The following is a 114,461-nucleotide window of genomic DNA, read 5'->3' as shown; positions in this document are numbered from 1 at the left end:
CACATGGTTGGAGCCGGTGCCCGCACTTTCCTCGCCGCAGATCGTCGCCATGCCGGCGTCGAGCAAATTGCCGAAGAATTTCCAGCCGGTCGGCGTCTCATACATGCCAATGCCGAGTTTTTCGGCGACGCGGTCGGCGGCCCCACTGGTCGGCATCGAGCGCGCAATGCCTTTCAGGCCTTCCTTGTAGCCCGGCGCCAGGCGGGCGTTGGCGGCGAGCATGGCGACAGAATCCGACGGGGTGACGAAAATGCCCTTGCCGATGATCAAATTGCGGTCGCCGTCACCGTCGGAAGCGGCACCGAAATCCGGGGCGTCCGGTCCCATCATCTCGTCATAGAGATGTTTGGCATGGACCAGGTTCGGATCCGGATGGTGGCCGCCGAAATCCGGCAGCGGCTTGAAGTTGCGGCAGGTGCCGTCGGGCGCGCCAAGCCGGCGTTCGAGGATCTCCTTGGCGTAAGGGCCGGTCACCGCGTGCATGGCGTCGAAGCGCATGCGAAAACCCGACTTGAACAGTTTGCGCAGCGCGTCGAAATCGAACAGGCTTTCCATCAGCTCGGCATAGTCGACGACCGGATCGATGATCTCGACCGTCATGCCGGCGGCCTTGACGGTGCCGATCGCGTCGATGTCGATCGGATCGACGTCGACGGTCTTGAAGCTGGAGATCGCCTTGGTCCTGGCGAAGATCGCATCGGTCAGCTTTTCCGGCGCCGGGCCGCCATTGCCGGCATTGTACTTGATGCCGAAATCCTCGTGCGGGCCGCCCGGATTGTGGCTGGCCGACAGGATGATGCCGCCGAACGTCTTGTATTTGCGGATGACATGCGAAGCGGCCGGCGTCGACAAGATGCCGCCCTGCCCGACCATCACCTTGCCAAACCCGTTGGCGGCGGCCATGGCGATGGCCTTCTGGATGACCTCGCGATTGTAGAAGCGGCCGTCGCCGCCGATCACCAGGGTCTCGCCCTTGAACCCGTCCAGCGCGTCGAAGATCGACTGGATGAAGTTCTCGGCATAGTGCTCCTGCTGGAATACAGGCACCTTCTTGCGCAGCCCCGAAGTGCCGGGCTTCTGGTCGGAATAGGGTTTGGTGGGAACGGTGCGTATCATGCTTCAAGCAACCCTTTTCGAAAGCAGCAGGCGATAGAGTTCAACGTATTTGTCAGCGCTTCGGTCCCAGGACAGGTCGGTCTTCATGCCCTGGCGCTGGATGGCCTCGAAGATCGCGGGGCTGGCATGGGCCTCGGCCAGGCGGCGGATGGCATGAAGCAGCGCGCCGCCGTCGCTGGGCGCGAACTGGAACCCGGTCGCCACGCCGGCGGCAATCGCCGCCTCGTTGGCATCGATGATGGTGTCGGCGAGCCCCCCGGTGCGGGCGACCACCGGCACGCAGCCATAGCGCAGGCCATAAAGCTGCGTCAGTCCACAAGGCTCGAAGCGCGACGGGATGACGATGGCGTCGCAGCCGCCCTGCATGACGTGAGACAGGCCTTCGTCATAGCCCACGACGACGCCTATACGGCCGCGGTGGCGTGCGGCGGCGGCGAGCAGCGCGCCTTCGAGGCCGGCATCGCCCGAACCCAGAATAGCCAGCCGCGCGCCCGTCGCAACGATGCCGTCGACCGCCGTCGCCAGTATGTCCATGCCCTTCTGCCAGGTCAGGCGGCTGACGACGCAGACGATCGGGCTACCGTCGCGATCGAGGCCGAAACGGTCCTCGACAGCGGCCCTGTTGGGCGCGCGCGCCTTGAGCGAGGCGGCTGTATAGTTCGACACCAGATGCTTGTCGGTCTCCGGGTTCCAGATGGCGGTGTCGATGCCGTTGACGATGCCATAGAGATCGCTGGAGCGCATGTTGATCAGTCCGTCGAGACCCATGCCGAATTCCGGCGAGCGGATTTCTTGCGCATAGGTCGGGCTGACGGTGGTGATTGCCCAGGCAGCCTGCAGGCCGGCCTTGAGGAAGCCGACGCCGCCATAATATTCCACACCGTCAAGCGCCATCGCCGCCGTCGGCAGTCCGAGTTCGCCGAAGATGCCGGCGCCGAACTGCCCCTGGAAGGCGAGGTTGTGGACAGTCATCATCGACGGCGTGCCGACCGCTTTGCCATAGCGCATATAGGCCAGCGTCATCGCCGACTGCCAGTCATGGGCATGCACGATATCGGGCATGTAACCGGAGATGGCACCGCCGGCGATGTCGGCGCCGGCCTGGCTGAGCGCTGCGAAACGGCGCCAATTGTCCGGCCAATCGGCACCCGCGGCATTGCCATAAGGACCGCCGGGACGATCGAACAGATGCGGCGCATCGAGCACGAAAAGATCGAGCCCGGCAAGCTGGACAGAATGGACCGAAGCCTTGCCGCCCTGCAGCAGCGGATACTTGTAGACAGACTTTTTTTTCTTGAAGGCGTCCATCACCATGGGAAAACCGGGAATAAGCGTGCGCATGGTCACGCCTTTGGCGGCCAGCGCGACGGGCAGCGCGCCGGTCACATCGGCAAGCCCGCCGGTCTTGATCAGCGGAAAGATCTCGGGCGTGACCGACAGAACCTGCATGCGCTTACCGAACCGCTCCTGGTGCATGTAGCCCAAACCGTGCAGCGGTTCTGGGCAAGGACATGCACAAACCACCCTAAAGTGACAGCTTGTTGATCAACCCGATCGGGTTGACAACTTGTTGATCATGTCCTGCGTGATCAGGCAGATGCCCTTTTCCGAAACGCGGAAGCGCTTGGCGTCGAGCACGGGATCCTCACCGACCACCAGCCCTTCCGGTATCCTTACACCGTGGTCGATGACGACGCGCTTCAACGTTGCGTTCCGGCCGACATGAACGTCGGGCAGCATGACGACCTCTTCCAGCGTCGAGTAGGAATTGATGCGCGCGCCGGTGAAGATCAGGCTTTTGCGGAGCGTCGCGCCCGAGACGATGCAGTCGCCCGACACAAGCGAGGACACGGCCGAACCGCGCCGTCCATCCTCGTCATGCACGAACTTCGCCGGCGGCTTCAACTCGGCATAGGTCCAGATCGGCCAGTCGCGATCGTAGAGGTCGAGTTCGGGCGTCACGTCGGTCAGGTCGATATTGGCTTCCCAATAGGCATCGACGGTGCCGACATCGCGCCAGTAGGCCTCATTTTCCGCGGTCGAGCGCACGCAGGACTTGGCGAAGCGGTGGGCGATCGCCTTACCGTGCTCGACGATATAGGGGATGATGTCCTTGCCGAAGTCGCGGCTCGAGCCGGGCTCGGCCGCGTCGCGGCGCAACTGCTCCATCAGGAACTTGGTCTTGAACACGTAGATGCCCATCGAGGCCAGGGCAAACTCGGGCCTGTCTGGAATGCCGGGAGGGTCGGCCGGCTTCTCGACGAAGGCGATGATGTTGTCCTTGGCATCGACATGCATGACGCCGAAGCCCGTGGCCTCCATGCGCGGCACTTCGAGGCAGCCGACGGTGACATCGGCGCCGGCGTCGACATGCTGGCGCAGCATCAGCTCGTAGTCCATCTTGTAGATGTGATCGCCGGCGAGGATGACCATGTATTCGGGGCCATAGGCCTCGATGATGTCGATGTTCTGGTAGACCGCGTCGGCCGTGCCTTCATACCACTGGGTTTCCGACACGCGCTGGCTGGCCGGCAGGATATCGAAGCTTTCGTTTCGTTCGGGCCGCAGGAAGTTCCAGCCGCGCTGCAAATGACGGATCAGCGAATGCGCCTTGTATTGGGTGGCAACCCCAAGGCGGCGGATGCCGGAGTTGAGGGCGTTGGAGAGCGCGAAATCGATGATGCGCGTCTTGCCGCCGAAATAGACCGCCGGCTTGGCGCGCCGGTCGGTCAGTTCCTTGAGGCGGCTGCCGCGCCCGCCGGCCAGCACATAGGCCATGGCGTCGCGGGCCAGCGGCTGGGTTCGTTTCGAGTTTGCCATTTTCTACCCTCCCAAGTTACCCGGTCTCGACATGGCTTGTTCCGCGACCAGTTCAAGCATGATCGTCGACAGCGGCGGCAAGAGCATCGTTGCGGAGATGCCCCCTTCCTCCGCCCGCGCTTCGACGGCGCCGCCATTGCCCTTGCCGGATCCGCCATATTCGGAAGCGTCCGTGTTGATGATCTCGCGCCATGTGCCGGCTTTCGGCAGCGGCACGCGGTAGTTGTCGCGCGGCACCGGCGTGAAATTGGAGATGATCGCGACCGGATTGCCTCCCGGCGCGCTGCGCAGCCAGGCGAAGACGGAATTCTGGCTGTCGTCGACGATCAGCCAGGAAAAGCCTTCCGGCTCGCAGTCGCGGCCGTGCAGGGCCGGTCGCGAGCGGTAGAGATAGTTGAGGTCGCGCACCACCTGCCAGACACCGCGATGCGAGCGGAAATCGAGAAGATTCCAGTCGAGCGCGCGCGCCTCGCTCCATTCGCGGCGCTGCGCGAACTCCTGGCCCATGAACAGCAGCTTCTTGCCGGGGTAGCCCCACATGAAAGCGTAGTAGGCGCGCAATGTCGCGAATTTCTGCCAGTCGTCGCCGGCCATCTTGCCAAGCAGCGTGCCTTTGCCGTGCACGACCTCGTCATGCGAGAGCGGCAGCACGAAATTCTCCGAGAAGGCATAGACCAGGCCGAAGGTAAGGTCGTTGTGGTGGTGTTTGCGGAAGATCGGCTCCTTGGAGAAATACTCCAGCGTGTCGTGCATGAAGCCCATGTTCCACTTGAAGCCGAAGCCCAGCCCGCCTTCATGGACCGGAGCCGAGACCTTCGGCCACGAGGTCGATTCCTCGGCGATGGTCATGACGCCCGGATGGTGGCCGTAGAGCTCCTTGTTCATCTTCTGCAGGAAGCTGACCGCCTCGAGGTTCTCGCGGCCGCCCTTCTCGTTAGGAATCCATTCGCCTGCCTTGCGCGAATAATCGAGGTAGAGCATCGAGGCGACCGCGTCGACGCGCAGGCCGTCGACATGATATTTTTCGGCCCAGAACAACGCGTTGTTGACCAGGAACGACACCACCTCGCGGCGGCCGAAATTGTAGATCGCGGTGTTCCAGTCGGGATGAAAGCCCTGGCGCGGATCGGCATGCTCGTAGAGCGCAGTGCCGTCGAAATGGACAAGGCCGTGCTCGTCGACCGGAAAATGCGCCGGCACCCAGTCGAGGATGACGCCGACGCCGGCACGGTGGGCGCCGTCGACAAAGCGGGCAAAGCCGGCCGGGTCGCCAAAGCGCGCCGATGGCGCATAGAGGCCTGTCGTCTGGTAGCCCCAGGAGGGATCATAGGGATGTTCGGAGATCGGCATGAACTCGATGTGGGTGAAGCCGGTCTCGACGACATAGGGGATCAGCCGGTCGGCCAGTTCATCCCATGACAGAAACGTTCCATCGTCGCGAAGCTGCCAGGAGCCGGCATGGACCTCGTAGATGGAGATGGCCTCGCGCCGGGGATCGGCATTGCGCCAGAAACTGCGATGCGCCTCGTCGCCCCATTGATGGGCGGGCGACGCAGCGGTCACCGACGCGGTCGCCGGGCGCAGTTCGGACTTGAAGGCAAACGGATCGGCCTTCAGCGGCAATCTCACGCCATCGGGGCCGATGATCTCGTACTTGTAGGGCCTGCCGGCGCCGATATCGGGGATGAATACCTCCCAGATGCCGGTGTCGCGGCGGTCGCGCATCGAATGGCGGCGGCCGTCCCAGTCGTTGAAATCGCCGACCACCGAGACGCGCCTTGCATTGGGGGCCCAGACGGCGAAATGCACTCCGGTGGCGCCTTCGTGCTCGATGACATGCGCGCCGAGCTTGTCGAACAGCCTCAGATGCGAGCCCTCGGCAATGTAGTAATCGTCCATCGGACCGAGCACCGGGCCAAAAGAATAGGGATCCGTCAACCACCAGTCGCCCCCGGCATTCCTGGCGTGATAGCGCAATGGCTGGCGCTTCTTGATCGACAGCTTGCCTTCGAAAAAGCCGCCATCGTCACGCCTGGACAGTTCACCAGCAATCATGCCGGTCAGCGTATAGGCGGTGACGAACTCCGCATGCGGAACGAAACAGCGGGCAAACAGGTTCTTGCCCACCTCATGGACGCCGAGGACCGCAAACGGATTGCCGTGCGTGCCGGCGACAATCGCCGCGACATCGCTGGCCGGGGCCGATCCGTCCGGCCCGCTTGTCGCAGCGGTCGCGCGCGGTTTCCTCATCGGGCAGTGTCCCTCCCCGGGCACCAAATGTTTGTTTTAAGGTATAAATTCGGCGTTTGAACTCACACCCCGGACTACATCGTTCGTGGCCTCATGCAATCACATCAGGCAGGTACGTTCCAGATGTCTTTCGCGTATTGGCGGATCGTGCGATCGGAAGAGAACCAGCCGACGCGCGCGACGTTGCGGATTGCCCTGGCGTACCAGTCCGGACTGTTGCGCCAGACGGCATCGACGTCTCGCTGGCAAGCGGCATAGGCGTCGAAATCCGCCGCGACCATGAACCAGTCGCTGTCGTAGAGACCATTGATGAGATCGCGGTAGCGGTTGGGATCATCGGGCGAAAAGACGCCCGATGAAACGGCCGCGAGCGCCTGCGACAGTTCGGGCGATGCCTCGATGACGCCACGCGGATCGTAGCCATTGTTGCGGCGCTCGGTGACCTCCGCCGTGGTCAGGCCGAAGATGAAGATGTTGTCGTCGCCGACGCATTCCTTGATTTCGACATTGGCGCCGTCGAGCGTGCCAATGGTCAGCGCGCCGTTCAGCGCGAACTTCATGTTGCCGGTGCCCGAAGCCTCCATGCCGGCGGTCGAGATCTGCTCGGAAAGGTCGGCAGCCGGCATCATGATCTCGGCGAGGCTGACATTGTAGTTCGGCACGAACACCACCTTGAGCAAGCCGCGAACGGCCGGATCGCGGTTGATGACCCTGGCGACGTCGTTGGCCAGTTTGATGATCAGCTTGGCATTGTGGTAGCTGGGCGCCGCCTTGCCGCCGAAGAATTTCACGCGCGGCATCCAGTCGCGCTCCGGATGCGAGCGGATCTGGTCGTAGAGCGCGACCGCCTCGAGGATGTTCAGGAGTTGGCGCTTGTATTCGTGGATGCGCTTGACCTGGATGTCGAACAGCGCCGAGGGATCAAGCCTGATACCGAGCCGGTCGGCGACGAGATTGGCCAACTTCACCTTGTTCTGCCGCTTCACGCCGGCGAATTTTTCGCGGAAAGCGGTATCGTCGGCAAAGGCATCGAGCCCCTTGATGGCCTCGATGTCATCCAGGAAGCGGTCGCCGATCGCCTCGCGGGCGAGTGCGGTCAGACCTGGGTTGCACTGGATCAGCCAGCGCCGCGGCGTGATGCCGTTGGTCTTGTTGTTGATGCGGTCGGGGTAGAGCGTGTGCAGGTCGGCGAATACCGTTTCCTTCATCAGCTCGGTATGCAGCGCCGAGACGCCGTTGATCGAATGCGAACCGACGAAGGCGAGATTGCCCATGCGCACGCGGCGGTCGCCATTCTCCTGGATCAGCGAGATGCGGCTGATCTGCTCGCCGGAGAACTGATTGGTGGCGCGCGCCTCGAGCAGCACCTGCGCGTTGATGGCGTAGACGATCTGCATATGGCGCGGCAAAAGCCGCTCGAACAGCGGCACCGGCCAGCTTTCCAGCGCCTCCGGCAGCAGCGTGTGGTTGGTATAGCCGAAGGTGCGTTTGGTGGTGTCCCAGGCCCGGTCGAAATCCATGCCGTGGACGTCCATCAGGAGGCGCATCAGCTCCGGCACGGCGATCGCCGGATGGGTGTCGTTGAGGTGTATTGCCGCCTTGTCGGGCAGCGACTTCAGGTCGCCATATTGACTGAGATGCCGCTGCACGATGTCCTGCAAAGAGGCGGTGGAGAAAAAATATTCCTGCCGCAGCCTGAGTTCCTGCCCTGCCATGTGGGAATCGGCGGGATAGAGCACGCGCGACAACGCGTCGGCCTTGTTGCTTTCGGCGAGTGCGCCGATGTGGTCGCCAGCATTGAACTTGTCGAGCAGAATCGGATCGACCGGCATGCCCGACCAAAGCCGCAAGGTGTTGACGCGGTTCCCCCGCCAGCCCACGACGGGTGTGTCGTAGGCGACGGCCAGCACATGCTCGGTCGGCTTCCAGACATGGCGTTCCAGCCGGCCATCCCTGGTGGTGACCGATTCCACCGAGCCGCCGAACCCGACCTCGAACGACCGTTCGCGGCGTTCGAACTCCCAGGGGTTACCGTGATCGAGCCAAGTCTCGGGCAATTCTACCTGCCAGCCGTCATGTATCTCCTGGCGGAACATGCCGTTGGCGTAGCGGATACCGTAGCCATGCGCGGGAATATCGACGGTGGCCATGCTTTCCATGAAGCAGGCGGCGAGCCGGCCGAGGCCGCCATTGCCAAGTGCTGCATCCGGCTCGAGCGTGGCGATGAGGTCGAGTTCCACACCCAGCGACGACAACGCCTCGCGCATGTTCTCCATCAGGCCGAGATTGGAGAAGGCGTCACGCATCAGGCGGCCGATGAGGAACTCCAGCGAGAGGTAATAGACGCGCTTTTCCTGCTGGGCGTAGGCCTCTTTCGTCGCCTGCATCCAGCGATCGACGATGCGGTCGCGCACGACCTTGATCGAGGCGGTCAGCCAATCGTACTGGGTGGCGACGGTGGTGTCCTTGCCGACCCTGTATTTGAGGGCCATCAAGACTTCCCTTGCGAGCGTCTTGGGGTCGGGATTTTCAAGTAGTGGCGGGAGGGGGTCGGATGTCATCGTGCGCGTCATGCTGCCTCTCGTGCGGTTGCCACGATCATACCGGCTTTCATCATTCATCCCAGCCCATGCTACCGCATTGCAGCAAACGTTCAATCGATTTAAGTAAGCCGGAGGCGACTTACCCAGCGGCAATTTGGCAGTTCAGGCCGCCAGCGCCGCCTCCGGCGGCGTCTTTGCCCCGGTCATGAATGCGACGGCATCGGACATTGTATGTTGTTTGGGATCGATGACGCACAGCCGACGACCCAGCCGATGGATGTGGATGCGGTCTGCCACTTCGAAGACATGCGGCATGTTGTGCGAGATCAGCACGATCGGCAGGCCCCGCTTCTTCACGTCGAGGATGAGTTCCAGCACGCGGCGGCTTTCCTTGACGCCAAGTGCTGCCGTCGGCTCGTCCATGATAACCATCTTAGAGCCGAAAGCGGCGGCGCGCGCCACTGCCACGCCCTGGCGCTGGCCGCCGGATAGCGTCTCCACCGCCTGGCTGATGTTCTGGATGGTCATCAGGCCGAGTTCAGTCAGCTTGTCGCGGGCGCGCTTTTCCATCGCCGGACGGTCGAGCATGCGAAGCCATTGGCCGACAAAGCCGGGCTTGCGGATCTCGCGGCCGAGAAACATGTTGTCGGCGATCGACAGCGCCGGCGACAGCGCCAGATTCTGGTAGACGGTCTCGATGCCGGCTTCGCGGGCCTCCATGGGCGACTTGAAGGCGACCGGTTTGCCCTCAAGCCGGATTTCGCCTTCATCGGGCACCACAGCGCCTGAAATCGCCTTGATGAGCGACGACTTGCCGGCGCCGTTGTCGCCGATAACAGCGAGGATTTCGCCGGGGTAGAGGTCGAAATCGGCATTGTCCAAGGCGGTGACGCGGCCGTAGCGCTTGACCAGTCCGCGAGCGGTGAGGATAGGGTCCTGGGTCATGCCGAAACCTTTCTGATCCATTGATCGACCGCCACGGCGCCGATGATCAGCACGCCGGTGAGCAGCACCTTCCATTGCGGATCGGCACCCAGCATGTTGAGGCCCATGGAGACGACACCGACGATCATCGCGCCGAACAGCGTGCCGAGGATCGAGCCGCGGCCGCCGAAAAGAGAAATACCGCCGATCACCGTGGCGGTAATCGCCTGCAGATTGTAGTCGGTCACGGCGGCCGACGGCGAGATCGACCCATTGCGACCGATGGAGACCCAGGCGGCGAAAGCGGCGATCAGCCCGGCCAGGGTATAGACCGTCATGAGCACCTTCTTGGTCTGGATACCCGACAGTTTCGCCGCCTCCTGGTCGTCGCCGACAGCGTAGACATGGCGGCCCCATGCCGTGTGATTGAGCACGTACCAAAGGAGCAGCACGAGCGCGACCATCGCAATCACGCCGGCCGTCAGCACAGCGGTGCCGACCTTGAAGCTGAGCGCGAACAGATGCAGCAGCGGCGCCTGAACATCGACGTCGGTGTCGCGGATCGTCTCATTGGCCGAATAAATGAAGTTCGTCGCCATGACGATGTTCCAGGTGCCGAGTGTCACGATGAATGGCGGCAGTTTCATGTAGGCGACAAGCACCCCGTTGAGCAGCCCGCAGGCAGCACCCGCGGCAAGTCCGATCGCTACGGCAAGGACGCTCGGCAGGCCGTAGCTGACGGCGCAATTGCCCATGATCACGGCCGAAATCACCATGATGACGCCAATCGAAAGGTCGATGCCGGCGGTGAGGATGACCAGGGTCTGGGCGGCACCCAGAATGCCGACGATGGCGATCTGCTGCAGGATCAGCGTCAGCGTGTAGGACGAGAAGAAACGCCCGCCAATGGTGAGGCCGAACACGATGATCGCCAGGACCAGAACGATCAGCGGCACCGCGGCTGGCGTCGAATGCAGAAAATGCTGGATGCGTCTGACCGCCGATTTATGCTCGTCAAACGCGGCAACGCTCGTGTCGCTGCCTGAGAGAACCTTCTCGAATTCCTGAGCTTGAGACATGTTTCCTCCCCGTAGGGTATCAGCCACGCGGCGACACCCGTCCACGCCTTTCCAGTCTCCTGCCGGGATTGTTCGCGGTCACGCGACCATCGTCCACCCGAAGCGGCCGGGGATCAAGTCCGGCCGCTCCGTTTTTCGTTGCCAGTCAGACCGGCATCAGCCCCAGCACTTGGCGAGGCCTTCCTTGGTGTCGATGGACTTCACGCCATTGGCCGGCTTGTCGGTCACCAGATTGACGCCGGTGTCGAAGAAGTTCTTGCCTTCGGTCGGCTTCGGCTTGGTGCCGTCCTTGGCGAAGTTGGCGATGGCCTCGATGCCGAGCGCCGCCATCTGCAGCGGATATTGCTGCGATGTCGCGCCGATGACGCCTTCGGCCACCGACTTCACGCCGGGGCAGCCGCCATCAACGGAGACGATCAGCACCTGGCTTTCCAGGCCGACGGCCTTGAGCGCCTGATAGGCGCCGACCGCGGCCGGCTCGTTGATGGTGTGGATGACGTTGATGGTGTTGTCCTTCTGCAGAAGGTTCTCCATCGCCTTGCGGCCGCCCTCCTCATTGCCGTTGGTGACGTCATGGCCGACGATGCGCGCGTCATCCTCGTCGCCGATCTTGTTAGGATCCTTCACGTCGATGCCGTAGCCCATCATGAAGCCCTGGTCGCGCAGCACGTCCACGGTCGGTTGCGAGGGGGTCAGGTCGAGAAAGCCGATCTTGGCGTCCTTGGCCTTGTCGCCGAGCGTCGCGGCGGCCCAGGCGCCGATCAGCTTGCCGGCCTCCAAATTGTCGGTGGCAAAGGTCGCGTCGGCGGCGTCGATCGGATCGAGCGGCGTGTCGAGCGCGATCACCAGCAGGCCGGCGTCACGCGCCTTCTTCACGGTCGGCACGATGCCCTTGGTGTCGGACGCGGTAATGAGGATGCCCTTGGCGCCGTCGGCGATGCAGCTCTCGATCGCCGCGACCTGGCTTTCGCTGTCGCCGTCGATCTTGCCGGCATAAGTCTTGAGGTCGACACCAAGCTCCTTGGCCTTGGCGGTCGCACCCTCCTTCATCTTGACAAAGAAGGGATTGGTGTCGGTCTTGGTGATCAGGCAGGCGCCGACACCGGCCGCGGATGCGGACGAGGCGAATGCCATCAGGCCCAGAGCGGCCGCCGCAAAAACGGTGGACTTCAACAGTTTTGTATTGGTCACGATTTTCCTCCCAGTGGAACATTCCGGATGCCGGCCAACCGGCATCCGTACGGCATCCAAGCAACCTCTCCCGGTGGGGATGCCTGCCTCAAATGACACCAGACCAATCTCTCTGTCAATAATTAAATCACTCTTATTTATTATTGACAGCCTTGCGCCGTTCGCACATTCTGTTCCAAAAGCCTCGAGGGGAAATGACGGGAGGAACAGGGGTGGAGACGGCCACTGCCAGGCATGGTTCGCCCGAGGCGAATGAGAGCCTTATTCACCGTGGTACCAACCAGAGCGGCATGCGGGACCACAATGAGCGGCTGGTGCTGTCGCTGGTGCGCCAGCATGGCAGCCTGGCGAAGTCCGACATCGCCCGCATGACCGGACTGTCGGCGCAAACCGTCTCCGTGATCATGCGCGAGCTCGAGGAGGAAAGCCTGCTGCTGCGGCAGGCGCCGCTGCGCGGCAAGATCGGCCAGCCCTCCATCCCCATGGCGCTCAATCCCGAAGGCGCGTTCTTCATCGGCCTGAAGATCGGCCGCCGCAGCGCCGAACTCGTGCTGATCGATTTCCTCGGCAATGTACGTTCGATGCTGCAGCATTCCTACCGCTACCCTGCCCCGCGCGAGACGGTGGAATTCGTCACATCAGGCATGAAGAAGATGCGTGGCGAGCTTTCGCCCGCGCAGGACAAACGCATAGCGGGACTCGGCATCGCCATGCCGTTCGAGCTCTGGAACTGGGCCGATACCGCCGGCGCGCCGCGCGACGTCATGGACGAATGGCGCCATCGCGATATCCGCGCCGACATCCAGGCGCAATGCGATTTTCCGGTCTATCTGCAGAACGACGCCACTTCGGCCTGCGGCGCGGAACTGGTCTTCGGCCAGGCAGGCGCCCCGCGTGATTTCGTCTATTTCTATATCGGCGCCTTTGCCGGCGGCGGCATCGTCCTCAACGGGCGGCTCTTTGGCGGCCCGACCGGCAACGCCGGCGCGCTGGGCTCCATGCCGGTGCCCGGACCGGAGGGAAAGCCGACCCAATTGATCGACGTGGCTTCGATCGCCATGCTCGAAAAAGCGCTCAATGCACGTGGCGTCGAGGCTTCGCATCTGTGGACGTCGCCCGAGGACTGGGGCGAGATCGGCGTCGAGCTCGACGACTGGATTACAAACGCCTCGCGGGCGCTCGCCTATGCCATCGTCGCGGCATCGTCCGTCATCGACTTCGAGGCGGCGGTGATCGACGGCTGGATGCCGACGCAGGTGCGCCGCAGGCTGGTCGACGCCGTCATCGCAACCATCGACACGGTCGATGCCGAGGGATTGAAACTGCCAAACGTCCGCGAAGGCACCGTCGGTATTCACGCGCGCGCTCTCGGGGGCGCCAGCCTGCCACTATCCGAGCGCTTCCTGATCGGTTCGACCACGATTTCCAGGAGCATCTGAATGCTGATCGGAATTCCGGCGCTGCTCGGTCCGGAGCTTCTGGCGATCCTGCGTGCGATGGGGCATGGCGACGAAATCGCCCTGGTCGATGGAAACTACCCGGCCGAAGAGCAGGCAAAGCGGCTGGTGCGGGCCGACGGCCACCATCTCATTCCGGTGCTGGACGCCATATTGAGCGTGCTGCCCGTCGATGACGTCGTGCCGGAGGCGCTGTTTCGCGCCTCGGCCAAGGGCGACCCCTCGCTCGCCGATCCCGTGCATCATGAAATCGAAGTGCTGTGTGCAAAACGCGCGCCCGGGCGCAAGGTGGTTGCGCTGGCCGGTGCCGACTTCTATGCACGCGTCAGGGCCGCGCACGCCATCGTCGCGACCAGCGAACCCAGGCTCTACGCCAACATCATCATCCGCAAGGGCGTGATCCATCCGCCGGAGACGACAAGACAATGATCCTTTGCTGCGGCGAGGCCCTGATCGATATGCTGCCGCGCACGACGACGGAGGGAGAACGGGCCTTCGCACCCTATGTCGGCGGCGCGGTGTTCAACACCGCCATTGCGCTCGGCCGGCTGGGCGCTCCTGCCAGCTTCTTCTCGGGCCTGTCGTCGGACCTGTTCGGCGGCCAGCTCCGCGAAGCGCTCGGGGCGAGCAAGGTCAGTTCCACCTATGCGCACACTTCGCCCCGGCCGACGACGCTCGCCTTCGTGCGGCTGAACGATGGCCAGGCAACCTACACTTTCTACGACGAGAACACCGCCGGGCGCATGCTGACCGGCGAGGATCTGCCGCAACTTGGTCCGGAGATCGAGGCCATGCTGTTCGGCGCCATCAGCCTTATTTCGGACCCGGCGGGGGCCGCCTACGAGGAATTGATGAAGCGCGAGCATGGTCGTCGCGTCATGATGCTCGACCCCAACATCCGGCCGAACTTCATCCCGGACAAGGCAAAGCATCTGAAGCGTATCCGCGAGATGATGGCGATGGCCGATATCGTGAAACTCTCGGATGAAGATCTTCACTGGTTCGACGAAGCCGGCTCGCACGAGGACGTCGTGCGCAACTGGCTCGACCGCGGACCCAAGCTGATCGTCGTCACCCATGGCAGCGAAGGCGCCGTCGGCTACACCAGGGACCACACAGTCAGCGTAACGCCGCGAAAAGTCGAGGTGGTCGATACGGTCGGCGCCGGTGATACGTTCAATGCCGGCATCCTCGCCTCGCTGCATGAGCAGGGCCGGCTAACGAAAGCGGCGATTTCAGGCCTTTCCGAGGACGCCATCCGTGCGGCCCTGACACTCGGCGCCAAAGCGGCGGCGGTGACGGTATCGCGGGCCGGCGCCAATCCGCCCTGGCGCCATGAGATCGCCTGAGTGGCGCGCCAGAGGAACGAATCCGAATTAACAGGTTCCTTGGAACCTTCGCCGGCGCGCTGTTGATGAGGTAGTAAAGAAACCCGCCTGTGCGGCGGGTCCTTGGCGCAACTCAGCACCATAGGCAAATATCTAGCATAGTTGCCTTCACCCCGTCAAGAAAAAATTCCTATCTTCGGATAGCTGCCGCACTGCGGACTGGCCGTTCTCAGGCCTTGGCTGACCCAAGTTCGGGCCGTGGTAAGGCCCAACATGGATTGAGCCGGCCGATCACTTTATGTTTAGCAGGGTCGACTCTGGGGTTATAAGGCCGTAATTGCGCCGCACGAATCCCGGATTTCCGGCATCCGGCTGACCGACACCGGAAAATGCGGTAACAGACTGCCACGACCGGGCAATTTGTCGCTCCGCGCGCCCGGCTTTCTCGGCAGGCGCAATTCTGATACCAGCGGGTCGAGGCTAGACCGCCCGGTTAAAATCGTTTGAGGACGACATGCAGTTCATCGATCTTGGCGCACAGCGCGAACGAATCCGCGACCGGCTGAGGGCCGCGATCGACCATGTCGTTGAGGACGGCCGCTATATCCTCGGTCCCCAGGTAGCCGAATTCGAGAAAAAGCTCGCCGCCTATGTCGGCGTCAAGCACGTCGTGGCCTGCGCCAACGGCACCGACGCACTGCTTTTGCCGCTGTTCGCCGCCGGGATCGGCCCGGGCGATGCCGTGTTCGTTCCGAGCTTCACCTTTGCCGCCACGGCGGAAGTGGTGGCGCTGGCCAAGGCCGAGCCGGTTTTCGTCGACGTCGATCCCAAGACCTACAACATCGACATCGCCAGCCTCGAGGCGGCGATCACGATGATCAAGAAAGAAGGCCGGCTGAAGCCCAGGGCGATCATTCCGGTCGACCTCTTCGGCCTTGCCGCCGACTACGATGCCATCATGGCGATCGCCCACCGAGAAGGCCTGATGGTGATCGAGGATGCCGCCCAATCAATGGGCGGTTCGGCGGACGGCAAGATGTGCGGGTCGTTAGGCACGGTCGGCTCGACCAGTTTCTATCCGGCGAAGCCGCTCGGCTGCTACGGCGACGGCGGAGCGATGTTCACCAACGACGACGCCTTGGCCGACAAGCTGCGCTCCTTCGCCTTCCACGGCAAGGGCGAGACGCAATATGACAACATCCGGGTCGGCATCAATTCACGGCTCGACACGCTGCAGGCCGCGATCCTGATCGAAAAGCTCGCCATTCTCGAGGACGAGATGGTTGCCCGGCAAATGGTGGCGAACCGTTATGCCGAAGGGCTTGCTGATGTCGTCACGGCAGCCCGCAACCTGGACGGCAGCCGCTCGGCCTGGGCGCAATACGCCATCGAGACGCCCAAGCGCGACGGGCTGAAGGCGCATCTCGGCGAAAAAGGCATTCCGTCGGTCATCTACTATGTGAAGCCGCTGCACGAGCAGATCGCCTATCGCGACTATCCGAGAACGCCGACCGGCCTTGCCGTATCCGAGCAATTGCCCAAGCGCATCCTGTGCCTGCCGATGCATCCCTATCTCAGCGAAGCCGATCAGGACCGGATCATCGAGACGATCCGCAACTATATCGGATCGAACTCGGCGCAGGCCGCGGCCGAGTAACCAGCCGACTTCAGGCGGAGCTTGCCCCTGCCCTGCCGCTGGCGATGAAATGCGGATTGGCAAAATCCGCATCGCCGCCCTGGTCTCGCTTGCCATACATCAAGGGCTGTCCATCCAACGTGCGCGTGATGCCGCCCGCGGCGCGCAGCACGGCATCGCCGGCTGCGGTATCCCACTCCATGGTACGACCGAAGCGCGGATAAATGTCCGCCTCGCCATTGGCGACCAGACAGAATTTCAGCGACGAGCCGACAGAGACGATCTCGGCGATGCCTAGGTCACGAATATAGGCTTCGGTTTCGGGCGTGTTGTGGGAGCGGCTCGCAACCACCGCCAGCGGCGTCGCAGCCGCCCTCACCGAAATCGGCCGGCGAGAGACGATGCGGAAGTCGCCATCTATTTCGAGGAATTCCGCCTTGCCCGGCAGCCCGGAAAAGAACCGGCCCGTGCAGGGCGCGAAAACGACGCCGACTTCCGGCACGCCGTGGCGGACAAGCGCGATGTTGACGGTGAAATCGGTGCGGCGATTGACGAATTCCTTGGTGCCGTCCAGCGGATCGATCAGGAAGAAAGCCCCGTCCAGGTCCGGCGGCACGATGCCGGCGGATGCTTCCTCCTCGGCCACGCAGGGAATGTCGGGAAAGGCCGCACGCAATCCGGCCAGAATGATCTTCTCGCTCTCGCGGTCCGCCTCGGTCACCGGCGAGGAATCTGATTTCTGGTCGACCGCGCAGCCGGCGTGGAACACACGCATGACCTCGCGGCCGGCCGCCAAAGCGAGCCCCTCGAAAATTTCGAGCATTGACCTGTCGTCAGATGCCGCCGCCATTGTCGTATTGGTCTTCGGCAATGTCACGCTCGTTCAGCCAGTGTTCCAGGGCATCTACCATCTCCTCGGCCGATTTGCCGAGCGTCTTCAGATGGATTTCCGGTTTTTCCGGCGCTTCGTAAGGCGAGTCGACACCGGTGAAATTCTTGATCTCGCCATTGAGCGCGCGGGCGTAGAGGCCTTTCGGGTCACGCCTGGCGCATTCCTCGAACGGCGTGTCGACGAACACTTCGACGAACTCGCCTTCGGCCATCAATTCGCGGGCCATGCGCCGCTCGGCGCTGAAAGGCGAAATGAAGGAAACGATGACGATCAGCCCTGCATCGGCCATGAGGCGGGCCACTTCGGCGACGCGGCGGATGTTTTCGACGCGGTCGGCGTCGGTAAAGCCGAGATCCCGGTTGAGGCCGTGGCGGACATTGTCGCCGTCGAGAATGTAGGTATGGCGCCCGGAGGCAAACAGCTTCTTCTCGAACAGGTTGGCGATGGTCGATTTGCCCGAGCCCGACAGCCCGGTGAACCAGAACACGGCGGGCCGCTGGTTCTTGATGTCGGCACGTACCCGCTTGCCGACATCGAGCGATTGCCAATGGATGTTCTCGGCACGGCGCAGCGAATGCAGGATCATGCCGGCGCCGACCGTGGCGTTGCTGATGCGGTCGATCAGGATGAACGCGCCGGTTGTACGGTTCTCGGCGAAGGTGTCGAAAGCGATCGGCGTGCGCGTCGAGATGTTGCAGATGCCCACTTCGTTCATCTCGAGCGACTTGGCAGCTTCACGGGCAAAGTCATTGACATTGACCCGATATTTCAAATCGGTGACGGTAGCGCTGGTCTGGTCGGTCTCGGTGCGCAGGATATAGGAGCGGCCCGGCAACAGCGCATGTTCGTCGAACCAGACGATGTTGGCGGCGAACTGGTCGGCGACCTGCGGGCGTGCCGCAGGCGCCACCAGCATGTTGCCCCGGGAAATCTCGACCTCGTCATCGAGGACAAGCGTGATGGCCTGGCCGGCAACCGCCTGGGCGAGGTCGCCACCCTGCGCGACGATGCGTCTGACGCGGGAGGATTTGCCCGATTTGGCGACGACGACCTCGTCGCCTTGCGAGATCGCGCCCGAGGCGATCGTTCCGGCGAAGCCGCGAAAATCGAGATTGGGGCGGTTGACGTACTGCACCGGAAAACGGAACGGCAGCTCGGCCGCGGCCTCGTCGACCGAAACGGTTTCGAGATGTTCGATCAGCGTCGGGCCGGAATACCATTCCATCCTGTCGGAGCGGCCGGTGACGTTGTCGCCGTAGCGCGCCGACATCGGGATCGGCACGATGGTCTCAAAGCCGAGATCGCGCGAAAATTGCAGATAGTCCTGCGTGATCCGGTCGAAGACCGCCTGGTCGAAATCGACGAGATCGATCTTGTTGACGGCCAGCACGATATGGCGGATGCCGAGCAGCGAGGCGATGATCGAGTGGCGCCTGGTCTGGCGCAGCACGCCTTGCCGCGCATCGATCAGCACGATTGCCAGGTCGGCGGTGGACGCGCCGGTCGCCATGTTACGCGTGTACTGCTCGTGGCCGGGCGTGTCGGCGACAATGAATTTGCGCTTTGGCGTGGCGAAGAAGCGATAGGCGACGTCGATGGTGATGCCTTGTTCGCGCTCGGCTTCGAGACCGTCGACAAGCAGTGCGAAATCGATGTCGTCGCCGGTCGTGCCGTGCTTGCGCGAATCGCGTTCGAGCGCGGCGAGCTGGTCCTCGAAAATCTGCTTGGTGTCCGAGAGCAGGCGGCCGATCAGCGTCGACTTGCCATCGTCGACGGAGCCGCAGGTGAGGAAGCGCAGCAGCGATTTCTTCTCCTGCGCCGCCAGATAATCGCGGACGCCGTCGGTAGGTGCGAGGCTCTTTGCCATGATGTGGCGCATGGTCAGAAATACCCCTCGCGCTTCTTCTTTTCCATCGAGCCGGCTTCGTCCCGGTCGATCAGGCGGCCCTGCCGTTCGGAGGTGCGCGCGGTCAGCATCTCGCCGACGATAGCTTCCAGCGTGTCTGCTTCCGATTCGATAGCGCCGGTCAGCGGGTAGCAGCCGAGCGTGCGGAAGCGCACCAGCCGATTCTCGATCGCCTCACCGGGGCGCAATTTCATGCGATCGTCGTCCTTGAGGATGAGCATGCCATCGCGTTCCACGACCGGCCGCTGCTTGGCGAAATAGAGCGGCACGATCGGGATGTTCTCCTGCAGGATGTACTGCCAGATGTCGAGCTCGGTCCAGTTGGACAGCGGAAAGACGCGGATCGATTCACCCGTGGCGATGCGGGTGTTGAAGATCTTCCACATTTCGGGGCGCTGATTCTTCGGATCCCAGACGTGCTGGGCGTTGCGGAAGGAAAAGATGCGCTCCTTGGCGCGCGATTTTTCCTCGTCGCGGCGGGCGCCGCCAAAGGCGGCATCGAAACCGTATTTGTCGAGCGCCTGGCGCAGCGCCACGGTCTTCATCACATGGGTGTGCGTGTTCGAGCCATGATCGAAGGGATTGATGTTGTCGCGCACGCCATCCTGGTTGACGTGAACCAGGAGATCGAAACCGAGTTTTTGCGCCATCTGATCGCGAAAGGCGATCATCTCGCGAAATTTCCAGGTTGTGTCGACATGAAGGAACGGAAAGGGCGGCTTGGCGGGATAGAACGCCTTCATCGCCAGGTGCATCAGCACGGACGAATCCTTGCCTACGGAATAGAGCATGACCGGCTTGGCGAAGGCGGCCGCGACTTCACGGAATATGTGGATTGACTCGGCCTCAAGCCGCTGCAGGTGCGTAAGCGCTGTTGTCATGGCCTGTCTAGCGTTCTCTCGTGCCTTCCGACAGAAGACCTGGCATCAAATCATCGGGCTTCCCGCCCGGTTCAAGCTTGCTTCTGGACAATGTTATTCTTGCGGGCGTTCTAGCAGATCGCCGCTGCCCAGAACAATGCAAGACGCGCCTGGCAAGGAGTGGTTCGGGAATGAATTTTCCATCCATGCGTCAAAATGCGGAAATTCCTGCTTGTCACGCCGGCGGCTGAGAAAATGCGGGGGAAAAAATTGCTTGATGAAAAGCACGCAGTCTTCGCCGCGCCCAAATCCGATCGTCTGCCAGCGACTACCGATTTTCGGTGGCAATCGGCCTTGATGCACTTTCAGAAAAAGACCCAAGCCGCTATACCGGCCCCTGAAAGCGGGCAGATGCACGATGCGACACGGGCAATTTCGGCAGGGCTATGTTTGCCGCCGTCAGACAATCCGCCGTGTGAAGCGTCCGAGAATGGTGAGCCGCCCTTGAGCCAGCTTTCATCGATAAGACGGCAGTTCTCGCCCGCGCGGATCAATATCTATTTTTCCATCGCTTGCTTCTTTTTTCCACCGGTCCTGGGGTCTGTGGTGAGCTTCGTGTTCAACGGCGGCGGCCTGTGGTCGGTTCTTTTGATCGCCTCGAAAAAGAGGCGCTTCAACATCGACCGGGCGATGATGGCGCTCACGATCGCGATCTATGCCTATTGCGCGGCAAATCTCCTGGCTTCGCTCGCCAATAACGCAATTGTCAGGGATGCGCCGCATCTGATCCCGCTCGTCACCTTCCTGTTTTTCCCCCTCTCCTATTCAACCTGGAGCATTACGCAGAAAACAACCCTTGTCCGGATCATAATCCTCAGCAGCATGGCCGCCTGTTTCGTCGCGCTGCTGTTGGCGATCATCCAGCAATATTGGATCGGGATGAGGGCGGAGGGCGGAGCGGGAAATGCGATAGTGTTCGCCACGGTCGTCTGCCTTGCAGTGATGGCCTGCGTGGCCGGTGCCCTGTCGGGCATCGAAAGGCACAAGAGTGCGCTGATCTGCGCAGCGCTCGGCGGAACGATCGCCATCATCTATTCCGGCACGCGCATCATCTGGCTGGCGCTGCTGATTTCCGGCATTGCCGTGCTGTTGATCAACCAGCATTGGCTGAAAGGGAAGAATGCCGTCCGTCTGCTGCTTCTGCTGGCGGCGATCGGCGTCGCGGTCGCCGCTATCGGCTTCCATACAATATCCGACAGATTTGATTTTCTGCGCTCTGATTGGGACGCGCTTGGGGCGCACGGCAATTCCGACACCTCGCTTGGAATACGTGTTGCCCTCTGGGACATCGGCCTGAAGGCATTCCGCGACATGCCCTTGTTCGGACACGGAGTGGGCGCCAACCAGCTCTTGATCAGGCAGGGCTTCCAAGACCTGTTCGCGAAAACGGCAGGTTTCAATCATTTCCACAATGGCTTCCTGACGGCATTGGTACAGGCGGGCATCCTGGGCGCCGTGACTTTGGCGGCGATCTTTGTCGTCGCCGGCAGAAACGCCGCCCTGGTCCTGCGCAACAGCGCCGACCCGATCGAGCGCTTTGGCGCCACCATGGTCGTCGTCATGGTGATCATCTACCTGACGGCTGGGATGACAGGCATCCTGATCGGCCAAGACATCCTGGATTCGGTGTTCATGGTCTTCCTGGTATCCGGGACCTATCTTGCGTCGGGACGTCAGGCCCCGTTGCCGGAAGAGATGCCGCTTCCGCCAGTCACGCAATAGCGGCTCCGGGCAAGGCAATGAAGGTCTTGGTCACAGGCGCATCGGGCTTCATCGGACGTCTCGTCGTGCAAAGGCTTCGCGAGGCAGGCGTGGAGGTTCGCCTCGCCTCGCGCTATCCCGAAAGCCTCGCTTCGGGCAGCGACATCGTCGCCTTGCCGCGTTTCGATGCGCCGGCCAAGGCCTTCCTTGCCGTCACCCGCGATGTCACGGACGTCGTTCATTGCGCCGGCCTGAACAATGATCACGGCAGTGCCACCGAAGCCGACTACCGAGCCGCCAACGCGGAACTGAGCGCGCGGCTGGCGCATGCGGCCGCCATGCAGGCAAGCGGACGCTTCATCCAACTGTCATCGGTCCGGGCCGTGATCGGCGCCCGCGTCAGCGCAACGATCGACGAGCATACGGTCCCCGATCCGCAATGCGCCTACGGGCGCTCGAAACGCGAGGGCGAGATCAGGGTCCTGGACGCCTATGCATCGCACGGCCGCGCCGACGCCGCCGTGCTGCGCCTGCCGGCGGCCTACGCAAGCGGCATGAAGGGCAATCTGGCAATGCTGATGCGCCTGGCCGATACGGGCCTGCCGCTGCCGACAGGTATTCTGACAGGAACCCGCTCGCTGGTGTCGGCCGACGCAGCGGCGCAAGCCGTGCGGCATTTGTTGGCTCATCCGGGGCCGCTTAGCCCTGCCTATATAGCCAGCGATGTGCCTCCGGTGTCGGTGGCAGCCGTCGTAAGCGCCTTCCGTAAGGGACTTGGGCGGCCGGTGCGCCTGGCTGCCGTACCGGCCAGCCTGATGCGGATGGCCGCGGTCGCGCTAGGCAAGCGGGCGTTTTGGGAAAGCATGACGGCGACACAGATATGCGACCCTTCCCTGCTCGTCTCGCAGGGCTGGCTGCCGGAAACAGCGACGCTTGATCGTCTAAGCGAAATCGCGGCGCGCAGCAGGCAAGCTCAACCTGGATAAATCGTCGCGAGCAGGATGCGAAGATCAAGGCCGATCGAGGCGACCTTGAGATAGTCGGCATCGGTTTCGGCCAATAGGGCCGGGTCCGACATGTCGATGCCCTTGACCTGAGCCAGGCCGGTGATGCCGGGAAGCGCCGATGAAACGCCCAGCCGTCGGCGGCACTCGATCAGCTCGGTTTGCGTCGGCAGACAGGGACGCGGTCCGACCAAGCTCATCTCGCCCTTCAGAACATTCCAGAACTGCGGCAGCTCATCGAGCTTGAACTTCCGCAGGGTCTTTCCGGCCGGCGTCACGGCATTCGCCGGCGCCTCGTGCGAAGGCAAGGATGGCGTGCCGACATACATCGTGCGCAATTTGTGACAGCGAAAGAGCACGCCATCGCGGCCAACCCGCGTTTGAGAAAAGATGGCCGGACCGGGCGACGATATACGAACAGCCAGGACAGCGAGCGCCAGGACGGGTGAAGTGACCAGGAGCAGCAGCGCCGCGCCGGCAAGATCGAAGATTTGCTTGGCTGTCTTCATGAACCGCCGATAGTGCTCGTTGCCAAAACCAAAGACGAAATACGAATCCGCTCGACGTAGCATGAGGCTATCGCTCGACCAAGCTCGACCCCTCGCCTGCTCGGATGCGCCAGCAGAGGAATGCCAGCCAGCGCCCCAGGGTCCCGAAGGTCCGCCGATAAATGCCGCTCTTGCGCAGATTGCTCAAGCGCCGAAGAAGGCCAGGGTCTTTTGAAGCATCAGTTCGCCTGCCCGGCCGCTTTCGGGATCACGGCCTCAGGCACGTCCCCTCTTACCTTCTTGGTATGGTCAAGACCCGCAAGCACCGCGAGCGAGGATGCCTTGTCCTGGCTCTTCACGGATTGCTGCAGGGCCGCAAGCGCCGCCTGGACATCGGACCATTCCGCGACATCGGTGCTCAGGCCAAAAATCTTGGAAATGCCGAGTTCGACCAGCTCCTCATCCTCACCATGCAACGTTTCATGGAGTTTTTCACCGGGCCGGATTCCGGTGAAGCGAATGGGGATGTCCGTGTATGGGCTTTTTCCGGACATGCGGATCATCGTCTCGGCAACTTCGAGGATCGGCACCGGTTTGCCCATGTCGAGCATGTAGACGGCGTAGTCGTCGCCGGCTTTCCGCGAGGCGGCATCGGCCGCCGACATGATGACGAGGTCGACGGCTTCGGCCACGGTCATGAAATAGCGCGTCATGCGCCGGTCGGTTATGGTGACCGGACCTCCGGCCTCGATCTGCGCCTGGAATATGGTTGCGACCGAGCCATTGCTGCCAAAGACATTGCCGAACCGAACGGCTATGAACTTGGTGGCGGGGCGCCGGGCGCCGGGCTCGCCGGCGGGCGTTTCATGCAAGGCGCTGACGATCTGTTCGGCCGCCCGCTTCGTCAGGCCCAGCACGGATGTCGGGTCCACGGCCTTGTCGCTCGAAACAAGCACGAATTGCTTGACGCCGCATTTGGCGGCAACCTCGGCACAGACAAGCGTTCCGAAGACATTGGTCTGGATGGCCGAATCCCAGTTTTCCTCGAGCAAAGGCACATGCTTCAGTGCCGCGGCGTGGAAAACGATGTCCGGCTTGAACTCGGTGACGACACGCGTCATCTGGCGCCGGTCGGCGACATCGACAATGCGGACCTTGAGGCGGTCATGGTCCTTCTCTTCGACATATTGGCTCAACTGGAAAATGCCGAACTCGGAATTATCGACAACCAGCACCGCCTCCGCGCCCAGTTCCAGTGACCTCTTGACCAGGGTGCGGCCGATGGAACCGGCGCCGCCGGTGACCAGGACGCGCTTGCCGCCGACGAAGGCCCCGATGCGTTCGATGTCGGACGGAACCGTGGGGCGGCGCAGGATCGTTTCCATCTCGACCTCGTCGAGAACGAGCTTTCCTTCCTGGCCAAGCTGCGAAAGCCCCGAGAACTGCACCACCGCTATGTCGCCTTGCCGGGCAACACGGACGAGCTCCGAATACTCCTCGATCTCATGTTCGGCGCCGCTGCCGAAAATCAGCAGGTCCAGGCTTGTCGTACCCTTGGCGTATTCTTCCAGCACCTCGATCAGGCGGGGGCGGGTGGCCACGACGGGAACGCCCTGGATCCGAGTGCCCTGCGGAACACCGTGCTCAATCGCCATAATCCCTGCAATTGAATACTCTACAGGCTGCGTCGTGCGCGTGAAACGGATGATTACGTCGGCCTCGCTCAGCTTGCCGACAAACACCGCTCTCTTGGTCGAAGCCTTGCCGCGACTCAGAATGCGCCAGCTCGCGCCGTCGCGAAAGAACCGGTAGAAAATCCGGGGCGCCGAGATGATCGTGAAAGAAACCAGGAAGAAGACGATGAACTGGCGCTCATTGAGGCCCGCCACCGGCTGAAAGGAACGAACAAAAAGCGAAACACAGTAAAGGACGATGGTCAGTATTGCGCAGCCCTTCAGGATGTTGAAGAAATCCGGCGTCGAGGCGAAGCGCCACACAGTATTGTAGAGGCCGCAATATCTGAATAACAGATGACTAAGAATAATGATGCTCGCCCAGCAAGCGAAACCCGCTGGAGAGAACGCTTCGAACGACAGCCTCGACTGCGATAAAGTCAGGCTAAGCGCCACCGCCACCAGAACCATGGCGATGTCTTGAATCATGATGATGGCGCGACGCATTGTGGGCCGGAGTCCGGGTACAGCTTCTACATAGGATTTCATCGGACGGTACTGAACTCCAGGCGCGAAGACTTCAATACTAAAGTGGCTCTAGAGCGAATACCATCCGTCACCGGCGGCTTCTTTTTAGTACCAAATCTTCGGCCCCCGCCGCGTGTATCGCATAGCGTGGACTTGAAATCATCGCCAGAGATTTTTTCATAGGTTGGCGGGTGAAGAGAAAGTCCGTTTGATCAAGATCTTGCACATCAACTGCAAAGAGCCCTAGAGTCCGACAGCAACTCAGGATAGAGAGAGGGGTCGGCCGGAGAGGTCAATCCTTGACTACTCTTTGCCCTGGTGCGGTCTGCTCTCGACCTATGGCCTATGGTTCCGCAGATATCAAGCGGTTCGAGAATGCCGGCAGCGCGATCGTGAGGCCATCGCTCGGTCCTTGACGCCAGACGGCTCTCACCCTGTCGACGCGGCTGGGAATGCAGTGTGGATAGCTGGAAGGAAAGGTAAACCGCCCGAAGCGATTTTGCGGTTGACAGCCAAGTCTGCTGCAATATGACGGTCTTCCCTTTACCAGCCAAAGCGAAGTGATGAAGTTTGGATCAAGTGGCCTGCGAGGGTTGGCTTCAGAATTAGTCGGGAAACCCAGCGGCCTTTATACGGAGGCTTTCGCTTGGCGTCTCGTTGCCGATGGGGTCCGATCGAAGGCCAAGGTGTTCGTTGGTCGCGACTTGCGCGATAGCAGCCCGACGATCGCCGCCAACTGCATGGCTGCCTTGGCGGCAAGTGGGTTTCAACCGATCAATTGCGGTGCCATTCCAACGCCAGCCTTGGCGTTGTATGCCGGGCAGCATGACGCAGCGGCGCTCATGGTTACGGGTTCGCACATCCCTGCGGACCGCAATGGCATCAAGTTCTATAGCCCGCGGGGCGAGATCACCAAGGCCGATGAAGCCGCTATGGCACACTATGCTGCCGAACGGCTAGACGCCTATTGCCCCCCGCCGCCAATAGGTACGGCTTTGCCGGGGCATCACGACAATGCGATCGCCGCCTATCGCGCGCGCGCTGATGACATCTTGGAGCCAGGGTCCCTTTCGGGCCTGAGGCTCGGCGTCTATCAGCACAGTTCGGTCGCGGCGGATCTTCTGGTGGAGGTTCTCCGATCCTTTGGCGCAGATGTGACACCTGTCGGGAAATCGGAGACCTTCGTACCCGTCGATACCGAAGCCGTTGACGAAACCACAATTGCAAAGTTCAAGGGTTGGGTGCGAGAATTCCACCTCGACGCCATCGTGTCGACCGATGCCGATGCTGATCGGCCACTGATTGCCGACGAGAATGGTGACCTGTTTCGCGGCGACCTGATCGGCCTCGCCACGGCTCTGTTCCTGCGGGCTGACATCGTGGTGACGCCCGTGACTTCCAATTCAGGTATTTCGAAAGCCTTCGGTTTTACGGTTCTGAGAACGAAGGTCGGATCTCCCTTCGTCGTCGAAGCCATGGAAGCCTCACACCACCCCGAGAAAATCGTTGTGGGCTTTGAAGCCAATGGTGGCGTTCTCTTGGGGTCGGACTGTTGGCTACACGGCAAGACATTGACGGCATTGCCGACACGGGATTCACTGCTCCCCATCCTGGCTGTCCTCGGAATGGTCGCGTCGACAAGAAAGTCGCTGTCAGGTCTGCGCGCGTTGTGGAATCTTCCGGCCTGTGCAAGCGAACGCCTTGAGAATTTCCCAGTGGAGAGTTCGCGCAGCTTGATGCGTCGGCTCGCGGATCGGCCTGCACTGCAGCGGTTTCTGGCCCCGTTCGGGATTGTTGCTGAAGTTGACGAGACCGACGGCCTAAGGACACAAATGCTGACTGGCGAGATCATCCATCTGCGGCCGTCCGGCAACGCGCCTGAACTTCGCTGCTATTCGGAGGCAGCAGACCCAGGCAGAGCGAGAGCGATTGTGGCGCTGACGCTCGACAGGGCGCTGGCGATCGCATCCACAAACGAAGCAGAGGTCATTTCATGAAAGTGGTTCCCGTCATAATCAGCGGTGGAGCCGGATCGCGACTATGGCCTGCCTCAAGGCAATCGCACCCCAAGCCTTTTCTTAAAGTGGCGGATGGGCATTCGCTTATTCAGCACACAGTGCTGCGCGCCGCGTCGATTGAGGGAGTGGTGGAACTCGTGGCTGTAACGTCCGGGGACCACCTTTTCCTCACGAAGGACGACTTCGACGAACTGGATTCGGTTGTGTTGCCACGTACGTTTCTGCTCGAGCCGGAAGGCCGGGATACTGCCGCTGCCGTGGCGGCAGCCACTGTCCATGCCAAGGCAACGCAGGGCCCTGATGCGATTCTATGCGTCTTCCCAGCCGATCACATGATTGGCAACCTGCCCGCATTTCTAGACGTCATGGGCCGCGCCATCGAATACGCAAAACTGGGGCGGATTGCCACACTGGGCATCAGCCCGACCAGGCCGGACACGGCGTTCGGCTATATCGAAGCCGATGGTGAGAAAGTCGTCCGTTTCGTTGAAAAACCGGATCTCGACACAGCCAAAGCCTATGTCGAATCCAAACGCTTCTTCTGGAACGCGGGGATTTTCTGCTTCAGCGCGCAACGAATGCTCGACGAGATGGCTTTGCATTGCCCCGAAGTGATCCAGGCGGTTTCCGACAGTTATGAGAACGGCCGATTCAGTCAAGGCGAAGGCTTTGCCAAAATCGAACTCGCGCCCGAGCATTTTGGCTCCGCTCCGCGAATCTCTCTCGATCACGCGGTTATGGAGAAGGCGAACAATCTTGCCGTGGTTCCTTGCGACATGGATTGGAACGACATCGGATCTTGGAACGCGATGGCCGATTTGATCGCTCCTGACGAAAGCGGCAACAGGCTGCGCGGCGATGTTCATATGGTCGACACCACCGGCAGCTATGTAAGTTCCGACAAGCGCGTCATCGGCACGGTCGGGGTCAGCGATCTGGTGATCGTGGATTCTCCCGACGCATTGCTTGTCGCCTCCCGCGATCGCGTTCAGGACGTCAAGAAGTTGTTCGAGGGCCTCAAGGCTTCCGGGCATGAGGCACATTTGGTCCACAGCACCGTACATAGACCGTGGGGCACCTATACGGTTCTGGAGGAAGGCGAGCGCTTCAAAATCAAACGCATCGAGGTGAAACCCGGCAGACGTTTGAGCCTGCAAATGCACTACCATCGCTCCGAGCACTGGGTCGTGGTCAGCGGGTCCGCGAAAATAGTCAACGGCGACCAGGAGCTGTTCCTGGCGACAAACGAGTCGACCTACATCCCCTGCGGTCATAAACACAGGCTGGAGAACCCGGGCCGGATTGACCTGGTGATCATTGAAGTGCAAAGCGGCGATTATCTCGGCGAGGACGATATCGTGCGTTTTGACGACGTATACGGCCGCGCCTGACAATCCATTGGCTCACGGTGCTGGGGGCGGCAAAGCCTTAGGGGCTGGGCGGACACAAATCGGATACATCGAGAACATTGATGAAAAAAAAAGCACTGATAACCGGCATCACCGGGCAGGACGGCGCCTATCTGGCGGCATTCCTGCTGGAAAAGGGTTATTCCGTTCACGGCGTAAGGCGCCGCACATCCCTTTTTAATACGGATCGCATCGATCATTTGTATCATGATCCACATGAAAAGGGTGTAGATCTGACGTTGCATCATGGCGATCTGACTGACTCATCAAGTCTGATGCGGATCATTCAGCTCGTTCAGCCGGATGAGATTTACAATCTGGCGGCACAGAGTCACGTAGCCGTTTCATTTGAGGAACCTGAATACACCGCCAACTCCGACGCTCTAGGGGCGTTGAGAATTTTGGAAGCCATCCGAATTCTCGGCTTGGAGAAGAAGGTCCATTTCTATCAGGCGTCTACGTCTGAGCTGTACGGGCTCGTGCAAGAGACGCCGCAAAAGGAAACCACGCCATTCTACCCACGGTCTCCTTATGCCGTGGCCAAATTGTATGCATACTGGATTACGATCAATTATCGCGAAGCATACGGCATCTATGCGTGTAACGGCATTCTGTTCAATCACGAGTCCCCAATGCGAGGTGAGACGTTTGTGACGCGTAAGATTACGCGAGCGCTGGCACGGATCAAGCTAGGCATGCAAGAGAAGCTTTACCTGGGTAATCTAGATTCACTGCGCGACTGGGGGCATGCCAAAGACTATGTTGAGATGCAATGGCTTATGTTGCAACAGGAGGCGCCTGAGGATTACGTTATCGCAACTGGCGAGCAGCATTCCGTGCGCGAATTTGTGACCCTGGCGGCTGCGGAACTGGATATTGACGTAAGATGGGAGGGAAAAGGCGTCGACGAGAAAGGGTACGATAACAAAAGCGGTCAATGTATAGTGGCTGTCGATGCGGCTTACTTTCGGCCGACAGAAGTCGAAACGCTTCTTGGCGACGCCAGTAAAGCTCGAAAGAACCTTGGCTGGGAACCTAGAATTAAATTCACCGAGCTGGTCCAAGAAATGATTCGCGAGGACTTTAAGGGTGCCGAGCAGGAAAAGCTGCTTACAACGCATGGCTATCAACGCTTCACTCGCGCAGAATAACCATGGCACGAATTCCAGTATATGAGCCATACCTCAGCGGAAACGTACCGGCGTATGTCAACGAGTGCTTGACTACGGGTTGGATTTCCTCACGTGGAGCCTTCATATCCCGATTTGAAAAGGCTTTTGCGGAGTATGTAGGCGCGAAAGAGGCGACAAGCGTGGCAAACGGTACCGTAGCCATCCACCTTGTGTTGGATGCATTGGGCATCGGTGCCGGCGACGAGGTCATCGTTCCAAGCTTCACCTACATAGCGTCGGTCAACACCATTTTGCAGACCGGCGCGACGCCGGTCTACGTCGATTCGTTGGAAGACACGCTGCAGGTGGATCCGCAGGCAATACGTGACGCTATAACCCCGAGAACCCGCGCGGTCATGGCGGTGCATTTGTATGGCCATCCTTGTGATATGGATGCGATCTCGGGCCTTTGCCGCGATCACGATCTTTTGCTCATCGAGGACTGCGCGGAAGGCTTCGGGACCCGGTGGAAAGGCCGGCATGTCGGCACGTTTGGTGATGTTGCCACCTTCAGTTTCTTCGGGAACAAGACAATCACAACTGGCGAAGGCGGAATGGTTCTGGCGCGATCGGCTGAGGTGATGGACAAGTGTCGGCGCCTGAAAAGCCAAGGTGTCTCGCCGACCCGCGAATACTGGCACGACATGCTCGCCTACAATTATCGGATGACCAATATCCAGGCGGCGATCGGGCTTGCCCAGATCGAGATGGCTGAAGAGATCATCCACCGCAAGCAGCAGATCGCAGAGATATACCGGACCCGACTGTCCGGGCTTCCCTTGAGGACCCATGATCCCGTGGGCGACGTTAATCATTCGCACTGGATGTGTTCGATTGTCGTTGACCACGTTGAGGATCGAGATCGGTTGCGTGCGCGTCTTGCCGACGACGAAATCGAGACACGCCCGTTTTTCCCCTTAGCCAGCCACATGCCGCACTGTTATTCTGACCGGGCCTTTCCGAATGGCGATAGCGTAAGCAAGCGTGGCATCAATCTGCCGAGCTACCCCGGACTGACCGAGGAACAGTTGAACCGCATATGTTCTTCGATCATCGGTTATTTCGAGGATCGACCGCGGTGACTTTGCGTTAAGGAAATGGCCTGTGAACGAGTATCTTAGGGGCATTTGGGCCGCGCGATATTTTTGGATGCATCTCGCGATGTCCGATCTGCGCGGTCGCTGGAGAAGGTCCTTCTTCGGTGTCCTGTGGTCGATTATCCAGCCTCTGGGCCTAACGATCCTTATCTCCATCGTATTCAGTCGCATCTTCGACGCCGCGATCTCGGAATATGCGCCCTACATTCTCTCCGGGGTCATCATCTGGGAGTACATCGTCTTCAATGTAAGTGGAGGCGCATTGGCTTTCGTCCAAGCCGACGCGTACATCAAGCAGACACGTCACCCGTTAGCGATATATACGCTTCGAAACGTTATTTCCGGGCTTATGGTGCTTGCCCTGGCCAGCATCAGCCTCATCGGTTGGGTGCTTGTCGTTATGCCGCAGAATTTCGGCTGGTCTTGGCTTGCCGCCCTCACGATATTCCCGATCATCGGTCTGATTGTCTGGCCGTGGGCGACGATAATGGCATATTTTTCTGCCCGTTTTCGCGATCTGCCGCATGCGCTTGGCCTGATATTGCAAGCCCTATGGTTTGTCTCACCAATCTATTTCGAGACTTCGGTGTTCCGCAAAGGCAATCTGCATGTCCTTCTGGACTACAATCCGCTTTATCACCTCCTCCAGATCGTACGCGCTCCACTCCTGCATGGTGAATGGCCCGTCGCTGCCAATTACCTGTGGTGCTTCGGGACTATCGCAGTGCTCATGCTGATCGCAGCACTCGTGGGCAGGTCCGCCGAAAAGAGGGTGATCTTCTACCTATGACAAACCGGATTCACCTCGAGTCGGTAAACCTCCATTATGCATCCGTCGGCTTCAGCGAGCGGTCGTTGAAATCCATGCTGGCGTCGCTCGCGACGTTGAACGGAGGAGGCAAGAAGATCGTCGACATCCACGCATTGAAGGATGTTAGTCTGGACATTGGTCCCGGCGAACGCGTTGGCCTTTTAGGACACAATGGGGCCGGCAAGAGCACGTTCCTCAAGATGGTGGCAGGATTATACCCGACATCTTCCGGGAAGCGCGTGGTCGAGGGGACCGTCCGGTCTTTGTTTGACCTGAGTTTGGGTTTCGAGCCTGATGCCACCGGCCGGGAGAACATCCTGTACCGCGGACTTCTCCTTGGTCTCTCGCCCAAATTCATGCGCTCGATAGAGGACGAGGTTGTCGCCTTTGCCGATATCGGGGAGTTTATCGACTATCCGATCAAAACCTATTCCGCTGGCATGCAGGTGCGCCTCGCCTTCGCGATTTCGACAGCGGTCGGCGGTGACATTCTCCTCCTCGACGAGGTGATCGGTGCCGGTGATGCGAATTTTATGGGAAAAGCGCGCAAACGCATCCTGGATCTTGTCGAGCAGGCGGAGATTCTGTTGCTCGCTTCACACGACTTTGGCACGCTGAGTTCCATTTGTGAGCGAGGTGTTGTTTTTCATCATGGAGCGGTTGCGTTTGACGGCGCAATAGGGCCCGCGATCAAGGCATACAAAAAAGTGAATGGATTGGCGCAGTGATGTCGATGCCCACCCAATCTGTCTTGGTCGGCGTTCATCCCGGGGTCCGGTAGAGCTTGCCGCCTCTACAAGTGCGCTGACCTTGCGGTAAATCCATCGCTTTCCGAAGGTGGAATGCCATTCACGATTACAGAGGCGTTGTCCGTAGGAACTACCGTTGTCATGGGCGACATTGAGGTGACCAGGGAGATTGTTGTCGATCCGGCGCTGCGAGAATCCACCTTGTTCGCCCCATATGATTGGAAGGCAATGGCCGACAAGATCGAATGGGCACTTCAAAACCGGGATGCCCTCTACGCTCAGCAGCGCCAATTTTTTGATGTTCTCGCGAAACGTACGTGGAAGGATGTTGTTAAGGAACATATCCGCATCCTTGATGTCATAGCCGAGCAGAAAGGCATGACGCCGTCACTATGAGCAAAGGTCTTTTCATTCTTGGCTTTGGCGGCCATGCGCGTAGCGTAGGGGATATAGCGCTGTCGTCAGGGTTCGATGATTTGATTTTCATCGATGACCAGGCAAAGGCCGGTGAGGAATTTGCGGGCTTTCCTGCTGTCGCTGTTCTTCCCAGCAATGCCTCCGGCGCCGGTTGGTTCATGTTTCCGGGCTCGGGTGACAATGCGCGGCGACGCGCGCAATGCGGGAGCGCGCTTGTTCCTCTTGCGATGCTCGTCGCACCGACTGCCTCTGTCGGGAGGCAATGTGAGATCGGGCAAGGCTCACTGGTCGCTCATCAGGCCCATATAGGACCGCTTACAAAGGTTGGCCGGGGCGTCATCATCAATAGCGGCGCAGTCGTTGACCACGAATGCGTGATCGGTGATTTTTCTCATATATCCGTCAATGCGACCGTTGCAGGCCGTTGCCGAATAGGCACACAGGTTCTGGTTGGCGCAGGTGCGACCGTGATTGATCGGCTCAGCATATGCGACAATGTCATCATCGGCGCTGGCGCAACGGTCGTCCGAGACATTGAAGTGCCCGGCGTGTATACAGGCACGCCGGCCCGTCGAGCCCACGGCTAGACAGCGCCAGCCGCTTTCCTTTCAGGCTCGAACAGAAAAAACGGTCCGATTCATGAAAATCGGCATTGATGCCCGCAACCTTGTCCACAATCTCACAGGCATCGGCCGCTATGTGCTGGAGATGTGCCGTGGGTTGGCGGAAGCCGGTCACGAAATCTTTCTGTATCTCCCGGAGCGACCGGTCTCGGATATTTCTCGTCTATCGGGCGGAACGTTTCGGATATCTGGTCATGCAGGCAATTTCAGGCGCATGGTTTGGGGTCAAACCATCTTACCCAAACAGGCAGCCCGCGACAAAATCGACATCTTTTGGGGCCCTGCCCACAGATTGCCCTTTAGCTTGGATCCGGATATTCCCCGCGTTGTGACCATTCACGATCTCGTATGGCACCATGCGGCATCGACAATGCGTTTGCAGGGCTGGCTCGGCGATCGCTTCCTCATGCGACCTGCAGTATTTTCATCGGATAAGATCGTCGCAGTCTCGCGCGCTACGGCCGATGCCATTCGAATGCTGTATCCACAGGTCTCCAAGAAACTGCACGTGGTGTACCCTGGAGTGACGCGCCTGGAGGATGGCGGGACCAACAGCGTGCTTGCGGACAAAGGCATCGACCGCGATTACGCCCTTTTTGTCGGCACACTTGAACCCCGCAAGAACTTGCCAAATCTCCTGGAAGCATATGCGCTGCTTCCGGAGCCTGTCAGGAAAAATCTGCTGCTCGTCATAGCGGGGGGTCAGGGGTGGCGTCTCGGCGACCTGCGCGAGCGCATGGTGCGCCTCGAAATCGAATCGGACGTGCGACTTACGGGTTATGTCACGGACAGCGATCTCGCTGTCCTCTATCGCCGAGCGAAGTTTCTTGTCATGCCGTCGCTATACGAAGGCTTTGGATTTCCAATTATCGAAGCAAATGGGGTTGGGGTGCCTGTTGTAACTTCAAATATGTCTTCCATGCCCGAGGTGGCTGGCGAAGCTGCCATTCTTGTTGACCCGACCAACGTCCAGGATATCTCCGCCGCGATGGGCCGGTTGGCACTCGACAATGCGTTGCGCTCGCGGCTGGCTGAGAAAGCGCCCCTGAACGCGCTCCGGTTCGACTGGAGAAAAAGCGCCTTGGACCTGGTCGCAGTGTTCGAATTGGCCATAATCGCAAGAAGGCGCTGACGTGGAAGGTATGCTTCAGATTTTTGAACTGGCCATCGAGCGAAGACGGAAGACCAACATTTGAAAGTGCTGCATTTCTTCAAGACGTACTGGCCCGATACCTTTGGCGGGGTGGAGCGGACGATACATGCCATCGCTCAAAGCACCGCCAGCCGCGGCATTGAAACCGAAGTGCTCTCGTTGAGCCGTGCTCCGAACGAGAACACGCAGCATCTCGACGGGCACATGGCCCGAAAAGCCAGGCTGGATTTCGAACTGGCGTCGACCGGGTTTTCGCTCGAGGTCTTTCGGAAGTTCGGGGCGCTCGCCGGGAAAGCCGACCTCATACACTACCATTTCCCATGGCCATTCATGGACATGGTGCATTTTCAATCCCGTCATGGCAAACCGACCGTCGTCACCTACCATTCCGACATCGTCAAACAGCGGCTTTTGCTGCCTCTTTATCGGCCGCTGATGCTGCGCTTCCTCAGGGATGTGGACGCTATCGTCGCGACATCTCCGGACTATTTGAAATCGAGCCCCGTTCTCAGAGCCTTGGAGGGCAAATCGGCGATCATCCCAATCGGCATCAATGAAACCGATTATCCCACGCCGACCGAAGCCGACAACAGATGGTGCCAAGCGGCGGTGACGGAGCCTTTCGTGCTCTTCGTCGGCGTCTTGCGCTACTACAAGGGGCTGGACGTGCTGATTCAGGCGGCCGACAAAGTCAGGTGCAAGATCGTTATTGCCGGATCAGGGCCTATCGAAGAGCGCCTGAAGCTTCAGGCCAAGACGTTGCGTCGCAACAATGTGATATTCCTCGGCGAGGTGGCCGAGCGGCACAAGATGGCGCTCCTCCACAACTGCCTGGGGTTCGTTTTTCCGTCAAACCAGAGGTCGGAAGCCTACGGGCTTTCTCTCGTCGAGGCTGCGATGTGCGGTAAACCGATGATCTCCTGCGAGATCGGAACGGGAACAAGTTATGTGAACAAAGCCGGCGAGACCGGGTTGGTCATACCGCCTTCCGATCCAGCACGCCTTGCCGAAGCCATCAACCAGGTCGTCGATTCGCCGGTCGAGGCAGCGAACTGGGGGCGAGCTGCTCGCGATCGCTACGTTCGCCTCTTTACAGCTGACAGGATGGGAAAAACATACGCCGATCTCTATCACCAACTCGATAACCGCCGACGCTGAATACGGTTTCGCACTGTGGCAGCCGGTGAATCCCCGCGATTTGTTGGTTGTTGATGCAGTCAAATCCCCGTCAGGTCACCTGCTCAGGAGACGACGGACCACCTCTCGCGCCGATTTCCGCAGTACCGGCGCACTCCATCCAAACACGGAGGCAAACTTCGCGCTCGACAGCCGGGAATTGACGGGGCGGCGCGCCTTGGTCGGATAGTCCGTCGCAGCAATATCGCGCACCCGCGCGGAGGGGCCACCGAGCCCACCGCTTATGTCCAGGATATGGCGGGCGAAGCCGCTCCAGTTGGTCTCGCCCGTGCCGGCCAGATGATAGATGCCCCACGCGGCGAAATCCTCGTTGCGGTGCAGCCGTGCTGCCGCATGCAGGATCGCGTCAGCGATATCAAGCGCGGAAGTGGGATTTCCCCATTGGTCGGCCACAACCGGTATCTCGTCGCGGTCGCTGGCCAGCCTCAGCATGGTTTTGGCGAAATTCTTGCCGAACGGGCTGTAGACCCACGCCGTGCGCAAGATCAGGTGGCGCGAATTGGCTGATGCCACCGCCTGTTCGCCGGCAAGCTTGGAGGCGCCGTAGACGCCAATCGGCGCGGTCGCGTCGGTTTCCAGATAGGGACCGTCCTTGGTGCCGTCGAAGACATAGTCGGTCGACAGATGGATGACGGGCACGCCGAGCCGAGCCGCCGCCTGCGCCACCTCGCCGGCGCCGGCGGCGTTCACCGCAAAGGCGAGCTCGGGTTCGTCCTCGGCCTGGTCCACCGCCGTGTAGGCGGCGGCCGACACGACGATATCGGGCTTAGCGGCGGTGATGGCCTCGATCACAGTCCCGCGCCGCGCGAGGTCGAGTTGCGGCCGGCCGATGGCGATGACCTTGACGTCTTCGCGCCCAGCCTCCAGAAGGCTTGCCGCAACCTGGCCCTCGCGTCCGGTGACAACGAGCCTCACACCGCCTCCTTGCGCGCTTCGCCCAGTCTTTCGCCGGCATAGCGCTGTTCGCGGATCGGTCCCCACCACCATTTGTTGTCCAGGTACCAGTCGACCGTCCTTGCCAGGCCGCTGTCGAAATTCTCCCTCGGCGTCCAGCCGAGCTCGCGGCCGATCTTGGACGCGTCGATGGCGTAGCGGCGATCATGGCCGGGACGGTCGGTGACGAAAGAGATCAGGTCGCGATAGCTTTTGCCGGCGGCCCGGGGGCGCCTGGCGTCGAGCAGATCGCAGATCGTCTCGACGACACCCAGATTGGTGCGTTCCGAATTGCCGCCGACATTGTAGCTCTCGCCCGGCTGCCCCTTGGTGGCGATCAGTTCCAGCGCGCGCGCATGGTCCTCGACGAACAGCCAGTCACGCACATTGGCGCCGGCGCCGTAGACCGGCAGCGGCTTCTCGTCGAGCGCGTTGAGGATGACCAGCGGGATCAGCTTTTCGGGAAAATGGTAGGGCCCGTAATTGTTCGAACAATTGGACAGCACCACCGGCAGGCCATAGGTCTCGTGCCAGGCGCGCACCAGATGGTCGGAGGCCGCCTTGGAGGCGGAATAGGGCGAGGACGGCGCGTAAGGCGTCTCTTCCACGAACATGCCGCCATCGAAGGGCAGGTCACCGAACACCTCGTCGGTCGAGACGTGATGGAAGCGGAAACGGCCCTTCCTGTCGTCGGAAAGGCCGCGCCAGTATTCCAGCGCTGCATTGAGGATCCGGTAGGTGCCGACGATGTTGGTCTCGATGAAGGCGCCCGGCCCATCGATCGAGCGGTCGACATGGCTCTCGGCGGCGAGGTTCATGACGATGTCGATATCGCCGCGGCGCAATATGTCGAGCACCGCCCGCTCGTCGCAGATGTCGGCCTGGGCGAAGCTGTAATTTCGTGCATTTTCGATCGGCCGCAGCGAGGCCAGATTGCCGGCATAGGTCAGCTTGTCGAGATTGGTCACCCGGTAGGCCGGGTTGGCGCACAGATGCCGGCACACCGCCGAACCGATGAAGCCGGCCCCGCCCGTCACCAGAAAATTCATGCCGCTATCCCCGCGCATCTGGCAATGTTCATCAGGCAAACACCTCGGCGGCGGCGAGCAGCGGCGCCTTGAGGTCCTTGTCAGAAAGCTGGAAGCCGCCAGCCGGCGGCGGCCATTCGATACCGATGGCCGGATCGTCGAAACGGATCGAGCGGTCGTGTTCGGGCGAATAGGTGTCGGTCACCTTGTACAGCACCTCGGTATGGGGCACGAGCGTCATGAAGCCGTGGGCGAAGCCCTTGGGCACCAGGATTTGGTTGCCCTTCTCGGCCGAGACCTCGAGGGCAACCCATTTTCCGAATGTCGGCGAGGAGTGGCGGATATCGACCGCGACATCAAGGACGCTGCCTCTGACAACGCGCAGCAGCTTGTCCTGGGCACGTGGCGGCAACTGATAGTGCAGTCCCCTGACGACGCCGGCCGCGGCGGAATAGGAGTGATTGTCCTGGACGAAGGCGAGTTCGAGGCCGGCCGCGGCGAAGCGTGCGGCGTTCCAGGTTTCGGTGAAGTGGCCACGGGCATCGCCATGCCGCTTCGGAATGATTTCGAGCAGACCTTCGATGCCAAGGGGTCTCACCTCCAGCATCTAGTCCTCCGACAACTCGACCACCCGGCGGCGCAGATAGGCGGCATATTCATTTTTTCCCAAGCGGGTTGCGCGCTGCAACACTTCATCGGCGCTCAGCCAGCCCTGTTCGAAGGCGATTTCCTCCGGACAGGCGACCTTGATGCCCTGGCGACGTTCGATTGTACGCACGAACGAAGAAGCATCGTCCAGGCTATCGTGAGTGCCGGTATCGAGCCAGGCATAACCGCGCCCCAACCGATGCACCTGCAACTGGCCACGCTCGAGATAGGCATTGTTGACCGCCGTGATTTCGAGCTCGCCTCGAGCCGAGGGCCGAATCCTTGAGGCGATGTCGACAACCTCGTTGTCGTAGAAATAAAGGCCGGTGACGGCCCAGTTGGATTTCGGCTTCTGCGGTTTTTCCTCAATCGTGAGCGCGGTTCCAGTGATCTTGTCGAAGGACACCACGCCATAGCGCTCCGGATCCTCGACATGGTAGGCGAACACCGAAGCGCCGCTTTCGCGCGATGCCGCGGTGCGGCAAAGCTTGGACAATCCGTCGCCAAAATAGATGTTGTCGCCCAGTATCATCGAAACGCTGTCCGCGCCGATGAAATCGCGGCCGATAATGAACGCTTCCGCAAGCCCGTTGGGCTGCGGCTGCTCGGCGTAGGACAACTCAAGCCCGAATTCCGATCCATCGCCCAACAGCTCGCGGAAAACCGGCAGGTCCCGCGGCGTGGATATGACCAGAATCTCTCGAATCCCCGCAAGCATCAAAACGCTCAGCGGGTAATAGATCATCGGTTTGTCGTATACCGGGAGGATTTGCTTGGAGACCGCCAACGTTAGCGGATAAAGGCGCGTTCCACTGCCCCCAGCAAGGATAATTCCTTTCAAGAAACTCTCCTTGACATGCCTAAGTCCCCTCCCCTGACACAAGCCGCCCGTGCTTAGGTTTCATGCCGTGGCTTGTCAATCTGGTGCCCGACGAAGGGGCCGAGCGAGTGTCCCCGGCCCCCGCCAACCGCCCTTGCCTTGCCGGGCCCGAGGTCCTGGCCGGGACAAGCAGATCGTCTTCATCGTGATGGCCTATCTCGCCCATCTCGCGCCTTTGGTTCAGCCGCTCGGCAAAACCCTTGTGAAAGACGATCGCATTCAAATAGGCAAACGTCATCGCGAGTGCTGCGGTTCGCAAGGGATAGTCGACAAGAGAGTGAACGAGCAAAAACGACACCGACAGAAATGCAGCCTTCTGTAACGGCTCCCGGCGAATCCGGACCGACGAGGCGAAAAGCAATATGGCATACACAATCATTAACAAAACGACCGGTATGCCGCCCTCAAGTGCCAATTCGAGGTAGTCATTGTGGGCATGATTTGCATAAGTTCTGAAAATCATTCCGGCTTTTTCGTATATCTGATAGACCTTCGGAAAGCTGCCGAAACCAACGCCAGTCACCCAGTTCTCTTTCATTCCATCGATCGTGGTGCGAGCAAACTCCGCCCTGCCGAAAGCCGGATCGACCACTTTCGCATCGATCTTCGCCCATGCGCCGATCGTGTAGACGGAAAGCCCGATGAAAACCGCAAGAATGCCATATCCGCCCGCCCTTGAGCGAGCGGACAGGAAGACAACTGATATCGCGGTGATCACCAGTCCGATCAGAATGCCGGCGCGCGAGCCGGCTGCCAGAAGAAGCAGCAAGAGCATCGTCAGCCCAAGCGATCCGGACAGAAAATGTCCACGGAACAAGCCATAATAGACCACGAATGGGATGGAGACGAAGAGCAAGGCCGAAAAGTGATTTTGATTGGCAAACATGCCCGCATTGATCGTAAACGGCAGCAATCCTTCTATGGCGACGGTATCGGAGAGCGAATACTGGATCGCTGCGGCCAGGCCATTGCAGATGACGCCCATGAAAAAGAAGGGAACAAGGCCGTAGACCTCCTCGGTGCGCAGGCGGGTGACGCCGAGGAAAAATGCCGCGGCGGCGGCGAAATACAACATGCACTCGATCGTGCGCCCGACGCCGACGCTGACGAAGCGCGATTGCGTTTCACCATCCAGCCAGGGTCTGACAAGCAGCACCTCGGGCCGCAACCCGTCCAGCAAGGCCCCGGGCAGCGGAACGATCTGGAAGCAGAACACGGCTAGGCCGAGAGCAATCAGCCACAAGATCGCCCGGGGAATTGTTTGTCCGCTGGGCCGCGACAGGATGGCCGCGGCCGAGAGAATCGCCGCGATCTCGATCAGCGTTTCGGTGTAGAGGCTGCTCGCGGTGCCGCCGCCAATCAGCAGGGACAGGAAAAGAACCGACCCAAGCAGGTATTTGTCCCACTGCCCGGGCTGCCGTGACCGTGCTCTCACGACGACACCCTCTCGATGCTCAATCTGTGCATGACCAGCGTGCCGACGTATCGAAACCGCCAGCTCTCGGCAATTGCGGCTGTTTCCAGCCTCAGCAACTGTATCGGACACGCAGCCGGTCCGACGGTGAAATCCAGGCTCAGGCTTCGCCGGTTGAATGTGCCTTCCGGTATGTTGAAGCGCGCTATCTCGCTTGACGGGTCCGCGCATCTGACGGACCAGAACAGCTGCTTTGGCAGTTTGAGATTTGTTGCGGACACGGTCATGGACATCCGGTAAGAACCGGGGGGCAATTCGACATATTGCTGAAGCGCAGCGTTCTTGACCGGCGTGTTTAGAAATCGAACCGTCGCCCCGCTGTTGCTGTCGCTTTCACTTTCACCCGCGCCCTGCGATCCGGCAAAGGTGATCTCCAGCCCAGATCGGTCGTGTATCACCCAGTCGAACGGCTTGCCGCTGAAGAGCGGCTCGAAGCCGCCATTGAAGATATAGCCGCCCAGCTTCCGCTCCCGATCGGACAGGCTGAAAAGAAACAGCCGATAGGCCGGGCCATAGTCCTTCTGCTTGATGTAACCGGTGATAACGGCGGACAATTCGCTGGATTTCGGGGGCGCATCCGTGCGTCCGAGATCGAGCAGCAGCTGGTTTGCAGGTCCCAGGCTTTGCGGGTTCTGGCCAAGGGCGAGAAAAAGCTTACCACGCCACGGCGCCTCTGCCTCCAGGGCTGCCAGCACGGCCTGATAGCCGTCGGAATTGGAAAGGATGGCAGGCCAGCCTGGGGCGATGGCCGAAAACTGGTCTGGCCACCGGCGCAGCAAGGTGTCGATCTCGCCCACGGCCCTCGCCAGATCGCCTGCCGCGATCGAGCGATCGATGGACCTCTGCAGCGCATGGATTTCAGTCTTGGACAGTTTTCGCGCCTGGTCGAAAAGTTCGAAAGCCTGGGCCTGTTCGCCTTGCCGATATCTGATCTCACCGATCAGGCTGTAGAGACGGGCGTCCGCGACATTGAAGCGAAGCGCATTCTTGGCCTTGGCGGCCAAGGCGCCGAGATCGACGCTCGTTTCGTTCAGCTCGCCGGCAATTTCGTCTATCAAGGCATCTGCGTTCAGCGGGTCCAGTGCCAGAGACACGCTCGGCGTTCCCTCCTCAAGGAGCCGACTTAGCCCGATCGACGAAGCCATCAACACCAGAACGGAGGCGACGAACCAAACGCTTGAACGCAGGAGATTTTGCATGAGAGGGCTGGCCTGCTCCGTCATCGACTTTGCCCTCAATCTTCGGCGTGCCCGCGCCATGTTCGTAATATTGGTAGTTCATGTATTTATAGGCGTAGTTGTAGTCGAACTTGTTCACCGCGAATTTCGACATTGCCGCCCCGATCACGTTCGCTCCGGCTGCGCGCAGGCGTTTCAGCGCCGTCTTGGCCGCCTTGCGCGTCACCTGGTTCGTGGAAATGACCACCAGTGTGCCCTCGGCAAGCCGGCTGAGAATGGGCGCATCGGACAGGCCGACGATCGGCGGAGCGTCGATGATGACGAGATCGAAACGCTTGCCGAGATTGGTGACGATCAGCGCCATCTTCGGCGATGAAAGCAGATCCGCAGGGTTGGGCGGGATCGTTCCGGACGTCAGCACGGTCACGTTGGGATATTTGGTCGTCCTGAATATGCCCGCCACATCTTCCTTGCGCACGGTATTCGTCAGGAGATTGCTCAACCCGATCGCGTTGTCGAGACCGAACAGCCGATGAAGATTCGGTTTGCGCAGATCGCCGTCGATAAGCAAGACCTTCGCACCGAGGGCGGCGAAATCCTGGCCGAGCTTGAACGAGGTCGTCGACTTGCCTTCGGAAGGCTCGGAGCTGGTCACCAGCAGCGAACGCGGCGCGCCCTCCGCGCCGGAGAATTGCAGCGACGTTCGCAGCGAACGATAAGCTTCCGATAGCCCGGACTTCTGGTCGGCGATGCTGGCCGTCAGTTCGCGGTCACCGACGAGCGGCAGGATGCCGAGGATGGCCAGCCCCAGCTCCCTTTCGACCTGCTCGGGGTTGGTGAAGGTGTTGTTCAGCAGCTCGATGATGTAGATGATCGATGCAGTGAGAGCCATGAACAGCGCTAGCGCGATCGCCAGATTGATGATCAGGCGCGGAGAATAGGGACTTACGGGCAGGGTCGCGAAATCGACGATGGCTGCGCTTTGCGTTTTGAGCTCGGAGCTGACGCCTACTTCATTCAGCTTGGTGATGAGGCTGTCATATTGCGACCGGTTGGAATCGACCTCGCGCTTGAGGATGGTGTATTTTATGTTCTTGTCATTGAAGACGACCTGCTGCTTTTCCATCTCGGCGAGCTTGGATTTGAGGTCGGCTTCCTTGTTCTGTGCTTCCTGGTACTTCAGGCGCAGCGAATCGGTTATCGCCAGGACGCCGTTATTATAGAGCCGCGTCAGCTCCTTGATCTGCGACTGGAGTTGCTGCATCTCCGGAAAGCCAGGCTTCAGAATGCTCAGTTTCTGTTGATATTGGCTCTTGAGGTCCGCGAGTTTTTCGCTGAGTTTTTGTAAGCCATCACTCTCCAGAACCGGCGACAGGCTGGAGCCTCGCCCCTTGTCTATCTGGTCCACGACGCGACCGGCATCAAGACGATCCTGGATAGCGGTCGCGAGCGCTGTGTTCAGCGCCTCGATGTTCGATCCGATCAGCGATTTGTCGTCGCCGGTGACGGTGATGCCGGCATCCTTCGCATAGGTGACCAGCTCCTCCTCGGACTTCTGCAGCTTCTGCTTGACCTGCAGGACCTGTTCCTGGATGAACTGTCTCGCCAGATCGGACGTCTCGCTGGTCTGGTCGAGACGTTGATCGATAAAACTCTGCGCGACCTGGTTGGCGACGTCGCTTGCGTATCTGGGCTTCTGGTCGATGAAGGTGATCGACAGCAAGCTGGTGTTGGTCACAAGGTTGACCGTCAGATCCTTCAGAACGCGCTTGATCGCCATTGCCTCTCGCTCTTCGGGGGTCTTTTCCTGGATCGAAGGCGATTTGGAAATTCCGAATGCACGGTAGAGGATGTTGCTGAGCGAGAAGCTCGGGGTTGGGAATAGGAAATCCGGTTTTTCGGAGAGCCCCAGCTGAAACACGACGCGCTGGGCCAGCGCACGGCTCTTCAGTTTCTCGCGAGCGGTCAGAAACGCGCGTAAGTCGCTGTTTTCGGAAACCACTTCGATGTCCTGAAAAACCTTTGCCGAAGGGACCAGGACTTCCAGCTGTGTCGTTGCCTGATATTTCGGCGTCTGCATCATTGTCACTATGATACCGGCAACTAGGCCAGCCACCGCCATCATGACAATCAGCCAGCGATATTGCACGACATAGAAAAGCAGCTTGAGCGGATTGAATCTCTCGTCGTGAGCGGCATAGTCTCGACCGTAAGGACTATAATTCTGCGCCCCGTCATAATAGAGGTCCGCGGACAAAGCCTGGCCATGTCGAGGACCGGCGATTTGGGGCTGCCTGTTGCGATCGAGCATGCGCGAGGTGATCCTGGTTGTCCGTACCCTGGCCGGCCAGGCCTCCCTTACGGAATGACCGCAATTCGGGCCGCGCTCGACGCGAGGCCCAGGGCATCCTTCAAATTGTTCATTGCGATTTTCGACTTCGAAGCGAAAACCACGACCACGTCGCCCCCATAGATACGCGGGTTGCGATTCTTGCCGGCGCGGATTTCCTCGACATTGTAGTTTGCGACCAGCTTGTTTTGACCGACATTGCGGTAGACGAAGACCTTGCCGGCATCGCCGATGGCGTTGAAGCCTCCGGCAAGGGCGATCGCATCCAGCAAGGAGGCGCTGCTGGACACCGGATAGATGCCGGCCCTGTTGACCTCACCGTCGACCGTGATGCGCTGGCCTATCGATTCCTTGACGAAAATTGTCACATCCGGCGATTGCAGATATTTTGCGCCATAGGCTGTCTCGATATCCTTTTCGAGCTGGCGGACCGTCTTGCCGGCCGCTGTCATCGTCCCGATAAGCGGAAGGGAAATCTGGCCGCCGGCGTCCACCTGAACCGTCCTGTTCAGGTTGTCGACCTGGAATACGCTGACTTCGAGTACATCGTTGGCAGACAGCGGCTGCTCGCTGCCGTTTTGGGTATTCTGCGGTGCCGGCAGATCCGTCACCATCTGTAGCGCGCCGCCCCCGGCAAGCGCCGTTGAGGACGATGTCGGCTGCAGCGCATCGACAGAGCTCGTGGACGATGATGAACTGCTCGCGCAAGCAGAGAGGGCGAGCAATATAAGCAGTGCCGGCATTCCCGCGCCAGTTCCCTCAAGATCGAGAATGCCCATCACAGAGCCCCACTTTTGAACAGCTTGGGCAGTCCATCGAAATGGCCCGCACAGCTGGCCCGGCTTTTTTCCGATGGCGTGAGCAACTGGTTCTGCACTATCGCGCCCGAGCTTGCGCAAACCGGCGAGACCAGACCTTGGCTAGCGGCTGACTGCGTCGTCGTCATCCTGTAGTCCAATAGCCAGTGCGGCGCCGCCACCAACCGCGCCGGCGCCCAACAGCACCGGCAAAATGCCAGGTCCGGAATTGGCAGGTCCGATGGCAGCCTGCTGCGCATCAAGCGAGACGCACATACCGTCTTGCACTGGATCGATGCTGACGGTCGCGTTGGCCGGAACATCAAGCGCGCAATTGGCGCCGATGGCCAAGGAAGCCGATGCTTGCGGCCCGGTCATGATGCGCGCGCCTGGATAAATCGGCGCTCCCGCGCCCACCCCGGCGTAACCGCCGGCCTGCGACATCTGCACATCACCCCGGACTTGGGTGAACTGGCCGACAATGCCAGACACGGGCGCAGCGGCCAGGCACGAACATGTCTGTGCCGACTGGGCAACAGCATCGGACGCTGTAAACCAGGCACCTCCCCCGGCGAGCGTGATAAAAGCGAAGACAACCCCAACCCGATGACGCCCGGTCATTTCTACCCCCCTTCGAACCAACGACCCGCCCCCGGAACGGATCGCTTACGCACCCCTTCGATCAACAACACTCAAAGAACTCACCAGCACTCACGGTGGTCCGCCCCTCAGCGACTGACCGCTTTGTCGTCATCCTGCGTCGCCGCCAACACACCGCTGGTGACAAGCGCACCGGCGAAAATCCCTTCGGGCAGGCCAAACCCACTTGTGCCACCGGACGGCTGGATGGCCGCCGTCCGTTCTGAACCCACGAGTTTCAGACAGATGTTGCCGCCCACGCGTGAAACATCCAGACTGGAATTCGCCGGTACATTCATGTTGCAGCCGCCAACAAGTACGGATGCCGAACCCTTGGTACCGACTACCACCCGACTGCCAAGGCCGAGAGTGCTCCCCGCCTTTGCAGGACCATAGCCGACCGACTGCGAGACCATCACGTCGCCATCGGCGGAACGAATGGATCCAATCGCACTCGCCGGGCCGCGATAGGCGGCAGCGCAGCTGCAGGATACGTCCTGGGCGAAAGATGAAACCGAAGTGAAACCGCTCGCGGCAACCAACGCGCTCACTGTGGTTCTAATGATGACATTCATCCGTTTCGCCTTTCCTTCAAATCATCCCGGATATGCCAGATCAAAAGGTGGTGACATCAGCGCCTAACATTTTTTTGCCACAATTCCAACCCGTGTCGCACGATGCGGAGAAGTTTGACCTGAACAACGCGCCATTTTAGCAATTACGTATAAATAATCCCGAGCTGTCGGCGATGGATGTCTGGCCCTCCAAAGAGAAATTACGATTCCCTTTTCATCCTGATTACACCGAGCCCAACTTGATCAAAGCCGAGCCCCCTCGAAAGCCGAGTCCCGATCTGCAATGCAGCAAGACAAGCTTAGCGCCTGCTTGAATGCCTGATCTCCTCGGCTCGAACTTCAACCGCGTTCAACTACACGCCGGCCCGGTTCATCGCCTGGCGAGGCATTGAGCTTCCCTATCTGCGTCATGTAGCACTCTATGACGATCCGTTCCGAAAACTGCCGCTCCACTTTGCTTCGGCTCTCCATGCCCATCCTGTTCCTGGATGCGGCGTCCATCGTTGCGAATTCGAGCATCTTGCTTGCCAGGTCGCCTGCGTCTTTCACCTTGCACAGCAGGCCGTTGACGCCGTGGTCCACCACCTCCCTGCAGCCGGGCACATCTGACGCGATCAGCGGCTTGCCCATCGCGGCTGCTTCCAGCAGCGAGCGCGGCGTTCCTTCCCTGTAGGAGGGCAAGACGACGCAATCGGCCGCGTCCAGGAAGGGACGGACGTCGTCGGTGGTTCCGAGATACTCGACCAGGCCTTCGCCTGCCCATCGCTCGACCTGCGCACGGCTGACCGCTGTGCGGTTCTCGACATCGAGGAATCCAAGAAGCTGGAAGCGCGCGCCAGGCATGTTGCGGCGCATCTGACGAGCTGCCTCGACGAACTCGCCCACGCCCTTGTCCCAGAGAAGCCTGGCCACCAGCAGAAAGACGATCGCGCCGGACGATTGGCTTTGGCGGGGCGCCGGAGAGAAGCGAATAAGGTCGACCCCGGAGCCCGGCAGCAGCGCGGTCAGTTCCTTGCGGACCAGGCGCTCGCTGACGAACAGCATCCTGTCGTCGTCATTCTGAAAGAAGACTATTTTCGAACGGGCCAGCGCCAGCCGGTACAGGACCTTGGCAATTTTCTGGAGAAGGCCGCCACGGACGAAAACCGTGCCGAGCCCTGAAACATTGTTTATGACCGGGATGCCATTGAGGTTTGCCGCCAGCGATCCGAACACGTTGGGCTTGATGGTGAAGCCGACAAACGCCAGCGGCCTCTCGCGGCGCAGCAGGCGCCAGTAGCGCCACAGAAGCACCATGTCGCGAAACGGCGAGGTGCCGGAATTATCCATCTCGATTTCGACATACCGGCAGCCCATCGGCGGGATCAGGCGCGAATACTCGTCCCTGGGCGTCGCAACCACCACTTCATAGCCCCGCCCTTGCAGCGCCTCGATGAGGCCTTTGCGGAAATTGACGACATTCCAGGACGTGTTGATGGAGATGATTATCTTTCTTCCGATCCCAAGCATCGTCCCCGCCTCCCCCAATGCCGTTTCGCTCACCGTCTTGTATGCAGTCGTGCCCTGCCCGGCCCAAAGGTCTCGAACAGCCGCAAGATCTCGTCGTCACTGGCGAGCGATGAGATGCGGGCGAAGCAGGCGTCCCTTGCAGGCCCCAGATCCTGTGGCCGAGCGATCAGCCTCGCGACCGCGCGTGCGATGTCTTGCGGATCGTCGGGGTTGAAATCGAAAGCGGCCCCCTCGGGCATGTAGTACCTCGTGCCGCTGTCTCGCGACATCAGCACGGCACATCCCGCCCAGGCCGCCTCGATGGGAGACACCGCCGCGGGTTCAGCCCGCGAGGGCAGTATCAAGAGATCATGAACGGAGAAGACCGAGATCATGTCGTCATGCGCAATGTTGTTTTGAAACCGAAGCCTGTCCGCCACGCCAAGCGCCTGAGCCTCGCGCCGCAAGGCCTGACAGAAAGCCGTGTCGGCGTTCGTTGCCTCCTCGCCGCAGAATGTCAGGGAGAAGGGCATGGATGAAATCGCGGACAACGCCCTCAGAAGCAAACTGTGCCCCTTGCGCTCCCGGTATTTTGCCACCATCAGGATTCGAGGCGGCCACTGCAATGGCCTGCTTTCCAGGCCTTCAGTCCGGGCCGGCTCGAAAGGGCTCCCGAATGGCAGGGACATGGCATCGCCGAGCTTGGCCGGGCCAAGATTTGGCGAAAGCCGTGAGGTGAAATGCGGGATGCCTAGGCCATGAAAGACGGCTCTTCGAACCCATGTGCCACTCCATGCGCTGGGCTTGGCGTCCTCCTGGTCGTAGATGACCAGCCTGCGCCCTTGCAGAATTGAACAGAGTGCCGCGACCCTGCAAAACCATCGCGTCACTCCGCGGATGATCACCACGTCGGGGTCTTCGGCCTGCAAACGCTTCCAGTAGGAAAAGACGCCGGGAAAGGAAAAAGGCGAATTCGGAATGTTGCTCGAGCGCCGACGCATGATCATCCGGGACAGCGCGGATGGAGCCATCACGTTGGGAGAAACAAGAGCGTGATTCTCGGTGACGCTCGTTTCGACTACGTCGACCGCAACATGGTGCCCCGCCGAAGTCAAAATGCGAACCCAGGGTACCGCATTGGTGTGGTATCTTGGCAGGCAAAACAGGTATCTCAAAACATCAGCCTTCAGATATCTTCCGCCGGGCGGATCCGCTTTTTCAACAATAGATGCGAAACCACCATCATCGCTGCATAAACCGCCGCCGATACCAGCAAGCCGGCCCAGGCGATGCCTGAAATTCCGATCCATCCGGACAAAGCCAGGCAAAGCGGAACATAGATGGCGATCGCCAGCGCCGTGATTTTCAAAAGCGGCTTCGTCCCGGCCAGGACCTGGATCAACGGATTGAGATGCATTCCAGCCAGGCCGAAGCATTCTGAAGCGAACAGAATGGCAAAGAGCAGCGAAGCTTCGGCGTAGGCCGAACCGCCAGCCAGAAGGACGATGGGGTTTTGCAGCAGCACCCCCACGACTGCCATGCCGGTGGCAGCGCATGCCGAAACCACGGTGATGCGGGCGTTCAAGCGGTATAGACGAGAAGGAGGCTCTTGCCTGGACAGTTTCGCGATTTCGGGAAAGATCACCTGGTTCAAGGGACCGGTCAGCCGGGAAACCATCGTCGCCAGGCGCGATGCGAGCGAATAGGAGCCCGCGGCGACCTCTCCCAGCAGGCCCGCGACAAGGAACAATGCGAGATGCCGCCTGGCGCTCACAAGCGTCGAGAGCAGACTGGTCCCCGTGGCCATGGCAAGAAACGCCCAGAAGAAACGGCGTTTGGACCGGGAGCGAAGCGGGTTGAGCAGTTCGATGTGCTCCTGCCTGGCATAGAGCAGCATGCGAACGAACAGCGTCAGGTTGTAGAATGCGCCGACCGCTGCCAGCACGATTACATAATCCGGCAATGAGGCATCGAGGATCCAAAGGACGAGAGAGGCAACCACCACGGCAACCCCTTGCATGAGTTGATTGCCGGCAATGACGTCGTACCGGCCGTTCAGCCGAAGCACACCTTTCGGCGTACCCGAAAGACTCGCCAACAAGGTGAGGCTGTAGATAATCGCCAGAAGGCGATTATCCCGCGACACGCCAACAGCTTCTCCAAACAGCAAGATCCCGCCTATTGCCAGGACCGTGGCGAGAAGGGCGGCTGAAACATCGAGGGCAATTCCGCAAGATGCCGCCGGTCCCAGACGCAAAGGCGACCTCGCGCACAGCCTGATCACTAGCTGCCAGCTCTCGAACGTGCATAGGCCGGAAACGAACGCCACATAGGCCTGAATTACGGCGAGTGTGCCAAAATTCCCCGGACCCAGCGACCGTGCGTTGAGCGCCAGTGCAAGGATGGAGCACAACGCGGCCACTCCGCTTGCGGACGTCGTAAACGTAACGTCGCGGACAACCCGCCGCGCGCGCATCCATCCGGAAGGCTTGGCGACCGCCGTCACGTCCTCAGCCATTGTCTCGGCGCAAGGCCCGCGCCCCCTGCGGCATCACCTCGGCGGGGGCCGGTGGAAAACACTTCCGGTGCACATAAACCAAGCCAAAAATGAAAAGCGCAACGAGAACGGCTCGCTTGGCGGAGATGAAGGCGCCAAGCAGCTCCTTGCGCTGGATGTAGAATGTGAGATGGACGATGGCCACGATCAGCCCGGCCTTGAGCGTCGCGCTGCGCACATTGCGGATTATCACCTCGACGGCAACACACACGAGCGACAGAATGACAACGAGCAGCGGAAATCCGGCATACCCGAAATTGGCAAAGAACTCCGCCCAGATGTTTGCAGCGACGCCACCACTGTAACCCGGAAATAGGAACGGCTGAACCTGCTCGTTGTAGGTGCATCCGTCCTTGCCAAAGACCGTATCCGAGAACGGAAACAGAGAAAGAAGCACCAGCCAAAGATTCGAGCACGGCAAGGTGTAGTCATATTTCACGACCAGATCCAGGTGAGCCAATGTCACGAACTGCTCCAGCCCCACGAGAGCGGAATCGGACAATTGGTCGAATTGTATTTTCTGACCTACAAGTTCAAAATTTCCTGCTTTTATTGCTGCATATACTGCCTTGTACACTGCAAGAAAAAAGAATGCGCCAATTCCTCCAATTATGTATCTTTTCCTGATCAAAAGCAGGGAAATGTTCCTGTACCTTATGTACAAACAAGCTAAAATCGCGATGGCAACCGAAGAGCGATGCCCGATATAGAGCGTAAGCATCAGTCCCAGGCAGCTCAAGATGATGACCAGCCTGGATTTCTTCCACCCCGACAGGGCTCCGAACACCATGCCGATGATGCAGCTGTTGTAAAATACATACTGGATCCGCCCGGTAGATGACAAAACATCGGCCTTTGCGGCCGAAAAAAGTGCCGGATTTGCTATCGAAATCCCACCGAACACCACCAGCATCACAATTATTACGATCGACTCCCCCCGAACGTCGCCTTCGACTTCGAAATCTTGACGCCTTGGCATGAAGACCAGCATCGCGGCAGCAATGCAAGAAAGAGAAAGCGCAATGGCATATCCAGTGCCCGCGTGATATATGAAATCATACTTCCTTCTGCTGACATCAACATACTGAAATCCCCCGGTGACGAATGGCACAAAGTAGACCAAGCTCGACAAAAGCAACAACATTTGCGGCGTGAGCGCAAATGGCGAAACAAAATAATCTCGTTTGAGGTGCTTCACTTTCGTTCCATCGCCATCTGAATATTCGTATTGTTCTCACCCCTTAGCGGCCCAGGGACGATTTCTCCCACAGCAAGCCATACGAGTGCGCCATCCGCTCAAGCGAGAAATCCGCAGCGATGCGGTCGCGACATGCTTGCCGCCTGCTCGCCCAAGACCGGGTATCCTGAATTTCCGAAGCCATGATCTCGATGGAACGCGATAACGCGTCAGGGTTCCGCGGCGGAACGATCAATCCCGTGTTGCCGACAAGCATCGCGATGTCCCCGACGTCCGTTGCCACGCATGGCGTGCCGCATGCCATCGCCTCGGCAACCACGTTCGGAAAGGCTTCGCTGCTGGAGGCCAGCACATGAATGTCGAATGCATTCATCAAACCGGCAATGTCGTCGCTCGGCCCGAGAAGCTTCACCTTGTGGCGAACATCGTAGCGCTCCAACAGCACGGCAAGCGCAGTGTTTTCAGCCGTCATACCCGGGCCGGCAAGAACACATTTGAAGGGAAGGCTCTTGTGCATCGACAGCCTGGACAGGGCAGCGAAGAGATTCTGGTGGTCCTTGTCGGGATGCCAGCGAGCGACGTTTCCGATAACGAACTGGCCATCACCTATCGACCAATCCCGACGGAGCCGCGCGCGCGCCCGGTCGTCCGGCTCGAACACGGCCAGATCGTAGCCATTCGGTATGATCGTCCAGTTCGAGCTCGAATATCCTGCATGGATGTGGCACCGCGATGCATTTTGCGAGCAACTGACAATCCGAGCCGGGATGATACCGGATATGAGAGCGCATATCCTGTCCACTGTCCTGGTCGTAAAGGAGGCCGCCCGCGGATCCAGTCCGCAATTGTGCATCCCCCAAAGAACCGGGCTGATGCCGCCAAGCCGCGCCAGGACGCCTCCGACGAGGTTGGCGTGATACATCCAGCACTGAACCACGTCCGGCCGATAGGTCGAGAACACGCGCCTGAGCGAGGCGAGCCCCTTGAGACTCAACCTTCCCTTTGGCATCGCCAGGCAGGCGAGCGGTATTTTGGCCGCGCGAAGCAACGGGCCATATTTTCCGTCACCCGAAAGCGAGACGACAAAATGGGAATGGCTGCGCTCGGCCGTGCACAGGCGGTATAGCGCTGCCTCGGCGCCGCCGTTCTCAAGTCCGGTGATGACGTGCAGGATCTTAATACGACCGCTCCTTCCCCACGGCGTTCGTGGGATCGACACCCATCGCGAGCAGGTAGGCGTCGGCCACCTTTTCGACACTGAAATCCCGCGCCCGACGCCTGACGTCTGGAGGATCAGCTTCATCAAGGGCGGCCATCACTTCTGCCGCAAAACCCTGGGCATCTCCGACCGCGGCGAGACGCCCCCACTTGCCGTCCTCGAGTATCTCGGCCGGACCGCTTTCGCAGTTGGTGCTCACCACGTTGGTCCCGCAAGCCATTGCTTCGATGATCGTGTTTGGAAATCCCTCCCTGCGGGAGGATTGAAGAAACAACGCTGCCCGCCGCATCCACGGATACGGATTCTTCGAAAAGCCGACCAGAGCGACCGAAGAATTCAGCTCGAGTTCGTCGATCAGGGTTTGAAGCGATCCCCGCAGCGGTCCTTCCCCGACAATGGCCAATTTGACGGGTCTCTTCCTCGCAATCCGCGCGAAGCTGCTTATGAGCGTGGCATGGTCTTTTGCGAAATCAAGCCGCCCAACGGCCACCAACAAAACCCTGCCATCCTCGACCGCGAAAGGATGATCGAGCGGTTCATCCGCCTGCTCTTCAACATGTTTGATGTCCAGGGGATTGTAGATCGTTTTGACGGAATTCCGGTCGACCCCGATGCTCTGGGTCAGGTCTTCCGCGACGCCATGCGATACAGTGATGATCGTGCTGGCACGACCATAGGTCAGCCGCATGAGAAATGGCAGAAACTTCTCACGAACCAGCTTCGTATCCGCGACGGTCCTGGAAAGATTACTCCTTTCGGATATCACGATCGGTATCCGGCGGAGCGAGAGCATGGACGAGACGATGCCAACGATATTGGCATGGGGTAACGCCGTCAGCATCACCCGCGGCTGCTCCCGCCTCAAATACCGGATCAAAGCCAATACGGAAAACAGCAACCGCGAGGCTCGGAGGTCCTGTATCCTTATCGTCTTCGGAACCAAAGCGAGATACTCGCCCGTCGCACACCCAAGCACCAGATCGATCGGCAAGCCGCGCCGGCCAAATTCGCTGGCCAGGGTGAGCATTGCCCGCTCGGTGCCGCCAGCACGAAGAGAGGGAATGAAGATAGCAATCCGAGCTGCTGGGCTGCCTGGCGATCTCTTGTCTTGGCGCGTGCACGTCACTCGGTTCGCCACCTTTCCTGGCCGGTCACGGCGAAAGCTTTTTTGCTTGCGCCTGACCGTGCGCGATGAGCGATGCTCCACCCGGATACCGGGGAGACAGCCGTCGCACTCGGGTCCACGAAAGCGGAGAATATCTTCGGGTGATCAATGTCTTCGCCGAAAGACATAGGCGTAGGTTTCAGCCGCATCCTTCCCGATGAGAAGAGCCGAGAGACCTAGCCAGAGGCGCCAGACAAGGAAGGCCGGCACGAAAGCGTAGAAGTATGAACTCCTCCAGAACAGATGACGCTGGACGAGTTCCAGGCCATTTTGCGCTGCGATCCTTTCCACCTCGCTCGGCAGGCATCTGTCATAGAAGGCTGGGAAGCCGTCGTGCCCCCTGCCCTTGTCCGGATAGACCGCAAACAGCAGGCGACGCTTGATCGCCTCGGGCAAGACCCGATTGAGCCTGGCGAAAACGGCGTTGCGTGAAGGCGAGAAAATGGCGACCGTGCCGCCCGGCCTTACGCAGCTGGCAATGCCGCGAAATGCGCCTTCGCCGTCGCGGACGTGCTCCAGAGTGGCCTGGCATATGACCAGATCGGCATCTCCCATCCCCCTGAACGAAGTAAGGTCCGCCTCGATCCGCTCGTCATAGATCTCGCCCGGAGCCTTCGACAGTTCCTTGGCATCGCGGTCCACCCCGACGACAACCAGCCCCAGACGACGCTTCTCGGCTAGGCTTACAAGCGGCCTTGCTCCTCCGCCCAGATCATAGACCAGTGCGTTAGGTGTAAAGAGCACCGGTGCGATTTCCGCAGCAAAGGCGTGGTTGCCATCCACGCGCAGCCGTAGCGGCAAGGCTCGGTCCAGACATTCTGAGACCGCCACGTTCGTGCGAACAAAGCCCCGCAGCAACGACGCTATCCCGTCATCGATTTCGTGGACAAGACGTGACCTCCCCCCTACCTCCGCTCAAAATAGGCCTGGTACCATTCGACGAACCGCCCGACGCCCTCCGTCACGGACGTGCCGGGACGATAGCCGACCGCCGCCTGCAGCGCCGAAGTATCGGCAAAAGTGTCAGGCACGTCTCCGGCCTGCAGCGGCAAGAGCTCCACGATGGCCTTACGGCCAAGCGCGTTTTCAAGCGCCTCGACATAGGCGGTCAGCTTCACCGGGTTGTTGTTGCCGATGTTGAAAATGCGCCAAGGCGCGCTGCTCGTCGCAGGATCCGGATTATCGGAATCCCAGGCGGGGTTAGCCGCGGCGGGGCTGTCGCTGGCGCGGATCACGCCTTCGGCGATATCTTCGACATAGGTGAAGTCGCGTGTATGATTGCCGTTGTTGAACAGCTTGATCGGCTCGCCGGCCAGGATGTTCCTGGTGAACAGGAACAGCGCCATGTCGGGACGTCCCCAAGGGCCGTACACTGTGAAGAAACGCAAGCCCGTGGTCGGCAGCCCGAACAGGTGGCTGTAGCTGTGCGCCATCAGCTCGTTGGCGCGCTTGGTTGCGGCGTAGAACTGCAGCGGATGATCCGCCGGGCGATGCTCGGAAAACGGCATGTCGGTATTGGCGCCATAGACGCTCGACGTGCTGGCATAGGTCAGGTGGCCGACACGGCTGTTGCGGCAGGCCTCCAGCATGTTGGCGTAGGCGATAATGTTGCTCTCGACATAGGCGTGCGGGTTTTCAAGGCTGTAGCGGACGCCGGCCTGGGCGGCGAGATGGATCACCCTGTCGAAGGCGTGATCGGCAAAGCAGCCGTCCACCACGTTTCGCTCTGCGAGATTACCGTGGATGAAATGGTAGCCCGCATTGGTGTTGCGGCTTGCTTCGGCCAGAAGCCGCAGCCGCGCCTGCTTGATCTGCGGATCATAGTAGTCGTTGATGCTGTCTATGCCGACGACCTCGTCGCCGCGTTCGAGCAGCCGCCTGGCGACGTGATAGCCTATGAAGCCGGCAGCGCCGGTGACCAGAACCTTCATCAGAACCGCCCGTCCGTAACATCCCTGGGGAACAGACCCTTGATGTCGTAGACGACGCTAGGGTCCTTGCAAAGCGCCCGAAGACCGGCAACGCCCAGGGTGTGAAACTGCCCGTGCCCCACGGCGACGACAACGCCATCGTAACGCGCGGCGGGCATCTCTTTAACGCTCGTTACGCCAAAGGCGCGCGCGCATTCCTGCGCATCGACCCAAGGATCCCAGATATCGATGCCGGCATTGTACTGCCTCAGCTGCGCGACAATGTCGGCGACCTTGGAGTTTCTCAGGTCCGGACAGTTTTCCTTGAAGGCCGCGCCCATGACCAGAATCCGGCTGCCAACGACAGGTATGCCCTTGCGCATCATAAGGCGGGCCGTCTGGTCCGCTGCATGCCGGCCCATGCCGTCGTTGATGCGGCGACCGGCAAGAATCACCTCGGGATGATAGCCGAGTTCTTGAGCCTTGTGGGTCAGATAATAGGGATCGACGCCTATGCAGTGGCCGCCGACGAGACCAGGGCTGAAGCGCAGGAAATTCCATTTGGTGCCGGCCGCTTCCAGCACCTCCGACGTGTCGATGCCCAGTTTGCCGAAGATCAGCGACAATTCGTTCATCAGAGCGATGTTGAGGTCGCGTTGCGTGTTCTCGATGACCTTGGCTGCCTCGGCGACCGCGATGCTCGAGGCGCGGTGCGTGCCGGCGGGAACGATCGAGGCATAGAGCGCGTCGATGGCGTCCGCCACCTCCGGCGTGGAGCCGCTGGTCACCTTGACGATCGTCTGAAGCCGGTGCTCGCGGTCGCCGGGGTTGATGCGCTCAGGGCTGTAGCCCAGGAAGAAGTCTTCGTTGTAGCGCAGCCCCGAATGTTTCTCGATCAGCGGCGCACACACCTCTTGCGTACAGCCGGGATAGACGGTCGATTCAAAGATTACCACCGCACCGGGGGAGATCACCTCGCCGACCGTGGCGGACGCCATGACAAGGGGCTTCAGGTCCGGCCGGTTGGCCCTGTCGATCGGAGTGGGGACAGTGACGATGAAAACTCCGCAATCCCGCAGATCGACCTTGTCGCTGGTGAACCGCAGCCGCGTGGCGGCGTCGATTTCATCTCTGCTGGCCTCGAGCGTGTGATCCTCGCCACGCCTCAGCGCATCCACACGCGATTGGCTGATGTCGAAGCCGACGACGTCCCTGATCGCTCCGAGGGCCACCGCCAGCGGCAAACCCACATAGCCAAGCCCGATGACAGCTATTTTCCTGGAGCCGAGGTCCATTTGCTTCCTATCCGGCAAACCTTAATCAGCCACGGCCTCCGCTATCGCGCACCATGGCCGGTAATCATCGTCTTTATGGTTCTGAGGGTGATGAGAACATCAAGCCAAGGCGAGAAGTTCTTTATGTAGTAAAAATCGTAGTGTAATTTCTCCATCACATCGTCGACCGCCGCAACATGCCCCTGGTTTACTTGCGCCCACCCGCTCACACCTGGCCTGACGATGTGCCGGTAGCGATAGAACGGCAATTCCGCCTCATACCAGTGCGACAGGACGACAGCCTCGGGCCGTGGCCCGATCCAGCTCATTTCGCCGCGCAGGATGTTGATGGCCTGCGGCAGCTCGTCGATCCTGAACTTGCGTAAAAAACGCCCTATCCGGGTGATGCGATCGTCGTCACGTTTCGTGATCGCCTTGTCCTTGTCGCTGCCAATGCCGGCTTGCTGCCTCATCGAACGAAACTTGTAGACCGTGTAGATCCGGCCCCTGTAGCCAATGCGGGGCTGGCGAAACAGCACCGGGCCCTCCGAGTCCAGCCGGATCAGCAGCGCGATCAACACCACGAAAGGTGAAAGAGCCACGACCATGACAAGCGCGGAGATCCAGTCGATTGCCTGCTTGATCTTGAGATAGGCCTGGTTCGGATTGAGCGAGCCGAGCGTGTTTTCCGACAGGTGTTCGATCTCGACGCGGCCGGTCAGCGATTCGCTGACCTGCTTGACGTGGTAGACCGGCGTGCCCGAAAGGGCCCGGTCCGCGATGTATCGTTCCCATTCGGCGTCAAGGTCGGCCCGCAGATCGACAACCACGCCATTCGCCCGTTCGATGACGGTGCCAGGCGAAGTGATCCAGAACCAATGCACTCCCGGCAGTGTCCTTAGGCGCTCTACGTTCCCGCCGGGAATGACGACCAGCCGGTACGGTTCGAGATGCCGCGTTATGATGCTCAGGCCAAAATACCAGAGCGTGGACTGGGTGAAGCTGGCAGCCGCCTGAAACCGGCTGTACTCGAAACGAAAAAAGAAAATAGTCAGGAAAACAAGCCCGTAGGACAGCACAAATGTCGGCAGGATGTAGCTGGCAGCGGCCACGCCGGGGAAATTCCCGATACGCCGATAGGCAAGGAAGCCTGCTACATGCGCAATGACCGCGGCAGCGACGGTTACCTGGAGATTGGCGACGTAGACCGCATCGGGTTTGAAGGCGATCCGGATGAGGGCCGGCGCGACGATCGCGAACGTCAGTCCGCCAATAAGTTGAAAGCGAATTCTGAACAGGAAGTGCCGGCTTCCGACAAGAGTTGATGTTGCGACATTCAACTTCTTCCCCCCTCGAAGCTGCCATGTCGGCGATTGCCATTGCAATAATGCGCTTGGCTTGGCCGTTCATTCGCAAAGCGGAATCGGGCCTCTCGCTACTGGCTGTTCGACTCAGTCGAAGATCAAGAGCTACGACACTGTAACGATACCAGCAAGTATCTATTTACACTGTAGCAATCGGCAGGATTTTTTATCAATCGCGTCGCTGAATGCGGTTCAAAAGCTATCGCTAATAAATTGGCTTACTGCCCGCCATCGAGAATGTCTGGACGCATGAAGGTAAATGGATGTTCGTATCTCTGGTGACTGGCTGGCTGCTTGGCCAAGACCTCCCAGTCACATCCGTCCGACCTGGATGAACCAGGTTCTTCCCCGGAATGTCTCAGTGGATCGCTAGTTCAGTTGCGCTTCAGCAGCGACCAGACGGCGGGCACCAGGCTTGCGGCCAGGGCAACCTTGATCAGATCACCGACGATGAACGGCACGACCCCGAACTGCCAGGATTTTTCCGGACCGATGAGCATCGCCAGCCAGGCAAAACCCATGGCCATCATGACGAACTCGGCAACCAGCATCGCGTTGAAAAGCTTGATCGGATGGCGATCCCAGCCGCGATCGGCGGCCCAGCCGGCAATCGCCGCCATGACCACGAAGCCGGCGAGATAGCCGCCGGTCGAGCCGAGCATGTAGGCAATGCCAATTCCCTTTTCCGGCGTGCTCTGGAAGACCGGGAAGCCCATCGCGCCCTCGGCCATATAGAGCAGCAGGGTGGCGACGCCGAGCCGCAGGCCGAAAGCGGCCCCGATCAGCAGGACGGCGAGCGTCTGCATCGAAATATCGACTGGCCCCAGAACCACCTTGGTCTTGGCCGACAGGGTCAGGAGCAATGTCCCGGCTATCGCCAGGAAGAACTGCGTTGCCAGCCGCGCCGCGCCATCTTGCGGCAGAGCCAGAGAAACAAGCGGGCGCATCGTCGTTGCAGTTGCCATGGTCTTCCCCATCCGAGTGCCGCCATCCGATGATCGCGGTCTTGCGTTTTCCTATATTGGCTTGCGTGCTATGCGGCAATCGGTTTTGCCATTCCCGCAACAGGCATCGACACCGTCATGGCCCTCGAATTCGATACCAGCTTCGATCCCTGCTACGGCGGGGGCGTCAGCGTCGCGCCCGACGTGCAGCGCGTCACGGCCCGAAATCCAAGTCCCTTCACCTTTCACGGCACCAACAGCTACATCGTCGGACGCGATACGCTGGCAGTGATCGATCCGGGGCCGGATGACGAAGCTCACCTTCGCACCTTGCTCGACGTCATCGCCGGCAGGCCGGTCAGCCACATCTTCGTCAGCCACACGCATCGCGACCATTCCCCGCTGGCGGCACGGCTGAAGCAGGAGACCGGAGCCCAGGTGATGGCGGAAGGGCCGCACCGGCCGGCAAGGCCATTGCATATTGGCGAGATCAACGCGCTCGATGCCAGCGCCGATACCGCTTTCGTTCCCGATCTCGCGCTGCCGGACGGCGCGCTGGTCGCCGGCGACGGCTGGGCAATCCGCACGGTCCTGACCCCCGGCCATACCGCCAACCACGCGGCATTCGCGCTGGAGGGCACCGGCATCCTGTTTTCGGCCGACCACGTCATGGCGTGGGCGACCTCCATCGTCGCGCCGCCGGACGGGGCGATGGCGGACTACATGGCCTCGCTGGACCGGCTGATCGAACGCGGCGACCGCCTGCTGCTGCCCGGCCACGGCGGGCCGGTGACGGCACCGCGTGGCTTCATGCGCGGGTTGAAGACCCATCGCAAAATGCGCGAACGGGCCATATTTGAGCGGATCCGCGCGGGCGACCGCACGATCGCAGACATGGTCAAGGCGATCTACAGGGATACCGACCCGCGGCTGCATGGCGCCGCCGGGTTGTCGGTGCTTGCCCATCTGGAGGATCTGGTGGCGCGCGGCCTGGTCGCGACAGACGCCGCGCCGGCCATAGACGGCATTTTTAGGCCAGCCCCTTAGGCCCGAGCATCTATTCGGCCGGAGCCGCGCCGACCTGGCCGGCGACTTCCTGGTCCAACTCCGCCAGAAAGTCGGTGATGCGCGCAGCGTTGTCGCCGAGGTCGTAGCGGCCGTAGCGGGAAGCCGACCGCATGTCGACGAGAACCGTATCCCCGTCGTCCGTGATGCGAATTGCCACGTCTGCGGGGAGGCCCAACACGAAGCTCCTGGCGACAGCGGTAATCGTCACGTCGCTTTGCCCGGCGAGTTCGGGATAGGGTCCGGTAAGATCCCAATTGCGGCGGTCGAGCACGGTTTCAACGGCAGTGACGACGGTCTCGAACGGCAGGTCGTAGCTGCGCGCGGTGACAAGCGGATAGCTGTCGGTCTGCAACCGCTGCTCGCCGGGCGTCGGCGGCGAGAGCACGTTCATGTCCTTCGTGCGACCGGTGACGTCGAGTGCCGGCGGTTCGTCGAAATCGGTCGAAATATCCCTGAGCGGCGGAAAGATTGTCGCCCAATAGGCGGCGATGCCATAGGGGGTCAGCACCAGCACTGCCAGCAAGACGCCGACCGTGATGTCGTGGCCGCCATAGTCGCCAAAATTCCACACCCTCGAGAAGGCAAATCCGGCGAACAGCAGCGCCAGCGCCGCCAACAGCGCGACGATAGCCAACACCCACAGGAACACCGGCGTTTCAACGAGGTTGAAATAATGGCCGACGAACACGGTCAGCAAAAGCACCGCCGAAAAAGCAGCGGTGCGCCGCGACCATCCGGCAGCCTTCGACGTTTGCCGTTCCGAAATGCTGACCATGTTTCTCTGCGTCATCCCAAGCCGAAGAAGACTTAGCGCATGGCCACCAAAATCGGAATCGATTTTCGAGGAGGATCGTGCGCCAGTTGGAAATGCTATCGTGCCCTGCCGGAAAGGTGCACGTCGCTGCACTGTCCTTTTACGACCGCATCAGGCCGAGACACGCAATATCGCGTCAATCCGTCGGCAAGCGGTAGTCCCTGAATTGCTGGCGCAAGGTGATCTTCTGGATCTTGCCGGTGGCGGTGTGCGGAATTTCGCCGACGAAGGCGACGTCGTCGGGCATCCACCATTTGGCCACCTTACCGTCGAGAAAACCAAGGATATCGGTTTTGGTCGGTTCCTTCCCCGGCTTGCGGACAACCACCAGCAAAGGCCGCTCGCCCCATTTCGAATGAGGGACGCCAATGGCGGCTGCCTCGGCGACATCGGGATGGCCGACGGCCAGATTCTCCAGGTCGATGGTCGAAATCCATTCGCCGCCGGACTTGATGACGTCCTTGGCGCGATCGGTGATCTGCATATAGCCGCCAGCGTCGATGTGGGCGACATCCCCGGTATCGAACCAGCCATCCTCGTCGAACTGCTCCGAGCCGGCGCCGCCGTAGTAGGCGCTGGCCACCGCGGGGCCGCGCACCTTCAGCCGCCCGAATGTCTTGCCGTCCCAAGGCAGCGCGTTGCCTTCGTCGTCCGTCACCTTCATCTCGACGCCGAAGGGCGGGTAACCCTGCTTGCCCTGGACATCGAGCCGGGCGTCACCCTTAAGGCCTGCATAGTCCGGCTTCAGCGTACACAGTGTGCCGAGCGGCGACATTTCGGTCATGCCCCAGGCGTGGACGACCTGGACATCGTAATTGTCCTGGAATTTCTTGGTGATGATGCGTGGGCATGACGAGCCGCCGATGACAACCTTGTTGAGGTAGGGCAGCTTCCTGCCGGTCTCCTCCAGATATTGCAGCAGCATCATCCACACGGTCGGCACGGCGGCACTGAAGGTTACTTTCTCGGTGTCGAGCAATTCATAGATGGAGGCGCCGTCCATCTTGCAGCCCGGCATGACAAGCTTGGCGCCGATCATCGGTGCGCTCTGGCCAAGGCCCCAGGCATTGGCGTGGAACATCGGAACCACCGGCAGGATCGTGTCGCGCGAAGACAGGCCCATCGCGTCGGGCATGGCGGCGATCATGGCGTGCAGGACATTCGAGCGGTGACTGTAGACGACGCCCTTTGGATCGCCAGTGGTTCCAGACGTATAGCACATGCCGGCGGCGGTGCCTTCGTCGAAGCTCTTCCAGGCGAAATCGCCATCGGCCTCGTCGAGCCATTCCTCGTAGGCGACGACGTTGGGCAGCATGGTCTGCGGCAGATGCGCCCTGTCGGCCAGCACGATCACCTGTTTCAGGGACTTGACCGCGCCGGCGATCTTCTCGAGCAAAGGGAGGAAAGTCAGGTCGACAAAGACCGCCTTGTCTTCGGCATGGTTCATGATCCAGACGATCTGCTCGGGAAACAGCCGCGGGTTGAGCGTGTGATAGATCGCGCCGATGCCCATGATGCCATACCAGGCCTCGATGTGGCGCGCCGTGTTCCAGGCCAGCGTCGCAATGCGGTCGCCCAGCCGATAGCCGTCACGCTCCAGGCGCTGGGAGACCTTCAGGGCGCGACGATGGATGCTGGCGTAGGTTGTGCGCACGATCGGACCTTCGATCGAGCGCGATACGATCTCTCGCGCGCCATGCTGCCGCTCTGCGTTGTCGATAAGCTTATGGCAAAGAAGCGGCCATTCCTGCATCAGCCCCAGCATTCGTTCCTCCCTTACGCTCCTCGCTTTTGTTGCCATTGTGAAGCGAACCGGTGGATTGTCCAGCCACCGCCGGTGGCGAACGAAATCCGAATGCCGGTCGCGCAGGCAAGCGATCGAGTCGTGTCTTTTCTTGGAGGTCCGAATGCCTGGCGCTCATCTCATAGGACCGGCGGCCTTGAAATCCATTATATCAGAGAAGTCTAAATTACTCGACCGAGAGGAGAATCCGCCACAATCCGGCCATCGTCGGCATTAAGTTTCGTTAATGGGCAAAGGGGTGCGATTGGCGACTGAAAGAGGTTCGCATGGACACGCAGCTCGACGATAAGGCACTGGAAAGCACGCTTGCCGAAAGCCTGGGCGATCTGGTGCCGGACACAAAGACTGTTTCCGAAGATGAATTTGTTGAAGTTGTCGGCGGTGCGCTCGAAGCGGTGGGCGGCACGCTGCTGTTCAAGATGTGCGTCCAGAACGAAGGGGAAGGCGAGCACGTCGCCGCGGCATCCGTGGGCGATGGCGGCAATCGTCAATTCCTGCTGCTCACCTTGCCGACCGGCGGCGGCCACTTGAAAGTCGAGACCGCATCCAGGAGCAGCAATCCCGTGGCCGGTATCGCGGCCGCCTATGCCGGCCTGATGGACGCGTTCAGAACCGCGGCCTGAGCCTCGCCGGACAAGGTCATCGCTAAAAATGCCGTCGGCAGCGCCCACGGCTGGAGATTGATTGCGGATTGCTGGCGACCGTCGGCCTTGCGCAAACCACCTCGTCGACACACTTAAAGCTGAGACGAGGAGAAACAGCATGGACAAGATCGCCAACCCGGCACCCGGCTTCCAGCGCAACCCCGATAAGGTCATCACCGTCGAACCGTATAAGGGCACCGTCACCGTGCGTGCAGGCGACACTGTTATCGCCTCATCGACGAACGCCAAGGTGCTGACGGAAGCGCCCTATCCGGCCGCCTTTTACATCCCGTTCGCAGACATCGATTTCAACAAGCTGAGCGGCACGCAATCCTCCACCCATTGTCCCTACAAGGGCGACGCAAGCTACTGGAGCGTGCTGCCTGCCGCCGAGGCAGGCAAGGATGCGATGTGGGCCTATGAGCAGCCTTTCGACGAAATGGCTGAAATCCGCAACCACGGCGCGTTCTACGCAAGCAAGGTCAGCATCGAAGCCAAGCCAGCTTGAACGGACGAACGAGGAGGCCGGACCTGCCGTCCTGCCGATCAGTCGGTGGTGCCGTTATTGCCGAAGCCTCCGGCATCATCGAGCCGCACGAAGGTCAGTCCCTTCTGCTTGAGCGCCAGCAGGCCCTGCACGACGCCCTCCCCGGCGGCATGGGTCGGCTGGTTGATATGGGCGATGATGACGTCGCCATCCTTGGCCGCTTCTATGCGCCTTGTGGTTTCCCTGGCGCCGAGCAGCGAACCGCCGTCGCCATTGATCGAGAAGCCGGCGATCTTGAAGCCCAGCTTGCGGATCATGGCGATCGCCGACGGACTATACTCCGCGGTCGCGCCACGAAACCATTTCGGCGCTGGCTCGCCAGTCCCGGCCAAGGCGACGGCGCCCGACTCGACCTCGGCCAGAACCGCTTCCGGACTGCCGGCGCTGCGTATGCCATAGATCTTCTGCGGCGTGTCGACGGCCGGGATGTGATGGCCGCCGTGGTTTTCCAGTTCGAACAGGTCGGGATGCGCCCGCATGATCTCGACGGCGGCGGCGTTCCGCTTCAGCCAGATGCCGGTGACGAAGATGGTCGCAGGTATCCTGTTTTCCACCAGCGCCGAGAGGATGCGGTTGTCGGTCCGTCCGCCGCAGGCATCGAGGGTCAAGGCAATGCGCCCGGTTCCACCTGCATCCGGCTTGATGTGCAGGATGGGTTCGACCAGCGATGCGGCATGGCCGCTGGACACGACGGCCAAAGACATGGCGACAATGCAGAGATTTTTTTGCAGCAGGCGCATCAAATCCAATTCCAATCGGGCGTTTCACGCAGGCATCCCAAGACCCGCATGAAGGCGAAAATCGGAGCTGGATAGCAGAAAAGCACCAGACGCGACAATCTGACCGTCTTGCGGCAGTTCCTCGTTCCGATCGGCGGCAGGCGCTCAGCCGCGGCCCGCCTTTGCCACCTGAACGGCCGCCTGCGCGGCCGCCAACCTGGCGATCGGCACGCGGTAGGGCGAACAGGACACATAGTCCAGTCCGACCTCCTCGCAGAAGCGGATGGAGGCCGGATCGCCGCCATGCTCACCACAAATGCCGAGCTTGATCCCTGGCCGCGCCGCCCTGCCCTTCTCGGCGGCCATGCGCACCAGTTCGCCGACGCCATGGATGTCCAGCGATACGAACGGATCCTGTTCGATGATGCCTTTCTGGCGATAGGTCTCCAGGAACGAGGCCGCGTCGTCGCGCGAGATGCCGAATGTCGTCTGGGTCAGGTCGTTGGTGCCGAAAGAGAAGAACTCGGCCGATTCAGCGATGACATGGGCGCGGATCGCCGCGCGGGGGAGCTCGATCATGGTTCCAGTCAGGTAGTCGATCTTGACGCCGCTTTCGTCCATGACGCTCTTGGCCACCGCATCGATGCGCGCCTTGACATAGTCGAGTTCCTTCACAAGCCCGACCAGCGGCACCATGATCTCGGGTACCACCAGCGCGCCGGCCTTGCGGCCAGCCTCGACGGCGGCTTCGAAAATGGCGCGCGCCTGCATCTCGGCGATCTCGGGATAGGACACAGCAAGCCGGCAGCCGCGATGGCCGAGCATCGGGTTGAATTCGTGCAGCGCCTCGGTGCGCTGCCTGAGCTTGTCCGGCGCAACATTCATCGCCGCCGCGACTTCGGCTATCTCGGCCTCGGTCTTGGGCAGGAATTCGTGCAACGGCGGATCGAGCAGGCGGATGGTCACCGGCAGACCGGCCATGATCTCGAACAGCTCCAGGAAATCCGCTCGCTGCATCGGCAGCAGCTTGGCAAGCGCGGCGCGCCGGTCCTTTTCGGTGTCGGCCAGGATCATCTCGCGCATGGCGATAATGCGGGCGCCATCGAAGAACATGTGTTCGGTGCGGCACAAGCCGATGCCTTCGGCACCGAAGGAGCGCGCCATGCGCGCATCGAGCGGGGTTTCGGCGTTGGTGCGCACTTTCATGCGCCGCACCGCATCCGCCCATTCCATGATGGCGGCGAAATCGCCGGAAAGCTCGGGCTGGAGCATCGCTACGGCGCCCTTGAGCACCTGCCCGTTGCCGCCGTCGATGGTGATGATGTCGCCCTTGCGGAAGGTCTGCCCCATCGACATCAGCGTAGCTGCCTTATAGTCGACGCGCAGCGAACCGGCGCCCGAAACGCACGGCTTGCCCATGCCGCGCGCCACGACGGCAGCATGGCTGGTCATGCCGCCGCGCGTGGTCAGGATGCCCTCCGCCGCATGCATGCCGTGGATGTCCTCGGGACTGGTCTCGACACGCACCAGGATAGCCTTGCGTCCTTGTGTCTTGAGATCCTCGGCGTCCGCGGAGGAAAAGACGATTTCGCCGGTGGCGGCGCCTGGAGACGCCGGCAGGCCGACACCGATGACGTCGCGTGCGGCCTTCGGATCGATGGTGGGGTGCAGGAGCTGGTCGAGCGAGGCGGGATCGATGCGGGCGACCGCTTCCTCTTTCGAGATCAAGCCGTCCCTGGCCATCTCGACGGCGATCCTGAGCGCCGCCTTGGCGGTGCGCTTGCCGGACCTCGTCTGCAACATCCACAATTTGCCGCGCTCGATGGTGAATTCGAGGTCCTGCATGTCGCGGTAGTGCTTTTCCAGCCTGTCCGAGATGGTGACGAAGGACTGGAAGGCGTCCGGCATCAGTTTCTGCAATGACGGCTTGTCGGAGCCGGCGGCGATGCGGGCCGCCTCGGTGATGTTCTGCGGCGTGCGGATGCCGGCGACGACGTCCTCACCCTGCGCATTCACCAGGAACTCGCCATAGAGCTGCTTTTCGCCGGTCGACGGATTGCGAGTGAAGGCGACCCCGGTGGCCGAAGTTTCACCCATGTTGCCGAACACCATGGCCTGGACATTGACCGCCGTGCCCCAGCTTTCGGGAATATCGTGCAGGCGCCTGTAAGTGATGGCGCGGTTGTTCATCCAACTCGAGAACACGGCACCGATCGCCCCCCAGAGCTGTTCGTGCGGATCCTGCGGGAACGGCCTGCCGAGCTCCTCTTCGACCTTGGCCTTGTAGAGCGCGATGACGCCTTGCCACTCGATAGCTGTCAGTTCCGTGTCGAGTTCATGGCCGAGGCTGGCCTTCTGATCCTCGAGGATCTCCTCGAACACCTCGTGGTCGAGCCCCATGACGACATCGGAATACATCTGGATGAAGCGCCGGTAGCTGTCATAGGCAAAGCGCGCATCGCCGGAATCGGCGGCCAGCGCCTCGACGGTTTCGTCGTTGAGGCCGAGATTGAGCACGGTGTCCATCATGCCAGGCATCGAGGCGCGGGCGCCGGAGCGCACCGACACAAGCAGCAGTTTCGACGGATCGCCGAAACGGCGGCCGGTGAGCCGGCCGATATGGTCCAGCGCCACGGCGACGTCCGCTTCAAGCCCTGCCGGATAGGCGCGGCCGTTGGCATAGTAGGCGTTGCAGACCTCCGACGTGATGGTGAAGCCCGGCGGCACCGGCAGGCCAAGGCTACACATCTCGGCCAGATTGGCACCCTTGCCGCCCAACAGATTCTTGTCGCCAGCCCGGCCTTCGGCCGCACCATCGCCAAAGGTGAAAACCCACTTGGTCATGCTTTGCTCTCCGGTTGCAGGAGATTGGAAAGATTGACGAAACAGAAAGCCCCGCCATATCCCGACTTTGGACGGATATGATGCTGCAATGCGAAAGGCAAGGCGTCGGCAAAGCCGTTTGGCCGCTACAATCGATTAAGCAAAAGCTGCGGCAAAAGGACTTGCCAGTGCAACGGTCCAAGACTAGAACATACAGGGAACGAAGAGGTGCATCATGAAGCTCACCGGAAAACTCGACTATCTGGAACTGCCGGCAACCGGCGCGACGCTGGACAGTGTGAAAGCCTTCTACAGCGCCGCCTTTGCCTGGTCGTTCACCGACTATGGCCCGACCTATTCGGCCTTTAGCGAGGGACTGGACGGCGGTTTCCAGGCCGACAGCGGCGACGCCACCGCCAAGCCGTTGCCGGTGCTCTATTCCCAGGATCTGGAAGAGACGCTGGCCGCCGTCGAGAATGCCGGCGGCACGATCATCAAACCGATCTTTTCGTTTCCGGGCGGCAGGCGGTTCCACTTTGCCGACCCGGCTGGAAACGAGATGGCGGTGTGGGGAGAATAGGCGGCACGACCGGCGCATGAGACGACCGTCGCCAACGGAGTCGTGGATCAGCAGGAAAGTCGCAATCTCCAGGCATTGAGCTTTCCACCGGCACAGCCTATAAGGCCGCGCGCAGTCGACGCATGTCAGCTGCTGGGGCGTCGCCAAGTGGTAAGGCATCGGTTTTTGGTACCGACATTCCCAGGTTCGAATCCTGGCGCCCCAGCCAAGCGCGCAAGGTCCGTTCCGGAGACATAGGTTACGGTTTATACCGGAGACATGTTGTTGGAGCAGAATGAGAATCTATTCCGTCGCCGAGCGGATTGCCTTTGTCGTCACGCTCCTGGCCGTCCTCGTTCTCGCGCTGCTGCCGGCACATCGCCTCAAGCAATTCGGAATCGATATCGGCTTCCATTATGACAAGCTCAATCACGCCAGCGCATTCGCCGTGCTGGCTTTCCTGGGCAGCCTCGGCTGGCCGCGGCACAAGCCGGCGCTGATCGTCTTCCTCGCCTTTGTCGGCGCTGCCATAGAAATTCTCCAGGGCACCACGGCGATAGGCCGCGATTTCGACGTGCTCGACTGGGTTGCCGATTGCATTGGCATTGCATGCGGTCTGCTGGCCGCGATCTGGGCGACCTGGATCGTGCAACGCGCAAGGTGAGAAGAAGCCGAACCGACTGCCTTACCGCGAAAGACAACGCTCAAAATCAGGCTTCAGCACGGCACGTTGAGGTGAAGTCAGCTTGCCTCGCGCATGGCTTCGGCTGCCTGCAGATCGACCGAAACGAGCTGGCTGACGCCCTGCTCGGCCATGGTCACCCCGAACAGCCGGTCCATGCGCGCCATGGTGATCGGATTGTGGGTGATGATGACGAAGCGCGTCTCGGTGGTCTTGGCCATCTCGTCCATCAGATTGCAGAAGCGTTCGACATTGTGGTCGTCGAGCGGCGCATCGACCTCGTCGAGCACGCAGATCGGCGCCGGGTTGGTGAGGAACACGGCGAAGATCAGCGACATCGCCGTAAGCGCCTGTTCGCCGCCGGACAGCAGCGTCATGGTCTGCGGCTTCTTGCCGGGCGGACGGGCAAGGATTTCAAGCCCCGCCTCAAGCGGATCCTCGGATTCGATCAGCTGCAATTCCGCCGTGCCGCCGCCGAAGAGATGCGAAAACAGCCGCTGGAAATGGCCGTTGACCACGTCGAAGGCCGCGAGAAGCCGCTCGCGGCCCTCGCGGTTGAGGCTCTGGATCGCTTGCCGGAGCTTGCGGATCGCCTCGATGATGTCCTCGCGCTCCGAGACGATGGTCTCCAGCCGGTCCGAAAGCTCCTTCTGCTCTTCCTCGGCGCGCAGGTTAACGGCGCCGAGCCGCTCGCGCTCGATCTTCAGCCTGTCGAGCTGGCGCTCGATCTCGGCCATTTCGGGCATCGGATCGTCCGCTTCCAGCCCGGTATGGCGGATGACCAGATGTGGCGGCGTGTTCAGCGTCTCCTGGATGCGCGCCTCGACCTCCAGCCGGCGCTCGTCGGCCGCGGTCAAGCGCTCCTCGGCGCGGGCACGGGTCTCGCGCGCCTCGGCCAGCGACTGGATGGCGCCGGTGGCCGCCTTGTCCAGTTCGGCCTGCCTGTTCTCCGCTTCCTGCAGACGGTCGGCTGCCGCCTTGCGCAAGGTCTCGGCTTCGGTGAGCTGCGACAGCAAGGCGCGCCGCTTGGCATCGATCTCGTCGGGTGCGTCGGCCAATCTCTCGCGTTCGGCCTCGGCCTCTGCCTTGCGTTCGCCCAGCGAGGCGATCTGCGTCGAAGCGTTCTCGGCGCGCTCCAGCCAGTTGCTGCGCTCGGCGCCGATCGCATCGAGCCGGCGCGACCGCGCCTCGGCCTCCCGCCGCAACCCTTCATGGACGGCACGCGCATCGGCGAGCGTGGCGCGGTCGCGGGCGACATTGGCCGAGGATTGCTCGAGCTGTATCTGCAGGTCGCCGAGATCGGGCGCGTCCTGCAGCAGCATTTCCGCCTCGGCAAAGGCGGCCGAAGTTTCTTCATGACTGTCGACAATACGGGCGCGGGCCTCGTCCAGGGCGGCGCGCCGGCTCGCCAACTCGCCGCCGGCCTTTTCGGCTTCGGCCAGCGCGTTGCGGGCGGCGTCCAGCCCGTGCTGGGCGTCGCGTCCGGCCTGACGCGCGGCGCGCTCGGCCTCGCTGGCCTCGCGAAGCGACTGTTCGGCCTGTGCGAGCACCGCCTCGGCCTCGCGCAGCATAAGCGTCGCCTGCACCGCTTCGGCATCGAGCTCGGCCAGCCGGTTCTTTTGCGCCAGGCGTTGCGCGGCCGCGGTCGGCGCGTCGGCGCTGGCGGTCAGCCCGTCCCACCGCCACAGCGCGCCCTCAGGGCTGACCAGCCTCTGGCCGGGCGCGAGCAGCCCTTGCAGGCGGCGGCCGTCGGCGGCTTCGACAATGCCGATCTGCGCCAGCCGGCGGGCAAGCTGCGCCGGGGCACGTACCACGCTGGCCAGGCTCTTGATGCCTTCGGGAAGCGTGGCGTCATCGGCCTGGATCGCGCTCTCGCCCCAATGCACCGGGGCGCTGCGGTCGAGCGGCACGTCAAGGTCCTCGCCGAGGGCGGCGCCCAAGGCCGTCTCATAGCCGCGCTCGACGCTGATCTGTTCCAGCACGGACGGGAAGAGATCGCCGCTGGCTGCGTTCAGGATCTTGGCCAGCGTGCGGGCTTCGGTTTCGATGCGCGCCAGTTCGGCCCTGGCGTCCTGTAATGGCGGGCGGGCGGCATTTTCGGCGGCGCGCGCCTCGGCGACCGCCTGTTCGGCGGCAATCGCGCCGGCCTCGCTCTCTTCGAGCCGCGCCAGCGCGTCCTCGACCAGAAGTCGCTTCTCGGCCGGGTCGGGCAGGCCCGCGACTTTGGAGAGTATTTCCGACAATTCGCGGTCGACATCGGCGAGTTGGCGGGCGAAACGGTCCCGACGCTCGGCGGTCTCGCGCAGCGTCCGCTCGACCTGATTGCGCGAAGCGGCGGCCTCGGCCCGCTCGGCGGTAAGTGCTGCAAGCCTGGCTTCGCTCTGCGAGAGCGTCGCGGCTGCCTGTTCGAAGGCGGCGCGGGTGGTTGCTTCACGCTCGGCCGCGCCGGCATTTTCGGAGTTGAGCGCTGCTTCCTCGGCGCGCAGGCGTTCGAGGATATCCGCATTGTCGCGCACCATGCGCTCCTCGCGGGCGATGTCACCGTCGAGCTGCTGGAGCCGGCGCTCGAGTTCCGCCTGACGGGCGCGGATGCGGCCGGCTTCTTCCTCGATCTGCGATCTGGCGATCGACAGGCGCTGGAACGCCGCGGCCGCCGCAGCTTCGGCGTCACGCAAATCGGGCAGCCGATGCGCGCCGATACCTTGCTCCCTGGCGGCCGCCATCTGGGCGGCGGCGCGGTCGCCAACCAGGGCGGTGGCGACGGCCAGCGCCGAACGTGCCTCGCCTTCCTGGGCCTTGGCCAGCGTCCAGCGCAGATGGAGCAGCGTCGCCTCGGCCTTGCGGATGTCGGCCGACAGGTTCTTGAAGCGGGAGGCCTGGCGTGCCTGGCGCTTCAGGCTTTCGATCTGGCTTTCCAGCTCGCCAACGACGTCGTCCAGGCGCTCGAGGTTCTGCTCGGCGGCCTTGAGCCTGAGTTCGGCCTCGTGGCGGCGCGTATGCAGGCCGGAAATGCCGGCCGCTTCTTCAAGCAGGGCGCGGCGCGCCTGGGGTTTGGCCTGGATCAGCTCGCCGATGCGGCCCTGGCCAACCATCGAGGGCGAACGCGCGCCGGTCGACTGGTCGGCGAACAGAAGCTGCACGTCCTTGGCGCGCGCTTCCTTGCCGTTGATACGGTAGAGCGAGCCCGCCTCACGCTCGATGCGGCGCGACACCTGCAATTCGTCGGCGTCGTTGAAGGCTGCCGGCGCCGAGCGATCGCTGTTGTCGAGGAACAACGTGACCTCGGCGGTATTGCGTGCCGGGCGCGTGCCCGAGCCGGAAAAGATCACGTCGTCCATGCCGGACGCGCGCATGTTCTTGTAGGAGCTTTCGCCCATCACCCAGCGCAGCGCCTCGACAAGGTTAGACTTGCCGCAGCCGTTCGGCCCGACAATGCCCGTCAGGCCGCGTTCGATCACGAACTCGCCTGGTTCGACGAAGGATTTGAAACCGAGGAGGCGAAGGCGCGAAAACTTCATTCACGCCGCCCTGAAAGCGACTTTTGCGAAAACGCGCCGCGGGTTTGCGGCGGCGCGCAGCACGGCCAAAGGCCACGCATGCCGAAGCGCTGCCGCTTCGGCATCGCCAGGACGTCAGAGCTGAGGGTCGATGATGGCCGACATTTCCTCAATCGACATCGCCCCTTTGTAGGTCTTTCCGTTGATGAAGAAGGTCGGCGTCGAGTCGACCTTGAATTCGTCGGCGCCGCGTTTCTGGACCGCCCTCACATCGTCCAGAAGTTTCTGGTCCGTCAAGCACGCTTCGAAGGACTCCTGTGTAAAACCGGCGAGCTTGGAGATTTGCAGCAGCGCATCCTTGGTGTTGGACACGCCCACCCAGTTCGCCTGCTGCTTGAACAGGACATCCACCATCGGGAAGTAGTTGTCCTTGGCGCAGCGCGCCAGCATGAAACCGGCCTCGGCGCTCGGATCGAACGGGAATTCGCGCAAAATGTAGCGCGCCTTGCCGGTATCGATGTATTTCTTCTTCAATTCCGGGAAGGTGGTTTCGGCAAAATGCGCGCAATGCGGGCAGGTCATCGAGGCGTATTCGACGATCGTGACCTTCGCGTCGTCCTTGCCGAGTTGCTTGTCGGGCAGTGCGCCGGGCTTCAGCAATTCGGCCATGTCGACCGTGCCCTGAGCCTCCGGCGCCTTGACGGCGGCTGGCGTGGCCGATGTCGCGGGCGCGGCGGGAGCGGCAGGCTTCACATCGGCCGCCTTGGCTTCCTCACCAGAGTCGCTGCATGCCGCAAGCACGGCCACCGCCGGAATGGCGGCCAGCGAAGACAGCAGGTTTCTGCGGGACAAGCTTTTGCCGAACGGAGGACGGTTCATACGAATCACCTGACAAGGGTTGGATTTTGCAACGCAAAGGCACGAAAAGGCGAGAGTTGGCGCGAATTAAGGCATCGCCGTCCCCAATCCAATCGTGAAACTTGAAGTTTATAATCACGAAAGCGAGAGATTGGCGACAGTGCTATGACTTTCTTTGTCCCAGAATAGTGGCGCCGAGCCGCTCAAGCGAGGCACGCAGGCCATCGTCTTCTATCTTGCCGACGATGTGCGACAGTCTTGATTTTTCCGCCTCGTTGAGAGGCCTGACGGGCGGTTTCGGCCGCGCTTTTTCACGTAGAACCGGCTTCTGCACTATCCTGATGCGGCCGATGGCCGTGAAGCCGAGAAAAGCGTTGACGCGATTGACGATCTCGCCGGCCTCATGCTGCAGATGGAGCGCCGCCATGCCCTCGCAGGCGATCACCAGCACCGCCGGCTCGAAAGGGTCGTCTTCGTGCAGCCGCCGAGGCCACTGTATCTTTTCAGGGCGCGAATGGCCGGCCAGGCGCGAACCGGCAATCTCTTCCCACGACTGGACCAGGCTGACCGAAATGCCCGCCCGCTTGCGCAGCACCGGGTCGAGGATCGCGGTCGCGAGATCGCTCACCGGAACGGGATTGCCGAAGGGCCTTTTCCCTGCCATGTGCGTTCTCCAGCCACCCACCTCCACTCTTCCCGGCCGAGGCCGACACGAGATCAATGGCACCGCACGAGCAGACCCGCAAGACCATATCAGGCGACAGCAGCAAAGCTGCGTCTAGCGACAGCAGCAAAGCTGCGTCTAGCGACAGCAGCAAAGCTGCGTCTAGCGACAGCAGCAAAGCTGCGTCCAGTGACAGCAGCAGAGCTGCGTCCGGGGACAGCAGCAAAGCTGGCGATACCGCATCCCGCCTGCTCGCATGGTACGACGTGCATCATCGCGAGTTGCCGTGGCGCGTGACGCCGCGCGACCATGCCCGTGGCGTGCGGCCCGATCCTTACCGGATCTGGCTGTCGGAGGTCATGCTGCAGCAGACCACGGTTGAAGCCGTGAAGGCCTATTTTCGCGCCTTTGTCGAGAAATGGCCTGATATCGCGGCGCTGGCGGCGGCGCCCGTCGAGGACGTGATGAAAGCCTGGGCAGGGCTCGGCTACTATTCCCGTGCCCGCAACCTCAAGGCCTGCGCCGATCTGGTGGCCGGGCGCGGCGGCCGGTTTCCGGATACGGAAACCGGCTTGAAGGAATTGCCCGGCGTCGGCACCTATACTTCGGCGGCGATCGCGGCGATCGCTTTCGATCGGCCGGCTGCCGTCGTCGACGGCAATGTCGAGCGTGTCGTCACCCGCCTGTTCTCCATTGCCACGCCGCTCAGCGAAGCCAAGGCCGGCATCCGCGCCCGGGTCGAGCGCATGGTTCCCGCGACGAGGCCCGGCGATTTCGCCCAGGCGATGATGGACCTCGGCGCCACGATCTGCACCCCGCGCCGGCCGCGCTGCATACTTTGCCCGCTGCGGGAAGACTGCAGCGCAGTCGTTTCAGGCGATCCCGAACATTACCCGGTGCGTCTGCCCAAGGCCGACAAACCGCTACGGCGCGGCGCAGCCTTCGTCGCCGTGCGAAGCGACGGTGCCATTCTTCTGCGCAAACGCGCCGACAAAGGGCTGCTCGGCGGCATGACAGAGGTGCCGACGACCGGCTGGACGGCGCGGCTGGACGGCGCGACGACAGCGGCGGCCGCACCCTTTCCCGGCGACTGGCGACAAGCCGGCCGGATCGCGCATGTCTTCACCCATTTTGCGCTCGAGCTCGAAATCTTCCTCGCCCGAAGCACCGGCGAGACGCCCGCCGGGCATTTCTGGTCGCTGCCATCGGACATTTCGGGTGAAGCGCTGCCCACTGTCATGAAAAAGGCAATCGAGGCTGCGATACCCGGCGCGACGAAAAAGCCGTCACCGAACAGTGCAAAGAGGTCCCATGACTGAAATCCGCCACATCGTGTTCGACATCGGCAAAGTGCTGATCCACTACGACCCGAACATCCCGTTCAGCCGGCTTATTCCCGATGCAGAGGAAAGAAAGTGGTTCTTCGACAATGTCTGCACGCATGACTGGAACATCGAGCAGGACCGCGGCCGGACATGGGAAGAGGCGGAAACGCTGCTGATCGCGGACCACCCGGATCACGCGGATAACATCCGCAATTTTCGCCGCCACTGGCACGACATGGTGCCGCATGCCTATGACGACAGCGTCGCCATCATGGTCGGCCTGATCGACAGCGGCCACGATGTCACCATGCTGACCAACTTCGCCGCCGATACGCTGGCCGAAGCGCGCAAACGCTTCGATTTTCTCAATCGTCCGCGCGGTGTCACCATTTCGGGTGAGATCGGCAAGATCAAGCCGGATCGCGACATCTACGACCATCACGTCGCCGCGTTCGAGCTCGAACCGTCCGCGACGCTGTTCATCGACGACAGCCAGAAGAATGTCGACGGCGCCAAAGCGGCCGGCTGGCAAGCAGTGCTGTTCACCGATGCCAAGACACTTCAAGCAGACCTTGAGCGGCTCGGAATCAAGGCGTGATTTGAATCGCTTCCAGTACTTCGTTGAGACTTTGAACCAACGCCAAAGCCGCGGCAATCGGCAGGGTCAGCCCCCTGCCCTTTCCATGCCGAGACGCGCGATGCGACGCAGTTCGTCGATCGGGGTCAGGCCGCCGCTGCGTTCATAGTGCCAGAAGGTCCAGCCGTTGCAGGCATCCAGGCCCTGAACTTCGGCGCCGATTTTGTGGATCGATCCGGCACTGTCGCCGATCGCCACCGTGCCATCGGCGCGAACCTTGGCCGCCCAGCGCTTCTTGGCGTCGTAGAGCGTAGCACCGGGCGTCACCAGCCCGGTGTCGATCAGGCTGACGAAGGCGACGCGAGGCTCGGCGCGCTTGCCAGTGAGCACGGTCAGGTCCGCGCCGTCGAGCGGCCGCACCGCGTCGATGCGTTCATTGGCGGCGTCGATATAGGCCTGCTCGCGCTCTATGCCGACAAAATGCCTGCCAAGGCGCTTGGCCACCGCGCCTGTCGTGCCGGAGCCGAAGAAGGGATCGAGCACGACGTCGCCCGGCTTGGTCGAGGCCATCATGATGCGGGCGAGCAGCGCCTCCGGCTTCTGCGTCGGGTGCAGTTTATCGCCATTGTCGTTCTTCAGCCGCTCGCCACCGGTGCAGATCGGGAACAGCCAGTCGGAACGCATCTGTATGTCGTCGTTCGACGCCTTCAACGCTTCGTAGTTGAAGGTATAGCCCTTGCCCTTCTGGTCGCGGGAGGCCCAGATCATCGTCTCATGCGCGTTCTGGAAGCGGCGACCGCGAAAATTCGGCATCGGATTGGTCTTGCGCCAGACGACGTCGTTGAGGATCCAGAAGCCGAGATCCTGCATCTTGGCGCCGACCCGGAAGATGTTGTGATAGGAGCCGATGACCCAGATGGTGCCGTTGGGCTTCAACACCCGGCGCGCGGCCAGCAGCCAGGCGCGCGTGAAGGCATCGTAGGCCTCGAAGCTCTCGAACCGGTCCCAGTCGTCGTCCACCGCATCGACCTTGGATTGGTCGGGCCGGTGCAGGTCGCCGTCGAGCTGCAGATTGTAGGGTGGATCGGCGAAGATGACGTCGATGCATTTTTCGGGCAGCCGGTCGAGCGCCGCGACGCAGTCGCCCTTCAGGATCGTGTCCAGCCATTCGGATTGCTGGGGAGCATGGGAAAGCTCGTCGACAAGACGCACGGCTGACATTTTTACACCCAAGGCACGCGTTACTGTTTACTCCCGGTTATGGTTACCGATCAGCGTAAATATTCGGTGAAGGGCAGCGATCGGACGCCGCCGGTTTGCGCCGACGTGCCCGTTGGTGTATGCCGCGCCGCCTGAAGCCTGCCCGTTCTCATTGCCCGGATCACCATGCCCCAGCCAGACCTTGTCATCTTCGATTGCGACGGCGTGCTCGTCGATTCCGAAATCATCGCCGCGCGCGTCGAGGCCGAGCTCCTGACCTTGTCCGGATACGAAATCTCGGCCGAGGAGATTGCCGAGACTTATGCGGGGCTGACGTTCAAGGACATTCTGATGCGGGTTGAGGAGAAGTCCAACATCCCGTTCCAGGTTTCGCTGATCGATCGCGCCGAAGAGCTGGTCGACCGGAAACTGCGCAGCGACGTTCGTGCCATCGAGGGCGTGCGCGAAGCGGTCGCCTCGGTGACGGCGCAACGTTGCATCTGCTCCAACTCACGCTCGGAGCGGATAGAATTCATGCTGGAGAAGGTGCATCTGCTGCCATTCTTTGCCGGGCGCATCTTCTCCGCGATGGAGACGCCGACCGGAAAAACCAAACCGGCTCCGGACGTGTTCCTGTTCGCCGCCGAAAAGCTCGGCGCCCATCCGGCAAACACTTTCGTCATCGAGGATTCCGTGCACGGCGTGACCGGCGCAAGGTCGGCAGGAATGCGTGTCATCGGGTTCACGGGCGCCGCCCATAGCTATCCCGGCCATGCCGATGCGCTGACGGAGGCGGGCGCCGAGACGGTGATCCGCCGCTGGGCGGATCTGAGCGGCACGCTGGCCGCCCTATCAGAATGGTCGGCGGACGTGTGAGCGTCCGCTAGGCCCCGACGAGCACCCCTGCGGATTTAGTTGGTCGCGGCGGCTTTCTTCCTGTTTTTCTTCGATTTGTCGGTCGCGGCCTTCGGCGCATTTTCATCATAGCCGGCATAGGCCTGATAATCCTGCGCCGTCGGCGCCGGCACCACGATGTTGGAATCGGTGAAGACGAACTGCGTGGCGACCGAGGGATCGGTAACCTGGACCTGATATTGGTGGATCTGCGAATAAAGCACCTCAGTGCCATGCATTACCGCAGTGCGGATCGGCATGGTGATGGTGCCGGGCGTGAATTTCGGTCCCGGCACGATCTTGCCGGCGACAGCGATCTTCATCGTCAGCTGTCCGTCGGCGCGGCTGCAATCGCGGGTCACGTCGCTGATCGAGGCCTGATAAATGACCCTCGCCGAATCGTCCGGCGGAGCAGCAGCGGCAGCATCGGCCGCGGCATCCTGCGCGGCGTCGCCGGTCTTCTTGAGCTTGGGCCTGGGCTTCCGGGCTTCGTTGGCGTAGGTGTTGAAGAATGCCGTGCCGTCGCGAAGCATCACCCTCGGGCAATAGGCATTCAACTGGCTGGCCAGAATCTTGGGGTCCTGCGGCGGCGGTGGCGCGGTCGGGTCCTTCTTGCCAAAACCCAGGTTCAGCATACCGTTGTCGCCTGATTGGCAGCCGGCGGCGGCAAGCATAAAGCCGGTGAGCGCAAGACCCGCGAAAAAGCGACCGCTGAATGTATGAAACGCCATGAAACTGCACTTCCCTCTCGCAAAGCTGGTGACGTATATCAACCGCGCGGCAAAAATGCGACTGAGCCAGCGTAGAAATTAACCACCTTGCGTGGGTCGAAAAGCCAAGCAGCAACGGAATTGTGACGATGCAATATGTGAGTACCCGCGGCGAGGCGCCCGCGCTTGGGTTTTGCGATGCCGTCCTGACAGGCCTGGCACGCGACGGCGGGCTCTATGTGCCGCGCCAGTGGCCGCAATTCTCGATGGCCGAGATCCGCGCCATGCGCGGCCTGGCCTATCCCGAGCTGGCCATCCGGGTGCTGTCGCCGTTCCTTGGCGACGAAATCCCGGCTCCCGTGTTCGAGCGTCTGGTGCGGGAGGCCTATGCCACCTTCCGCCACGAGGCTGTCTGCCCGCTGGTCCAGACCGGCCCCAACGCTTTTATCCTCGAACTCTTCCATGGACCTACGCTCGCCTTCAAGGACGTCGCGATGCAGTTGCTCGCCCGGCTGATGGACCATGTGCTCGCCGAACGCAACCAGCATGCCACCATCGTCGGAGCCACATCGGGCGACACCGGCGGAGCAGCGATAGACGCCTTCGCCGGGCGCAGCCGCACCGACATCTTCATTCTCTTCCCGCATGGCCGCGTGTCGCCGGTGCAGCAACGGCAGATGACGACATCGAAGGCTGAGAACGTGCATGCCCTGGCGATCGAAGGCAATTTCGACGATTGCCAGGGCATGCTCAAGGACATGTTCAACGATCACGGCTTTCGCGACCGTGTCTCGCTGTCGGGGGTGAATTCAATCAACTGGGCCCGCATCATGGCCCAGATCGTCTATTATTTCTCCTCGGCCCTGTCGCTCGGCGCGCCCGATCGCCCCGTCTCCTTCACCGCGCCCACAGGGAATTTCGGCGATATCTTTGCCGGCTACGCCGCCAAAAAAATGGGCCTGCCGATCGATCGGCTGGTCATCGCCACCAACGACAACGACATACTGGCACGCACTTTCGCGACCGGCGAATACCGCACCAAGGGCGTGTTCGCGACCACCTCGCCTTCCATGGACATTCAGGTGTCGTCGAATTTCGAGCGCCTGCTGTTCGAGGCGTCGGGCCGCGACCCGGCGACCGTGCGGCGCTACATGGCCGGGCTCAAACAATCCGGCGCCTTCACCATAGAAGCCACGGAAATCGCGGGGATGCGAGCCGAATTCGATGCCGGCCGCGCAGATATGGACGAGGTCGCCGCGACGATCCGCTCGACGCTCGCGGCCAGCAACTACCTGCTTGATCCGCATACCGCGGCAGCCGTGCATGTCGCGGCCGGCAAGGCTTCGAATGCCGTGCCGATGGTGGTGCTGGGCACCGCGCACCCAGCAAAATTCCCGGCCGCCGTCGGGGCCGCCAGCGGCGTGTTACCCGCGCTGCCCGCATGGCTAGGTGGGTTGATGACATCGGAGGAAAAATACACGGTACTTCCATCCGACCTGAAAATGGTGGAAGATTACGTCAGCCGCCGTGCGCGAGCGGCGCGTTAAGGAGTACGAACCATATGGGTGTTGAGGTAAGCCGTCTGTCGAACGGCCTGACAGTCGCCACCGAAACCCTTCCAAGCATCGAATCGGTTGCCCTGGGTGCCTGGGTCAAGTCGGGTGCCCGCAATGAACGTGACGAAGAGCATGGCATGGCCCATCTGCTCGAGCACATGGCGTTCAAGGGCACAAAGCGGCGAACAGCCTTCGAGATCGCCTCGGAAATCGAGGACGTCGGCGGCGAGATCAACGCCGCCACCAGCGTCGAGACCACATCCTACTATGCCAGGGTGCTCTCCGACGACGTGCCGCTGGCCGTCGACATTCTTGCCGACATCCTGCAGGAATCGGAATTCGATCCGCAGGAGCTCGAACGCGAGCAGCACGTGATCCTGCAGGAAATCGGCGCCGCGCACGACACGCCCGATGACATCGTGTTCGACCGGTTCACCGAGACCGCCTTTCGCCACCAGACCATCGGCCGCTCGATTCTGGGCACGCCGGAAACCGTCAAATCCTTTACATCGAAGCAATTGCACGATTTCATCGAGCGCCAATACGGCGCCGAGCGCATGGTGATCGTGGCTGCCGGCGACATCAAGCACGACAATTTCGTGCGCGAAGTGGAAAAGCAGCTCGGCGGCTTCCGCACCAAGGCCGACAACACCATCCCGCAATATGCGCAATATGTTGGCGGCGATTTCCGCGAGGACCGCGACCTGATGGACGCGCAGATCGTGCTGGGCTTCGAAGGCCGCGCCTACCATGTGCGCGATTTCTACGCCTCGCAGGTGCTGTCGATGATCCTCGGCGGCGGCATGTCGTCCAGGCTGTTCCAGGAAGTCCGCGAAAAGCGTGGCCTGTGCTATTCGGTCTATGCCTTCCACTGGGGCTTTTCCGATACCGGCATATTCGGCGTCCATGCCGCGACCGGGCAGAGCGACATCGCCGAACTGGTGCCCGTCATCATCGAGGAATTGCAGAAGGCCGGCGAGAACATCCTGCAGGAAGAGCTCGACCGGGCGCGCGCGCAATACCGCGCAGGTCTGATCATGTCGGCGGAAAGCCCGGCCAGCCGCGCCTCGCAGATCGCGCGACAGCTGCTCTTGTTCGGCCGGCCGATCGCCAAGGAGGAACTGATGGAGCGGCTGTCGGCGCTGACGGTCGATCGTTTGACCGACCTGTCGTCACGGCTGTTCTCGACCAAACCGACGCTTACCGCTGTAGGGCCTGTGGGTACGCTGGCGCCATACGAAGCGATCCTCGATTCGCTTCCGGGCACGCCCACCACGGCCCGCAAGCTCGCCGTCTAAGCCCGCACAAGCGCCGTGTTCGCGCTCCCTTTCTTTCGCCGCGACCTGCCGGCACTGAAGGGCGACCGCGTGACGCTGCGCGTGCCGTTCACCAACGACTACCGGGAGTGGTCGACTGTGCGCGGCGAGAGCCGGGCATTCCTCGAACCATGGGAGCCGCGCTGGGCGCCGGACGAGCTTGACCGGGCGGCATGGCGACTGCGCATCAGCCGCTACCGCGAGGACTATGCGCAGGGAACCGCGATCGCCTTCTTCATATTCGAGAAGTCGAGCGGCAGGTTGGCTGGCGGAATTACGCTCGGCAACATACGCCACGGGGTCTCGCAGAGCGGGCATGTCGGCTACTGGATCGGCGAGCGCTTCGGCGGCCGTGGCCTGATGACCGACGCCGTCAAGGTCGTGACCCGCTTCGCCTTCGATACGCTGAGGTTGCACCGGATCGAAGCGGCCTGTATTCCCGACAATATCAGGTCGATCCGTGTGCTTGAAAAAGCCGGATTCCGGCGCGAAGGACTTCTGCGATCCTACCTCAGGATCAATGGCATCTGGCAGGACCACTACCTCTACGCCCGGATCGCGGACGATCCGCCAGGCGCTGGAACGAAGGACTGATTTTTGACGAAATTCCTGCGCAACGGGCCGCTGTTCGCCTTTGTCCTCGCGACGATCCTGACGCTGTGCGCGGCGTCCTCGGCCTTTGCCGTCGAACCGATCAAGATCGCTCGCGACGATGTCGCGCTTGATCTGTCCGGCGCTGTGGAGATCTACCGGAACCAGGGCGAAAACTTCCAGGTTTCAACAGCGCCCGGACCCGACGGCATCGTGCGACGCATCGAGGTCGAGGCCAATGACGCCCGTTCCACCGGCGACTGGGCCGTGTTCGCGCTTGCCAACACCACCGACCAGCAGCTCGACCGGCTGATCGTGGCGCCGCATTTCCGACTGGTCAATTCCGGCATCTTCTGGCCGGATCTCGGCTCGACCCGTATCGCCGCCATCACGCCCAGCGAAGGCTTTGCGCTCGACCGCCAGAGCAGCCCGGACGCCGACGTCTTCCGGGTGACGCTGAACCCGGGGACGGTGATCACCTTCATCGCCGAACTCGCCTCGCCCAAGCTGCCGCAGGTCTATCTCTGGGACCCGGAATCCTACAAGGACTCAGTCAATTCCTACACGCTGTTCCGCGGCATCGTCATCGGCATCGCCGGGCTTCTCGCGCTGTTCCTGACCATCCTGTTCGTGGTCAAGGGAACCTCCATGTTCCCTGCGACCGCAGCACTCGCCTGGGCCGTGCTTGCCTATATCTGCGTCGATTTCGGCTTCCTCAACAAGATCATCGAGATATCGCCCGGCAACGAGCAGATGTGGCGGGCGGGAACGGAGGTGGCCCTGGCGGCGACCTTCGTGGTGTTCCTGTTCGCCTATCTCAACCTCAACCGCTGGCACGGCCATTTCAGTTATGGGGCGCTGGTCTGGATCCTTGGCCTGCTTTTGATCGCCGGCGTCGCCATCGTCGACCCGGCGGTTGCCGCGGGCATCGCCAGGCTGTCCTTTGCCGCCACCGCGCTGACCGGGCTCGGCCTGATCATCTTCCTCGGCATACGCGGCTATGACCGTGCCATCATGCTGGTGCCCAGTTGGGTGATGGTGCTGTTGTGGCTATGCGGATCGTGGATGGCGATAACCGGCATGCTCGACAACGACATCGCCCAGCCGGCGCTTGGCGGCGGTCTGATCCTCATCATCCTGCTGATCGGCTTCACCGTCATGCAGCATGCCTTCGCCGGAGGCGCGCTGCACCAGGGCCTGTTCTCCGACCTCGAGCGGCAGGCGCTGGCGGTGGCCGGCTCGGGCGACACGGTGTGGGACTGGGACGTGCTGCGCGACCGCGTCGTCACGAAGCCCGACGTCAGCATCCAGCTCGGCCTCGCCCCCAACAGCCTGGGGGGTGCCGCCCGCAACTGGCTGCCGGTGCTGCATGTCGATGACCGCGACACGTTCCGCACCACGCTCGACGTGGTGCTCGAGCACCGGCGCGGCAAGGTGGCGCAGAACTTCCGGCTGCGCGGCGCCGACGGCCATTATCACTGGTTTGCGCTGCGCGCGCGCCCGGTTATCGGATCGGACGGCGAGGTCATCCGCTGTGTCGGCACCATGGTAGACGTCACCGAGCAGAAAAAATCCGAGGAGAGGCTGCTGCACGACGCGGTGCACGACAACCTCACCGGCCTGCCCAATCGCGAATTGTTCATGAACCGCCTCGAGGCGATCATCTCGATCGCACGGACCGAAGAGAAGGTGCGCCCGACCGTCTTCGTCATCGACATCGACCGCTTCAAGCAGGTCAATGACGGGCTCGGCATCTCGGCCGGCGACACCATCCTGCTCACCATCGCGCGACGCCTGCACCGGCTCTTGAAGCCGAAGGACTCGCTGTCACGCTTCGCCGGCGACCAGTTCGCCTTGATGCTGCTTTCCGAGCAGGACCCGGCCCGCATCGCGGCGGTGGCGGACGCCATCAAGCATGCCATCAACGCCCCGATCACCTTTGCCAAGCGCGAGATCGTGCTGACCGCCTCGATCGGGCTGATCACCTGGACCTCGGCGCAGACCTCGGCCGAGGACATGGTCAAGGACGCCGAGCTTGCCATGCACCAGGCCAAGCGCTTCGGCGGCGACCGGATCGAACCGTTCCGTCCGGCCTTCCGCGCCGTCGGCACCGACCGGCTGCAGTTCGAATCCGACCTGCGCCGCGCCATCGAACGGCGCGAATTCACGCTTGCCTACCAGCCGATCGTGCGGCTGGAAGACGGCAGTGTCGCCGGCTTCGAGGCGTTGCTGCGCTGGGACCATCCGCGCCGCGGCATGATCCCGCCTGCCGATTTCATCCCGGTCGCCGAAAGCTGCGGGCTGATCGTGCAGCTTGGGCTGTTCGCCATGCAGCAGGCCGCCGAGGACCTGGCGGCATGGCAGAAGCAGATCGGCGACGCGCCGCTGTCGGTTTCGGTCAACCTCTCCAGCCGCCAGCTCATCCGCCGCGACCTGGTCAGCGATGTTCGCTCCGTTATTGCTCGGGCCAATCTGAAGCCGCGCTGCTTCCGGCTCGAGCTTACGGAATCGCTGGTCATGGACAATCCCGAGCAGACCGCCCATGTGCTGAACAAGCTGAAGCAGCTCGGCATCGGCCTGTCGCTCGACGATTTCGGTACCGGCTATTCGTCGCTCGCCTATCTGACGCGCTTTCCCTTCGACACGATCAAGATCGACAAGAGCTTCGTCGACGACAACACGCCCAAACGCGCCGTGCTGCTCAAATCCATGGTCAGCATGGCGCATGAGCTCGGCCTGTCGGTGGTCGCCGAAGGCATTTCGGACGAGCGCGACGCGCTGGAGCTGCGCCAGATGGGCTGCGAATATGTGCAGAGCTTCATGTTCGGCGCCCCGATGCCCGGGGATCAGGTGCTGAAGACGCTGAAGGAACAGTATCCGCTGACGCAGGCGTAGTTGGCTTTCACGCCGCTGGAGCTCAGGCGTGGCCGGCCGCTACACTCAAATGCGCGAGGTCGATGCCGATCGAGGCGAGAATCCGGTCGTATTTGCGCTCGATGTCGGTATCGAACAGAAGCTCCGGAGTGGCCGGACAGGTCAGCCAGCCGTTTTCGGCTATCTCGGTTTCCAACTGGCCGGCGCCCCAGCCCGAATAGCCCAGCGCCATCAGCGCGTGACGGGGTCCCCGGCCCGACGATATGGCGCGCAATATGTCGACGGTCGCGGTCAGGCAGACATCGTCGGAAACGGTCAGCGAAGACTCCACCCGGTAATCGCCCGTATGCAGCACGAAGCCGCGGCTGCGGTCGACGGGCCCGCCATTGCGAACGACGAAATCACGGGTACGGGCGGGCAACCGGATCGCCTCGTGCTCGTTCATGATGCCGAGTTGCACCAAAAGGTCCGGAAACAGCATCTGCTGCGTCTGGTTGATGATCAGGCCCATCGCGCCCTCATCGCTGTGGGCGCAGATGTAGATGACCGAGCGCGTGAAACGGTCGTCCTTCATGCCGGGCATGGCAATGAGGAACTGATCGTCGAGAAAGCCGCTGCCGGCGGCTGTCTTCTTGTGGCGCAACAAGTCCATGATCAGAGGGTAACGCGTTTCCCGGGCGCCGAAAAGATGTACCGCGCCGGTTTTCGACCAAGCCCGTGCCGCCGGCCGATCATTGCCTGCGGCAAAGGTCACGCAAATATGATACCGGCAAGACCATGAAATCATTGCACGGCCATGAACGGACGATCAAATCATCACCATGCAAAGCTTGAAAATCCTGTTGCTCGGCGCCGCTGTCGGATCGGCAATCACACTCCCAGCCGCCGCCTCTTCGTCCGCCTGGTACAACAGCGAAGGCGGCAAGGTACGGCTGGTGACGAGCGGCAAGCCCGACGATGCCGGCCGCATCCGGGGCGTTCTCGACATAGCGCTCAAGCCTGGCTGGAAGACTTATTGGCGCGACCCGGGCGACGCGGGTGTGCCGCCGCAACTCGATATCTCCGCCAGCACCAACATTTCCGATGCCAGCCTCTCCTTCCCGGCGCCGAAGCGTCATGACGACGGCTACGGCAAATGGGCGGGCTACGACTATCCGGTCTCGCTGCCGGTGACGTTCACGCTGTCGGCCGCGAAGGATCCGTCCGTCATCGACGCCGACATTTTCCTCGGCATTTGCGAGACGATATGCATCCCTGTGCAGACGCGGCTGACCGTCGACCCCGGCTCCGACCCGGACAATGCCGAGGACGCGGAGCTGGTCAAGGCGAGCTTCGCCGCCTTGCCCGCGCCGGCAAGATCCGACTTCGGCATCAACGTGCTGCCGGGCGACCATGAAACGCTGGTTGTGGAGGCGAGCTTTCCCGGCGATCCGGAAGCGGCGGACTTCTTCGTCGCAGGAGACCGCGACTACATGTTCGGTTCGCCGGCCCGTAGCCAGAAGGACGGCAAGCTGGTCTTCACCGTGCCGATCCTCGACCGGCCATCGACGACACCCACGGATGGCGGACTTCACTATACGCTGACGAGTTCGGCAGGCGCGGTCGAAGGGCTCTTGCCTTTCCCTTGATCCAGCCCCCGCGATGGTTGCGGGAAACCGCATAGTTCGCTACCCAAGGCTACGTCCTTCCCCATTCTCCCAAGCGAGGAACTCATGACCATTTCCGCTGGCGACAGACTGCCCGATACGACGTTCAAGACGATGACTGCCGACGGTCCCAAGCCGATCACGACGGCCGAGATTTTTGCGGGAAAGAAGGTCGTGCTGTTTGCTGTGCCGGGCGCCTTCACGCCGACCTGCAGCAACAATCATTTGCCCGGCTACCTGGAGAACCGCGACGCCATCCTGGCGCGCGGTGTCGATACGATCGCCGTGGTTTCGGTCAACGACGTCCATGTCATGGGCGCCTGGGCGCGCTTCACCGGCGGTGAAGGCAAGATCCTGTTCCTCGCCGACGGCAATGGCGACTTCGCCAAGGCGATCGGCCTCGACGCCGACTTCTCCGGCGGAGGCATGGGTCTTCGGTCGAAGCGGTTTTCAATGATCGTCGATGACGGCAAGGTCACCGCCCTCAATGTCGAGACCAAGCCCGGCGTCGATGAATCCGGCGCCGCCAAGATCCTCGAACTGCTCTGACCATGACGTTCGACATCGCCTGGCGTAGCGTGGCGATCGGCGTCGGCGCCACGCTACTGATGGATATCTGGGCCTTTCTTCTCTACAAGATGTTCGGTCAAGCACGGCCGAACTGGGCCCCCGTTGGCCGCTGGGTCTGGCATTTACGGGAAAAAGTCTTTCACGACGATATTGGCGATGCGACGCCCTATGTACACGAATCGGCTTTGGGCTGGGCCTTTCACTATGTTGTCGGCATCGTCTACGGCATCATCCTTGTCGTGGTGGCCGGAGCGGGCTGGCTTGTCGCGCCGACTTTCCTGCCGGCTTTCATCCTCGGCATGGTCACGGTCGGCGCCGGCTGGTTCCTGCTGGCGCCCGGCATGGGCGCGGGCTGGGCAGCGTCGAAGCGGCCCAACCCGATGAAGGTACGGGCGCTGAATCTGGTGTCACACACAGTGTTCGCTTTCGGACTCTACGGTACGGCGCTGCTGATCCGCTGAGGATCTGCGGCTGTGCCGGCCTGCCGATCGGCCGCCACCCGTGGACAATTCGGCGCGCGTCGTCCCATTCCGGCACCGGAATCTTGGCGTCCACCTGAGCCTGGGGATGCGTCACATAGCGCAGGCCCGGCATGACAGAGATCCCAGCCTGGGGATGGTGCCGCCCCGGAATTCAATAGCTTTGGGTCGAACGCCGCGCCTTTGCCACCGCCGGCTGCTTGGACTGCGAGACCGGCTTGGGTGGGGTAGAAACAAGCCTGACCGGGCCCTTCTTGAACGGCGCCATGCCCTCACGAGCGAGTTCGTCGGCGCGTTCGTTCTCGGTATGGCCGGCATGGCCCTTGACCCAGATCCAGGTGACCTTGTGACGCCGATTGGCTTCATCCAGCGCCTGCCAGAGTTCGCCGTTCTTGACGGGCTTCTTGTCGGCGGTCTTCCAGCCGTTCTTCTTCCAGCCATGGATCCACTTTGAAATGCCGTCCATGACATATTTGCTGTCGGTGTGAAGATCGACGGTGCAAGGCTCCTTGAGCGCATTCAGCGCCGAGATGGCGGCAAGCAATTCCATGCGGTTGTTGGTCGTCTCGGCCTCGCCACCCGATAGTTCCTTGGTGGCGCCGTTGAAGCGCAGGATCGCGCCCCAGCCGCCCGGGCCAGGATTGCCCGAACAGGCGCCATCGGTGAAGATCTCAACGTGTTTGCTCATGCCAGCCCATATTCCGAAGCAGATTTGATCGTCCGATGAAACCGCATTCTCCTGATGTATTCGGTCGGATCGCGTTTCATTACCAGCCCGCCACCGGGAACGGTCAGCCAGTCATACAGCCGGGTCAGCATGAAACGCAGCGCCGAGCCCCGTGCCAGCATCGGAAGTGCCGCCTTTTCCTGATTGCTCAGAGGCCGCACACCTTGGTAGCCGGCAAGCAGCGCCTTGCCCTTGGTGAGATTGAAGGAAAAATCCTTCTCGAAACACCAGGCGTTCAGGCATGTGGCGACGTCATAGGCGTAGAGGTCGTTGCAAGCGAAATAAAAATCAATCAAGCCGGAGAGCTTCTCGCCGAGAAAGAACACATTGTCCGGGAAAAGATCGGCGTGGATGATGCCTTCCGGGAGACCCTTCGGCCAATTCCGCTCGAAGTCGGCGAAGTCGGCGTCGACTTCGGCCGCAAGGCCCGGCTCGACCTCATCGGCACGGTCGCGAGCTGCCGACCAGAGCTTGCGCCAGCCGTCGATTGCGAGCGCATTGGGGCGGATCATCGGAAAGTCGGCACCGGCCAGGTGCAGGGAGGCCAGCGCCTTGCCGACCTCGGCGCAATGGATGGATGTCGGTCGCCGGAGCGAGAGACCCTCGAGGAAAGTGATGATGACGGCCGGCCGGCCCGCCAGCGTGCCGATGACGCTGCCGTCATGCGCGGTTACCGGCAGCGGGCAGGACACGCCCTTTTTGGCGAGATGACCCATCAACCCGAGGAAAAACGGCAGATCCGCCTTTTCGACCCGTCTTTCATAGAGCGTCAGGATGTAGGAGCCGCTGGAGGTGTGCAGCAAAAAATTCGAGTTCTCGGTGCCCTCCGCGATGCCCTTGTAGGACAGGAGATCGCCGACTGGGTAGTGCTTCAGGAATGCGCCGAGTTCGCCTTCCGCAACGTCGGTGTAGACCGCCATGTGCCTTACGGCGCCCCGTTGACGAAAGCCATGTCGGCCGCCGTCAGTTCGACATCGCGCAGTACCCGCATGACGGGAAAATCCTCCGTTTCGGTGGCCGTGATGGCCAGGTCGATCGTGACATCGAAGCGCTGGCGGAACGCATCGATGATCTCGTCGACGATGATCTCCGGGGCGGATGCCCCCGCCGACAGACCGAGCGTCGAGATGTCGCCGATGTCATCCCACGGAATCTCGGCGGCGCGCTGCACGAGAAGCGACATCGCAGCCCCCGCACGCTCAGCCACTTCGACAAGACGCCGCGAATTGGAGGAATTGGGCGCGCCGACGATCAGGTAGAGATCGGCCCCCGCGGCTGTATCCTTGACCGCTTCCTGACGGTTCGTGGTGGCATAGCAGATCGATTCCGCCGCCGGCGCCTTCAGGTCGGGAAAGCGGTCCTGCAGCGCGCGGATGATGCCGGCCGTGTCCTCGACCGATAGCGTGGTCTGGGTGACGAAGCCGAGCGCCTTCGGGTCCGCCGGCGCAAGCCTCGCGGCATCGGCTTCGGTCTCGATCAGCGTTACCGCACCCTCCGGCAATTGTCCCATCGTGCCGATCACCTCGGGATGTCCGGCATGGCCGATCAGGAGCACGTGGCGGCCGAGCCGCTGGTGGCGCATCGCTTGCTTGTGGACCTTGGAGACCAGCGGACAGGTGGCGTCGAGATAGAACAAATTGCGCGCCTGGGCATCCGCCGGTACCGACTTCGGCACGCCATGCGCGGAAAAGACGACCGGCGACTGCCGATGTTCGGCCGGAATCTCGGAAAGTTCCTCGATAAAGACGGCGCCAAGGCTTTGCAGACCCTCGACGACATAGCGGTTGTGCACGATCTCATGGCGGACATAGACCGGCGCGCCATATTTCTTCAGCGCCAGCACGACGATCTGGATAGCACGGTCGACGCCGGCGCAAAAACCGCGCGGCTGGCAGAGGCGGATCGTCAGAGAAGGCTTTGTCGTGGTCTGAAGCATGAATCCGGGCCGTTTGATCAGAGCCGAAATGAGGTGCCTACCCCCGTCCTGTCAAGGGCGATGGCCCTTCAAGCGGGTCGGTCGCGCTCATTCCTCTTTCGCTGGCCTGCGAAGCCGCAGGATGAGAACGGCGGCAAGTGCCGCGGCAAGCCCATACCAGGTCACGGCATATTGCAGATGGCTGTTCGGCAGGTCGATGATGGTGACACCGCCGATGGGCAAACCGCCCGGATTCGGCGTCTTGTCGGCGTCGATGAAGATTGGCACCAGCTTGGCGCTCGCCGGCAAGCCAGCGCTCGCCGCCATCACGTCACGGTCCTTCCAGTAAAAGATGTTCTTCGCCACGTCGTTGTCGGGAAGCATCATCGACGGCTTTGCCGGCAGCGGATTGCGAGCGAGGCCGGTGACCGTGACCTTGCCCGCGACCTGTCCCTTGGCGCGCTTGGCGGCATCCTTCAGATCGTATGGCACGAAACCGCGATTGATCAGGACGAAGCGGCCATCGTCGAGGGCCAGCGGCGTGTAGACGTTGAAGCCGGCTTCGCCTTCCCATGTTGCGTAGAAATGCCGCTCGCCGGAATGCAGGAACGTGCCGGTCACCGTCACCGGCGTGTAGTCGACGTCCCCAGTCGAGGCGAATTGTTTCTCCACCTCGGCCAGCGGGAGCGGCGGCGAGTGGGTGCGCTGGTCGATGGTCTGGATAAGACCTTCCTTCCAGTGCAGGCGCTGGACCTGCCAGGTGCCGAGCGCCAGCAGGATCAGGAGCAGGACGAGGCCAATGCCAAGCAGCAATACCGATCCTGGCCGCGAACGACCGCCCTTGGCGGACATGTCGGTCATTCGCCGCGATCCAGCCGGCCCTCGGCCGCCTTGTTGCGGTACTGCAGCGTAAGCAGCACCCCCTTGATCAGCCGGAGCGCCGTCAGGCACAGCACCAGCGCCAGCGGGATCCAGACCAGCAGATGCAGCCAGAGCGGCGGGCTCAGCGTCACTTCGACCCAGAGCGCCAGGCCGACGATGATGAAGCCGATGATCAGGATGACGAAAACCGCGGGCCCGTCGCCGGCATCGGCATAGGAATAATCAAGACCGCAATTGGTGCAGCGTTTGCCTACGGTGAGAAAGCCGGAAAACAGCCGCCCCTCGCCGCAGCGCGGGCAGCGTCCATGCAAGCCCGCGGAAATAGGGTCGATCGGAGGCCAGATCGCCTTGTCGTCGCTCATTGCTTACCGCTCAATCCTGATGGGTGTTCCATCGATCACCACCGCCCAGACTTCGTCCATGCCGGAGTCCGTAACGGCAATGCCGCCGTCGGTCCAGCCGACCAATTGAAGCAGCCGCCGAATCCGTTCGGCTGGCCGTGGATCATGATCATACCGCCGGCATCGACACTGTGCGCCCTCGCAACCGCCCGGATCGCATTGGACCGAAAAGAAGAAGGGCGGCCACGTTGCCGCAGCCGCCCCTTCAAAGTCATCAGACCGGTATCAGTGGGCTTCGATTACCGCGCCGACCGATCCCCAGACATAGATCGAGGCGAACAGGAACAACCAGACCACGTCGACGAAATGCCAGTACCATGCGGCAGCCTCGAAACCGAAATGCTGCTTGGGCGTGAAATCGCCCTTCATGGCCCGGATCAGGCAGACGGCCAAGAAGATGGTGCCGATGATGACATGGAAGCCGTGGAAGCCGGTCGCCATGAAGAAGGTGGCGCCGTAGATGGAATCCTTGAAGGCGAACGGAGCATGCATGTACTCGTAGGCCTGCACCATGGTGAACAGCATGCCGAGGCCGACGGTCAGCACCAGCCCGTTGATCAGCCCCTTGCGATCGCCGTGGATAAGGGAGTGGTGCGCCCAGGTGACCGTGGTGCCCGACAACAGCAGGATCACGGTGTTATAGAGCGGCAGGTGGAAAGGATCGAGAACCTCCATGCCCTTCGGCGGCCAGACACCGCCGGTGAACGCGGTGCGGGCATATTGGTGGGCTTCGCTCGGAAACAGGCTGGCATCGAAATAGGCCCAGAACCAAGCGACGAAGAACATCACCTCGGAGGCGATGAACATGATCATGCCATAGCGCAGATGCAACGACACGACCCGCGTGTGATGGCCCTCATGCGCTTCCTTGATCGTGTCCGACCACCAGGCGAACATGGTGTAGAGGACGATCGCGAGGCCGATGAAGAACAGCCACGGATTGGCGATGTTGAAGCCGAAGATCGGGAACGAGCCGCCCTTCAGGTATTCCATGAGGCAAACGCCGCCAAAGGCGGTGACGAGCGCCCCTATCGATCCCAGGAAAGGCCACGGGCTCGGGTCGACGAGATGATAGTCGTGATGTTTTGCGTGCGCGTCTGCCATATCAACCCCCGAGATTTCCTTCGGTATTTGAAATTGTCTTGCTGTTGCCCTGGACCGGCTCTGACGATGCGACCGGCTTGTTCTTCTCGACCGGAAACATCGTGTAGGACAGGGTGATCGTCTTCACGTCCTTCAGTTCCGGCACGTTGACGATATCGGGGTCCACGTAGAACAGGACCGGCATGTCAAGCGTTTCGCCGGGCTTCAGCGTGGTGTCGGTGAAGCAGAAGCATTCGACCTTGTTGAAATAGGGACCCGCCAGTTCAGGCTGGACATTGAAGGTGGCGCGGCCGGTGATGGGGCGATCGAACTTGTTGGTCGCCTGATAGTGCGCCTGCACCGTCTCGCCGATCTTCATGGTCATCGAGCGCTGGACCGGCTGGAAATCCCACGGCACGCCGGCGATATTGGCGTCGAAGCGGACGGTGATCTCGCGATCGAGCACGCGGCCGGCATACTGCTTCTCGACGCGTTGCGTCGTGCCGCCATAGCCTGTCGCCTGGCAGAACATCTTGTACAGCGGCACCGCGGCATAGGCCATGCCGATCATGCCGGTGAAGAAGGCAACGCAGACGGCCGCAACAAGGCGGTTGCTGTTGTGCCCGGCCGGTTTGGCGCTCGTGTCGACACCCATCTCCCGCCTCACATCGTGCCAGAGAGGTTATGACCGAACTTCACGATCGTCGCGATATAGAAGATAACGACCAGCACGGCCAAGGCTACGCCGATGGCGACCGAGCGGTTGCGCCGGGCCTTCCGCTGGCGTTCGGTCAAGGTGACCGTTTCGAGCTTGTCTTCGATCATGCTCATGCTCCACCCACCGCAAGTGCACGTTCGACGACGCTGTCGGCGAGATAGACGGCGAAGATGGCGAAGAGATAGAGCAGCGAATAGCCGAACAACGCCTTGGCTGGCTTCATCGCGCGATCGTCGTCGGACATGCCAAGCACTTTCCACGCATACCAGACAAAGCCGAGCCCGAGCAGCAGGGCAGCCACGCCATAGAACGGCGTGGTGTAGCCAAGCAGCCACGGCAGCACACCGACCGGGGCCAGCACCAGAGCATAGGCGAAGATCTGACGGCGGGTCGACGCCGGGCCGGCGACATTGGGCATCATCGGGATGCCGGCGCGTTCATAATCCTGCGACTTGAACAGCGCCAGCGCCCAGAAATGCGGCGGCGTCCACAGGAAGATGATGAGGAACAGGACGACGCTCTCCAGGCTGACCGTGCCGGTCACCGCGGCCCAGCCGATCACGGGCGGAATGGCGCCGGCAGCACCGCCGATGACGATGTTCTGCGGCGTCCAGCGCTTCAGCCACATTGTGTAGACGACGGCATAGAAGAAGATGGTGAAGGCCAGCAGCGCCGCCGACAGCCAGTTGACCAGCACGCCGAGCGTCATCACCGACAAAACCGAAAGCACCAACCCAAAGCTCAACGCCTCGTGGGGCTGGATGCGGCCGGCCGGCACCGGGCGGGTGGCGGTGCGTGTCATCACCGCGTCGATATCGGCATCGTACCACATATTGAGCGCGCCGGAGGCACCAGCCCCGATGGCAATAGCCAGGATCGCGATCACCGCCAGCAGCGGATTGATGGTCACGGGTGCCGCGACCAGTCCGACAAAGGCGGTGAACACCACCAGCGACATGACGCGCGGCTTCAGGAGGGCGAAGAAATCACCCGCCGTCGCTTCCGACATGCGGAAGCCCGCTTCGTCAATGCTGGTTTCGTCGACAAGGGCCATGCGTACTCAAATCCATATTCCGTTTGGCCGAAACCGCCGGCAGGCCGGCGGTTTCGATTCCGGGCTGCCGCCTTATTTGATCTTCGGCAGCTGCTCCCATTGGTGGAACGGCGGCGGCGACGGCAGCTGCCATTCCAGCGTCGTTGCGCCCTCGCCCCATGGATTGGCGCCAGCGATCCGCTTCTTCTGGAAGGCTTCGAACACGCCATAGAGGAAGATCACCACGCCGACGGCCGAAATGTACGAACCGTAGGACGACACCATGTTCCAGCCCGCAAACGCGTCCGGATAGTCGATGGTGCGGCGCGGCATGCCGGCAAGGCCGAGGAAGTGCTGCGGGAAGAAGACAAGGTTGACGCCGACGAACATGACCCAGAAATGGGTGTTGGCGATGACGGGCGAATACATGTAGCCGGTCATCTTCGGGAACCAGTAGTACCAGCCGGCGAAGATGGCGAACACCGCCCCCAGCGACAGCACGTAATGGAAGTGCGCGATCACGAAATAGGTGTCGTGCAGCGACCGGTCGAGACCGGCATTGGCCAGCTGAACCCCGGTAACACCACCGATCGTGAACAGGAAGATGAAGCCCAGCGCCCACAGCATCGGCGGCTTGAACGATATCGATCCGCCCCACATCGTCGCGATCCAGGAGAAGATCTTCACGCCCGTCGGCACCGCGATGACCATGGTGGCGAAGACGAAGTAGCGCTGCGTGTCGAGCGACAGGCCGGTCGTGTACATGTGGTGCGCCCAGACGATGAAGCCGACCGCGCCGATCGCGACCATGGCGTAGGCCATGCCGAGATAGCCGAACACCGGCTTGCGCGAGAAGGTGGAGACGATATGGCTGATGATGCCGAAGCCCGGCAGGATCAGGATATACACTTCCGGATGGCCGAAGAACCAGAACAGGTGCTGGAACAGCAGCGGATCGCCGCCGCCATCGGGAGCGAAAAAGGTCGTGCCGAAATTGCGGTCGGTAAGCAGCATGGTGATGCCGCCGGCAAGGACCGGAAGCGACAACAGCAGCAGGAATGCGGTGACCAGCACCGACCAAGCAAACAGCGGCATCTTGTGCAGCGTCATGCCTGGCGCGCGCATGTTGAAGATGGTGGTGATGAAGTTGATGGCACCCAGGATCGAGGACGCGCCGGCGATGTGAATCGACAGGATCGCCAGATCCATGGCCGGACCGGGCTGACCGGAGGTCGAAAGCGGCGGATAGAGCGTCCAGCCGCCGCCGACGCCGTAGGCGCCAGGCGCGCTCGGCACGAACATCGAGATAAGCAGCAGGATGAAAGCCGGCGGCAGCAGCCAGAACGAGATGTTGTTCATGCGCGGGAACGCCATGTCCGGGGCGCCGATCATGATCGGCACCATCCAGTTGGCAAAACCGCCGATCAGGGCCGGCATGACCATGAAGAAGATCATGATCAGCGCGTGCGCTGTGGCGAAGGCGTTGTACATGCTCTTGCCGCCGTCGATCGCGGCGTCACCGTTCATGCCGTAGACCATCTGCGCCAGACCGCTGAAGATCTGGATGCCAGGCTCCTGCAACTCCATGCGGATGGCGACCGACAGCGCGCCGCCGATGATGCCGGCCATGATCGCGAAGATCAGGTAGAGCGTACCGATGTCCTTGTGGTTGGTCGAATAAACCCAGCGCACCCAACCATGATAAGGCTTGTGGTCGTGCCCGTCGTGAGCTGCAGCGTCTGCCATGTTCCGCTCCGTTCCCTAAATCTTGCTAACCCGCGGCATCAGTTGCCGGCGGCCGCTACCTTGTTCTGGCCATCGACCTCGGCCATCAGCGTCTTGTTGGCGCCGGGCAGATCGGTCTTGGCCGCAGCCAGCCAGGTCTTGAACTGCGCGTCGGAGACGACGCGGATGGCGATCGGCATGAAGGCATGGTCCTTGCCGCAGAGCTGCGAGCACTGGCCGTAGTAGAGGCCTTCCTTCTCCGCCTTGAACCAGGTCTCGTTGGTGCGGCCGGGAATGGCATCGATCTTGATGCCGAAGGACGGCATGGCGAAGGAATGGATCACGTCGGTCGCGGTGACGAGCACCCGGGTCATCGTGTGGACGGGCACCACCATCTCGTTGTCGACGGCAAGCAGGCGCGGATAGACCTTGCGATCTTCCTTGCCGGCGGCGGCACGGTCGCCATCCTGGAGGATCGCCGAGTTGAACGAGAGCGTGTTGTCGGTCTGGTATTCGTAATCCCAGTTCCACTGGTTGCCCGTCGCCTTGACGGTGAGCTTGGCTTCTTCCGGCGGCGTGTACTGCGCGGTCAAGAGCTGGAACGAGGGGATGGCGAGGCAGAGCAGGACGACGACGGGGCCGACAGTCCAGATCACCTCGATCAGCGTGTTGTGGCTGGTCTTGGACGGAACCGGGTTGGCGCTCGCGCGGAATTTCACGATGCAGTAGATCAGAAGGACCAATACTAGGGCGGTGATCGGGATGATGAACCACATCGTGTAGTTTCCGAACCACTCGATCTGGCGCATCATGTCGGTTGCCGGCGCCTGGAAGGTCGTCTCCCACTCGACGGGCTGATCGGCATGGGCGGCCGTGCCGGCGAAAAACGTGGTAACGGCACAAGCGCTTAGAAACTTGGCACTTGCTGGAAGCTTGGCGTTTGCCAGGAAATTTCTCATCGCCCTCTTCGTCTCCCAGTTCCTCGCGGCTGTGTCCACGAGAATAACGAACAATGCCGGGACGGGAATCCCGACTGTCTCAAGCTGGTTCAAACCATACTCTTTTTCCCTCCGCAAGAAAGGAGCGGAGGAAACCGTGCGGCATTTTTGCGCGCAAGCCGGAATGCATCTTTGAAGGCGGCGGCCGCCATGGCGAATCGGCTATGTTCAACGGATCGGCTGCTTCCTGCCGGCCGGCGCGCCTGGCGTCGTAATTCGGGCGAAATTGGCTAGGAAAAGCGCCGCATGGGCATTTTCGTGGCGGCTCGGCCGCTGTCTCGTCCTTTACTTGGCTTTGGCGCGGCTTAAAGTGCCGTGATTCGCAATGGAGCCGTCATGAACTCTTGGCTGTCGGGATTTGGGCTTTCGAGCCCCTTGGCGAAGGTCATCTTTCTCGCCGCCTTGTCCGTCGCCGGCTTGTCGGCCGCCGGCCAGGCCAACGCGGCCCAGCCGAGCGGCACGGTGCGCTCGACCCATGGCGCGTGGTCGATCATCTGCGACACGCCGGCCGGCGCCACGTCCGAACAATGCGTGATGATGCAGAACGTCGTCGCCGAGGACCGCCCCGAGATGGGGCTGTCGGTCGTGGTGCTGCGCACCGCCGACAACAAGGCGGAGATCCTGCGCGTGCTGGCGCCGCTCGGCGTGCTCTTGCCCAACGGGCTCGGCCTCAATGTCGACGGCAAGGATATCGGCCGCGCTTATTTCGTGCGCTGCTTCCAGGACGGCTGCTACGCTGAGGTCATTCTCGAGAAGCCGCTGCTCGATACGCTGAAGACCGGCACGTCGGCCACGTTCATCGTCTTCCAGACGCCAGAAGAAGGCATCGGCATCCCGGTGGACCTCAAGGGTTTTGCTGACGGATTTGCGGCCCTGCCGTAGACTCCCGCGCCTCGACCCGGGAGCTGCCGATCAACGATAGGTTTTCCGGACCTGGGATAGATCCGGGACGCCGCCGCCCTGCATTTGAATGACGATTGGCGATTGTCTGGGCGCGGCTTCGCGCCTACATCCCGGATATAACCATTCATCCACGGACATACGCCATGAACAGCCTTATCGGCCAATTCGATATTTCCGACGATCGCGTCAAGGAGATCGTCGCAGAGACCATCAACGGCGCCGACGATGGCGAGTTGTTCGTCGAATACAGCGAGAGCGAAGCGCTGATGTTCGACAACGGTCGGCTGAAGACGGCCAATTTCAACACCGACCAGGGTTTCGGCCTACGCGCGGTTGCCGGCGAAGCCAGCGGCTATGCCCACTCCAGCGACCTGTCCGAGGCTTCGCTGCGACGCGCGGCTGACGCCGTCTCGACCGTTAAGGGCGGTTATTCCGGAACGCTTGCCGCCGCGCCCGCCCGCACCAACCGCCATCTCTATGGCGATGAGAACCCGATCCCCTCCCCTTCCTTCGAGGCCAAGGCGAAGCTGTTGCAGGAAGTCGACGCATGGCTGCGCGCCGAGGATCCGCGCGTGCGCCAGGTCTCGGCATCGCTGACCTCGTCCTGGCAGCATGTCGAGATCGTGCGCGCCGACGGCCAGGTGGTGCGCGACATCCGGCCGCTGGTCAGGGTGAACGTGTCGGTGGTGGTCGGCGACGGCGACCGCCAGGAAAGCGGCTCCTACGGCATGGGCGGACGCAAGGCGTTCGGCGACTTCCTCGTCGAGGACAGCTGGAAGCACGCCGCCAAGGAGGCGCTGCGTCAGGCGCTGGTCAATCTCGAAGCCGTACCGGCGCCGGCCGGCACTTTCGACATCGTGCTCTCCAGCGGCTGGCCCGGCGTCATGCTGCACGAGGCCGTCGGCCACGGGCTTGAAGGCGACTTCAACCGCAAGAAAACTTCAGCTTTCGCCGGCCTGATGGGCCAGCAGGTGGCGGCAAAGGGCGTCACCGTCGTCGATGACGGCACGATCGCCGAGCGGCGCGGATCGCTCACCGTCGACGATGAAGGCACGCCTTCGGCGCGCAACGTGCTGATCGAGGACGGCAAGCTGGTCGGTTACATGCAGGACCGCCAGAACGCCCGGCTGATGGGCATGCGGGCCACCGGCAACGGAAGGCGCGAGGGCTACGCGCACCAGCCGATGCCGCGCATGACCAACACCTACATGACATCGGGCGACATGGAGCCGGACGAGATCATCGCCTCGGTCAGGAACGGCATCTATGCCGTCTCCTTCGGCGGCGGCCAGGTCGACATCACCTCCGGAAAGTTCGTGTTCGGCTGCACCGAAGCCTACATGATCGAGAACGGCAAGGTGACGCAACCGATCAAGGGCGCAATGCTGATCGGTAACGGGCCCGACGCCATGCACCGCGTTTCGATGATCGGCAATGACATGAAGCTCGACAACGGCATCGGCATGTGCGGCAAGGCTGGACAGGGCGTGCCGGTCGGCGTCGGCCAGCCGCACCTCAGAATGGACCAGATGACGGTCGGCGGCACAAGGGTTTGAAGCCGCCTCGTGGCCAGTCTGCTAGGTCTTGCTCACAGACCGGCGCGACGTGGCATACAGGATCAGGAAGCCGATAACGCCGCCGATCGCGTACTGGGTCCATGCACTCAGGTAGTCGACGGTCCCATCATGGCCCGAGACATAGAGCGCAACGCCGACAAACGTCATGACCGCGACGCCAAGCGCATAGGATGGCACCAGCCCCACACGCGTGAATTTTCTCAAGATCCAAGCGAGCACCGCACCGGTGAGCGCCATGATGAGAGCCGAACCAAAAATCTCGGCAACAAAACCTGGTGAAATCATCTTCTCCCCCTATCCCAATTTGGATTATGCCTTTTTGAGGGGCAGATTCAACCGCAGTGGCGATGATCCACAACTTTAGCGATAAACCTGGCTGGGATTTCGGGGCAGACTGCATGACGCTGCCGGTCTCGCTGAGCAGGGCTAAGCGCCTAGCGTCTTTTCCGCGGCTTCTCCAGCAAGGCAACAGCCTCGACATGGGGCGACCACAGAAACTGATCGATCGGCGTCACGCTTTTCACCGCGTAGCCGCCGTCGATGAGGATGCGCAAATCCCGCGCGAGCGTCACCGGGTTGCAGGAGACCGCGGCAACGAATGGAACATCCGAGCGGGCGATCTGCTTCGACTGATCCTCCGCGCCCGCGCGGGGCGGATCGAAGACAACGCCATCAAAGGCGTTTAACTCCTTGAACGTCAGCGGACGGCGGAACAGGTCTCGGCGCTCGCCGGTCACGCGTTTCAGGCCGGTGGCGAAGCGTGAACCCCGATCGAGCGCCGAAAGTGCGGCCGCATCGCCCTCCACCGCATGCACTTCCGATCTCGCGGCCAACCGCAGGGCGAAGCTGCCGCAGCCGGCGAAGAGATCGGCAATTTTTTTGGCACGTTTCAGATGTCCGCCGACGATATCGGCCATGGTCCGTTCGGCTGCCTCCGTCGCCTGCAGGAAGGCGCCCGGCGGCACCGCGACGGCAACGCTGCCGAACATGACGACAGGCTTCTTCGGCTCGATGATGATCTCGTCATCGATGGACAGTCTGGCAAAGCCCTGCGCAATGACAAAATTGGCGGCGATGCGGCGCTGGTTTTCGCCGAGCTTGCCCGATTCATGCACCGCCACGTCGAGGCCGGAACCCGTCACTGTGACCGCCATGCGAAACGATTTCGGGGTGGCGCAGATCAATTCGGCGAGTGCCCTCAAGCCGTCGAGCGCGCTGACGATCCCAGGCAGCGAGATCGGGCATTCGGAGATGGAAATGATTTCCGGCGACAGATGGCGATTGAAGCCGAGCAGCATGCCTGTTTCGGTGCGCCTGGCGGCGAGCACGACGCGGCGGCGCGTGTGCGGCGCGCAGGCGACCAGACCGCCTATTTCGCAATCGATGCCTCTCAGCGCATGCACGACCTTCTCGCGCTTCCACTGCTGATAGGCTTGCGCCTCCAAATGCTGGAGGGCGCAGCCGCCGCACTCGCCGAAATGTCGGCAGGCGGGTTCGATGCGCAGGGGCGAGGCCTCGATCAGCGCCATCAGCGTGGCGCGATCCCTTTCACGCGCCGCGGTGACGACCTCGCCTGGCAGCGTGAAAGGAATGAACAGATCGCCGCTTTCGGTGTCGGCGATGCCATCTCCCTGGGCGCCAAGCTTTTTGATGGTGAAGCGTGCGCTCATCGGTCCTTGACCCCACCAAGCAGGAATTCGCGATTGCCGTCACCGCCCTCGATTGGCGACAGATGCAAGCCGAGCGAGCGCCAGCCGGGCACGGCATCCAGCCAATCCTGCAGCAAGCCGGCGACACGGGCGGCATGATAGGGGTCTTTCAGCAGGCCGCCCTTGCCGATCGCCTCGCGACCCGCCTCGAACTGCGGCTTGACCAGAAACATCGCTGCGGCACCCGGCTTGGCGATGGCAAGCGCAGGCGGCAGGGCCAGTTTCAGTGAAATGAAACTGACGTCGGAGACTATGAAGTCCGGACTCCGGCCGCCAAGATCGGCGGTTGAGAGATCGCGGGCGTTCAGCCCCTCGATGACCGTCACGCGCGCGTCCTTGCCGATATCAGCATGCATCTGTCCGTGACCGACATCGATCGCCGTGACATGGGTCGCGCCGCGTTCGAGCAGGACCTGGGTGAATCCGCCGGTCGAGGCGCCGATGTCGAGCGCCTCACAGCCGGCCGGATCGAGGCCGAAATGGTCGAGCCCGGCGATCAGCTTCAGCGCCGCGCGTGAGACATAGCCTTGGGCCGGGTCATCAACGGCGATGACGCATTCCGGTTGCACGGCCTGACCCGGCTTGCGGCCAATGACGCCATCAACAGTTACCGTACCACGTTCGATCGCGTCACGTGCACGCGAGCGGCTGGAAAACAGCCCACGCGCTACGAGCAGATCGTCGAGCCGCTGGCGCGTGCTGGCTGGCCGGGGAAAATTCATCGGTCTTCCTTGGCGAAAGCCGGCGGCGAAGGCAAGGAGATTGGAGCAGGAGAAGCAACATCGCCGCAGGGCAGCGACCGCAGAGAGCCGCTCGCGGCCAGTCGCATATCGCATCAGGTCGGCCACGATGATAAGGAAGAAACGCCGTTTTGCTGCCGAAGGCGAAGGAGGACGGATGCTTACGGGAACCTGCCATTGCGGTGCGGCCCACGGACCTTGAAGGGCGATCATCCCGGGCCGATCACCGCTTGCAACTGCACGCTGTGCCGACGTTACGGCGCGCTCTGGGCCTACGACTTTGTCGATGAACGTATCCGCGTCGTGGGGCCGATAAAAAGCTATAAACGTGCCGGCAAGGCCGAACCCACGCTCGAGATCCTGTTCTGCCCGACATGTGCGTGCGTGCTTGCCTGGCGCGGTTTGCGCTCAGCCGAGTCCGGTCGCACGCGGATCGCCGTCAATGTAAGGCTTGCGCCGCCGGAAGCCGTGGCCGACCTGCCGATCGACCATTTCGACGGTCTCGAGACCTACGACGATCTGCCGCGCGATGGCCGCTGCGTGCGCGACATGTGGTTTTGATTTGGGTGGTTTGATTTGGGCGAGATCAGAAGATGGTGCGGGGAGCCTGCCGTTCGACGGCGGGAGACAGGCCGTCATCCCGATCGCGGGCAACTTCCCTGCGCGGGCGCTCGACTGGCGCGGCGGATGCCGATGCGGCGTCCGGCGGGACAACAAGCTGCGGCAGCTGCTTGTAGGAGAAGCCGCCCCTGATATGCCCCATCCTGCTGGCGACTATATCCACGGCCGCCTTCTCGAGATTGCGGTCGTAGCGCGTTCCGGCGATGGCCGGCGCTGCGATGGCGGTCAGGATCGCCATGCCCCACAGAAGCGTCTTCACTGTTGTTGTCTCCCTGCCTGGCCAGAACCTAGCAGCGTGCCGTTGAAAAACGGGCAAGAGACACGGTAAGCAAAACGCCAAACCGCAATGTCAACAATGCGTTACGACATCGAGCCGGCAAACCGATTCAAGCGCTTGATGTGTCGAGTCAGGCGCGCTGGGCGTGGGCCGCCTGCCCGAGGGCGGTGAAAACCGTATGGACGATGCCGGCGGCATCGAGACCGGCATCGGCATACATCTTTTCCGGCTTGGCGTGGTCGGCAAACACGTCCGGTAGCACAAGCGGGCGCACTTTCAGGCCGCTTTCCAGCAGGCCCTCATGGGCGAGGAACTGCAAAACGTGACTGGCGAAGCCGCCGACGGCGCCCTCCTCCACCGTGACCAGAACCTCGTGCGAGCGGGCCAGCCGTCGGATCAGGTCCTCGTCGAGCGGCTTCGCGAAGCGCGCATCGGCGACGGTGGTCGAAAGCCCGGCCGCGCCCAGCTCCTCGGCCGCGATCAGGCAATCCTGCAAGCGCGTGCCGAAGGAGAGGAGTGCCACCTTGCCGCCTTCCCTGATGATGCGGCCCTTGCCGATTTCGAGCACCGAGCCGCGATCGGGCATGTCGACGCCGACGCCATTGCCGCGCGGATAGCGGAAGGCGATCGGGCCGTCATCGTAGGTTGCCGCAGTGCGCACCATGTGGCGCAGTTCCGCCTCGTCGGCCGCCGCCATGACGACGAAGCCCGGCAGGGAGGCCAGGAAGGTGGTGTCGAAGGCGCCGCAATGGGTGGCGCCGTCGGCTCCGACGAAGCCGGCGCGATCGATGGGGAAGCGCACCGGCAATTTCTGGATCGCCACGTCGTGCACGACCTGATCGTAGGCACGTTGCAAGAAGGTCGAATAGATCGCCGCGAACGGCTTGTAGCCTTCGGTCGCGAGGCCGGCCGCGAACGTCACCGCATGCTGTTCGGCGATGCCGACGTCGAAGGTCCTGGCCGGAAACACTTCGCCGAACAGATCAAGCCCGGTGCCGCCCGGCATAGCGGCGGTGACGGCGACGATGCGCTCGTCCTCCTGGGCCTCCCGGATCAGGCTTTCGGCGAACACCTTGGTATAGGCCGGCGCGTTGGCCGGGGCCTTGGCCTGAGCGCCGGTGATGACGTCGAACTTGTTGACGCCGTGATATTTGTCGGCCGCGGCCTCGGCCGGCGCGTAGCCCTTGCCCTTCTGGGTGACGACATGGATCAGCACGGGGCCCTTGCCATTGTCACGGACATTTTTCAGCACCGGGATCAGATGGTCCAGATTGTGACCGTCGATCGGACCGATGTGGTAGAAGCCGAGCTCCTCGAACAGCGTGCCGCCGGTGACGTAGCCGCGCGCATGCTCGACCGCCCTGGTGATGGCACGGTCGGCACGCTTGCCAAGATACGAGGTCAGTTTCTTGCCGAAGTCGCGCAGGCCGACATAGGCCTTGCCAGAGGCCAGGCGCGCCAGATAGGCGCTCATGGCGCCGGTCGGCGGGGCGATCGACATGTCGTTGTCGTTGAGGATGACGATCAGGCGGGCGTCGAGCGCACCGGCATTGTTCATCGCCTCGTAGGCCATGCCGGCCGACATGGCGCCGTCGCCGATGACAGCGATGACATTGTTGCGGCCGCCGGCAAGATCGCGGGCCGCCGCCATGCCGAGGCCGGCCGATATCGACGTCGAGGAGTGGGCGGCGCCAAACGGATCGTATTCGCTTTCGGTGCGGCGGGTGAAGCCGGAGAGGCCGCCCTCCTGCCGCAGGGTGCGGATGCGATCGCGGCGCCCGGTCAGGATCTTGTGCGGATAGGCCTGGTGGCCGACATCCCAGATCAACCGGTCATCGGGCGTGTTGAAGACATAGTGCAGCGCCACGGTCAGTTCGACCACGCCAAGCCCGGCGCCGAGATGACCGCCGGTGCGCGACACCGCGTCGATCAGTTCGAGGCGAAGCTCCGATGCCAGTTGCGGCAATTCGCTTTCGGAAAGCGTGCGCAGCTCGGCCGGGATGCGGACCTTGTCGAGAAGCGGCGTATGCGGCGTTGCGTTCACGGGTAGGCCCAAGCTTCTGTTCATGCGCGGGATAGGCCGCCGGCAGGCGAAAGTAAATGCCTGCCAAATGACGCGAAAGGCACGCCCCGTCGTCGACTTCCTCAGCCTTCCGGCAGTGGAATGAACTCTTCCTCATCGCCGGGAACGATGTCGAAGCGGCCGGTCTTCCATTCTTGCTTGGCCTGTTCGATGCGCTCCTTGGAGGACGAGACAAAATTCCACCAGATGTAGCGCTTCGAGCCCAGCGAGGCACCGCCGAAAAGCATGAAATGGGCACCAGCCTGTGAGGATACGACGATCTCGTCGCCGGGCCGGAACACCAGAAGCCGTTCCGCCGGAAACACGTCGCCGGAAATCGAGACCTCGCCTTCCAGCGTATAGATGGCGCGTTCTTCCGCGTCAGCAGGGATTTTCACGCTGGCGCCGGGCGCCAGCCTGAGGTCGGCGTAGAGCGTCTCGGAATCGGCTCGCACCGGGGAACGCAGCCCCTGGAAATCGCCTATAACGATGCGGCCGCTGACGCCTTCCGCGTCGATGTCGGGAAGCCGCGCGACAGCGGTGTTTTCGAAAACCGGCGCCACTTCCTCCTTGCCGTCCGGCAGCGCCAACCATGTCTGCAGCCCCGAGATCGACATCGGCGCGCCGCGCAGTTCTTCCGGCGTGCGCTCCGAATGGACGATGCCGCGGCCGGCGGTCATCAGGTTCACGTCACCCGGCTCGATCACCATCTCGGTGCCGAGCGAATCGCGATGCCTGATCCTGCCGTCGAACAGGTAGGTGACCGTCGACAGGCCGATATGAGGATGCGGCCGGACGTCGAGCGCCTGACCGGCACGCAGGATGGCCGGGCCCATGCGGTCGAAGAAGATGAAGGGACCGACCAGCCGCCTTTTGGCAGTCGGCAAGGCGCGGCGAACCTGAAAACCGCCAATGTCCTTGGCGTTCGGAATGACCATCAATTCGATCTGGTCGCTGGCAAAGGCATCGCCGGCTTCAGGATCCTTCCCGGGAAAGAAGCTCATGAACTCTCCTTGTCAGCGGCCGATGGCTGCTTTGGCCAGATCAGGCAAAGCGGATCGCCGCCTTCGCCCGCAGCTTGGCCGCAACCTCCTCGCGATTGCGCGGATGCTGGTTGGTTTCAAGCGAATCGAGAAGCTCGCGCGCCGACGCCGCGATGGCCTCGACGGCATGGTCGAATGCGTGCTGGTTCTGCTTCGAAGGCCGCGTCGTTCCGCTCAGCTTGCGAACGAATTGAAGGGCTGCATCGCGCACCTCGTCGTTGGTCGCCGGCGGATCAAAATTGAACAGGGTCTTGATGTTTCTGCACATCGCTTCCGTATCTCCTCTTGTCCTGGAGCCGTTTCAATCGGGACGCGTTCTATCCTCAATCATGATCATGTCAAAAACCAGAGAGACGGCTGCGTGCCTCAATCCGCGTCCAGCGGCTCCGTCCCGACCGGCTTGCCGTCGCGGGACAGCCTGATCTTCTCCACCTTGTCCTCGGCCGCCTTCAGCAGCCGGTCGCAATGCACCTTCAGCGCCTCGCCGCGCTCGTAGATCCTGATCGACTGGTCGAGCGGCACATCGCCACGCTCCAGATCATCGACGATCTTCTCCAGCGCGTCGAGAGCCTGTTCGAAGCTCATCGCCTTGACGTCTTCGTTGGTTTCACCAGCCATCATTCATCCTTTCATCAGTCGCCCGACATGGGCGGCGACCGAAAATGCCAATCCTTGCAGATCGTAGCCGCCCTCGAGCAGGCTGACGAGCCGGTTGCCGCTGTGGCGCGCCGCGCGCTGCATGAGTTGGCCGGTCGCCCAGTCGAAATCATCCTCGGTCAGGTTGATCTCGGCCAGCGGGTCGCGATGATGCGCATCGAAGCCGGCCGAAATAATGATCAGGTCGGGTGCAAAATTGTCGAGCGAGGGCAGCACGCGCGACAGGAAGGCATCGCGGAACGCCTCGCTGCCGGTCTGCGGCGCAAGCGGCGCGTTGACGATGTTGCCGGCGCCGGTTTCGTTCTTTGCTCCGGTGCCGGGGTAGAGCGGCATCTGGTGCGTCGAGCAATAAAGCACGGACGGATCGTCCCAGAAAACATCCTGCGTGCCGTTGCCGTGATGCACGTCCCAGTCGACGATGGCGACACGTTCGATATCGTGTTTGCGCTGTGCATAACGTGCGGCGATGGCCGCCGTGTTGAACAGGCAGAAGCCCATCGCGGTCGCTTTCTCGGCATGATGGCCGGGCGGCCGGGCGGCGACGAAAACGTTGTCTGCCCTGCCGGCAAAGACGTCGTCGACGGCGGCGTTGGCGGCTCCGATCGCGGTGATCGCCGCCTGCCAGCTCTTCGGGCTGGCCGTTGTGTCGGCATCGATGCGGGCGATGCCCGTCTCGGGAATGGCGGCGCGTACCCGCTCGACGAAATCCTCGGGATGCGCGTAGAGAATGGTGGCCTCGTCGCCTTCCGGCGCCTCGAGGCGGTCGAGCGCGGCAAAAGCCTCGTCGTCGAGCACGCGCTCGATGGCGCGCAAGCGGTCCGGCCGCTCCGGATGGCCGGGCGGCGTGATGTGCTCAAGGAAGATCGGATGGGTGTAGAGACGAGTGGCCATGCCCCCTATCTAGTGCCCCGGCGCGGCGATGGCCATGCGTTGCGGCCTGATGGCTGGGGAAAATCGCGCCTGCGTCCATTCGCGTCGCCGCGGGGATTGGCGGCGCAGGGGCTTCGTCGTAAAGTCCCGGCCACTGCCTGGTGCCCGCCGCGAGCGGGAGAATCGGGAACACGGTTTGATACCGTGGCGTGCCCAACGCTGTAAGGGGGACCGCGCCGGTAAATGCCACTGTCGATGACGGGAAGGCGCCGGATGCGGGTTGATCCCGAGCCAGAAGACCGGCCTGGCAGGCATCGTCATCCGCATGGTCAGGCGGACGGCAGTTGATTGCAATCGCAAGGGGACAAGCGATGCCGGACAATATGACCATCCCCGTGGGTGACGGATTCGACCAGATGGCGCGCGATGCGGTCTACCGCGCCATGTTCACGCGGCGCGATGTTCGCAGCCATTTTACATCAGAGGCCGTCGACGACGAGGTCTTGGCGCGGCTGCTGCTTGCCGCCCATCACGCGCCATCGGTCGGCTTCATGCAGCCATGGAATTTCATCGTCATTCGTGGCACCGAACGACGGGAACAGGTGCGCGACCTGTTCCTCGCGGCGCGCGAGCAGGAATTGCCGGCGATCGAGGAAGAGCGGCGGGCGCTCTACCGCAAGCTCAAGCTGGAAGGCATCTGCGAAAGCGCGCTCAATATCTGTATCACCTGCGACCGCCGACGCTCACAGGGTTCGCCGCTGGGACGCTGGCACAATCCCGAGATGGATCTCTACAGCACGGTCTGCGCGGTGCAGAATTTCTGGCTGGCGGCGCGCGCCGAAGGCGTCGGCGTCGGCTGGGTCAGCATTATCGAGGCGCAGGCGTTGAAAGACCTTCTGTCGATTCCCGGGCATGTGACGCCGGTGGCCTATCTCTGTGTCGGCCGTGTCTCGGAGTTCGCGCCGAAACCGGACCTCGAAACACATGGCTGGGGGCGGCGGCTGCCGCTGCCCGAGCTGATCATGAGCGAGACGTTTTGCGGACAGGGCGAAGTTCCGCTCAAATCAACGATCGCACGCCTCAAGGCGGCAACATGCGAAAAGTCTGACAAACCCTTGATTTGATTGCCGATATGGCATGCGCAGCGCGCTGCCGGCGGCCTGCCGTCGTCAGGCGGCTCCGGCATCCTTCCTCAACAATCCTTCGAGCAGTTGCTTGAATGCCGCCACCACGGTCTTCGACGTCGCTTCCGGGTCGTTCGAATTGGCGATCCGCTGCGCCGCCTGGCTGCTCGCCCCGTTGATCAGCCGTGCCGCGGTCTCGGGGTCTACGCCCGGGACAACCACCCCGTCGCCCTGCAGCGTCGTCAGGTGATCGGTCATCGACGCGACGCAGGCATTGGCGTTCGGCCATTGCGCGGGATCCCCCAGCACGGCCGGACCGTCCCGAAACATGATGCGCTGGATTTCCGGCTCCAGCGCCATTTCGATGTAGCTCGTGCATTCGTCGACGAAGCTTTGCCAGCGGGTCGGTGCTTTCGCTGCAACCTCATTCACCCGTGCCGCCATCTCGGCGTCTATCTCGGCGATAACCGCCTGCAAAAGCCCCTTCTTGTCCCCGAAATGATGATAGAGCGCACCGCGCGTCAGCCCGGCCGATGCGGTGAAATCATCCATCGATGCCTCGGCATAACCGATCGTTCCGAACGCATGCCGGGCCGCGGCAATCAATTTGGCGCGCGTTTCGGCGATCATTTCCCTGCGGGGCTTGTGCATCTCTTCTGGCCTTATCCACATACGTCACGTATGCCAATTGACATACGCGACGTATGATCTATTTAGTATTCATACGCATCGTATGTAATTTCCGAATCGCCTTTTGTCGAGGAACGGACCATGCAGAACCCCTATTCCGAGATCTTTCGAGCCCCTGGCGCCAAGGGCTTTGCCGCTGCAGGCTTCATGGCGCGCCTGCCGGTCGCCATGGCGCCGATCGGCATCGTGGCGATGCTGTCGCAGACGCGTGGCGAATACTGGCTGGCGGGTGCCGTCTCGGCGACATTCGCGCTGGCCAACGCTTTCCTGGCGCCGCAGATCTCCAGGCTGGTCGACCGCCTCGGCCAGACATGGATCGTCGTGCCCACCACCATCATCTCCGTGCTGGCATTCCTGCTGCTGATTGCGTCGGCCAATCAGGATTGGCCGGTATGGACAATGTTCGTGTCGGCGCTGCTGGCAGCGGCCATGCCCAGCATGCCGGCAATGGTGCGCGCGCGCTGGACCGAGCTTTTTCGCGGCCGGCCGGAGATGAACACCGCCTTCGCCTTCGAATCGGCGGCCGACGAACTGGTCTATATCGCCGGCGCGTCGCTGTCGGTGGGCCTCAGTGCGGCGCTGTTTCCGGAAGCAGGCATGCTGGCGAGCACGTTGTTTCTCGCTTTGGGCTCGATAGCATTCATCCTGCAGCGATCGACCGAGCCGAAAGTGCGGCCGGTGGACCATGGTTCGACTGGCTCGGCAATCCGCCTGCGGCCGGTACAGATCATCACCTTCGCCCTAATCTTCATCGGCGCGACCTTCGCGACGACGGAAGTGAGCACCGTGGCGATCACCAACGAGTTCGGCCAAGCCGGTGCCGCAAGCCTGGTGATCGGCGTCTATGCGCTGGGATCGTTCGTGTTGGGCATCGTGGTCGGCGCGCTCAACCTCAAGACGCCGCTACAGCGCCAGCTGACCGTCGCGGTCGCCATCATCGCAGTCAGCACGATTTTGCCGCTCACCGCCGACAGCGTGCCGATTTTGGCGCTGACCGTCTTCATCAGCGGCGTGGCGATCTCGCCGACTTTCATCACGGCATTCGGCCTGATCGAACGGCATGTGCCGGAAGCGATGCTGACCGAGGGCATTACCTGGGTGACAACGGGAATCGGCATCGGCATGGCGCTGGGCTCTTTCGCCGCCGGCGCGGTGGTGGATGCGTTCGGCGCCCAGAACGGGTTCTGGGTCTCGGTGGTCGCGGGCGGCATCGCGCTGGTCACGGTGCTGCTCGGCCAGCGCAGTCTTGCCACTCACAAATGCGAGTTGGATGGGTGTGAAGCGGCCGTCGCTGCCGCGGAATGAACCATGACGCGTCCGGTTCAGCGGATCGGACGCTATTGCCGCCGTCGAACCTAGAGAATCTCGGTCTTGGCGATGTGGATGCCAAAACCTTCGAGGCCGACATAGTGGCGCTCGCGCGAGGCGATCAAATTGATCGAGGAAATGCCGAGATCCTTCAGGATCTGAGCACCGAGCCCGATCTCGCGCCATTCATTCTCGCGGCGGCGCGCCTCTTCGTGGTCCTCCCGGTCGCCGCTCGCCGGCCGGTTGCGCTCCTGGTGGGCGACACCGACCGAGCCCTCGCGCAGATAGACGATGACGCCGCGCTTGCGCTCGCCCATCGCCTTCATGATGGCGTCCAGCCGGTGGCTGGTGCCGAAGACGTCGGTCACCACGTCCTCGGAGTGCAGACGCACAGGCACCTCTTCTCCGTCGCGGATGTCGCCGAAGACGACGGCGACATGGTGCATGGAATCCCACGGCAGCGTGTAGGTGAAGACCTGCGCCTTGCCGCCGAGCGTGTCGATCTCGGAGCACGCCACGCGTTCGACCAGCGTTTCCTTGCGTTGCCGGTAAGCAATGAGGTCGGCGACAGAAACCTGCTTGAGGCCGTGCTCCTCGGCAAAAGCCGCGACCTGCGGGCCGCGCTTGACGGTGCCGTCATCATTGACCAGTTCCGAGATCACGCCGATCGGCGGCAGGCCGGCGAGCTTGCACAGATCGACGGCCGCCTCGGTATGGCCCGAACGCATCAGCACGCCGCCTTCGCGCGCGATGAGCGGGAAGATGTGGCCGGGGCGGACGAAATCGGAGGCGCCGACATTGCCGTTGGCGAGATTGCGCACGGTCAGCGTGCGGTCGTCGGCCGAAATGCCTGTCGTGGTACCATGCTTGAAATCGACGCTGACGGTGAAGGCGGTGGTGTGCGCCGAATCATTGTCGGCGACCATCGGCGCAAGGTTGAGGCGCTTGGCCTCCTCGCGCGGCATCGGCGTGCAGACGATGCCCGAAGTGTTGCGCACAATGAAGGCCATCTTTTCCGGCGTGCAATGGACGGCGGCGACGATCAGGTCGCCCTCGTTCTCGCGCCCGTCATCATCCATGACGACGACGATCTCGCCGCGCTCGAAGGCCCGGATTGCTTCGACGATCTTCTTCTGGTCGTAAGACATGGAATGCTCGCTTCGCTCGCAAGGGAGTAGGGGAATAGGGCAGTAAGGGAGTAAGGGAAAGGAAAAATTGCTCGTCTCGCGGGCAGCTTAACAGACTGCCCTACTGCCCTACTGCCCTACTGCCTTCCTTGCCTGTCTGTCCTCGGTGCCGCAGATAATGGTCGGCGATTGCGCAGGCAACCATCGCCTCGCCGATCGGTACGGCGCGAATGCCCACACACGGATCATGGCGACCCTTGGTCATCACTTCGACGTCGTTGCCGTCCTTGTCGATCGACTTCCGGGGCGTCAGGATTGAAGACGTCGGCTTGACGGCGAAGCGGGCGATGATCGCCTGGCCGGTCGAGATGCCGCCAAGGATGCCGCCGGCATTGTTGGACAGGAACACCGGCTGGCCGTCATTGCCGATGCGCATCTCGTCGGCATTCTGTTCGCCGGTGATGCGGGCGGCCTCGAAGCCGTTGCCGATCTCGACGCCCTTGACGGCGTTGATCGACATCAGGCCTGACGCGATATCCTGGTCGAGCTTTGCGTAGATCGGCGCGCCGAGGCCGGCCGGAACGCCGTCGGCGACGATCTCGATCACGGCGCCGACGGAGGAACCCGCCTTGCGGATGCCGTCGAGATAGCTCGTGAAAACGGGAACGGACGCCGGATCCGGCGTGAAGAACGGATTGTCCGCGTCGCCAATGAAATTCCAGTTCCAGTTGGCGCGGTCGATCGACTTCTCGCCCATCGATACCAGTGCACCGCGCACCACCATGCCCGGCACGACCTTGCGGGCGAGGGCTCCGGCAGCGACCCGAGCCGCGGTCTCGCGCGCCGAGGATCGGCCGCCGCCGCGATAGTCGCGCACGCCGTATTTGACGTCATAGGTGTAGTCCGCATGGCCCGGCCTGTACTGGCGGGCGATCTCTCCATAGTCCTTCGAGCGCTGGTCGACATTCTCGATCAGCATGGAGATCGGCGTACCTGTCGCGATCATCGTCTCGCCGTCATCGTCAAGGATGAAGCCCGACAGCACCTTCACTTCGTCAGGCTCACGGCGCTGCGTGACGAAGCGCGACTGGCCGGGCCGGCGCTTGTCGAGTTCGGCCTGGATTTCGTCACGCGTGAAGCGGATGCCGGGTGGGCAGCCGTCGACCACGCAGCCCAATGCGGCCCCATGGCTTTCGCCCCAGGTGGTGACGCGGAAAAGATGGCCGAACGTGTTGTGAGACATCGCAAAGTGCCTTGCCCGGCATCGGAGCCGACTGAAGCCTGCCTTCTATTGGCGTTTTCCACAGGGGTCAAACCGTGATCTACGGATTTAGTTTTGACACATTCGATTGGTTTCTGCTCTGCTCCATTCGCCGTTGAGGATCCGCCGCTACCCATGCCGGCGCAATACCAAAGAGGACGATGATGCGTACCCTGATTGGCGCTGTTGCCGCCACATTCCTGCTTTGCACCGCCGCTTTCGCCGGGCAGACCGAAGGCCTGATCAAGAAGATCGACAAGGACGCGCTGACCCTGACGCTGGACGACGGCAAATCCTACAAGCTGAACGCGGAAACCGATCTCGACGCGCTGAAGCCCGGCATGGACATCGTCATCGCCTATGACGTAACCAACGGCGAAAACGTCGTCACCGATATGCAGTTGCCGGACAGCGACTCCAACTAGGCTTCCAATGCAAATCGGCCGTTCGGCGTTTGTTGAGCCGTTGCAGCCGTTTTATGCACCTGCAACCGACAGCCTGCATGAGCCTTCCTGGATCGTGCCAGGTGCCTAAAGCCACCCCAGGCTGTCGCCTTCCAGCTTGAGCACGCGGTCCTGCGGTATCGCCAGCTTCGCCGCATCATCCTCGGCCATGTCAAGCACGAAGCGAAACAAGGTGCGCATGACGCCGCCATGCGTCACGCAGACTGTCTGGCGCTCGAGCGCGTCGAACCACGGCTTTACCCGTTCGAGCAGCATCTGGTAGCTCTCGGCATCTTTGCCCGGCGGCTGAAAGTTCCATTTGTCCAGCGCACGCGTCCTGCTCGCACCCGGAAATTGCGTCTCCAGCTCGGCAAAGGTGAAACCCTGCCAGTCGCCGAAATTCACTTCAACAAGGCGGGGGTCGGTC

Annotated in this window: 105 protein-coding genes, 1 tRNA gene, 1 pseudogene and 1 riboswitch (2 of these 108 cut by a window edge); of the genes and pseudogenes, 39 read left to right on the top strand and 68 right to left on the bottom strand. The window is 61.7% G+C overall.

The features are described 5' to 3' along the window. The 8 genes from LB547_RS12905 to LB547_RS12870 all read right to left on the bottom strand — a co-directional run. Nucleotides 1-1,116 carry the 5' portion of an alpha-D-glucose phosphate-specific phosphoglucomutase gene (locus LB547_RS12905; protein ID WP_140655834.1) on the bottom strand. The gene continues 513 nt to the left of window position 1, outside the view, so only the first 1,116 of its 1,629 coding nucleotides appear in the window; it begins with the start codon at nt 1,114-1,116; its stop codon lies beyond the left edge, outside the window. Nucleotides 1,117-1,119: 3 nt separating this feature from the next. Next, nucleotides 1,120-2,565, bottom strand: coding sequence for a glycogen synthase GlgA (glgA, locus tag LB547_RS12900; RefSeq protein ID WP_140762620.1), 1,446 nt, complete (start codon nt 2,563-2,565; stop codon nt 1,120-1,122). A gap of 96 nt (nt 2,566-2,661) precedes the next feature. Beyond that, nucleotides 2,662-3,936, bottom strand: coding sequence for a glucose-1-phosphate adenylyltransferase (gene glgC, locus LB547_RS12895; RefSeq protein ID WP_140762624.1), 1,275 nt, complete (start codon nt 3,934-3,936; stop codon nt 2,662-2,664). A 3-nt stretch (nt 3,937-3,939) separates the two neighbouring features. Next, nucleotides 3,940-6,186 carry a 1,4-alpha-glucan branching protein GlgB gene (gene glgB / locus LB547_RS12890; RefSeq protein ID WP_140494818.1) on the bottom strand — a complete coding sequence of 749 codons (2,247 nt, stop codon included), beginning with the start codon at nt 6,184-6,186 and terminating at the stop codon, nt 3,940-3,942. A 104-nt stretch (nt 6,187-6,290) separates the two neighbouring features. Further along, on the bottom strand, nt 6,291-8,759 hold the full coding sequence (locus LB547_RS12885; RefSeq protein WP_140762627.1) for a glycogen/starch/alpha-glucan phosphorylase: 2,469 nt from the start codon (nt 8,757-8,759) through the stop codon (nt 6,291-6,293). Between the two features lie 132 nt (nt 8,760-8,891). Further along, nucleotides 8,892-9,674, bottom strand: a complete 783-nt coding sequence (locus LB547_RS12880; RefSeq protein WP_140495053.1) for an ATP-binding cassette domain-containing protein — start codon at nt 9,672-9,674, stop codon at nt 8,892-8,894. Then, a complete protein-coding gene (locus LB547_RS12875) occupies nt 9,671-10,732 on the bottom strand; it encodes an ABC transporter permease (protein ID WP_140494823.1) in 1,062 nt (353 codons plus the stop codon). Before LB547_RS12875 ends, LB547_RS12880 begins: the two co-directional genes overlap by 4 nt. A gap of 156 nt (nt 10,733-10,888) precedes the next feature. Continuing rightward, nucleotides 10,889-11,866, bottom strand: coding sequence for a sugar ABC transporter substrate-binding protein (locus LB547_RS12870; RefSeq protein ID WP_404927863.1), 978 nt, complete (start codon nt 11,864-11,866; stop codon nt 10,889-10,891). A 269-nt stretch (nt 11,867-12,135) separates the two neighbouring features. Between LB547_RS12870 and LB547_RS12865 the strand changes: the two genes are divergently transcribed. From LB547_RS12865 to LB547_RS12850, 4 genes are all read left to right on the top strand, one after another. Further along, complete coding sequence (locus LB547_RS12865; protein WP_140762630.1) at nt 12,136-13,362, top strand: ROK family transcriptional regulator; 1,227 nt, start codon at nt 12,136-12,138, stop codon at nt 13,360-13,362. Further along, nucleotides 13,363-13,809, top strand: coding sequence for an RbsD/FucU family protein (locus LB547_RS12860; RefSeq protein WP_140514913.1), 447 nt, complete (start codon nt 13,363-13,365; stop codon nt 13,807-13,809). Continuing rightward, a complete protein-coding gene (locus LB547_RS12855; protein ID WP_140494831.1) occupies nt 13,806-14,729 on the top strand; it encodes a carbohydrate kinase family protein in 924 nt (307 codons plus the stop codon). Before LB547_RS12860 ends, LB547_RS12855 begins: the two co-directional genes overlap by 4 nt. A 493-nt stretch (nt 14,730-15,222) precedes the next feature. Continuing rightward, on the top strand, nt 15,223-16,365 hold the full coding sequence (locus tag LB547_RS12850) for a DegT/DnrJ/EryC1/StrS family aminotransferase (protein ID WP_140762633.1): 1,143 nt from the start codon (nt 15,223-15,225) through the stop codon (nt 16,363-16,365). Nucleotides 16,366-16,375: 10 nt separating this feature from the next. Here the strand turns inward: LB547_RS12850 and cysQ are convergent, their stop codons facing one another. Genes cysQ through cysD form a run of 3 tightly spaced genes read right to left on the bottom strand, consistent with a single transcriptional unit; the run spans nt 16,376 to nt 20,023 of the window. Next, nucleotides 16,376-17,167 carry a 3'(2'),5'-bisphosphate nucleotidase CysQ gene (gene cysQ / locus LB547_RS12845; protein WP_181165144.1) on the bottom strand — a complete coding sequence of 264 codons (792 nt, stop codon included), beginning with the start codon at nt 17,165-17,167 and terminating at the stop codon, nt 16,376-16,378. Between the two features lie 10 nt (nt 17,168-17,177). Beyond that, nucleotides 17,178-19,115, bottom strand: coding sequence for a sulfate adenylyltransferase subunit CysN (cysN, locus tag LB547_RS12840; protein ID WP_181167193.1), 1,938 nt, complete (start codon nt 19,113-19,115; stop codon nt 17,178-17,180). Nucleotides 19,116-19,117: 2 nt separating this feature from the next. Beyond that, nucleotides 19,118-20,023 carry a sulfate adenylyltransferase subunit CysD gene (gene cysD, locus LB547_RS12835; protein ID WP_140494839.1) on the bottom strand — a complete coding sequence of 302 codons (906 nt, stop codon included), beginning with the start codon at nt 20,021-20,023 and terminating at the stop codon, nt 19,118-19,120. Between the two features lie 483 nt (nt 20,024-20,506). Between cysD and LB547_RS12830 the strand changes: the two genes are divergently transcribed. Together LB547_RS12830 and LB547_RS12825 are read left to right on the top strand one after the other, a co-directional pair. Then, complete coding sequence (locus LB547_RS12830) at nt 20,507-21,784, top strand: O-antigen ligase family protein (protein ID WP_140495055.1); 1,278 nt, start codon at nt 20,507-20,509, stop codon at nt 21,782-21,784. A 17-nt stretch (nt 21,785-21,801) separates the two neighbouring features. Further along, complete coding sequence (locus tag LB547_RS12825) at nt 21,802-22,749, top strand: NAD-dependent epimerase/dehydratase family protein (protein WP_140762636.1); 948 nt, start codon at nt 21,802-21,804, stop codon at nt 22,747-22,749. Here LB547_RS12825 and LB547_RS12820 read toward each other — a convergent pair. Both LB547_RS12820 and LB547_RS12815 read right to left on the bottom strand, forming a co-directional pair. Further along, complete coding sequence (locus LB547_RS12820) at nt 22,737-23,276, bottom strand: sugar transferase (protein WP_140494844.1); 540 nt, start codon at nt 23,274-23,276, stop codon at nt 22,737-22,739. The two genes, LB547_RS12825 and LB547_RS12820, sit on opposite strands and share 13 nt — an antisense overlap. Before the next feature lie 218 nt (nt 23,277-23,494). Then, complete coding sequence (locus LB547_RS12815; protein ID WP_181178012.1) at nt 23,495-25,477, bottom strand: nucleoside-diphosphate sugar epimerase/dehydratase; 1,983 nt, start codon at nt 25,475-25,477, stop codon at nt 23,495-23,497. A gap of 542 nt (nt 25,478-26,019) precedes the next feature. Between LB547_RS12815 and LB547_RS12810 the strand changes: the two genes are divergently transcribed. The 10 genes from LB547_RS12810 to LB547_RS12765 all read left to right on the top strand — a co-directional run bounded on the left by LB547_RS12810 (nt 26,020) and on the right by LB547_RS12765 (nt 36,063). After that, the gene (locus tag LB547_RS12810) at nt 26,020-27,453 is read left to right on the top strand and encodes a phosphomannomutase (protein WP_140762642.1); all 1,434 of its coding nucleotides are present in this window, start codon (nt 26,020-26,022) and stop codon (nt 27,451-27,453) included. After that, complete coding sequence (locus LB547_RS12805; protein WP_140655811.1) at nt 27,450-28,865, top strand: mannose-1-phosphate guanylyltransferase/mannose-6-phosphate isomerase; 1,416 nt, start codon at nt 27,450-27,452, stop codon at nt 28,863-28,865. Before LB547_RS12810 ends, LB547_RS12805 begins: the two co-directional genes overlap by 4 nt. An 80-nt stretch (nt 28,866-28,945) precedes the next feature. Next, complete coding sequence (gmd, locus tag LB547_RS12800) at nt 28,946-30,034, top strand: GDP-mannose 4,6-dehydratase (RefSeq protein ID WP_140762644.1); 1,089 nt, start codon at nt 28,946-28,948, stop codon at nt 30,032-30,034. Nucleotides 30,035-30,036: 2 nt separating this feature from the next. Next, entirely contained in the window at nt 30,037-31,137 is a 1,101-nt protein-coding gene (locus LB547_RS12795; protein WP_140762647.1) for a DegT/DnrJ/EryC1/StrS family aminotransferase, read from the top strand. 67 nt (nt 31,138-31,204) lie between these two features. Then, a complete protein-coding gene (locus LB547_RS12790) occupies nt 31,205-31,942 on the top strand; it encodes an ABC transporter permease (protein WP_140495057.1) in 738 nt (245 codons plus the stop codon). Next, nucleotides 31,939-32,691, top strand: coding sequence for an ABC transporter ATP-binding protein (locus tag LB547_RS12785; protein ID WP_140494856.1), 753 nt, complete (start codon nt 31,939-31,941; stop codon nt 32,689-32,691). The genes LB547_RS12790 and LB547_RS12785 overlap by 4 nt, the downstream gene beginning before the upstream one ends. 18 nt (nt 32,692-32,709) lie before the next feature. After that, nucleotides 32,710-33,108: a glycosyltransferase gene (locus LB547_RS12780; protein WP_140555896.1), complete on the top strand. Its 399-nt coding sequence runs from the start codon at nt 32,710-32,712 to the stop codon at nt 33,106-33,108. Next, nucleotides 33,105-33,716, top strand: a complete 612-nt coding sequence (locus LB547_RS12775) for a NeuD/PglB/VioB family sugar acetyltransferase (protein WP_140494860.1) — start codon at nt 33,105-33,107, stop codon at nt 33,714-33,716. Before LB547_RS12780 ends, LB547_RS12775 begins: the two co-directional genes overlap by 4 nt. 52 nt (nt 33,717-33,768) lie before the next feature. Next, complete coding sequence (locus LB547_RS12770; protein ID WP_140494862.1) at nt 33,769-34,884, top strand: glycosyltransferase family 4 protein; 1,116 nt, start codon at nt 33,769-33,771, stop codon at nt 34,882-34,884. A 60-nt stretch (nt 34,885-34,944) separates the two neighbouring features. Further along, nucleotides 34,945-36,063, top strand: coding sequence for a glycosyltransferase (locus LB547_RS12765; RefSeq protein WP_140762650.1), 1,119 nt, complete (start codon nt 34,945-34,947; stop codon nt 36,061-36,063). Nucleotides 36,064-36,138: 75 nt separating this feature from the next. Here LB547_RS12765 and rfbD read toward each other — a convergent pair whose 3' ends face one another. From rfbD to LB547_RS12735, 6 genes are read right to left on the bottom strand one after another with little or no spacing between them, the layout of a single operon-like run. Further along, the gene (gene rfbD / locus LB547_RS12760; protein WP_140674923.1) at nt 36,139-37,017 is read right to left on the bottom strand and encodes a dTDP-4-dehydrorhamnose reductase; all 879 of its coding nucleotides are present in this window, start codon (nt 37,015-37,017) and stop codon (nt 36,139-36,141) included. Then, nucleotides 37,014-38,084: a dTDP-glucose 4,6-dehydratase gene (rfbB, locus tag LB547_RS12755; protein WP_140564240.1), complete on the bottom strand. Its 1,071-nt coding sequence runs from the start codon at nt 38,082-38,084 to the stop codon at nt 37,014-37,016. The genes rfbD and rfbB overlap by 4 nt, the downstream gene beginning before the upstream one ends. 31 nt (nt 38,085-38,115) lie before the next feature. Further along, entirely contained in the window at nt 38,116-38,670 is a 555-nt protein-coding gene (gene rfbC / locus LB547_RS12750) for a dTDP-4-dehydrorhamnose 3,5-epimerase (protein WP_140762653.1), read from the bottom strand. Next, nucleotides 38,671-39,552, bottom strand: coding sequence for a glucose-1-phosphate thymidylyltransferase RfbA (gene rfbA / locus LB547_RS12745; RefSeq protein ID WP_140762656.1), 882 nt, complete (start codon nt 39,550-39,552; stop codon nt 38,671-38,673). Between the two features lie 19 nt (nt 39,553-39,571). Continuing rightward, entirely contained in the window at nt 39,572-41,026 is a 1,455-nt protein-coding gene (locus LB547_RS12740) for an O-antigen ligase family protein (protein ID WP_140762659.1), read from the bottom strand. Then, on the bottom strand, nt 41,023-41,862 hold the full coding sequence (locus LB547_RS12735; RefSeq protein ID WP_224656113.1) for a hypothetical protein: 840 nt from the start codon (nt 41,860-41,862) through the stop codon (nt 41,023-41,025). The genes LB547_RS12740 and LB547_RS12735 overlap by 4 nt, the downstream gene beginning before the upstream one ends. Before the next feature lie 54 nt (nt 41,863-41,916). Between LB547_RS12735 and LB547_RS12730 the strand changes: the two genes are divergently transcribed. Continuing rightward, the gene (locus LB547_RS12730) at nt 41,917-42,192 is read left to right on the top strand and encodes a hypothetical protein (RefSeq protein WP_224646749.1); all 276 of its coding nucleotides are present in this window, start codon (nt 41,917-41,919) and stop codon (nt 42,190-42,192) included. Here LB547_RS12730 and LB547_RS12725 read toward each other — a convergent pair. The 15 genes from LB547_RS12725 to LB547_RS12655 form a co-directional block, all read right to left on the bottom strand. Continuing rightward, nucleotides 42,176-44,554, bottom strand: a complete 2,379-nt coding sequence (locus tag LB547_RS12725; protein ID WP_140671843.1) for a GumC family protein — start codon at nt 44,552-44,554, stop codon at nt 42,176-42,178. The genes LB547_RS12730 and LB547_RS12725 overlap by 17 nt on opposite strands. Before the next feature lie 47 nt (nt 44,555-44,601). Continuing rightward, on the bottom strand, nt 44,602-45,492 hold the full coding sequence (locus LB547_RS12720; protein WP_224655916.1) for a polysaccharide biosynthesis/export family protein: 891 nt from the start codon (nt 45,490-45,492) through the stop codon (nt 44,602-44,604). A 21-nt stretch (nt 45,493-45,513) separates the two neighbouring features. Beyond that, nucleotides 45,514-46,011 carry a hypothetical protein gene (locus LB547_RS12715; RefSeq protein WP_140671841.1) on the bottom strand — a complete coding sequence of 166 codons (498 nt, stop codon included), beginning with the start codon at nt 46,009-46,011 and terminating at the stop codon, nt 45,514-45,516. Nucleotides 46,012-46,118: 107 nt separating this feature from the next. Then, entirely contained in the window at nt 46,119-46,604 is a 486-nt protein-coding gene (locus LB547_RS12710; protein ID WP_140663032.1) for a hypothetical protein, read from the bottom strand. A gap of 339 nt (nt 46,605-46,943) precedes the next feature. Further along, entirely contained in the window at nt 46,944-48,113 is a 1,170-nt protein-coding gene (locus LB547_RS12705) for a glycosyltransferase family 4 protein (protein WP_140762662.1), read from the bottom strand. A gap of 29 nt (nt 48,114-48,142) precedes the next feature. After that, nucleotides 48,143-48,781 carry a glycosyltransferase family 4 protein gene (locus tag LB547_RS12700; RefSeq protein ID WP_224656117.1) on the bottom strand — a complete coding sequence of 213 codons (639 nt, stop codon included), beginning with the start codon at nt 48,779-48,781 and terminating at the stop codon, nt 48,143-48,145. 497 nt (nt 48,782-49,278) lie between these two features. Continuing rightward, a complete protein-coding gene (locus tag LB547_RS12695; RefSeq protein WP_140762668.1) occupies nt 49,279-50,610 on the bottom strand; it encodes a lipopolysaccharide biosynthesis protein in 1,332 nt (443 codons plus the stop codon). Further along, nucleotides 50,603-51,847: a hypothetical protein gene (locus LB547_RS12690; RefSeq protein WP_140762671.1), complete on the bottom strand. Its 1,245-nt coding sequence runs from the start codon at nt 51,845-51,847 to the stop codon at nt 50,603-50,605. Before LB547_RS12690 ends, LB547_RS12695 begins: the two co-directional genes overlap by 8 nt. Before the next feature lie 43 nt (nt 51,848-51,890). After that, nucleotides 51,891-53,141, bottom strand: a complete 1,251-nt coding sequence (locus tag LB547_RS12685; RefSeq protein ID WP_224655923.1) for a glycosyltransferase — start codon at nt 53,139-53,141, stop codon at nt 51,891-51,893. After that, nucleotides 53,023-54,192: a glycosyltransferase gene (locus tag LB547_RS12680; RefSeq protein WP_224655924.1), complete on the bottom strand. Its 1,170-nt coding sequence runs from the start codon at nt 54,190-54,192 to the stop codon at nt 53,023-53,025. The genes LB547_RS12685 and LB547_RS12680 overlap by 119 nt, the downstream gene beginning before the upstream one ends. A gap of 144 nt (nt 54,193-54,336) precedes the next feature. Then, nucleotides 54,337-55,089 carry a class I SAM-dependent methyltransferase gene (locus LB547_RS12675; protein ID WP_181171718.1) on the bottom strand — a complete coding sequence of 251 codons (753 nt, stop codon included), beginning with the start codon at nt 55,087-55,089 and terminating at the stop codon, nt 54,337-54,339. 47 nt (nt 55,090-55,136) lie between these two features. Then, nucleotides 55,137-56,162: an NAD-dependent epimerase gene (locus LB547_RS12670; protein ID WP_140520789.1), complete on the bottom strand. Its 1,026-nt coding sequence runs from the start codon at nt 56,160-56,162 to the stop codon at nt 55,137-55,139. Beyond that, nucleotides 56,162-57,436 (bottom strand): nucleotide sugar dehydrogenase, encoded by a 1,275-nt coding sequence (locus LB547_RS12665; protein ID WP_140520790.1) that lies wholly within the window; start codon nt 57,434-57,436, stop codon nt 56,162-56,164. Before LB547_RS12665 ends, LB547_RS12670 begins: the two co-directional genes overlap by 1 nt. A gap of 41 nt (nt 57,437-57,477) precedes the next feature. Then, nucleotides 57,478-58,800 carry a sugar transferase gene (locus LB547_RS12660; RefSeq protein ID WP_140494900.1) on the bottom strand — a complete coding sequence of 441 codons (1,323 nt, stop codon included), beginning with the start codon at nt 58,798-58,800 and terminating at the stop codon, nt 57,478-57,480. Between the two features lie 353 nt (nt 58,801-59,153). Then, nucleotides 59,154-59,744, bottom strand: a complete 591-nt coding sequence (locus tag LB547_RS12655; RefSeq protein ID WP_140494902.1) for a biotin transporter BioY — start codon at nt 59,742-59,744, stop codon at nt 59,154-59,156. A 117-nt stretch (nt 59,745-59,861) separates the two neighbouring features. Here LB547_RS12655 and LB547_RS12650 point away from each other — a divergent pair, with 117 nt between their 5' ends. Further along, complete coding sequence (locus tag LB547_RS12650) at nt 59,862-60,770, top strand: MBL fold metallo-hydrolase (protein WP_140494904.1); 909 nt, start codon at nt 59,862-59,864, stop codon at nt 60,768-60,770. Between the two features lie 10 nt (nt 60,771-60,780). Here LB547_RS12650 and LB547_RS12645 read toward each other — a convergent pair whose 3' ends face one another. Both LB547_RS12645 and LB547_RS12640 read right to left on the bottom strand, forming a co-directional pair. After that, nucleotides 60,781-61,566, bottom strand: a complete 786-nt coding sequence (locus LB547_RS12645; RefSeq protein WP_140762680.1) for a DUF1499 domain-containing protein — start codon at nt 61,564-61,566, stop codon at nt 60,781-60,783. 175 nt (nt 61,567-61,741) lie between these two features. Beyond that, nucleotides 61,742-63,370, bottom strand: coding sequence for a fatty-acid--CoA ligase (locus tag LB547_RS12640; RefSeq protein ID WP_140494909.1), 1,629 nt, complete (start codon nt 63,368-63,370; stop codon nt 61,742-61,744). A 305-nt stretch (nt 63,371-63,675) separates the two neighbouring features. Here LB547_RS12640 and LB547_RS12635 point away from each other — a divergent pair, with 305 nt between their 5' ends. Together LB547_RS12635 and LB547_RS12630 are read left to right on the top strand one after the other, a co-directional pair. Continuing rightward, a complete protein-coding gene (locus LB547_RS12635) occupies nt 63,676-64,032 on the top strand; it encodes a hypothetical protein (protein WP_140494911.1) in 357 nt (118 codons plus the stop codon). Between the two features lie 139 nt (nt 64,033-64,171). After that, the gene (locus LB547_RS12630; RefSeq protein ID WP_140494914.1) at nt 64,172-64,561 is read left to right on the top strand and encodes a DUF427 domain-containing protein; all 390 of its coding nucleotides are present in this window, start codon (nt 64,172-64,174) and stop codon (nt 64,559-64,561) included. Nucleotides 64,562-64,599: 38 nt separating this feature from the next. Here LB547_RS12630 and LB547_RS12625 read toward each other — a convergent pair whose 3' ends face one another. Beyond that, nucleotides 64,600-65,340: a polysaccharide deacetylase family protein gene (locus LB547_RS12625; protein ID WP_140494917.1), complete on the bottom strand. Its 741-nt coding sequence runs from the start codon at nt 65,338-65,340 to the stop codon at nt 64,600-64,602. A 144-nt stretch (nt 65,341-65,484) separates the two neighbouring features. Next, on the bottom strand, nt 65,485-68,163 hold the full coding sequence (gene ppdK, locus LB547_RS12620) for a pyruvate, phosphate dikinase (protein WP_140494920.1): 2,679 nt from the start codon (nt 68,161-68,163) through the stop codon (nt 65,485-65,487). Between the two features lie 214 nt (nt 68,164-68,377). On the opposite strand from ppdK, the gene LB547_RS12615 reads away from it, so the two are divergent. From LB547_RS12615 to LB547_RS12605, 3 genes are all read left to right on the top strand, one after another. After that, nucleotides 68,378-68,722: a VOC family protein gene (locus tag LB547_RS12615; protein ID WP_140494922.1), complete on the top strand. Its 345-nt coding sequence runs from the start codon at nt 68,378-68,380 to the stop codon at nt 68,720-68,722. 133 nt (nt 68,723-68,855) lie between these two features. Next, nucleotides 68,856-68,930 (top strand) — tRNA-Gln (locus tag LB547_RS12610). A 66-nt stretch (nt 68,931-68,996) separates the two neighbouring features. Continuing rightward, nucleotides 68,997-69,365, top strand: a complete 369-nt coding sequence (locus tag LB547_RS12605) for a VanZ family protein (RefSeq protein ID WP_140494924.1) — start codon at nt 68,997-68,999, stop codon at nt 69,363-69,365. Nucleotides 69,366-69,442: 77 nt separating this feature from the next. On the opposite strand, the gene smc is transcribed toward LB547_RS12605, so the two are convergent. The 3 genes from smc to LB547_RS12590 form a co-directional block, all read right to left on the bottom strand. After that, a complete protein-coding gene (gene smc / locus LB547_RS12600) occupies nt 69,443-72,901 on the bottom strand; it encodes a chromosome segregation protein SMC (protein WP_140762683.1) in 3,459 nt (1,152 codons plus the stop codon). A gap of 114 nt (nt 72,902-73,015) precedes the next feature. Next, on the bottom strand, nt 73,016-73,759 hold the full coding sequence (locus LB547_RS12595) for a DsbA family protein (RefSeq protein WP_140638678.1): 744 nt from the start codon (nt 73,757-73,759) through the stop codon (nt 73,016-73,018). Nucleotides 73,760-73,901: 142 nt separating this feature from the next. After that, a complete protein-coding gene (locus LB547_RS12590; protein ID WP_140762686.1) occupies nt 73,902-74,402 on the bottom strand; it encodes a DUF721 domain-containing protein in 501 nt (166 codons plus the stop codon). 56 nt (nt 74,403-74,458) lie between these two features. Between LB547_RS12590 and mutY the strand changes: the two genes are divergently transcribed. Both mutY and LB547_RS12580 read left to right on the top strand, forming a co-directional pair. After that, complete coding sequence (gene mutY / locus LB547_RS12585) at nt 74,459-75,721, top strand: A/G-specific adenine glycosylase (protein ID WP_140762689.1); 1,263 nt, start codon at nt 74,459-74,461, stop codon at nt 75,719-75,721. Then, nucleotides 75,714-76,325 carry an HAD family hydrolase gene (locus LB547_RS12580; RefSeq protein ID WP_140558189.1) on the top strand — a complete coding sequence of 204 codons (612 nt, stop codon included), beginning with the start codon at nt 75,714-75,716 and terminating at the stop codon, nt 76,323-76,325. Before mutY ends, LB547_RS12580 begins: the two co-directional genes overlap by 8 nt. Before the next feature lie 66 nt (nt 76,326-76,391). Here LB547_RS12580 and LB547_RS12575 read toward each other — a convergent pair whose 3' ends face one another. Continuing rightward, entirely contained in the window at nt 76,392-77,525 is a 1,134-nt protein-coding gene (locus LB547_RS12575; protein WP_140558191.1) for a site-specific DNA-methyltransferase, read from the bottom strand. 165 nt (nt 77,526-77,690) lie between these two features. Here LB547_RS12575 and LB547_RS12570 point away from each other — a divergent pair, with 165 nt between their 5' ends. Continuing rightward, nucleotides 77,691-78,380, top strand: coding sequence for an HAD family hydrolase (locus tag LB547_RS12570; protein WP_140558193.1), 690 nt, complete (start codon nt 77,691-77,693; stop codon nt 78,378-78,380). Nucleotides 78,381-78,415: 35 nt separating this feature from the next. Here LB547_RS12570 and LB547_RS12565 read toward each other — a convergent pair whose 3' ends face one another. Then, nucleotides 78,416-79,129 carry a hypothetical protein gene (locus LB547_RS12565; protein ID WP_140762692.1) on the bottom strand — a complete coding sequence of 238 codons (714 nt, stop codon included), beginning with the start codon at nt 79,127-79,129 and terminating at the stop codon, nt 78,416-78,418. Between the two features lie 128 nt (nt 79,130-79,257). Between LB547_RS12565 and thrC the strand changes: the two genes are divergently transcribed. The 4 genes from thrC to LB547_RS12545 are packed head-to-tail and all read left to right on the top strand — an operon-like array spanning nt 79,258 to nt 85,466. Beyond that, nucleotides 79,258-80,655 carry a threonine synthase gene (thrC, locus tag LB547_RS12560; RefSeq protein WP_140762695.1) on the top strand — a complete coding sequence of 466 codons (1,398 nt, stop codon included), beginning with the start codon at nt 79,258-79,260 and terminating at the stop codon, nt 80,653-80,655. 14 nt (nt 80,656-80,669) lie between these two features. Continuing rightward, entirely contained in the window at nt 80,670-81,962 is a 1,293-nt protein-coding gene (locus tag LB547_RS12555; RefSeq protein WP_140494943.1) for a M16 family metallopeptidase, read from the top strand. Nucleotides 81,963-81,977: 15 nt separating this feature from the next. Continuing rightward, nucleotides 81,978-82,574 carry a GNAT family N-acetyltransferase gene (locus tag LB547_RS12550; protein ID WP_140494945.1) on the top strand — a complete coding sequence of 199 codons (597 nt, stop codon included), beginning with the start codon at nt 81,978-81,980 and terminating at the stop codon, nt 82,572-82,574. Between the two features lie 3 nt (nt 82,575-82,577). Next, nucleotides 82,578-85,466, top strand: a complete 2,889-nt coding sequence (locus LB547_RS12545; protein WP_140762698.1) for an EAL domain-containing protein — start codon at nt 82,578-82,580, stop codon at nt 85,464-85,466. Between the two features lie 22 nt (nt 85,467-85,488). On the opposite strand, the gene LB547_RS12540 is transcribed toward LB547_RS12545, so the two are convergent. Beyond that, nucleotides 85,489-86,097, bottom strand: coding sequence for a YqgE/AlgH family protein (locus tag LB547_RS12540; RefSeq protein WP_140494949.1), 609 nt, complete (start codon nt 86,095-86,097; stop codon nt 85,489-85,491). 169 nt (nt 86,098-86,266) lie between these two features. Between LB547_RS12540 and LB547_RS12535 the strand changes: the two genes are divergently transcribed. The 3 genes from LB547_RS12535 to LB547_RS12525 all read left to right on the top strand — a co-directional run bounded on the left by LB547_RS12535 (nt 86,267) and on the right by LB547_RS12525 (nt 88,122). Next, nucleotides 86,267-87,073, top strand: coding sequence for a protein-disulfide reductase DsbD domain-containing protein (locus tag LB547_RS12535; RefSeq protein ID WP_140671824.1), 807 nt, complete (start codon nt 86,267-86,269; stop codon nt 87,071-87,073). Nucleotides 87,074-87,157: 84 nt separating this feature from the next. Then, the gene (locus LB547_RS12530; RefSeq protein WP_140558196.1) at nt 87,158-87,640 is read left to right on the top strand and encodes a peroxiredoxin; all 483 of its coding nucleotides are present in this window, start codon (nt 87,158-87,160) and stop codon (nt 87,638-87,640) included. Between the two features lie 2 nt (nt 87,641-87,642). Next, nucleotides 87,643-88,122, top strand: coding sequence for a DUF2938 domain-containing protein (locus LB547_RS12525; protein ID WP_140762701.1), 480 nt, complete (start codon nt 87,643-87,645; stop codon nt 88,120-88,122). Between the two features lie 172 nt (nt 88,123-88,294). Here LB547_RS12525 and rnhA read toward each other — a convergent pair whose 3' ends face one another. From rnhA to coxB, 11 genes are all read right to left on the bottom strand, one after another. Further along, nucleotides 88,295-88,828: a ribonuclease HI gene (gene rnhA, locus LB547_RS12520; RefSeq protein ID WP_140494956.1), complete on the bottom strand. Its 534-nt coding sequence runs from the start codon at nt 88,826-88,828 to the stop codon at nt 88,295-88,297. Next, nucleotides 88,825-89,787, bottom strand: a complete 963-nt coding sequence (locus tag LB547_RS12515) for a homoserine kinase (RefSeq protein ID WP_140623526.1) — start codon at nt 89,785-89,787, stop codon at nt 88,825-88,827. Before LB547_RS12515 ends, rnhA begins: the two co-directional genes overlap by 4 nt. Nucleotides 89,788-89,792: 5 nt before the next feature. Continuing rightward, entirely contained in the window at nt 89,793-90,803 is a 1,011-nt protein-coding gene (gene ispH / locus LB547_RS12510) for a 4-hydroxy-3-methylbut-2-enyl diphosphate reductase (protein ID WP_140494960.1), read from the bottom strand. An 87-nt stretch (nt 90,804-90,890) separates the two neighbouring features. After that, on the bottom strand, nt 90,891-91,634 hold the full coding sequence (locus LB547_RS12505) for an SURF1 family protein (protein WP_411908937.1): 744 nt from the start codon (nt 91,632-91,634) through the stop codon (nt 90,891-90,893). 5 nt (nt 91,635-91,639) lie between these two features. Further along, nucleotides 91,640-92,026 carry a DUF983 domain-containing protein gene (locus LB547_RS12500; RefSeq protein WP_140494962.1) on the bottom strand — a complete coding sequence of 129 codons (387 nt, stop codon included), beginning with the start codon at nt 92,024-92,026 and terminating at the stop codon, nt 91,640-91,642. Between the two features lie 264 nt (nt 92,027-92,290). Further along, the gene (locus tag LB547_RS12490) at nt 92,291-93,169 is read right to left on the bottom strand and encodes a cytochrome c oxidase subunit 3 (protein WP_140494964.1); all 879 of its coding nucleotides are present in this window, start codon (nt 93,167-93,169) and stop codon (nt 92,291-92,293) included. 1 nt (nt 93,170) lies between these two features. Continuing rightward, nucleotides 93,171-93,803, bottom strand: a complete 633-nt coding sequence (locus LB547_RS12485; RefSeq protein WP_140494966.1) for a cytochrome c oxidase assembly protein — start codon at nt 93,801-93,803, stop codon at nt 93,171-93,173. 8 nt (nt 93,804-93,811) lie between these two features. Further along, entirely contained in the window at nt 93,812-93,973 is a 162-nt protein-coding gene (locus tag LB547_RS12480) for a hypothetical protein (protein WP_140494968.1), read from the bottom strand. 2 nt (nt 93,974-93,975) lie between these two features. Further along, the gene (locus tag LB547_RS12475) at nt 93,976-94,920 is read right to left on the bottom strand and encodes a heme o synthase (RefSeq protein ID WP_140494970.1); all 945 of its coding nucleotides are present in this window, start codon (nt 94,918-94,920) and stop codon (nt 93,976-93,978) included. A 72-nt stretch (nt 94,921-94,992) separates the two neighbouring features. Then, complete coding sequence (gene ctaD / locus LB547_RS12470; RefSeq protein WP_140494972.1) at nt 94,993-96,645, bottom strand: cytochrome c oxidase subunit I; 1,653 nt, start codon at nt 96,643-96,645, stop codon at nt 94,993-94,995. Between the two features lie 38 nt (nt 96,646-96,683). Continuing rightward, on the bottom strand, nt 96,684-97,583 hold the full coding sequence (coxB, locus tag LB547_RS12465) for a cytochrome c oxidase subunit II (protein ID WP_140494974.1): 900 nt from the start codon (nt 97,581-97,583) through the stop codon (nt 96,684-96,686). Between the two features lie 375 nt (nt 97,584-97,958). Between coxB and LB547_RS12460 the strand changes: the two genes are divergently transcribed. Then, a complete protein-coding gene (locus LB547_RS12460; RefSeq protein ID WP_140494976.1) occupies nt 97,959-98,504 on the top strand; it encodes an invasion associated locus B family protein in 546 nt (181 codons plus the stop codon). A gap of 164 nt (nt 98,505-98,668) precedes the next feature. Beyond that, complete coding sequence (gene tldD, locus LB547_RS12455; protein WP_140514821.1) at nt 98,669-100,081, top strand: metalloprotease TldD; 1,413 nt, start codon at nt 98,669-98,671, stop codon at nt 100,079-100,081. A 21-nt stretch (nt 100,082-100,102) separates the two neighbouring features. Here the strand turns inward: tldD and LB547_RS12450 are convergent, their stop codons facing one another. The 3 genes from LB547_RS12450 to LB547_RS12440 all read right to left on the bottom strand — a co-directional run bounded on the left by LB547_RS12450 (nt 100,103) and on the right by LB547_RS12440 (nt 102,533). Then, nucleotides 100,103-100,387, bottom strand: coding sequence for a hypothetical protein (locus LB547_RS12450; protein ID WP_140580781.1), 285 nt, complete (start codon nt 100,385-100,387; stop codon nt 100,103-100,105). A 149-nt stretch (nt 100,388-100,536) separates the two neighbouring features. Further along, the gene (locus LB547_RS12445; RefSeq protein ID WP_140762423.1) at nt 100,537-101,772 is read right to left on the bottom strand and encodes a class I SAM-dependent RNA methyltransferase; all 1,236 of its coding nucleotides are present in this window, start codon (nt 101,770-101,772) and stop codon (nt 100,537-100,539) included. After that, on the bottom strand, nt 101,769-102,533 hold the full coding sequence (locus LB547_RS12440) for a TlyA family RNA methyltransferase (protein WP_140514818.1): 765 nt from the start codon (nt 102,531-102,533) through the stop codon (nt 101,769-101,771). Before LB547_RS12440 ends, LB547_RS12445 begins: the two co-directional genes overlap by 4 nt. 175 nt (nt 102,534-102,708) lie before the next feature. Here LB547_RS12440 and LB547_RS12435 point away from each other — a divergent pair. Next, nucleotides 102,709-103,112, top strand: a pseudogene (locus LB547_RS12435) (GFA family protein). A gap of 25 nt (nt 103,113-103,137) precedes the next feature. On the opposite strand, the gene LB547_RS12430 reads toward LB547_RS12435, so the two are convergent. From LB547_RS12430 to LB547_RS12405, 6 genes are all read right to left on the bottom strand, one after another. Beyond that, complete coding sequence (locus tag LB547_RS12430) at nt 103,138-103,431, bottom strand: hypothetical protein (RefSeq protein WP_140498068.1); 294 nt, start codon at nt 103,429-103,431, stop codon at nt 103,138-103,140. A 148-nt stretch (nt 103,432-103,579) separates the two neighbouring features. Beyond that, the gene (dxs, locus tag LB547_RS12425; RefSeq protein WP_181167185.1) at nt 103,580-105,517 is read right to left on the bottom strand and encodes a 1-deoxy-D-xylulose-5-phosphate synthase; all 1,938 of its coding nucleotides are present in this window, start codon (nt 105,515-105,517) and stop codon (nt 103,580-103,582) included. Between the two features lie 77 nt (nt 105,518-105,594). Beyond that, the gene (locus LB547_RS12420; protein ID WP_140498066.1) at nt 105,595-106,515 is read right to left on the bottom strand and encodes a pirin family protein; all 921 of its coding nucleotides are present in this window, start codon (nt 106,513-106,515) and stop codon (nt 105,595-105,597) included. Between the two features lie 40 nt (nt 106,516-106,555). After that, on the bottom strand, nt 106,556-106,822 hold the full coding sequence (locus tag LB547_RS12415; protein ID WP_010914875.1) for a DUF2277 domain-containing protein: 267 nt from the start codon (nt 106,820-106,822) through the stop codon (nt 106,556-106,558). 98 nt (nt 106,823-106,920) lie between these two features. After that, complete coding sequence (locus LB547_RS12410; RefSeq protein ID WP_140498064.1) at nt 106,921-107,172, bottom strand: exodeoxyribonuclease VII small subunit; 252 nt, start codon at nt 107,170-107,172, stop codon at nt 106,921-106,923. Between the two features lie 3 nt (nt 107,173-107,175). Further along, nucleotides 107,176-108,102 (bottom strand): histone deacetylase family protein, encoded by a 927-nt coding sequence (locus LB547_RS12405; protein WP_140655744.1) that lies wholly within the window; start codon nt 108,100-108,102, stop codon nt 107,176-107,178. A 121-nt stretch (nt 108,103-108,223) separates the two neighbouring features. After that, a riboswitch (cobalamin riboswitch) is annotated at nt 108,224-108,404 on the top strand. Between the two features lie 48 nt (nt 108,405-108,452). Here LB547_RS12405 and bluB point away from each other — a divergent pair. Further along, a complete protein-coding gene (bluB, locus tag LB547_RS12400) occupies nt 108,453-109,205 on the top strand; it encodes a 5,6-dimethylbenzimidazole synthase (RefSeq protein ID WP_140564264.1) in 753 nt (250 codons plus the stop codon). Between the two features lie 45 nt (nt 109,206-109,250). Here bluB and LB547_RS12395 read toward each other — a convergent pair whose 3' ends face one another. Beyond that, nucleotides 109,251-109,856, bottom strand: a complete 606-nt coding sequence (locus LB547_RS12395; protein WP_140498058.1) for a TetR/AcrR family transcriptional regulator — start codon at nt 109,854-109,856, stop codon at nt 109,251-109,253. Nucleotides 109,857-109,976: 120 nt separating this feature from the next. Here LB547_RS12395 and LB547_RS12390 point away from each other — a divergent pair, with 120 nt between their 5' ends. Beyond that, nucleotides 109,977-111,200 (top strand): MFS transporter, encoded by a 1,224-nt coding sequence (locus tag LB547_RS12390; protein ID WP_140564265.1) that lies wholly within the window; start codon nt 109,977-109,979, stop codon nt 111,198-111,200. A 50-nt stretch (nt 111,201-111,250) separates the two neighbouring features. Here the strand turns inward: LB547_RS12390 and ribB are convergent, their stop codons facing one another. Further along, nucleotides 111,251-112,351: a 3,4-dihydroxy-2-butanone-4-phosphate synthase gene (gene ribB / locus LB547_RS12385; protein ID WP_140514808.1), complete on the bottom strand. Its 1,101-nt coding sequence runs from the start codon at nt 112,349-112,351 to the stop codon at nt 111,251-111,253. A gap of 100 nt (nt 112,352-112,451) precedes the next feature. Further along, nucleotides 112,452-113,573: a chorismate synthase gene (gene aroC / locus LB547_RS12380; RefSeq protein WP_140514806.1), complete on the bottom strand. Its 1,122-nt coding sequence runs from the start codon at nt 113,571-113,573 to the stop codon at nt 112,452-112,454. A 182-nt stretch (nt 113,574-113,755) separates the two neighbouring features. Here aroC and LB547_RS12375 point away from each other — a divergent pair, with 182 nt between their 5' ends. Continuing rightward, a complete protein-coding gene (locus tag LB547_RS12375) occupies nt 113,756-114,016 on the top strand; it encodes a DUF1344 domain-containing protein (protein WP_140551058.1) in 261 nt (86 codons plus the stop codon). Nucleotides 114,017-114,121: 105 nt separating this feature from the next. Here the strand turns inward: LB547_RS12375 and LB547_RS12370 are convergent, their stop codons facing one another. Further along, nucleotides 114,122-114,461, bottom strand: the 3' portion of a protein-coding gene (locus LB547_RS12370; protein WP_140498047.1) for a histidine phosphatase family protein. 248 nt of this gene lie beyond the right edge of the window; the window shows 340 of its 588 coding nt (coding positions 249-588); its start codon lies beyond the right edge, outside the window; it ends in the stop codon at nt 114,122-114,124.

It is taken from the genome of Mesorhizobium sp. B264B1B (genome assembly GCF_020165765.1).
Taxonomy (GTDB): Bacteria; Pseudomonadota; Alphaproteobacteria; order Rhizobiales; family Rhizobiaceae; genus Mesorhizobium.
The sequence above is the reverse complement of the archived record's forward strand: the minus strand, read 5'-3'. Positions and strand labels throughout refer to the sequence as shown.

What these genes read in the sequence shown, in the direction of transcription:
- thrC (WP_140762695.1), top strand. Translation starts at nt 79,258, where the DNA reads ATGCAATATGTGAGTACCCGCGGCGAGGCGCCCGCGCTTGGGTTTTGC.
- LB547_RS12645 (WP_140762680.1), bottom strand. Translation starts at nt 61,566, where the DNA reads ATGGTCAGCATTTCGGAACGGCAAACGTCGAAGGCTGCCGGATGGTCG.
- LB547_RS12705 (WP_140762662.1), bottom strand. Translation starts at nt 48,113, where the DNA reads ATGCTTGGGATCGGAAGAAAGATAATCATCTCCATCAACACGTCCTGG.
- LB547_RS12710 (WP_140663032.1), bottom strand. Translation starts at nt 46,604, where the DNA reads ATGAATGTCATCATTAGAACCACAGTGAGCGCGTTGGTTGCCGCGAGC.
- smc (WP_140762683.1), bottom strand. Translation starts at nt 72,901, where the DNA reads ATGAAGTTTTCGCGCCTTCGCCTCCTCGGTTTCAAATCCTTCGTCGAA.
- gmd (WP_140762644.1), top strand. Translation starts at nt 28,946, where the DNA reads ATGAAAAAAAAAGCACTGATAACCGGCATCACCGGGCAGGACGGCGCC.
- LB547_RS12595 (WP_140638678.1), bottom strand. Translation starts at nt 73,759, where the DNA reads ATGAACCGTCCTCCGTTCGGCAAAAGCTTGTCCCGCAGAAACCTGCTG.
- LB547_RS12540 (WP_140494949.1), bottom strand. Translation starts at nt 86,097, where the DNA reads ATGGACTTGTTGCGCCACAAGAAGACAGCCGCCGGCAGCGGCTTTCTC.
- LB547_RS12450 (WP_140580781.1), bottom strand. Translation starts at nt 100,387, where the DNA reads ATGATTTCACCAGGTTTTGTTGCCGAGATTTTTGGTTCGGCTCTCATC.
- cysN (WP_181167193.1), bottom strand. Translation starts at nt 19,115, where the DNA reads ATGCGCCACATCATGGCAAAGAGCCTCGCACCTACCGACGGCGTCCGC.
- LB547_RS12790 (WP_140495057.1), top strand. Translation starts at nt 31,205, where the DNA reads ATGCATCTCGCGATGTCCGATCTGCGCGGTCGCTGGAGAAGGTCCTTC.
- rfbB (WP_140564240.1), bottom strand. Translation starts at nt 38,084, where the DNA reads ATGAATTTTCTGGTGACGGGCGGGGCCGGCTTCATCGGTTCGGCGGTG.
- LB547_RS12580 (WP_140558189.1), top strand. Translation starts at nt 75,714, where the DNA reads ATGACTGAAATCCGCCACATCGTGTTCGACATCGGCAAAGTGCTGATC.
- cysD (WP_140494839.1), bottom strand. Translation starts at nt 20,023, where the DNA reads ATGACAACAGCGCTTACGCACCTGCAGCGGCTTGAGGCCGAGTCAATC.
- LB547_RS12475 (WP_140494970.1), bottom strand. Translation starts at nt 94,920, where the DNA reads ATGGCCCTTGTCGACGAAACCAGCATTGACGAAGCGGGCTTCCGCATG.
- coxB (WP_140494974.1), bottom strand. Translation starts at nt 97,583, where the DNA reads ATGAGAAATTTCCTGGCAAACGCCAAGCTTCCAGCAAGTGCCAAGTTT.
- LB547_RS12870 (WP_404927863.1), bottom strand. Translation starts at nt 11,866, where the DNA reads ATGGCATTCGCCTCGTCCGCATCCGCGGCCGGTGTCGGCGCCTGCCTG.
- LB547_RS12555 (WP_140494943.1), top strand. Translation starts at nt 80,670, where the DNA reads ATGGGTGTTGAGGTAAGCCGTCTGTCGAACGGCCTGACAGTCGCCACC.
- LB547_RS12730 (WP_224646749.1), top strand. Translation starts at nt 41,917, where the DNA reads ATGGATTTCAGTCTTGGACAGTTTTCGCGCCTGGTCGAAAAGTTCGAA.
- LB547_RS12665 (WP_140520790.1), bottom strand. Translation starts at nt 57,436, where the DNA reads ATGGACCTCGGCTCCAGGAAAATAGCTGTCATCGGGCTTGGCTATGTG.
- rnhA (WP_140494956.1), bottom strand. Translation starts at nt 88,828, where the DNA reads ATGAGCAAACACGTTGAGATCTTCACCGATGGCGCCTGTTCGGGCAAT.
- tldD (WP_140514821.1), top strand. Translation starts at nt 98,669, where the DNA reads ATGAACAGCCTTATCGGCCAATTCGATATTTCCGACGATCGCGTCAAG.
- mutY (WP_140762689.1), top strand. Translation starts at nt 74,459, where the DNA reads ATGGCACCGCACGAGCAGACCCGCAAGACCATATCAGGCGACAGCAGC.
- LB547_RS12885 (WP_140762627.1), bottom strand. Translation starts at nt 8,759, where the DNA reads ATGACGCGCACGATGACATCCGACCCCCTCCCGCCACTACTTGAAAAT.
- LB547_RS12820 (WP_140494844.1), bottom strand. Translation starts at nt 23,276, where the DNA reads ATGAAGACAGCCAAGCAAATCTTCGATCTTGCCGGCGCGGCGCTGCTG.
- LB547_RS12515 (WP_140623526.1), bottom strand. Translation starts at nt 89,787, where the DNA reads ATGGCGGTCTACACCGACGTTGCGGAAGGCGAACTCGGCGCATTCCTG.
- LB547_RS12880 (WP_140495053.1), bottom strand. Translation starts at nt 9,674, where the DNA reads ATGACCCAGGACCCTATCCTCACCGCTCGCGGACTGGTCAAGCGCTAC.
- cysQ (WP_181165144.1), bottom strand. Translation starts at nt 17,167, where the DNA reads ATGCTCGAAATTTTCGAGGGGCTCGCTTTGGCGGCCGGCCGCGAGGTC.
- LB547_RS12635 (WP_140494911.1), top strand. Translation starts at nt 63,676, where the DNA reads ATGGACACGCAGCTCGACGATAAGGCACTGGAAAGCACGCTTGCCGAA.
- LB547_RS12605 (WP_140494924.1), top strand. Translation starts at nt 68,997, where the DNA reads ATGAGAATCTATTCCGTCGCCGAGCGGATTGCCTTTGTCGTCACGCTC.
- LB547_RS12415 (WP_010914875.1), bottom strand. Translation starts at nt 106,822, where the DNA reads ATGTGCAGAAACATCAAGACCCTGTTCAATTTTGATCCGCCGGCGACC.
- LB547_RS12490 (WP_140494964.1), bottom strand. Translation starts at nt 93,169, where the DNA reads ATGGCAGACGCGCACGCAAAACATCACGACTATCATCTCGTCGACCCG.
- LB547_RS12795 (WP_140762647.1), top strand. Translation starts at nt 30,037, where the DNA reads ATGGCACGAATTCCAGTATATGAGCCATACCTCAGCGGAAACGTACCG.
- LB547_RS12615 (WP_140494922.1), top strand. Translation starts at nt 68,378, where the DNA reads ATGAAGCTCACCGGAAAACTCGACTATCTGGAACTGCCGGCAACCGGC.
- LB547_RS12655 (WP_140494902.1), bottom strand. Translation starts at nt 59,744, where the DNA reads ATGGCAACTGCAACGACGATGCGCCCGCTTGTTTCTCTGGCTCTGCCG.
- LB547_RS12630 (WP_140494914.1), top strand. Translation starts at nt 64,172, where the DNA reads ATGGACAAGATCGCCAACCCGGCACCCGGCTTCCAGCGCAACCCCGAT.
- ppdK (WP_140494920.1), bottom strand. Translation starts at nt 68,163, where the DNA reads ATGACCAAGTGGGTTTTCACCTTTGGCGATGGTGCGGCCGAAGGCCGG.
- LB547_RS12785 (WP_140494856.1), top strand. Translation starts at nt 31,939, where the DNA reads ATGACAAACCGGATTCACCTCGAGTCGGTAAACCTCCATTATGCATCC.
- LB547_RS12700 (WP_224656117.1), bottom strand. Translation starts at nt 48,781, where the DNA reads ATGTCCCTGCCATTCGGGAGCCCTTTCGAGCCGGCCCGGACTGAAGGC.
- LB547_RS12530 (WP_140558196.1), top strand. Translation starts at nt 87,158, where the DNA reads ATGACCATTTCCGCTGGCGACAGACTGCCCGATACGACGTTCAAGACG.
- LB547_RS12650 (WP_140494904.1), top strand. Translation starts at nt 59,862, where the DNA reads ATGGCCCTCGAATTCGATACCAGCTTCGATCCCTGCTACGGCGGGGGC.
- LB547_RS12575 (WP_140558191.1), bottom strand. Translation starts at nt 77,525, where the DNA reads ATGTCAGCCGTGCGTCTTGTCGACGAGCTTTCCCATGCTCCCCAGCAA.
- LB547_RS12855 (WP_140494831.1), top strand. Translation starts at nt 13,806, where the DNA reads ATGATCCTTTGCTGCGGCGAGGCCCTGATCGATATGCTGCCGCGCACG.
- LB547_RS12420 (WP_140498066.1), bottom strand. Translation starts at nt 106,515, where the DNA reads ATGAGCTTCTTTCCCGGGAAGGATCCTGAAGCCGGCGATGCCTTTGCC.
- LB547_RS12770 (WP_140494862.1), top strand. Translation starts at nt 33,769, where the DNA reads ATGAAAATCGGCATTGATGCCCGCAACCTTGTCCACAATCTCACAGGC.
- ispH (WP_140494960.1), bottom strand. Translation starts at nt 90,803, where the DNA reads ATGCTTCAGACCACGACAAAGCCTTCTCTGACGATCCGCCTCTGCCAG.
- LB547_RS12860 (WP_140514913.1), top strand. Translation starts at nt 13,363, where the DNA reads ATGCTGATCGGAATTCCGGCGCTGCTCGGTCCGGAGCTTCTGGCGATC.
- LB547_RS12485 (WP_140494966.1), bottom strand. Translation starts at nt 93,803, where the DNA reads ATGGGTGTCGACACGAGCGCCAAACCGGCCGGGCACAACAGCAACCGC.
- LB547_RS12405 (WP_140655744.1), bottom strand. Translation starts at nt 108,102, where the DNA reads ATGGCCACTCGTCTCTACACCCATCCGATCTTCCTTGAGCACATCACG.
- LB547_RS12390 (WP_140564265.1), top strand. Translation starts at nt 109,977, where the DNA reads ATGCAGAACCCCTATTCCGAGATCTTTCGAGCCCCTGGCGCCAAGGGC.
- LB547_RS12640 (WP_140494909.1), bottom strand. Translation starts at nt 63,370, where the DNA reads ATGCTGGGGCTGATGCAGGAATGGCCGCTTCTTTGCCATAAGCTTATC.
- rfbC (WP_140762653.1), bottom strand. Translation starts at nt 38,670, where the DNA reads ATGCTGGAGGTGAGACCCCTTGGCATCGAAGGTCTGCTCGAAATCATT.
- LB547_RS12775 (WP_140494860.1), top strand. Translation starts at nt 33,105, where the DNA reads ATGAGCAAAGGTCTTTTCATTCTTGGCTTTGGCGGCCATGCGCGTAGC.
- LB547_RS12805 (WP_140655811.1), top strand. Translation starts at nt 27,450, where the DNA reads ATGAAAGTGGTTCCCGTCATAATCAGCGGTGGAGCCGGATCGCGACTA.
- LB547_RS12810 (WP_140762642.1), top strand. Translation starts at nt 26,020, where the DNA reads ATGAAGTTTGGATCAAGTGGCCTGCGAGGGTTGGCTTCAGAATTAGTC.
- bluB (WP_140564264.1), top strand. Translation starts at nt 108,453, where the DNA reads ATGCCGGACAATATGACCATCCCCGTGGGTGACGGATTCGACCAGATG.
- LB547_RS12590 (WP_140762686.1), bottom strand. Translation starts at nt 74,402, where the DNA reads ATGGCAGGGAAAAGGCCCTTCGGCAATCCCGTTCCGGTGAGCGATCTC.
- aroC (WP_140514806.1), bottom strand. Translation starts at nt 113,573, where the DNA reads ATGTCTCACAACACGTTCGGCCATCTTTTCCGCGTCACCACCTGGGGC.
- LB547_RS12480 (WP_140494968.1), bottom strand. Translation starts at nt 93,973, where the DNA reads ATGATCGAAGACAAGCTCGAAACGGTCACCTTGACCGAACGCCAGCGG.
- glgC (WP_140762624.1), bottom strand. Translation starts at nt 3,936, where the DNA reads ATGGCAAACTCGAAACGAACCCAGCCGCTGGCCCGCGACGCCATGGCC.
- LB547_RS12725 (WP_140671843.1), bottom strand. Translation starts at nt 44,554, where the DNA reads ATGCTCGATCGCAACAGGCAGCCCCAAATCGCCGGTCCTCGACATGGC.
- LB547_RS12850 (WP_140762633.1), top strand. Translation starts at nt 15,223, where the DNA reads ATGCAGTTCATCGATCTTGGCGCACAGCGCGAACGAATCCGCGACCGG.
- glgA (WP_140762620.1), bottom strand. Translation starts at nt 2,565, where the DNA reads ATGCAGGTTCTGTCGGTCACGCCCGAGATCTTTCCGCTGATCAAGACC.
- LB547_RS12570 (WP_140558193.1), top strand. Translation starts at nt 77,691, where the DNA reads ATGCCCCAGCCAGACCTTGTCATCTTCGATTGCGACGGCGTGCTCGTC.
- LB547_RS12375 (WP_140551058.1), top strand. Translation starts at nt 113,756, where the DNA reads ATGCGTACCCTGATTGGCGCTGTTGCCGCCACATTCCTGCTTTGCACC.
- ctaD (WP_140494972.1), bottom strand. Translation starts at nt 96,645, where the DNA reads ATGGCAGACGCTGCAGCTCACGACGGGCACGACCACAAGCCTTATCAT.
- LB547_RS12625 (WP_140494917.1), bottom strand. Translation starts at nt 65,340, where the DNA reads ATGCGCCTGCTGCAAAAAAATCTCTGCATTGTCGCCATGTCTTTGGCC.
- glgB (WP_140494818.1), bottom strand. Translation starts at nt 6,186, where the DNA reads ATGAGGAAACCGCGCGCGACCGCTGCGACAAGCGGGCCGGACGGATCG.
- LB547_RS12815 (WP_181178012.1), bottom strand. Translation starts at nt 25,477, where the DNA reads ATGAAATCCTATGTAGAAGCTGTACCCGGACTCCGGCCCACAATGCGT.
- LB547_RS12535 (WP_140671824.1), top strand. Translation starts at nt 86,267, where the DNA reads ATGCAAAGCTTGAAAATCCTGTTGCTCGGCGCCGCTGTCGGATCGGCA.
- LB547_RS12715 (WP_140671841.1), bottom strand. Translation starts at nt 46,011, where the DNA reads ATGACCGGGCGTCATCGGGTTGGGGTTGTCTTCGCTTTTATCACGCTC.
- LB547_RS12670 (WP_140520789.1), bottom strand. Translation starts at nt 56,162, where the DNA reads ATGAAGGTTCTGGTCACCGGCGCTGCCGGCTTCATAGGCTATCACGTC.
- LB547_RS12565 (WP_140762692.1), bottom strand. Translation starts at nt 79,129, where the DNA reads ATGGCGTTTCATACATTCAGCGGTCGCTTTTTCGCGGGTCTTGCGCTC.
- LB547_RS12525 (WP_140762701.1), top strand. Translation starts at nt 87,643, where the DNA reads ATGACGTTCGACATCGCCTGGCGTAGCGTGGCGATCGGCGTCGGCGCC.
- LB547_RS12875 (WP_140494823.1), bottom strand. Translation starts at nt 10,732, where the DNA reads ATGTCTCAAGCTCAGGAATTCGAGAAGGTTCTCTCAGGCAGCGACACG.
- LB547_RS12505 (WP_411908937.1), bottom strand. Translation starts at nt 91,634, where the DNA reads ATGTCCGCCAAGGGCGGTCGTTCGCGGCCAGGATCGGTATTGCTGCTT.
- LB547_RS12695 (WP_140762668.1), bottom strand. Translation starts at nt 50,610, where the DNA reads ATGGCTGAGGACGTGACGGCGGTCGCCAAGCCTTCCGGATGGATGCGC.
- LB547_RS12410 (WP_140498064.1), bottom strand. Translation starts at nt 107,172, where the DNA reads ATGGCTGGTGAAACCAACGAAGACGTCAAGGCGATGAGCTTCGAACAG.
- LB547_RS12460 (WP_140494976.1), top strand. Translation starts at nt 97,959, where the DNA reads ATGAACTCTTGGCTGTCGGGATTTGGGCTTTCGAGCCCCTTGGCGAAG.
- LB547_RS12825 (WP_140762636.1), top strand. Translation starts at nt 21,802, where the DNA reads ATGAAGGTCTTGGTCACAGGCGCATCGGGCTTCATCGGACGTCTCGTC.
- LB547_RS12395 (WP_140498058.1), bottom strand. Translation starts at nt 109,856, where the DNA reads ATGCACAAGCCCCGCAGGGAAATGATCGCCGAAACGCGCGCCAAATTG.
- LB547_RS12500 (WP_140494962.1), bottom strand. Translation starts at nt 92,026, where the DNA reads ATGAGCGACGACAAGGCGATCTGGCCTCCGATCGACCCTATTTCCGCG.
- ribB (WP_140514808.1), bottom strand. Translation starts at nt 112,351, where the DNA reads ATGTCTTACGACCAGAAGAAGATCGTCGAAGCAATCCGGGCCTTCGAG.
- dxs (WP_181167185.1), bottom strand. Translation starts at nt 105,517, where the DNA reads ATGAACAGAAGCTTGGGCCTACCCGTGAACGCAACGCCGCATACGCCG.
- LB547_RS12440 (WP_140514818.1), bottom strand. Translation starts at nt 102,533, where the DNA reads ATGAATTTTCCCCGGCCAGCCAGCACGCGCCAGCGGCTCGACGATCTG.
- LB547_RS12445 (WP_140762423.1), bottom strand. Translation starts at nt 101,772, where the DNA reads ATGAGCGCACGCTTCACCATCAAAAAGCTTGGCGCCCAGGGAGATGGC.